The organism is Microcoleus sp. FACHB-672 (genome assembly GCF_014695725.1).
Classification (GTDB): Bacteria; Cyanobacteriota; Cyanobacteriia; order Cyanobacteriales; family Oscillatoriaceae; genus FACHB-68.
Genome location: NZ_JACJOU010000015.1, coordinates 346028 through 461370, shown reverse-complemented (window position 1 = coordinate 461370; position 115343 = coordinate 346028). Strand labels below are relative to the sequence as shown.

Genomic DNA, 115343 nt, shown 5'->3' with positions numbered 1-115343 from the left:
GGTTCAACCCGGATTCCTGCTGTCCACGAATTGGTGAAGCGCGTTCTGAATAAGGAACCCAACCAAAGCGTGAACCCGGATGAAGTGGTTGCCGTGGGTGCTGCAATTCAAGCCGGTGTGCTTGCCGGCGAAGTCAAAGACATCTTGCTACTCGACGTATCTCCCCTATCTCTGGGTGTGGAAACCTTGGGCGGCGTGATGACCAAGATTATCCCTCGCAACACCACGATTCCTACCAAGAAGTCGGAAGTGTTCTCGACGGCTGTAGACGGTCAAACCAACGTCGAAATCCACGTTCTGCAAGGCGAACGGGAAATGTCCAACGACAACAAGAGTCTGGGACAGTTCCGCCTTGATGGTATTCCTTCTGCGCCTCGTGGTGTGCCTCAAATTGAAGTCACCTTCGACATTGATGCCAACGGTATCTTGAATGTGACGGCTAAGGATAAGGGCACCGGCAAGGAACAATCCATCAGCATCACCGGCGCTTCTACCCTCCCCAACGATGAAGTTGATCGGATGGTGAAGGAAGCCGAACGCAATGCCGAAACTGATCGGGAACGTCGTGAAAGAATTGATCTGAAGAACCAAGCCGACTCTTTAGCTTACCAAGCTGAAAAGCAGCTCAAGGATCTAGGCGACAAGGTACAGGCTGCTGATAAGACCAAGGTTGAAGGGTTGGTTAAAGACCTGCGTGAGGCTATCAGCAAGGACGATTTCGACCGGATCAAGACGCTAACCGGCGAACTGCAACAAGCTCTCTATGCAGTCGGCAGCAATATCTATCAGCAAGCCGGTGGCGGTGAGGCTCCTGAAGGCCCAACTCCCGACGGTGCTAGCGATGAGCCGAAATCTGCCGGTGGCGAAGATGATGTGATTGATGCTGAGTTCTCTGAAACGAAGTAGTCAGCCGGTGCGGGTTTTAAATCAATAATATTTGAGCAAAACCCGCTCCCTTCATCTCAAGAAATAACAGATAGCTAATTGATTTTTAAAGGTTGATAATGTCTGCCAAGACGCACATTATCAGCCTTTTTTTTATGCCATTTTACTAATTAAAGCAAGAGTTAAGCACGGTTTTCTGCTCTTCCTCTTATCCCAATTTAAAAAATAATTGTACGACATGATATAGGTTGGGCAAAGTGAAACGGAGGGTTCTTAACCCAATCTCCTCTTTTCGGTGCTGAGTTTCCTGTCGCTCTCCCCAACCTCCCTATTTGTCGCATTCTTTTCTGAAACTGGTATTGCTTATTACTCTTACAGTTACCGCATCGGAGCCGGCATCATGCAAATCGGTATTTCGATTCAGTCTAATACTGTCGCATTTTATCAAACGCCCTCATCCTCACGGGTGAACTCATTGAAGGATTGTCAAACCCTCCAAAGCGATGACTGCTTGGGCGATGGTGATCAGGGGTGTTGCTTTCTAATCTAGGAAGTGTAGAGATTCAACTCACTCAAACAACTATGCAACTCACTGATAAGCAACTTTCTTCTGCCCAAGCCACAGCTCAACTCAACAAGCCTCTACTTGTACTCGGCTCAAAAGGCGACGCCGTTAAAGAACTGCAAAAGCTCCTCAACCACTGGGGTTACTACCCGACGATTGACGGGATCTTTGGGCAGACAACCTTAGAAATCGTCAAAGCATTTCAGCGCCGCGTCTTCCTCAAACCCGATGGCATTGTTGGGAATTTAACCTGGCAAGCACTTTACACCGGCTCTCCCATAAATATGCCGATTTTGCAACGGGGAAGCAAAGGTCAAGCAGTCATTACACTTCAGGAAACCCTTCAAATCACTGGCCACTACACGGGCCTGATTGACGGTGATTTTGGCTCAACGACTGATGCTGCCGTTCGCAGTTTCCAAGCAAATGCCGGTTTAGTCGCTGATGGCATTGTTGGTTCTCGCACGTGGTACGCCTTGAGCAAAATTTTTGCCCCAATGGGGTGCTAATTAAGGCTCACTCAAAATCAGCAGGTTTTTGCAACATCCTGCTGATTTTCACTTAATCCTAAAACCCCTCAGTCCAAGAATTTTCATTCATTCAAATCTATGCAAACACCCACCCCTGTAAACGAATCTGCCCTATCTACCCATAAAGCCAAAAGTATTTTTGCTAGTAAAACCTTTTGGGGAGTTGTTTTTACAACGGTTGCTGCTATCGCACCCATTCTGGGAAATGCGGTTAAAGAACAAAAGCTAACTGTGGATGCAACTGTCAATATTGTGATTATTCTTTGTGGCAGTGGGGCGACGGTAGCCGGACGGGTTCAAGCTACACAGCCTATTTACACTCCCCAGGGTTTACCTGGTCCCAATATTGATTCAATGCCCTCCTAGCAGCGCGGGCATCGGCCCAATCAGCCCCATAAGCATCCATAAATTTCAGGAAGTTACACACAGCTTTTGACTGCTCCGCATTGAGTAAGCGAAAGCGATAGTAAGGGTCATCTACTCCTTCATAAACACCCAAAGCATAAATAGTGAAATCAACAGAATTTGATTGACTGCTTTTGTAATTCTTGAGCGCCCAAACCATATAAGCAGGAATATAATAGCGAAATCCTTTGGCATCAAAAAAAGGAAAGACATCGTAAAAATATTCAACCCACTCCTCTGGAACATCTTGCCACCGGCAGTCTGTATCTTTCTTACGAGCCTCAGCGCGTCCCTCTGCGCCCTCATAATCATCAATGGCTCGCGCTTCGTGCAGTGAAACGCCGCCGTCGCGAGTGACGCCCTCAAATGCTTTGGTAATTTGTTTGATCAACAGTGAGCCGGCGGCGCAAGCTTTCTCATCAAGCGTTAGCCAATCAGGATCTCGCTGATCGGTAGGTGTGGCAGCGCGAACATAATCGAGCCATTCCTGCTCACAAGCCCCGAAAGCGAGAAAGTTTTGCTGTGCCCAATGCAGGGAAATTTCGTTAGAATCTAGCTCGTTATCTGTTGCCGCATCTTCCCAACAGCAAATCGGACAAATTAAGTATGTCCCCGGCGGTTTCTCACTCAGGGTCATGTAGCCGCAACATGGACAGGGATAAATGGCTTTTCTATAAAATGCTTGGTTCATAATTTATTATTTTACGAAAGCTCGGCTAGAGGTAAAGCTTGGCAAATTTCCTACCATCCGTCAAAACAACAATGATAAGTAAGTTGATATTTTGACTCGCTGAGCATTTTAGCCGAATCTAAACCTCATAAAATGTTTTTAACTTTCAGAATCCTTAATTATTTTTCTAATTGCGTAATTTTGTTAAATTTGATTTTTTTAGATATTGGCTATTCGCTGATATCCAATTGAGAGCTGCTTAAAGCTATTTCTAGTGGAGCTAAGGTAAAATAGTATTACAAGAAAAGCAGGGTTTAACAGAATTCTTGCAAAGCATTATTTCTTAAATAAGGAAAATCTAAAAATGGCTTATCCAAAAGCACCTTGGAAACTTCAAGGTTACGCTATCCAGACTGGGCAGTTAGTCGATATTGAACAAGCTCGTCCATTCATTCCCCCAGAGTTTGAAATTATTTCTGTGTTGCCTGGAAAAACGTTGGGTGGGGTTTATGCTTCCCGCTACGAGTCGGGTTCAGCGCTGGAATACAGCGAGTTAATAGTTGTCGCCGGCTTGGTTAGTTATGCCGGCAATTGGGGAGCTTGGATTTCTCATATTTATGTAGATAATCCTGATTCAGTTGCCGGCGGTCGAGAAATTTGGGGTTTGCCGAAAGAATTGGCTGAGTTTACTTGGGATAAAGGCGAAGATTCATCTCAAGTTGCTGTGCGTCAAGGTAACCGAAAGTTGTGCCGGTTTAGCACGACAAATATGGTATTACCTTTTTCTACAGGTTTCCCTTTACCTTTAAGCGGGCCGGTTCTCAGTGCCTTAAATTCTGATGTGCTGCTATTTAAAGGCGAGTTTAATTCTCCTTTAGAACTCGTTAATGGGAAATTGGATATCCCAGCCGAGAGTCCTTTTGTGAAGTTAAATTTAAACCAGCCTCTTTTAACAGTTCAGTGCCAATCGCTGCAAATCTTAGTTAACGCGCCAGAAGTCGTGGGTCAAAAATCCGTTGATTTCAGCTATCAGTAATTGCAGCAAAACCCCCGCTAATCGCTAATATAGCGGGGGAATATGAGACGAGTTCAGCCAAGATTTACGAATACTTCCTAAATGCTAGCACCTGAGGCCGCTTCGGCACCCATTGGCAATACGCCACCGCGCAGGAAATCGATCTGCTGTTGAAAGTCCATTGACTCGATTTGCCCTAAGAGGTTTTGCCCTTCTGGAGAAAGCTGATAGTCTGGGGGCATGGGAATGATGGTTCCGCTTGTCATGCCTTGAGCGAGGAAATACCAGAAAGCCAGCTTAGTTTCAGGACTCATGGAACCATACATCCGGCTGATTTCTGTGCTCTTTTTGCCGGCAATGTCCCGCTGAACTTGCAGCTGTTCTTCATGGGACAAGTCTTTAACTTGATTGAACAACCCTTGGGCGATTTCAGAACCCGATGCGCCAGGAGCTGCCGGTGTGACAGATGTACCCATTTTTTCGTAAACAAACCACAGCACAGCAAGCTGAGTGTCTACATCCAAGCTACCAAAAGCTTCTTTACCGTGATCGTAAGCACCGCTAGTACCAGATGTCATCTAACTCTCCAAAAAACTAATAATTGCTGAGTTTCCTTATTTGTTTGGAAACTTGTTTTGTCTTCTTTATAAAAGTTAACAACTATTTAATCAGTATTGAATCTTGCTGAAGAGGGAGATGTTTGTTCATAAAAATCAGTCAAATTTGTATCAAAATTCTCAAGAAATTTATAACCAAAGGAAGAACCCTGTATTCGTTGATTCTGCATTCAAAATCCTTTGGGATCACGGCTCATGTTTGAAAAGCAGTGAACTGGCGTCGGCCTGTTTGTTAAATTCCAAATAGATATATATCCAGCTAACTATAAATAGGGCAGGCTTAACGCATCACTATTAGTGAATATTGCAAGCCGGCAACACTAGAATGATTCTAGAGGATAATCGAGCTGAGCAATTGAATATTTAACTTGGGAGTTAATGGTTGGGAGCGTTACACTAAACCACATGAAAATCTTCAAGGTAAATTTCTAGCCGATAGCTTTCATCACGTTAAGAACTATATTTTTTGCAACTAATCCCATTCAATTGCTTTCTCCAGAATTCTTTTTTTGTATTTTTTCTTACAATCGTCGCAGGGTTCCTTTTGGTACGTTATTCGTGCCTCCTGATGATTTGTAAAAAGCCTAATATCCTGACTTTCATCATTATTGAATATAAAATCAAACATCAAAGCTTTCCAATGTTCACACTTCTCAAAATGGTATTTCCCTTTTGTTAAATCTCCAATTAACTTTTTTGAAGGTAGTTGGTATATTGGTTCATTGACTGAATCACTTTTAGCGATTTTCAACGACATCCAAATTATAATTTTTTGCAATTTGTTTACCACCTTGTTTCTAGGATGCTTTTTTGATTTCCTATTAACAGCTTTTAACAATTCTTCAATTGCTGCTTCTGATGGTGGTGTAGAAGCTGTGTACTTAATAATTAAAGTGGTCAGAAATTTTTCAATTTGTTCAATTTTACTTTTTGGTAAAGATAGTTCTTGAATTTTTTTTAATTTTGGATAGTATTTTTTCTTGAGAGGCTTAAGCCTTTCTAGAACAGAGTATCTTTTTTCTTCTAGCTCCTCAATAGCCTGAAAAAGTTGCAAATTACTCTCTAAATTTTTATTTCCTTCAGACAGAAGTTCTATAACGATTATCAGCAGCCAATACTTAGAGTCAAGCTCGTTGAGCCTGCCAGCTTCTTCTTTACTGTCTTCAGGAGGGGATGTCAATTCATAACTTTGAAGTTTTTCATTCTGACGCTTAACCTCTTGCCATATAGGTGGACTAGATTCCTGCAATCCTTTAACCGAGTTTCCGACAGCTCTTAGGAATCCACTAAAGGCATAGTTTATAAGCGATGTAGCAAGGTCGCAGGGAAATGGACATTTTACAGTAAGTCCAAGGATAGCCCAAACAATAACAACTGCAAACAGAAATGCCAGTGTTTTTATGTAGTTCCAGATCCGTACCCAAACACTAGAAAAATTGCCTGGAGCCAAGTCAGGAAGCTCAGTAGATTCTGCTGTAGAAGGGGGGTAGTAGTGATTATTCGAGTTATTAATGACGAAAGTTTGTCTGGTCACGACCTATCTGGTCACGACCAGATACAGTTCCTCCTGATACAGAATCTATCTTCTGATTAACCCCAGACTCACCCGCATTTTGATAAACGTTATCAATAGGTCTGTTATTTTCAATTTGTTGAAGCCTCGTAACCAATTCCTCCAATTGCTTTCGGAAAATGTCATCTCTTGACGCTTCTTCTTCGATTACTGCTTCTAATATTTTCGGATTTTCAGACGCTTGTCTTAGCTCGGCTCTGCCGGCAAATTTAGTATAGATTAGACCTTTCAATTGGTCTACAACGTCAGCACCAAGTTTTTCAAGGGCACCTCCTGTAGTTTGTGCAAAGAAGTAGACAGCCGCACTTGCTAAAATTGCTAAATCCATAATGTTGGTTCCGTTAACTCCTTGTTTTTCTTTTGTCTCCTCTGCAACTTTAGGCAGCAAATGGGAAACTCCGGTAAGCTGAAACGTCGTCACTAATTGCTCCAATTGCTCTCGGAAAATGTCATCTTTTGACGCTTCTTCTTCGATTATTGCTTCTAATACTTTCGGATGTTCAGAGGCTTGTCTAAGCTCAGCTCTGCCGGCAAATTTAGTATAGATTAGACCTTTCAAAACGTCAGCACAAAATTTTTGAAGGGCACCTTCTGTAGTTTGCCCAAAGACGTAGGCAACCACACTTGCTGAAATTGCTAAATCAATAATGTTGGTTCCGTTAACTCCTTGTTTTTCTTTCGTCTCCTCTGCAACTTTAGGCAGCAAATGGGAAACCCCGGCAACTTGTCCAAGACGAGACCTTTTTAGAAATGCTTGCCGTTCAGCGTGAGTCATCACAACTTTTGTCCCTGCCTTAACCTCATCACTCGTCAATAAAGGTTGGGACTCCCCATTCGTTTTCGTGTCTTTGACAGAAGGCTGCGGCTGCTGTTGATGAGAATCTGAAGGCATATCCATCTTCACCTGGAGCAATTGTCACCGGCTCCAAATACTCCATCATTATTACGTCTCTATAGTATGACACAGCCGATTTTAGGGAAACGAGGATAATTAGCGGCTCGTTGGTTGCTACTAAGCAATATTGCAGCCCGACTTTGATAGAATACCAAATTAACCATTTACCTATTGGGATAATAGGCCGATCAGTCATCTCACCTCGACTGGTTGGATTCGCTTCCAATTGTTCAATTTCTAGAAATCTCGGAAGACCAGGATAGGGATATAAACCATATCTAGCCAATCCCCACACTTGATTCAAATAAACAAGTTTGACAATGTTTTGACACTCAAAGTCGGTATTTTGCCACAAACCAAGCCAATCAAAAGACCAATCAGCCGGCATATCCGCTTCTCTAGCTGGGGAAAGCGAAGCAAATCGATCTCCACCGGCTTGAATCTGGACTTTTACGTGATAAGAGCCTATAGAAGTCAATTGAGTTGTAGAATCCTAGCGCACCTGGGTTAAACGCTAGCGATTATAGAACAATGCTAAAGGCGTCTCGTCACTAACAGGAGCAACTGATGTCCTAGACTGATCTGAGATAATGATCGTCCGGTCTAGAAAGGGAACAAGCGATGCGACTGTCACAGATGCTCTTTGTCACACTACGGGAAGATCCAGCCGAGGCGGAAATTCCCAGCCATAAACTCTTGCTACGCGCCGGCTATATCCGTCGCATCGGCAGCGGTATTTATGCTTACTTGCCCTTGATGTGGCGTGTACTGCGTAAAGTCAGCCAAATTGTGCGTGAAGAAATGGACGCGACCGGCGCGCAAGAATGTCTCCTGCCACAATTGCAGCCGGCTGATCTTTGGCGAGAGTCCGGTCGTTGGGATACCTACACCCAAGCTGAAGGCATCATGTTTGCCCTCACAGACCGGCAAGACCGAGAATTAGGACTAGGGCCAACCCACGAAGAAGTAATCACAACCGTTGCCAAGGAAATGATCCGTTCCTACCGGCAACTCCCTCTGCACCTCTATCAAATTCAAACCAAATTCCGGGATGAAATTCGCCCTCGCTTCGGCTTAATGCGGGGACGGGAATTCATCATGAAAGATGGCTACTCTTTCCACACCGATGAAGAAAGTCTGAAAAAAACTTATCAAGATATGGATCGTGCGTACAGCAATATGCTACGCCGGTGTGGTTTGAAATTCCGTCCTGTCGATGCAGATTCTGGGGCGATTGGTGGGTCTGGTTCCCAAGAATTTATGGTGTTGGCAGAAGCCGGTGAAGATGAAGTTCTTTACACCGAAGATGGTCAATATGCTGCCAATGTGGAAAAAGCAATTTCCTTGCCGGCAGATGCAGAAACTTCACCCTTTACAAGTTATGAAAAACGGGAAACTCCCGGAACCGACACCATTGAGAAACTCTGCAAATTTCTTAAGTGTTCGGCTACCCAAATTGTCAAAAATGTGCTTTATCAAGCCGTCTATGACAGCGGCATGACTGTGCTGGTAATCGTTAGCATCCGAGGCGATCAAGATGTTAATGAAGTCAAATTGCTGAATGAGCTAACAAAGCAAGCAGACAAATACGGTTCTAAAACCGTTCTCGCCCTTAGTGTACCCGATGCAGACGCGCAAAAGAAATGGGCGGCTCAATCCCTACCTTTAGGCTATATCGCGCCGAATGTGGAAGATAGCTACATTAAATCAGATAAAAGTCTAGCGCCCAAATTTTTACGCTTAGTCGATCAAACAGCGGTTGAATTAAAAAACTTCGTCACCGGCTCTAATGAATCTGGCTATCACATCGTCGGTGCAAATTGGGGCGAACAATTTCAACTGCCAGAAAAAGTCGTCGATGTCCGCAAAGCCAAAGCCGGTGATCGTGCTACCCACAACTCTAGCCAAACTCTGCAAAGTGCCAGAGGAATTGAAGTGGGTCACATCTTCCAACTCGGCATTAAATACTCTAAAGCAATGGGAGCGACTTACACGAATGAACAAGGGGAAGAAGTGCCGCTTGTCATGGGTTGTTATGGCGTTGGCGTCTCTCGCTTAGCTCAGTCAGCCGTTGAGCAATCTTATGACAAAGATGGGATTATTTGGCCGGTAGCCATTGCACCTTATCATGCGATCATTACGGTTCCCAATGTTGGAGACGCTAACCAAGTAGAAGTTGCTGAAAAACTCTACAACGAGTTAAATCAAGCCGGCATCGAAACACTTTTAGATGATCGAGATGAGCGCGCCGGTGTCAAATTTAAAGACGCGGACTTAATTGGCATTCCCTACCGGCTCGTCACAGGGCGCTCCCTCAAAGAAGGGAAACTCGAAGTTGTGGAACGCGCGACTCACAAATCTCAAGAAATTCCTGTTGGTGAAGTTGTGGAAACTTTAAAACAGTGGATTGAGGCAGCCAAACAATAGTAAATGTTAAACGCAGAGGAAAAGCAGGTCAAAGCTGACTTCGTGTAACCTTTGCGTTTAAAAATTTATCCCTAATAACTGAAATGGAATTCTTTGCTATTTTCCTGTCACTTTTGCTTTCTGTTATTTCCCCAGCCGGCTTAATTCTTGACAACACTGCCGAAAAGGCAATCCGCTCTCAATTTGAAAAAGTTGAGCAACTGCAAGTCCGCGTTGATAATGCTCCGAGCTATCAAATTGTGGGAGGAAAAATAGGACGGGTACGAGTTGCCGGCAGAGGTTTGTGGCTGACTGAAGATTTCCGAATAGCCGATTTAGAAGTAGAAACCGATCCAATTAATGTTGATATTGGGCGTTTGCGAAAAGGTGGGGCGCGCGATTTCTCAGCGCTGCGGGAGCCGGCACAGGCTGGGGTGCGTTTGGTTTTAACCGAGGAAGATATCAATAAAGCCTTGCAAGGGCCAGATGTCACGAGCCGGCTGCGAAATTTGGGGATTCGTGTGTTGGGAAGTCAAGAAGCCGAGCAATTGCAACGCTATGACATTGTCAACCCACGGGTAGAATTTTTAGAGAACAACCGACTGCGTTTCCAAGTGGAAATTCAGGAAAGGGGCTATTCAGAAGAACTGGCGATTACCGTAGAATCAGGACTTAGCATTATTTCGGGCCGGCAGTTACAATTAATTGACTTGGCAGTGCTGGTAAATGGGGAACCTGCACCGGCTCGCTTAGTTAAAGGTTTATCTCAGGGAATCAGCAGGCAACTGGATCTCCAAACTTTAGAGAGATCCGGAATTCTAGCGCGGCTTTTACAATTAAAAATAACCTCGGAACAATTAGAGATGGCGGCATTTGTGCAAGTCAAACCGCAATGAATTGTCTTCTGGAGGAGCGCGAAAAGCAGTGACAGCAGTCTGAGGCTTCGGGCCGTTTCTGGAAAACTGCCGCTTTTCATGTAGTTGTCAGTAAGGTCTCCTCACACCAAAAGCAGTTAGCAAGTCAATGTTCCGATACCCGGATGCCCAGATTTTGGATTGAATCTAAAATCTAAAATCTAAAATCGCGCTTTACGGCTGAATGCTTATTCTCACCCTGAATTCTGTTAAATCCTCAAGGAGTACCTTCTGTTATGAACGAGCAACAACAAGGTCGTCGCCTCCCAACCGGCGTCTTGGCAGGCTTAGCGGCGCTGGTTTTAGTGGCTGGTGGTAGCACCGCTTGGTTAGTCCGGAATTCGCAGACAACATCTGAGGTTCCGATTGCCACTCCCACGGTAATTCCCACAACGATACCTACTGTCGAGCCGACTGAAACGCCAACCTTGCCAGTGCAGCCAACAACGGCAACCCAGCCAACTCAGCCAGCCGCACAGCAAACGGCGCAAATTTTTTGGCTTAGAGACACCGGCACCAGTACAGAGTTAGTGCCGGTGCCGATTGCCCAAAATAAGGCTGACAAACCTGATGCTAATTTGCAGGTGGCTTTTAATAATTTGTTAGCAGGACCCACAGACACCGCAAACAGCAGTGCCATCCCTCAGGGAACAAAAATGCGGAGTTTAGCGGTTAAGAACGGTGGAGTCTACCTTGATCTATCGCGGGATTTTAAAACCGGCGGCGGTAGTTCCTCGATGATCGCTCGCTTAGCTCAGGTGCTCTACACGGCGACGAGTTTAGAACCCAATGCTAAAGTCTGGATTTCTGTGGAAGGCGAACCTTTAGAACTTTTAGGGGGTGAAGGTTTAGAGGTTCCGCAGCCACTCACGCGCGACATTTTCCAAAAGGAATATTCGCTTTAATCAGGGCCGGCGTCTTTTGCAATACAGTCTCCGCTGGATGCCGGTGAAGGTAAATTCTCTGAAGCGAGATTCTTCACCGCATTCAGTTTGGTCTTAGGTGGCTTACGCTCATTCTTTGCTGATCAGGCTAAAGGCGCGGAAGTGGCGGGCTTGCTGCTCAATCCGCGTCGCCAAGCGATCACACACTAAGTTACACAGCTCAAAAATCAGCTGGTCTTCCACTCGGTAGTAAGCTGAGGTGCCTTCTGTTCGCCGGCAGAGTATTCCGGCTTGCAGCATCACTTTGAGATGCTTCGAGACGTTGGCTTGACTGGTTTCGGTGGCTTCGACTAACTCTTGCACACATTTTTCGCCGTCGCGGAGTAAGTTCAAAATTTTGAGCCGCATTGGCTCACTCAAAATGCTGAAGTATTCGGCAACTTGTTGTACGACTTCTTGTGGGACAGGCTGCGCTGATTTCATCGGATCAACCTGAAAGGACTGATCCCCAGATTTTACCAGTTAACCTGTCTATGCCAATACAGTAATTAACCTAGAATTTTTAAGGCTGATTTTTACTGGCTTTAAAGTTTTGCAATAATGCCTTGCTCAAGCCTTTTAAGTCTTAAATTGCGAGGCCGGCTCAGATGCTTGTGGGGAAGGGTGTTTGATTCACAATTGCCTATCATAATTTCGTAGAAAAGTCAACGAAAATTCTGGGCAACTGTGTCCCGCACCCTTTTCCCTGGTTATGGCTGCCGCTACTCTGGGTTAATCCGCAGCAAAACTTGACCATACTCCACCGGCTCCCCATTCTGGCCGGCAATCTCCATTACTTGTCCAGACACCTCAGCTTCAATTTCGTTCATCAGCTTCATTGCCTCAATAATGCAGACCGTCTGGCCAACTTTAATCCGATCACCCACCTCGACAAAGGGCGCTTCAGTCGGGGCTGGTGATCGGTAAAACGTCCCTACCATCGGGGAAATGACATCGATCCACTTTTTATCATTGGGAGGGGGAACGATGGGAGCCGGCGCTGGAGGATTCGCCCCAGCATTTCCTTGGCTGGTTCCACTAGCCCCAGATTCTGATCCAGCGCCGGAAGCCACTGAATTCAGTGCCGATGGGGCTGGGGATGCTGGGGTTCCCGAAGGGGCACTTCCTCCAGCAGGCGGCTCGAATGTTGGCGTGCCGCGCTCAACCAGATGGGTGCCCTTGCGTAGCGTTAGCTCAAAATCGCCACTTTTTAACGTCAGCTCTGAGATGTCAGTCTGATCGAAAACCGCTAGCAGCTCGCGGAGTTGATTTAAATCCAATTGCACAGTAGTTTGACCCCGTCAAAACTTATGAATTTTGACTTTTGAATTATCAGTGAATAAATCAAAACTCAAAACTTTTTACTCTCGGCCTAAGTAGGTATCTTCACGGGTATCAATCCGAATCCGTTCTCCCACAGAAATAAACAGAGGAACCATTACCTGAGCGCCGGTTTCCACAATGGCCGGTTTGGTGCCGCCTGTTGCGGTATCTCCTTTGACACCCGGATCGGTATCAGTTATTTCCAGCACGACGGAATTCGGCAGTTCCACGTCTAGAACTTGTTCGCCCCACCGGACGACGTTGACTTCCATTCCTTCCTTTAGATACTTGACGCGATTGCCAATTTGAGCAGAACTCAAATGCGCTTCTTCGTAAGTGGCCATATCCATAAAGACAAACTCGTCGCCGTCTTTATAGGTATGCTGCATAGTGCTTTTTTCTAGGTTGGCCTGGGGAACTGTTTCACCGGCTCGGAATGTCCGCTCTATAACGTTCCCGTTCTTGGCATTTCTAAGTTTTGTACGAACAAAAGCTGAACCTTTTCCTGGTTTAACGTGCAGGAATTCCACCACCCGCCAAACGTTATCATCTAATACAATCGTGACACCGGGGCGAAAGTCGTTACTGGAGATCATGAATCTTTCTCGGGCAGAACAATCGGCATTTTATTTTACCGCGAGCGTGACCCCTTGCTGACCTGCGGCTGGGACGAGTCGGACAAAAGTCAGTTGGGGATTAACGCGCCCCGCCGGCAGCGCTGTGGCAATATGGTTAAGGCAAGAACATTTTTGCCGCCTAACTCTGCAAACCGCTCGAAGAAGCTTTTCTTCAGACTAATGCATCACTTGAGCAAAGTAATGATGGATGGATTCAAACGCTGGCTAAAAACCGGCACGATCGCGCTGTTGCTCACTCTATCTCTAGGATTGAGCGCCGCTGCTAACCGTGACTATGGCTTGCCGGCAGGAAATGCAATTACCGATGGCAGAGCATTGTTGCGATATGCTTTGCCGATTGAGAATGAGTCGGTGCGAAAACTTCAGACCTCTTTGGAAGATATCTCAACCCAACTGCGGGCAAAACGGCGCTGGGGTGGGGTTACGAGCGACATTAGCACAGCAGAAAGAATTGTGAATCGTCAATCAGAGCTGCTTGCCAGTGTTGCAGAAGCGAAACAACCCGAAGCGGAAGCTTTAATCGCTCAGCTCAAAGAAGGTTTGGCCACTATGAGAGCCGCCACCGAAGCCAAGGATAAAGAACAAATTTGGATCAAGCGCTCTGAAATGCTCAATCTGGTTGGCCAGCTTCAAGCGTTAATGGTGGGAGAATATCCCTTTGAGGTGCCGGCGCAGTATAGCAACTTGCCCCAACTTAAGGGACGCGCCACGGTGGAAGTCGTGACGGACAAAGGTAAGATTACGCTCGTTGCAGACGGCTACAGTGCACCCGTTACCGCCGGCAATTTTGTCGATCTTGTTCAGCGTGGTTTTTACGACGGCTTGGAATTTGTTCGTTCGGAAGAATCCTATGTGCTGCAAGCCGGTGATCCACCCGGCCCGGAAGTGGGTTTTATTGACCCAACTTCTAAAAAATCCCGCAATGTTCCTCTAGAAATTCTTGTCAGAGGCGATCAAGAACCGACCTATGGCATTACTTTGGAACAAGCCGGTCGCTATCGTGATCAGCCGGTGCTTCCTTTCTCTGCCTATGGTACGGTGGCAATGGCGCGTCCTGAAACTGAAGTGGATGGTGGATCTTCTCAGTTTTTCTTTTTCTTATTTGAACCTGAACTAACGCCTGCCGGTCTCAATTTGCTAGATGGTCGTTATGCTGTCTTTGGCTATGTTATTGAGGGTAAGGAAGTTCTAGAGAAGTTGAAGGCGGAAGACAAAATTCTATCTGCCAAGGTTATTCAAGGCGGAGAAAATTTAGTTCAACCGCAAGCTTAGTAGAAGTCAAGCATTCGGGTAATCAATCTTGAGTTTAATCCGTAATCGATTGCTCCGAATGCTTCATTTACATCTGCTTGGGATTGGCCGGCTCTATTATTGTTTTTATTCTGCTGCCGGCTATTTTATTAGGCGTCGTAGATTAATAGTTTTTTCTTTTGATTAGATTTATTGGGAAGATTTTTAACCACAGATAACTACAGATGAATACAGAATGGTTATTGGTTAGGATAAAGGATTAATGGCATCTGGTTGATTTTTTCAAGAGATTTATTAATAGGATGTTAGTTTATGATACTTATTGAGTTCGCGTTTATCATTAGTATAGGTGTGTTGATAGGCATTGGAATTGTCAATTCTGTTAAGGTTAGTCAGCAACAGCAGCGATTAGAGAATACCTTTTACCATTTGTTAGAAGCTCAAAATGGCGAAGTTTCTCTGATTCAGTTGGCTGCCGGTGCTAGAGTAGAAGCTGATCTATCCAGGCAGTATTTGGAACGCCAAGCTAAGGTGTTTTCGGCAACTTTAGAAGTTGATGATGATGGAAATACCTATTATCGATTTCCTAAACTGCGCCTTCCTGGAAATAATTAGTACATTCGCTTTTGAAGGGCTTTTTTAGTAACTTTGATTAGTGCGGGTGGAAAAATCGGTTCTCTTCCACCTAGGCTAAAATTATATTGGAAATTATGCTGGCTTAACTCAATATAAATTTATTAATATCCCTTCCCTTCCGAAGTAAAAACAACGTACATTTAAATCAAATAAATTAGAAATTAATGCTTTTGATAGGCTAGGTTTTAGATAAAATTGGTACAGTTCCTAAACAAATATTATTTCCTTCAATTTTAGCAACCATTTCAAGTAATTTATCACTATTTTGCATCAATTCATCCCAACCTGCATCGTCAACTTGTTCCATCTCTTCTATCCCAAGCCGGTGTTGATCAAATACCCAATATTTAATGCTGGGGATGAGGTAACGAAATAAAGCTATCCATTGTGCAGAGTTAATCGCTAGAGGATTCCCTTGCATCAGTGCAATCTTGCCGGCATTTCCCAAGGCAGCAATTCCATGAGCGGCTAACAGCATTGCTCTATACTTTGGGTGAGAAGCTAAAGTAAATTTAGTCTCCCCGTATTCAGAATAGTGCCTTAGCATAATGAATGCTCTCAGAACTATCTCGATCACTGCCGGCGTGATTCCAGATACTAAGAAATGTCGAAAATCATAGCCATTCAAATACATCCATCGCGCCACTTCCCCCGCCGTCCGATTTTTCTCTCCAAAGCTGCCGATGTTGATTCCTTGAATTAGTGTCATAAAAGGAGCCGGCAATCCCATCGGAGTCGCTACATCAGAAATCAAGTGCCCAATTTGTCGCAAAATCGCTTCAATTAATCCGACAGTTTCACTTGCCGGCACACCTTTAATCTCGAAATTGTGAAGGCTACTGAGTTTATCATAAGAAAAGCCGGTGATCGTTCCCCGCATGATATCAAGCACACCAAACACAAATCCCAAAACCGGATCGTGTCCTAATGATTGAAAGCGGTGCGATTTGGCATACATTCCGTCGATAAGTTTTTGATTATCGTAAGGAACTTTGCAAGTTTTCTCAAGGGATCTGGCCCAGTGAGCAAACCAGTCATCCGATTTTTTGATATCATATTGCTTAACCCATGCAGTGATCGGACTCCCGATTTGTCCACTGTATTCCTCAGTGTTTATGGTTGCCGGAATTTTGACTAATAGACAGTCTGTTAGTGATGCCAAAACACCACTTGCACCCACAAAAATATAATCCCACTTATCCCAAGCGTACTGAGCCTGATAGGATTCAGCTCGAAGTTTTTTGAAGTCTTGTTCTGTTAGCAGTGCTTCGTAAGGTGCTAAAGAAATATTTTGAAAACCGGCTTCCTTATTGCATTCATACTGAAGTGAGGAAATTTGGCACTGTTTAACAAAACTCTCCCAATCTTTGAAGCCAATTTTGATTAAATCTTGAGAAATAGCAGCACGCCGATCCTCGTATAAACGCAGAATTTCATTAGGGTTAAAATCACTCAAATCATCTTCGTCAAGGAACTCAACAGATGCTTCCAGTTCTGCCATTATCTTCTCAAGCTCTTGGATTTGTTGAGCTTGATTAGAAACATCTGCGAGTTTTATTTCGACATCTGACACCACAGCCTTAAGCTGTTGCAGAATGCGATTTTGTGTGTGCAGCACTGCATTTAATTCAGCAGCAAAGCGCTCTGAAATCATCTTAAACTCCTGCCTGTTTGCGCTTCGCCACTAACTGCTGTAAGTAACGCATCTTTTCAGTTAAAATCCGAATCGCTTCCCGGTTCGTCTCGGCATCAGCAGCGGCTTTCTGTAACTCTTCAATTTTTTCCATAACCCCATTCAGTGTTTCTTGAAGGTTTCTAATCACCAGTTGAGCTTTGCGTTCTTTCTCGGCTTGGAATTGCGCTTTTTTCTGTTTGTCGCCTGTATCGAGCAAGTGGGATACACCCATAAATATACCTGTACCCAAAAGAACCGCAACACCAATACCGGGAACCATTCCCCCCACTCCGACGAATGCACCTAATGCTGCTAATCCAGAGCTAATTCCTGCTGCACTTAATCCAATGACTGATCCGCAAAGATAAACGGCAGCAATGGGAATACCGACAGCAGATAAGCCGGCAGCCGCAGTTTTTATTGCATCCGCCGCTTGGTTATCATCTAAACCACGAGCGCGGATTTTTTTCAGTTCTTGGATAAACTTTTCAATGGCTTTCACTTGTTCATTTGTAATTCGTAACTCCTGCTGTGCGAGTTGAATTGCTTTTTCCTCATTAGGATCAAGTTCATCATTAGCCCAAGCCGTGTCGATGAGGTTAACCATCAAGCTAAAGCGAAGGTTTTCATCGGCATTTGATAGGGTTTTTAAGCAGTCATTTAATGCCGGCGGCTCAATAATATAGCATTGCACTAGGCGTTTTGCCGGCTCAGACATCCCCTCTAGATCCATAATTCCAAAGATGAGTTCCATCTCCTCTTTGTCAAGGGAACCGTCAGCATTCGCCATTGCAAAAAGCGCACCATAAAAAGCGATACGCTCACTTTCAGGTAATTTGGTAAAGTCTAAAACTTGATTAGTTGGCTTACTGCCTCCATTGGCTATTTCTGCTACGGCTTGAGTTGTCTGTGATGCGGCAGTGCTAATTGCTTCTTTTGCCTTAGCTGCAGTTTGCGTTGCTGCTATAGTTGCCCCTGATGCCGCTCTGCCAATGACTTCACCGGCTTTGGCTCTAGTTTGCGTTGCTGCTACAGTTGCCCCTGATGCCGCTCTGCCAATAGCTTCACCGGCTTTGGCTGCTTTGTCTGTTGCAGCTTGAGATGCCCCTGATGCCGCAGTGCTAATTGCTTCTTTTGCCTTGGCTGCAGTTTGCGTTGCCGCTACAGTTGCCTCTGATGCGCCGGTGCTAATCGCTTCGCCGGCTTTGGCTGCTGTCTCTGTTGCGGCTTGCGTTGCTTGTGCAGCAGCGTTACTAATCGTTTCTCCCAACCCTGTCGCTGTGTTTGAGAGTGATTTCCAAAAGTTTTGCTGTGTCATAAGTGGTAGAGGTAAAAAGTTTAAAATGTAACTAAATAAGTTAGCTCAGAGATTCAAGTGATTGATTTTTTTTCATCAAGGGGGATTTTGTGAATAATTCTAGAATTCAGTAAACTAAGGCGAATTTCATTGACAACCTCTTTAATCAAAAAAGCTAGAATTCTTAAACATAAAATGTCCTGATATTTACAGATTTTTTATTTGACCTCATTATTAATATTAATCCCAAACTTATTGATAATAGTTTCTATGACTTGCGTTTCTTCCGGGGTTACTACTCCATCTAACTGAGCTATTTTTTGACATTGAACGAGCAGTGGCACTGCAAAATCACTATTGATTTGAGCAAGTAAGGTTTCTAACGAGGGTGGAGATTGGATGTTAGCCGTAATTGCTTCTAATGATGCAGGGCTGAGATTCAAAATTTGCAGTTCTGGCAACAGTTCTTCCCCTGTTTTATCTGGATTGCCGGCTAAAAAAACATGAATCAAAATTTGATCCATGATCACTTCCTGCGAGATTGCACCTTCTAAATATTTCTCAGTCTCAACTATCACTTCTTGCGAGATTGTACGTTCTAAATATTTCTCACCCTCAACCTGACAATCTACGACAGTACCTTCCAAAATCAATGAATTTCGCTTCTTGGCTTCATAAAAACGACAAGCCCCATATCCAAGTGCGTAGATCATTGCTGCATTCGTGCTTGCACCAATCATTGCACCAGCCACCGGCACGTTTCCCAACCAGCCCAAGCCGGCTTCAAGCGCTAAAGTTCCACTCATAGACAAAGTGAAGATTGTGATAACTTCGCCTTTGCGAGCGCTCGATTGCAAATCCTGCCCATAAGCAGCAGCGATCTGATAAATCAATTCTGCTGAAAGAGCAGTCATCGCTGCCAAATCAACGCCTGCCATTGCCAGTGCTGCTCCTGGCACTAAGTTGCTAGCCAAACCTGAGCCGGCTGCAAGCACCGTTTTATCTACCATCAAACGATGAGCAATTTTTCTTGGTTCTTCGTTAGGATACTGCTGCTGTAGCTGTCTCACTTCAGCTTCGGCTTTAGGAACATCCACTTTATCTATGAAGCGAATTAGCCAATCAGTTGTTACGTTTTTAGCATTTTGAATTTTTTTTCCAGTAGCATCCATAATAGGTGCAGCTGCATTTGTCGCTTTTTTAGCAACAGTTTGACCGGCTTTGGATGCAGTGTTAGCGATTGCACCGCCAACTTCCGTCGCTTTCCCCACAACTGCTTTACCGGCACCAGAGGCAGCGCCGGCAACGACTCCACTTACTCCTAAAGATTTCCCAACGACGGCTTGACTTGCCTCTGATACCGCGCTGCCAATGGCTTCGCCGGCTTTGGCTGCTTTCTCTGTTGCCGCCGCAGTTGCTCCTGATGCCGCACTGCTGAAAAATCCTTTTGCCTTGAGTGCGGTTTCCGTTGCCGCTACGGTTGCCCCTGATGCCCCATTGCTGATAGCTTCGCCAGCTTTCGCTGCGGTTTTTGCTACAGCTATCGATGCTCCTGATGCCGCACTGCCAATGGCTTCGCCGGCTTTGGCTGCTGTGCCTGATGCCGCACTGCCAATGGCTTCACCGGCTTTGGCTGCTGTGCCTGATGCCGCACTGCTAATCGCTTCGCCGGCTTTGGCTGCCGTATCTGTTGCCGCTTGTGTTGCTTGTGCGGCAGCGTTACTAATTGTTTCTCCAAACCCTGTCGCTGTTTTTGTCAGTGATTGCCAGAAATTTGGTTGTGTCATAAAAAAAGCGTATAACCTTGGATTTGCTTTCAGGGTAACGCTTTGTAGGTTGGCAAATAATCCGTATTTTCCGCAATTTTTTAGCTAATTAGACACTTACCCTACCGCTATACTTGCGCTTCTCTTCAAATAACGTAACAAAGCCCCATCCAAGTAAAAATCGGCACCCTTCCCACTTCAGAAGATGCCGATATACAAATCGCTTGAAATATTACAGCAATTAACAATTCACGCCTCCGGTTCAATTCCTGCCGCTCTTAACTGCGCGGCTAATCGTTCCGCTCGTTGTTGCGCTAATTCCTTCTCCTGTCGTTCCTGCTCTCTTTGCTGATATAACTCCAGATAATCAACAAACTTTTCCCCATTAGGTGCGTAAAGTTCCAACCCCTCATCACCCAACTCAAACCGCACCCCCAAACGAGGAGAAACCCAGCCGATCATCGGATCAATAACATCTAATAATCCGTCCGTGCGCCGCCATCCCCTCAAATCTTTATCCGCTGGATCATACAAGTAATATTCTTCGACTCCATAGCGGTTATAAAATACTAACTTTTTATCCATCTTTGTCTGACTGTCGCTTTCTGAGCGCACTTCAAAGATGACTTGGGGAGTAATATTTTCTTCGTGCCACTGTCTGTAAGATTTACGATCACTTTTGCCTCTACCAAACACCACCATTACATCAGGGGCTTGGCAGATGTTGGAATTTCCCTCTACCGGATACCAAAATAGATCGCCGGCTACAAATACATTTGGGTCATCTTTAAAGATTGCGTCACAGCCGCCCTTTATTTGGGTAATCCATCTGTACTGAATTGTACTATCTGCCATTGGCTTATCGTCACTGGATGGGTAAATTATTTGTTCCGTTGTAAGTTGCATAGTGAGAGCCTCTAACTGAGCTAATTTTGGCTTGTTTAATCTGGATTTTGCTTATTCAATGATTTTATTTAATCGCCCATTCTAAATATAGCTGATTCAAGAAATTTTGTTTTTAATTGAGATAAAAGTCATGTTGAAATCAATCTAACATATACTTAATACAGTAAAATAATATTCAAGAATATTAAACCGGCATTGTTGTAAAAACTCGTGACCGATAATCCCCCGTCCTTACAAGTTCAAGATATTGGAGAACAGGGACTCTTAAAACGATTACACAAATTCTGTCCTCCAGATATGGTGGGAGATGATGCGGCGGTAATGAATTTGTTACCGGCACAACAGTTAGTAATAACAACCGATATGTTGGTAGATGGCGTTCATTTTAGCGAAGGTACAACATCCCCAGAAGATGCCGGCTGGCGTGCTGCTGCGGCTAATTTATCGGATCTCGCAGCAATGGGAGCACAACCGGCAGGGATTACGGTGGGTTTAGGCATCACCGGCACCACCCCCGTCAGTTGGGTTGAAAGACTTTATCACGGAATGCAGAGCTGCCTGCACCAGCACAACACCCCCATCGTCGGCGGCGATATTGTCCGTTCCCCGATAATTACTCTCTCGATCACCGCCTTTGGTCAAGCTTACCCGAATCGGATCATCCGCCGTGGTGCAGCGCAACCTGGAGATGCCATTATCGTCACCGGCTGCCACGGAGCCTCCCGGGCCGGTTTAGAATTATTACTGCACCCAGAATTTGGTCAAAATCTTCAGTCGGCTGAGCGAGACAGCCTCACACTCGCTCACCAGCGCCCCAAACCCAGATTAGATGTATTGCCGCTACTTTGGGAAATTTTTGGTCAAGAATCTCCAATCCCTGTAGCTGGCATGGATAGCAGCGATGGATTAGCAGATGCTATCGTGCAACTCTGTCAAGCCAGTGCAGTTGGCGCGACAATTGAACGCAACAGTATTCCCATCCCGCCGGCACTAAACCAACTCGTGCCGGCAGATCGCGCCTTAGAATGGGCGTTATATGGCGGAGAAGACTTTGAACTCGTGCTTTGCCTGCCGGCAGCAGTTGCTCAGAAATTGCTAAATCAATTGGGTGCCGGTGCAGCTATTGTCGGAACAATTTCTTCACAAGCTGGTGTTTGGCTAATAGACAATGCCGGTATTTATCCCGCTCAGCAACTGACTCTTAACCAAGGATTTAAACATTTCTAATTTTAAATTTTTACGAACCCGAATAAACAGAAACGCAGATATTTAACCACATTTAGAAATATCTGCGTTTATCTGCGGACGTAGGTGAAACTTGAATGTGCTACGCTCGTCATTTAAGTTTCACTTACGGAATCAACGGTTTAAAAATTTAAATCCGGCATCCAACTTCCTAAGCAACCCACTTCTGAGCGACCAATTCAGCGAGATCGACAACGCGTTGGCTGTAGCCCCACTCGTTGTCATACCAGGCAATAACCTTCACCATGTCGCCATCCATGACCATTGTCAGGCTAGCATCCACGATGGAAGAAGCATCATTCCCTTTATAGTCACAAGAAACCAGGGGGAGATCGCTGTATTCCAAAATGCCTTTGAGTTGACCTTGTGCCGCGTGTTGCAGCGCTTCATTGACTTCTTCAGCGAACGTCCGTTTCTCAACTTGAGCCACCAAATCCACAACCGACACGTTCGGTGTTGGCACTCGCAGAGCAATGCCATTCAGCTTGCCCTTCATTTCTGGAATTACCAAAGCAACCGCTTTCGCAGCGCCGGTGGTGGTAGGCACAATGTTCATTGCCGCAGCCCGTGCACGTCGCACATCCCGGTGGCTAGCATCTAGCAGCCGCTGATCCCCGGTATAGCTGTGGGTGGTGGTCATCGTCCCTTTGATAATATTGAAGTTCTCGTGCAACACCTTGACCACAGGTGCCAAGCAGTTGGTTGTACAACTGGCATTGCTCAGGACGTTGAACTTATCGTGTTCGTATTCGTTGTCATTGACGCCCATCACATAGGTGCCGATGTCTGAGCCTTTCCCCGGCGCTGTAATCAGTACCTTCTTAGCTCCAGCTTCTATGTGCTTCGAGGCACCGGCATTGTCAATAAACACGCCGGTCGCTTCAATGATCAAGTCAATTCCCCATTCAGCCCAGGGCAAGTTTAAAGGGTTGCGATCTGATACACATTTAACTGTATGACCGTTGACGGTAATGGAGTTGTCATCGGCACTAATATCGGCGTCCAACTTGCCCAACATCGTGTCGTATTTCAGCAAGTGAGCGTTGGTTTTTGGGTCAGAAGTGTCGTTGATAGCAACGACTTCAAGTTGGCTGTTGGTTCTGCCAATCCAGCAGCGCATGAAGTTACGTCCGATGCGTCCAAACCCGTTGATCGCGACTCTAATCACTGCGTCTTGCCCCTTTGTTTTCTTAATAGATACCTAGTTCGCCCCAGCCTATATTTTGGGACTTGGTGTTGAAGATACCACAAAAGAGTACCCTCTATGCTCTCCATCTTTTTAAACAAGAAGTGGTCGGTTTTAACTTGGCTAGGGCGCACAGCTCAGGCTATTTTGGTTGGCCGGCACTCCCAGCAGGCCCAACCGAGATCAATGCATTTTTAGCGGCTATGAATTTTTAACGATAAAAAATTACTCAAGCGTAATCAATAGATAAAACGAATTTACCTCAGTAATGCTTGGCATATTATCCGAATGAATAATTAACGATCAACTTCGGACTGATAAAGGTTTTCCGCTTCAATGTAAATTCTGACCGCTTCCGGCACTAAGTAACGGATTGAGCGGTGTTCGCGGCAAAACTGACGAATCAAACTTGACGAGACTGCCACCAAAGGCGATTGCAGAACTTGCCAGCGCACCGGCATAGACGTATGAGCCAGATGATTGGCCACTTGTTGGCAAAGTATCTGAGTCTCCAAGTAAATCCCATCGCTCCAGCCGGTCTCACCGACCTCTCCAGCAGCACTCCCTCGCATCAGTCGGGGTGCTACCAACCACTCAACAGACGCAGCTAGAATGTCCCGGCATTGCCATTTGGGCAGTGTTTGGAATGCGTCCGCCCCAACAATCCAGTACCATTGAATCGCAGGATAGAGTGCCTGAAGCTCAATGAAAGTTTGGATAGCATACGAAGAGCCGGTGCGATTAATTTCTACCGGCGAAACAACAAACGCCGGATTATCTGCGATTGCCTGCCGCACCATTTCCAAGCGATGCTCAAACTCAACCAATGATTGTGAACATTTATGGGGAGGGTAGCGAGTGGGAACCCAAATCACCCGATCAAGATCCATCTGACTCGAGGCAGTCTGGGCAATTAACAGATGCCCTAAATGAACTGGATCGAAGGTGCCGCCAAAAACTGCGACTTTCTGCGTACCTAAACCTTCACAACCACCCTTCATCACCGCAGTCTCGAACGCTGGATTTCGCCAAAGCGTTTGATAAATATAGCCATTTTCCCTCCCTGTGACGAAAATAACCTCTAGATTACCGGCTCGTCCGGATACCTCTCAAATACTCAGATTTATAACTTTAGTAGCGCTGATATCTGACAGTTGTTTCTCAGAAGCCACCAATACCGCTTTTGAAGAAATCCAAGTTCCTGATTTCTGATGCTATTGGCATCATTGTTTTTTCAGGAAATGCTAGGACAACAGATGTAAGTTAAACAGTCAAGATAAATACACTCGCTATAGACAAATGAGCGTCTCAGAGCTAGATCATCTGTGCCGTCATTGCTCTAAAGTGAGAAACGAAACTTTGGGACTTCTCTAAATCTATCCCGGGTTGTATCGGGAAAAAGGAATTCCTGATATGATATCGCGTGTTATTGGCGTGGTGTGGTGTGTAAGGAGCTAAAAATGCTGAGTTCTGTAGATTTCAGCGGCAGGCCATTCCATTTCATCGGAATCGGCGGAATAGGAATGTCAGCCCTCGCTTATATTCTAGCTAAGCGTCAGCTGCCCGTATATGGCTCGGATCTTAAATCTAGCCATATTACTCAACGGTTGCAGGAAACTGGCGCTCATATTTTTTGGCGTCAAGACGCAAGTAATTTAGAATTTTTTCAGCCGGCAAGCGATCAAACTGGAGCAACGTTTGCACCTGCCGGTGTGAGCGAGAGTTCTAAGCAGGGCGCGGCAGCAGCAACCACAACGCTGGAGAGCACATCAAAGGTTGGCAAGCCGCCGGCAAACTTACCCCAAGTAATCTGCTCAACAGCAATTCACTCAGGCAACGCCGAATATCAAGCGGCGATTGACTTGGGGTGTCCGATTTTCCACCGCTCAGATTTACTGGCAGCCCTGATCAAAGAGTACCAAAGCATTGCTGTAGCCGGCACCCACGGGAAAACAACAACAAGTAGCTTGATCGGGTACGTGCTGATGCAGGCCGGTTTAGATCCAACCATCGTGGTGGGCGGAGAAGTCAAAGCGTGGGAAGGCAACGCCCGACTGGGAGAAGGGCCGTATTTAGTTGCAGAAGCAGACGAATCAGACGGTTCTCTCGTCAAGCTTTCAGCCCAAATCGGCGTTGTGACAAATATCGAACTCGATCACCCAGATCACTACGCCAGCCTCGATGAAGTAATAGCCACCTTCAAAATTTTTGAGGGGCGCTGCCAAACCTTAGTGGGCTGTATTGACTGCCTCACGGTAAGAGATAACCTAAAACCAAAAATTAGCTATAGCTTAGAGCCAGAGACAGGAGCTGACTATACCGTTGATTGTATTGCCACCCGCGCAGATGGCACCACGGCCAGAGTGTGGGAACGCGGGGAAATCTTGGGGCAGCTGAACTTGAAATTGCTAGGCCGGCATAACCTCAGCAACGCCCTGGCAGCGGTCGCAGTCGGTCGGTTATTAGGGTTAGACTTTGCCGCGATCGCCGGTGCGGTCGCCACGTTTGAAGGAGCACGGCGTCGTTTTGAAGTTCGAGGCGAACACAACGACATTTTATTTGTCGATGACTACGCCCACCACCCTAGCGAACTCCGCGTCACCTTAGCAGCAGCGAGTCTGCGAGCAAAGGATCGCGAAGCCAGTTCCACCAAAAACCATAATGGCAAATCGAACGGACGGGTTGTGGCGATCTTTCAACCCCACCGCTACAGCCGCACCCTCACCTTCTTGCAAGAATTCGCTCAGTCTTTTAGCGATGCCGATATCGTTGTTCTTACGAATATCTATAGCGCCGGTGAACCAGACTTAGGGCAAGTGAGCGGTCAGCAAGTTGCCGATTTAATTGCCACTTACCATCATCAGGTACACTATCAACCGTCTTTACAGTCAGTTTGTGCGTTTCTCACAGAAACGCTCCTCCCCGGCGATGTTGCCTTATTTCTGGGAGCGGGTAATCTAAATCAGATCATTCCAGAGGTCATGACTTTTTATGAAAAGTCAGAGCAGGAACGGTCTCACGAAGCGCACCGTCGCGCCTGAGCTGCTGAAACATCCGTTTCTTGCGCCCTGATACAAGCAAAAAAAACGCTTGTTTACCCGCTTTCAGAATGTAGGTCTATAGGAATTTAAGCACCTAAATTATCATGACTCTTTCCTATGATCCTCCTAGTGTTTTCAAAACTGCTAGTGTGACTGCCACTCCCGAGGCCAATTTTTTGAAACCAGATTCGCCAATTTCCCTGCCAGGAACGAATTGTCAAATTAAGTCTCAAGTTTCCCTGGCAACTCTAACCTCCTTTCGCGTAGGCGGCCCTGCTGAATGGTACATTGCGCCCCGCCACTTGGACGACTTGCAAGCAAGTTTCGAGTGGGCGGTTGCTGAAGGTGTGCCCATTACTTTGTTGGGTGCCGGTTCTAATTTATTGGTGAGCGATCACGGCCTAGACGGCTTAGTGATTTGCACTCGCCACCTGCGCCACTCTCACTTTGATGCAGAAACCGGCCAAGTGACCGCTGCAGCCGGCGAACCACTTGTTCGCCTTGCTTGGCAAGCTGCAGAGCGGGGCTGGGAAGGGCTAGAGTGGGCGGTGGGAATTCCTGGCACCGTTGGGGGGGCTGTGGTGATGAATGCCGGTGCCCACGGCGGCTGTACTGCCGAGATTTTAGTGAACGCTCATGTCTTTTCGCCGAGCGGCACAGTAGACATTCTCACCGCCCCAGACCTAGGCTATAGCTACCGCAGTTCCCAACTCCAAGGCGGCGATCGCTTAGTTAGCCAAGCGACGTTTCAACTGCGGCCTGGAGCAGAGCCGGCAAAGGTGATGGCGATAACGGCGCAACATCTCAAGGAACGACAAACCACTCAACCCTACCATTTGCCTAGCTGTGGCAGTGTTTTTCGCAATCCCAATCCCCTCAAAGCCGCTTGGTTAATTGAGCAAGCCGGTCTGAAAGGATATCAAATTGGAGGCGCTCAAGTCGCCCAGCGCCATGCTAATTTTATTCTTAACTGTGGCGGAGCCACCGCAAATGAGATATTCCAACTGATCCGTTACGTTCAGGAGCAGGTGGAACAGCGTTGGTCTTTGTGTTTAGAACCAGAAGTTAAAATACTCGGAGAATTTCAACCGATTTAGTGAGCGGCAAGTCGGATATCTACGCCATCTGAGTGAGTGGGGGCGACCCTACCCACTTTTAACTTTTCACTTTCTTTTGACGGGTCGCGCTCCTATCAGGCGTCACAGTTGATAACATGAGTATCTGGAGCAATCACCGGCTCTTTGGCTGGGGCTTCTTGTCAATTGAAGCAGCCAGTCCACGCCTTTGTGGATCTTCATCTGCCGGCGTAAAAGTCAAAGTGCGCGAGCAATTGAATGCCTGACAACAAGAAGTCTGTAGTGACAGCATTCAAATTGACCTCTTTGTCTGCCCGCTCAAGCGCAAAGCGCTGAAACGGCAGTCTGTCAAATGCAACCCTAATCCATTCAGAGTTTAGAAATTATGTCAAAAGGACAGGGATTTGGCTTCGGTCTGGGGAAAATGAAAGAGCTGACCGAAGCTTTTAAAAAAGCCCAGCAGGTACAAGAAGGAGCTAAAAAGCTCCAAGAAGAACTCGATCAAATGGAAATCGAGGGACAAGCCGGCGGCGGTTTGGTCAAAGTTATTGTGAGTGGAAATCAAGAACCCCGTGGGGTGGTGATTTCACCGGATGCTCTGGGTGAAGGCGCAGATGTTGTGTCTGAACTTGTCACCATCGCGATGCAAGATGCCTACAACAAATCCACGACAACCATGCGAGAGCGCATGGAAGAGTTGACAGGGGGACTTAATCTGCCTGGTCTGTAACAAGTCTCTTCGCGCTTGCCAAGGCATCAATCACGTTTCTAGTCTGGAAGTGGTTATATAATCCGGCTCACATCGCTGGCGAGACTCACCCTGAGATATCTTCTCTGACTCGCCAGCAGTTCTCATTTGCCCAACCGTCCTTGCGCTGGCTGAGCGATGAGTCAAACCCGCACCCTAATCTACCATCAAACCTGCGCTCAGCCGGTAGAAATACCGAGCGCCTAGTGTTGCTATTAACAGCATTTCCCGCTCCTGTTGCCCCTAGCCTACTTCACTGGGCTAATTTTGGGGTTTCGTCTGTGTTTGCAACGCCTTACTGACGCTCTCAGATAGGCGGTTGGCAAGTTCTGTATTGGCAACATCGGACAAATGAACCGCATCCTGAAAAGCTGGATCGCGAAAGTCTGCATAGAAATTGTAGAGGTTCAGCGCCGTCACATTCTTGGGAAATTCTCGCTCTACATCCTTAACAACTGCCCCTAACTGTGAAAATCCTGCTTCCACGCCTTGAGCGTAGGATTTTCCTAGCTGATCTAAAATCTCCCGCTCGTCGGGAATGGGATTATTTTGCCCCCGGCCCGTAATTTCCGGCTGAACCGCCACAATTAACGGAACATTCGCGGCTGCCGTTAGACGAGCCATTTGCTGGAGATGATGCCGGTACCGGCCCACCCGACGTTGCAGTTCCTCAGTATCACCGGCTAAGTGTTTGGCTGGAGGAAGTACAGAATTGTCGGCAACTAGACTCAATTGGTTGGCGTAGTTTTTAAGCGGAGCTTCATGGGGCCGCAAGATCCAGTATTGGACTCCTTTAAGGAGATAACTTTGAGTGATCCAATTTTGCCATCCCTGAGTTACAGAGGCTGAGAAATGAGTGGAAGCATTTTGCAGGAAGGTCTGTACGCCAGGAATATCAGCGCCTTGCTGGGTGCTGGGTAACATCAAGTCTTCATATCCATTCAAAACCAAGATTAGATCGGGTTTGTAGGCCAAAATATCGAGGGCTAATTGAACGGCTTCATTACCTGAGGTATAACCCGGTACGCCAGCATTAATGACGCGATACTGACCCTGCCGTATTGGGACGGAAGAAGCCGATGTATCCCCTTGTTCGTTTTCCGAGGGAGTTTTCTCTGAGTTGGGCTGTTGCTTCCCTGTCTGTTGGTTTAGACGCTGTTCAAGTTGGCCGGCCAAGGTCGTTTGATTGTTTAAACTGAGGTAGCCAAAAGCCGCAGCTCCCCCTAAAACAAATATTCTAATTTCACCCGGAGGCTTTTGTAATGCCACCGGCTCATCAGCCCGAAAGCCTTGCTCATTAATGCGCCAAAAATCGCTCTGTTGGTTCTTCGCAAGTTTGTAACCGAGCAGCTCATTTCCTTGAGCGATCAAAGATCCCCTATTCGAGAGTCCATCATAGGGGACTTGTGCTTGGTTGAGAAATTTGAGCCGATACGCAGTGACTATTTTACGTTCAGCTTCATAACCGGCCAATTCATCACTAAAGCCGGTAATTGCCGTCAAAATGCGGAGCAGTATTTCTAAGACAATGAGCGCCACAGGGATCGACAAGAGGATCGCTAGTGGTTTGGGGAATGGACGGCGGGTTTGGTAAATTCCACGTTTGCTTTTAAACATCAAGCAATTTCCTATAAAAACCGATGGGGTCGTACACTAAGCCGCGCACCTGCAAAAGCGTCGCACTCTTGTGTATGGTCGGTCAAGATTAGCAGCGAGTGCCTACACTCTAGCTAGGGTTTTTATATTCTCTAATTTTCCAACAACCGGAAAGACACAACGAGCGGGCAAACGCGGCACCTTCCATTTTGTAGTAAGTTTCCAAACAATGGAAAAACAGGGCAAATGACGCTCTAGCTCGAATCTAAGAGATAAGATGGTATAATTTCGTCGCCCAACTTAGCCTGAAGACCCCAAGCACTTTAGATATTAGCCCATCCTGCTTTTGGCTTTTTTGCAACCGCTCTGGGGCGTTAATAGATACTTGGGAAAAACCAACACTGACACTTTCATCTATAGAACCAGAGATATTTACGAATGCCCTACAAACTTTTATTCGTTTGCCTTGGAAATATTTGCCGTTCACCGGCAGCCGAGAATATCATGAACCACCTGATTGCAGAAGCAGATTTGAGCGAGCAGATTATTTGTGAGTCTGCCGGCACTGCTAGCTATCACGTTGGTAACCCACCTGATCGGCGCATGGTTGCGGCTGCCAGTCAGCGGGGGATGAAATTTTTAGGTGAAGCGCGTCAATTTCAGAAAATAGACTTTGAACAATTTGATTTAATTTTGGCAATGGATGGGGAGAATTACCGAGATATTATTTCCTTAGATCCTGCCGGCAAATATCGAGACAAAGTTAGAATGATGTGTGACTTTTGCACCCAGCATAAGGACAAAGAAGTACCCGATCCCTATTATGGTGGCTCCGACGGCTTTAACTATGTCATTGATTTGCTTTCAGATGCCTGTCAGGGTCTATTACAGTACATTATTAACAATCAAGCATCAAACTCAAGGGCTAAGGGCTAATTGCTAATTGTTCATAATTGATGGCAATTAGCAATTAACCATTAGCCCTTAGCTACTTTACTAAATGATGCTCCATTGCAAAACGAACCAGTTCTGCTCGGTTACTGGTTGAGGTTTTTCTCAGAAGACTGCTAACGTACTTTTCCACAGTGCGGGGACTGAGGTGGAGACACTCGCCAATTTGAACGTTAGAAAGACCAACCGTTAGTAAATCCAAAACTTCTTGTTCTCTTTGGGTGAGAGGAAGCACCGGCTCGCTATCAGTTGCGGGGATTGGCTTAGCCTCAGATGCCTCGGCTTGAGGGAGGTGCGATGGCAGCACCGAACCATTTGGAGAGCGCAAGGTATCTGGATAAGAGAACCGCCACTCAGATTGAATTAACTGTGATCGCTCCAAGAGATTGCGAATAACTGCTCCCAACTCATCCAATTCAAAGGGTTTTGGCAAATAAATGTCACACCCTAATTGGTAGCCGCGAATTCGTTCCTCGGTATTGGTACGAGCGGTTAAGAAAATAACTGGCAACAAGCGAAAAGCCGGCCTTTGGCGGACTTGCCGTACCAGTTGATAGCCATCCATCCGAGGCATGATGATGTCTGTCACCATCAAATGCGGCTGGTATTCATCAACCATTTTCAAGGCTTCTTGACCATTCTCAGCTGTGATCACTGAGTAGCCAGACATCTCAAGGTAATGGCTGATGGCCAGACGAGTACCTGGATCGTCATCAACAACAAGAATTGTCAAGGGCATGGGGCGCAGACAGCAAACATAAGGATTTTAGATTTTAAATTTTGGATTTTGAATTTTTGGTTGATCCAAAATCCAAAATCCAAAATCTAAAAAAGCCGAGTTTCCACTTCTAGACTAGGTCAACTGTAGCGGAATAAACACCTGTCCTAAGTCACAACTACCTTTAAACTAGCGGGTTCGCCAAGAGTGCCATGCAATTTGACGCCTTGCCGGTCGTTAGCCGCTAGATGGCGTAGGATTTTGTAAATCGCCTCGATCTGGTCAGGTGCATTGGCTTTGTCGGCTATGGCTTCTAGGGAAAGGGGTTGACTTTCAGTTTGCAGCACTTGTAATACGCGTTTCTGCAGATCGAGGATGACTGCAGCGGCTTTTTTACCGGCTTCTACGCCCGGTTGGTGATAGGCATTAACATTCACCAGAAACCCATACAAACTCACGGCTCGTTCGTACAGGGCAATTAAGGCACCAACTGTGCGGGGATTTACCTGAGGAATCGTCACGGTAATTGAATCACGCTGATTTTCGTAAAGCGCTTGCCGGGTGCCCAAAAGGAAGCCACACAGATAGTCTCCCGATGTGATGCCCGGTTCTACTTCTGGTGATGGGCCTTGCCGGTCTTCTAAGACCTCAATAAACGTAAGGAAGAAATTTGGCACCCCATCGCGTAGTTGCTGCACATAAGCGTGTTGATCGGTTGAGCCTTTGTTGCCATAGACTGCAATGCCTTGATGAACAATGTTACCATCCAGGTCTTTTTCTTTACCTAGCGATTCCATAACCAGCTGTTGCAGATACCGGCTGAACAGGAGCAGACTGTCCTTATAGGGCAGCACAACCATGTCTTTTTCGCCCTTTCCGTTGCCGGCATAGTACCAAGATAGGGCTAACAGAGCCGCTGGATTTCCCTTAATTTGAGGCTTTCTGGTGGCAGCGTCCATTTCCTTAGCCCCAGCCAGCATGGCATGGATATCAATGCCCTGTAGAGCCGCTGGTAGCAGCCCAACGGCTGACAATTCAGAGGTTCGCCCTCCCACCCAGTCGTGCATAGGGAAAGTGGTTAACCACCCTTCAGACTTGGCTAACTTGTCTAAAGTGCTGTCGTGGCCGGTGATGGCGACGGCGTGTTTGGCAAAGTTAAGCTGCCGGTTGGCAAAGGCTTTTTGCACCTCAATCATGCCATTGCGAGTGTCAGGCGTTCCCCCAGATTTGGAGATCACCAAAACTAAAGTCGTGGGTAGCCGGTCTTGGATTTGAGTGAGTAAACTGTCAATGCCGGCAGGATCGGTATTGTCGATAAAATGAATGGCCATTGGCGGTACATCTGGGGCCAGGGCTGCAGCCACAAATTCCGGGCCAAGGGCAGAACCCCCAATGCCAATTGAAAGCACATCCGTAAACTTGGGGGCGTCGGGAGGGTGGATGCTGCCGCTGTGGATTTTTTGAGTAAACGCTTCGATTTGCTCTAAGGTTTCGACAATTTCTTGCTTGAGTTCCGGTGCCGGTGCTAAGTCAGGATCTCGCAGCCAGTAGTGGCCCACCATGCGGTTTTCGTCCGGGTTAGCGATTGCCCCCCCTTCCAGATCCGCCATATTCTTAAACGCCTTTTCAAACTGTGCCCGTCTTGCCTCAACAAAAGCGTCATCAAATCGCATCCGACTGACATCAACGTAAAATTCTAAGCCTTCGTGGTAGTAGAGCCAATGCTGATAGCGTTGCCAGAGTGCTTTACTCGCATCCATAACAAATCTCAAGTAATGTTGTTTTCAACACTCACAAGTTTACCGATCCAAGTCAAGAGGAAACGACGCAACACGAACATCTGCTTCTAATACTCGGACAATTAGCCAAAACTAAATATAGTGAGAAATAACCGGAAGGCAGGGAAATAATGCCATGTCAGCCAAGGCAACAGAACAAACCATCCTCACAAGAGTTCTGGAGTAAATAGGTGGGAACCCCATCTGTTTCACTTCCATGCCCACTCAGGACTCAGGACTTCCCTCACTGTTGAGGTGTAAGAGGCGTTCCCAGTTGTGGGGTTACTTCGTCTCCGGGGGAGAGAATAACCGGCGTTGTGGCTTTTTCACCCTTAAAAATCGCTTCCAGTGCCTGCTCAACGGTTTCTGCCATTGCGATTCTATTTTCGTAAGCCACAATCACGCGGACTAACGTGGGCAGGCTATTTTGCTCCGCTTCAAGGTAGAGGGGTTCAACATAGAGCAGAGATTGTTCAATCGGAATTACTAAAAGATTTCCCTGAATAGCTCGTGAACCCTGACGGTTCCAAAGCGATATTTGCTGAGAGATGGCTGGATCTTGGTTAATCCGGGCTTCAAGTTGCTCTGGGCCATAGACGAGTCGCTGTTTTGGGAACTGGTAGAGCAACAGTTTGCCGTAATTTTGGCCGTCTGAGCGACCGGCTAGCCATGCGATGAGGTTGTTACGGCTGGTGGGTGTGAAGGGGTTAAGCAGAATAAATTCTGAAAATTCGGCGGTTGGCAACTTCATAATCAGGTAGTAGGGTTCCACCGGCTGCGTTTCGTTGCCGTAAATCTCATTAGGGACTTGCCACTGGTCTTCCCGGTTGTAGAACACCTGGGAGTCTGTCATGTGGTAGTTGAGCAACTGTTCAGATTGGATGTCGAAAAAATCTACGGGATAGCGGATATGACTGCGAAGGGAAGTCGGCATCTCGCTAAGCGGTCTGAACATTTTGGGAAAGATGCTATTCCAGGTTTTAATAATGGGGTCTTGGGGATCAGCAATGAAGAAGTTGACGCTGCCGGTGTAGGCATCAATGACTACTTTGACGGAGTTGCGAATATAGTTAAATTCATACCGACCCGGATCTGAATAAGGATAACGATCACTGGTTGTATAGGCATCAATAATCCAGTACAGGTAGTTTTCCTGGGAGGTGCCTGCTGTAGCAGCAGAAGAGGTGCCGGCACGATTGTTGTCGAGATTGCCTTTGGCGACGACCAGATACGGGTCTTTGTCATAGCGCAGAAACGGCGCAAGCATCCGCACCCTGCGATTAATATTGCGGCGAAACAGTACCTTTGTTTGGGGCGTAAAGTTTTGAGTTAACATCATCTGCCAGTTGTTGAGATACTTGGCAAACAACAATCGACGCCACCAAGAACCAATTGGCACTCCACCGGCACCATCATAAGTGTTGTAAACATTATCATCCCCGCTCGGATAATCGAGTTCCTTAACTTTGGTGGGTGCCATCACGTAAGTATCGGTGATTTCGCCGTAGTAGATGCGGGGTTTGGCGATGGGGATACTGGCGCGAATTCTTTCGCTAGAGGTGCGTAGCGTGGTTTCTCCGACTCCGATATCTTTAACGAAGTAGTCTGGCAACCCACCAGGGCCAACAGTATTCACCGGCGACAGGGTAAAGCCGTAACCGTGCGTGTAAATCAGATGTTTATTCAGCCAAGTCTGAGCCTGCTGGGGAACGGCTGTGTAGTCTAACTCCCGCGCTGCCAATAGCACCTGTCGTTTTTCTGTTTCTTCGCTATCGGCGATGGGTTGTCTCTGTGTTTCTTGAGCTCTTTGGTTGTCTTGTCCTGTGTCCGCCCGCTTCTGCGATTCTGCCGGCGGGATGCCTTTGCTACGGTTGGGATCTGCTTTCAGCGTATAGCGGTCAATATCGGCATCTGGAAACTTATAGTACAGTCGGATTTGCTGTAATTGCCGATTGGTTTGCAACAACGGACGCTGATCCCAAACGCGGATATTACGAATAGTTAGATCGTTTGCTTGAATGTCTGCGTAAGTGAGCTTCCCTTCTGGATCGAAGGTTATAACTTCGATATTCGTCAGATCGAACGCTCGGCGAGTAAAGTTAATGCTGTGCTGGATATAGGGACGCTCCCGTCCCAGTTCGTTGGGTTGAACGAGCACGCGCTGAACTGCTGGGGGGAGAGCAATATTGGTTACTACGACCAATATCAGATAAAGTCCCAAGGCAAACAGAAATGGGCGAGGATAGGGTATGCGGCTGTATTGATTGAGTGAGGGAGAGCGGGAAGTGCGAGGTAAGAATTGAGAATTAGGTAATCTTGGTATTTGCTTTCTCGTTTCTGTCTTTTTCTTAGCCACGCTAGGCCAAAAAATTGTCCGCGCCAGCAGATAAATAGAGAGTAGCAAAGCAAGGAAGCTCAGCAATCCATAAGCCGGCAGCAGTACCTTCACATCGGTATAACCGGCTCCATAAGTAACGCCACTGGTTGAATAGAGCAAACGATAGCGCGACAGCCAATAGCTGAGAGCAACAAGCAATATTAAGCATCCCCCTAACCCGTGCAGGTGACGCTGCTGCTGTTGCGAAAAGCCTAGAAACCGCCCTTCCGAAAGACTGTTACCTGAAAGTAAATAAACCAGGGAAACTGACAGTAAGGCGTAAAAAAATAGCCCAAAAAGCCAAAATTCTAGCAGTTCCCACACCGGCAGCCTAAACACATAGAAACTGATATTGTGACCGAATAGGGGATCGCTATTGTTAAAAGGGGTGGCGTAGATAAACTGCAAAAATTTGGCCCAGTTGTTAGAGAGTATCCAACCAAAGCCTAAACTCATCAGAAGTGCGCTCGCCCACAGCAACTGAGGGACGAGTACCACGGCAAGCGCTACGCCGGCAACACCGAGTAGTTGCCAGGGTTGGTAGGGGAGTTGTCGCAACACCTGGGAAAGCGCCTCTGGCTGCAACTGAGAGTATTGAGCGCGAGACACCCCAAGCAAGCCGGCGCTCCAATTCCAGTAACTAGCTGCTACTAAGCCATACTGAAGCAGGAGCGCCCCGATTAACAATCCCAAGGCAAAGACTATCGGCAGCAGCCAAGGCAAGGTGAGCCGTGAGGGAGAAAGGGGAAGCGGGGGGGATGAGAAGAAGAGGGGAGCATTTGCTTCTCGACTCCTCTGAACTTCTGTTTTTTGGGGATGTTTGAACCGGCTGGTGAGTACCAAATTTCCGATCAGAAAGCCGGTTGTGATGAACAGCGCCACTAACCATAGTCCTGCACGGGTTAGCTGCCGCAACCAAAACTCTTCTAAATACCCAGTTTCTTGAAACCAAAAACTTTCTGCTGTAATGTAGGTGGCAAACTCCACAGTTAGCCATAGTCCTATCACCAAGCTAATTAATTGAAAACGCCGTTTTCTCAACCAAACTAACATAACAATTTTAGATTTTAGATTTTAAATTGTAGGCCGTGATTTGTCAGCCATGTGGCGGAATGATGCGAGTTGATCCGTATCGATTTCCACTTTTTTTTACCGGCTTGCGCTCGCCTGTTGCGTTGTCAGTTATCTTTGACGTTTGAGTGCTTACCAATAATCACTAACTGATCGCGACCTAAAATCCAAAATCCAAAATCTAAAATCGGATCAGCTATATTGTTCGCTTGAGCGACTTTCTGTCTCTAGGTTGAACAGCATCCGCAAGGTTTCCATTGCGTGCCGTCTCGCCTCAATGTCTTGCTGCGCGCGTAACTGCACCATTGGATCGTGCAGAATTTTATTGACAATGCCTCGTGTCATGGCTTCTATCACTTCTTGATGTCTTTCAGCAAATTCTGAACCCAGACGTGAGAGGGCTTTTTCTAACTCTTGTTCGCGGATGGTTTCGATTTTTTCCCGTAGGCTGTTGATGGTGGGGACGGTTTCGAGTGAGCGCCACCAAACATCAAAGGCTTCTACTTCTTCTTCTAGTAATCCTTCCGCTTCCATCGCCATTTTTCTGCGACTTTCTTGATTTTGAGCCACAACGGCTTTCAAGTCATCGACATTAAATGCTTGAACGTGATCTAGTTCGTTCACATCCACATGGACGTTGCGAGGAACGGAAATATCGAATAGCATTAAAGGCTGGTTTGGAACCAAGAATGCTTCTAGTTTTGCACGATCCAGCAGTGGTTCTGTGGCGGATGTGCTGGTGAAAACGATATCTGATTGGGCGATCACCGGCATCATTTCTGACAGCAGGTGCAACTGTATTTGCGCGTCTGGGAACTGACTGGCTAATTCTTCAGATCGTCGCAAGGAACGGTTGAGAATTGAAATTTGAGCGGCTCCTTTTGATACCAGATGTTGTACCAAAAGTTTAGACATTTTGCCGGCACCGACAATCGCCACCCGACAAGCTGCTAAATTCTGGACTTTCATCTGAGCTAGCTCAACTGCCGCTGAACTGATGGAAACTGCACCTGTGCCGATGCTGGTTTCTGTGCGAACTCGCTTGCCGGCTGTGAGTGCTTGCTTAAAGAGCCGGTTGAGAATGCGCCCGATGCCGTCGTATTGCTGGCCGAGTTTGTGGGTGTTTTTGACTTGAGCCAAAATTTGCCCTTCTCCCAAAACCAGACTATCAAGACCGGCTGCTACGCGCATCAAGTGCATCACCGAATCTTGGTGCAACAAAATGAATAAATGCTGGCGTAGGTGGTGCAGAGGAAGCTTACTGTGTTCTGACAAAAATTGCGTAACTTCCCGCACACCCTGCTCAGTTTCACTTGTTACCAAATAAATTTCTAAACGGTTGCAAGTGCTGAGGATGGCAATTTCTTCAATATGCGGATATGACTTTAAAGCCGCGATGGCTGATTCAATTTGAGGTTCTGGAATGCTCAGTTTTTCCCGAACTTCTACCGAGGCTGTTTTGTGACTAAGACCTACAACTGCAATATTCATTTGCTAATGGTTAATTGCTAATGGCTAATTGCTAATGGGGAAGAGGGGCTAGGGAATGGGGCATTGGGAATGGGGCATTGGGAATGGGACGAGCCTGAATATCTCACGATAGATAAGGGAAGAGGCAGTGGAAACTACTAAATCACCACCTAGCTATTCCTATGCCCAATCCCCCATGCCCTATGCCCTATGCCCAATCCCCCATGCCCTACAAGGTGACTATTTCAATTGCAGCCTCTGTGTGTCTTCCCACATATGGATGGTGTCAACAAACCGAGCCGTCTTGGATTGGCTAGAAATGACCAGAGATTGAGTCCGCGCTCCACCGTGAAAGAAGCGAACGCCTTCCATCAGGGTTCCGGGGGTGATGCCGCAAGCAGCAAACAGCACGGTTTGCCCAGAGGCGAGTTCGTGAGCATCATAAATCTTGTCGGGGTCTGTAATGCCCATTTCTTTCAAGCGAGCGAGGTTCCCTTCTCGGCTTTCACCAATCAAGCCGGTTTGCACTACTTCTGGATCGTAGATCAATTGACCTTGGAAGTGCCCGCCCAAGCAGCGCATGGCTGCTGCTGAAATTACGCCTTCAGGAGCTGCGCCGATGCCCATGAGGGCGTGGATATTGGTGCCAGAAAACGCGCAGCATAGAGCCGCTGACACGTCACCGTCGCTGATTAAGCGTACCCGTGCCCCAGCGTCACGAATTTCTTTAATCAGGTCTTTATGACGGGGACGATCCATGACCACGACCACGAGTTCTTCAACCGTGCGCTGCAAGCACTCGGCAATAATCTTGAGGTTTTCGGTTGCAGACTTGCGAATATCGACCTTGCCTTTAGCGGCTGCCGGTGCGGCTAGCTTCCGCATATAGAAGTCGGGTGCGGCGAACAGCCCACCTTTTTCGGCAATGGCGAGCACTGCCATTGAACCGTTTTGACCGTATGCAACGAGGTTAGTACCTTCGCAGGGGTCAACCGCGATGTCGATCTCTATCAGTTCATCGGGGTTGCAATAAGCTTTAGCATCCTCGCGGGTACAAATGCCGACTTCTTCGCCGATATAGAGCATGGGGGCTTCATCGCGTTCCCCTTCGCCAATCACGATCCGGCCTCGCATATAAATTTTGTTCATCCGTTCCCGCATGGCTTCTACAGCCACTTGGTCAGCGATGTTTTTCTCGCCTTTCCCCATCCACCGGGCGGATGCGATCGCAGCTTGCTCAACAACTTCAATAATTTCTAGACCGAGCGTATTTTCCACGAATACTATCCTCCCAACTGCTGATTTTGCGTCGTTTCATAAGCCTACTCAAGTGTTAAAGTCTATCAGAGCGCGGCTACCGAAGGGCGAAGTCTCGCTGTTCTGTTTGTGTTAAGTTTTGCTGCTATGTGTCGGCTATGGCTGAAATTGGCTCATTTATCTTGAGAGGCTAGATAGTCAGGACAGCCTTTATGGTTACAAGAACTGCCGGTTTGAGTTGCGATGAGACACTGGACAGACCGGCACAGATTAATCCTGGGCCAACTTCGGCGCTGTTGAGTGTCGGTGGGCCTTTCGGTGTGTTGCGTGCGGATTGTGGTCGGTTGTGATTGGCGGTGGCATTGATGCCGGTGTCGCAGTCAAGCCGGTTTTGATACGCGACTGCTCATCCTAGCATCAACAGAGTTTCTCTGTCCGCAAGTAAGAGTTTGGGTAAACTGAATTTGGGATAACTCCGGGATTCAATAATTTATCTTTGCTAAAGCTTTTTAAATTTAGACATAGCCAAGACGTTCTGGAGCCTTCAACGCTCAAGGAAAAAAAACTTCTTAAACAAAATAATAATCTGTTAATGGACTCTGGCCTTCGCCTAATAAGCGCTGCACCGGCACTTTGATATTTGGAAAAGCTGTCGGCTGTTTACGAGTTTACTGTTATGCTATCCCGAAGAAACTGCATTTTCTGCCGGCAGCACCAAGTTAAAGGAATTTAAATTTGTATTAAACTAGATAGCTATTCATTCGCCAGTAGCACAGGGCTGCTTGGGGTGCGTCTCACTTTTGTAAAGATTAGCTGACATTTTGTGTCGAAAATTTCCGTTAAGCGGACTCAATAGGCCAATATATTTTTGAGACGCTCCTGACCAAAGGTTTCACCCAATGCCATTGAAACAAAACAATCCTATAAAAAGCGAAATCAAAGCGTATAATCTTCTTTATTGTTGCTTTTTTGCTTTTTCTTTCTACTTTGTCTTGACTGCTGGGGAGCTACTCGCGCAGCCGGTTGATCCTCCTCAAGTTCCGTTGCCACTTCCTCGTCCGCAAGAACCCACACCGCTACCAACCCCGGAACTGCTGCCACCCCCAGAAGAATTATTACAGCCTCCCACCACGCCGGCACCCCCCCAACAACTGGTTCCAGATAACGTTCCTGGAAATATTCAGGTGGAACGCTTTGAGTTTGAGGGCAATACAGCATTCAGTGATGAAAGGTTACGCCAGGTACTAGATGAGTTGGAATTAACCGGACGTGCGCTCACCTTTGCGGAACTGCTGCAAGCACGTTCTGCTATCACTAAACTTTACACCGACGAAGGATTTATCACCTCTGGGGCGCTAATTCCGCCGCAAACTTTGGATGGAGGTGTCGTCATCATCCAAATCGTTGAAGGGGAATTAGAAGATATTAATGTAGCCGGCACTAACCGCCTGAACGACGATTATATTCGCAGCCGCATCGGCATTGCTACTCGCAGGCCCCTGAATGTCAACAAACTGCTAGAATCCCTGCAACTGTTGCAACTCAATCCTCTGATTGCAACGGTGTCTGCCGAACTTTCTGCCGGTTCGCGTGCCGGTAGCAGCTTGCTAGATGTAACGGTGACGGAGGCAAATTCTTTCAGTCATCAGCTTACGTTTGATAATGGCCGAACTCCAAGTGTCGGAAGTTTCCGACGCCAAATAAACTTAAACGAAGGTAATGTGCTGGGGCTGGGAGATGGTCTCAATTTAGCTTATACCAATACAGATGGTAGTAATGCGTTTGATGGCAGCTATACTTTACCCTTCAATGCTCGTAATGGCGCGGTTACTTTTGCCTATAGCCGAAGCAGTAGCAATATTATCGAGCCTCCGTTTGATCAAGTCGATATCGAGGCGAGATCGCGCAACTATGAGGTTAGTGTGCGCCAGCCTTTAATTCTCACTCCGACGCGAGAATTTGCTCTGGGTTTAAGCGCAAACCGGCAAGAAAGTGATACAACGCTGCTAAATGTGCCCTTTCCGCTTTCTCCAGGTGCCAACGAGCAAGGACAAACCCGAATTAATGCGATTCGCTTTTTTCAGGACTGGACACAGCGGGATGCTCAGCAAGTCTTCGCTGCACGTTCTCAATTTAGTTTAGGAATCGGCGAGAGAGCAACCGTCAACGAAGAACCTCCCGACAGCAGGTTCTTTGCGTGGCGAGGACAGGCGCAGTGGTTGAGACAGTTCGCGCCAGATACGTTGCTGTTAGTGCGCGGTGATGTCCAAATGGCATCTAGGGCACTTTTACCGTTAGAACAATTTGGCTTAGGCGGTATCGAAAGTGTTCGCGGTTACCGACAGGATGCGTTACTGAGCGATAACGGCGCTTTTGCTTCCGCAGAAATTCGCATTCCCATTTATCGTTTACCGAACCAGCAAGGAGTTTTGCAAGTTGCCCCATTTATTGATATTGGTACAACTTGGAATAGCTCTGGCAGAGAGGCACCTGATCCGAATACGCTGGTTTCTGCCGGCTTGGGTTTACGGTTCCAATTTGCTAATCGCCTCACCGCACGTATAGACTACGGTATTCCGTTAGTTGATATTAATTCAAGTAACAGAACATGGCAGGAAAATGGGTTATATTTCTCCATCGTGACCTCACCTTTTTAGCTTAAAAAACGGAGGAAGATACAACTTTTCTTTAAGCAGGAGCGCCGGCAGTCTGCGCTGCTGCATCTTTTGCTAAATATCCATCTTCCATGTGAACGATGCGATCAGCAATGTCTAAAATCCGGTTGTCGTGAGTAACCAGTAAAATCGTGCTGCCCTGTTCTTTGGCTAACTTTTGCATAATTTCTACGACATCTCGACCGGATTTACTGTCTAAAGCTGCAGTGGGTTCATCTGCTAAGATTAATTTCGGATGACTCACTAAAGCCCGCGCTATAGCAACCCGTTGCTTTTGCCCTCCTGAGAGGTTTTCTGGGTAATAATTGACTCGCTCTTTTAATCCAACTGCTTCTAACATCGCCATTGCTTGAACTTTCATCTCTTGCTGAGGAATCTCTGGATGTAAATCCAGGGACATTTGCACATTTTGGAGTGCAGTTAAAGATTTCAGTAAGTTGTGAGCTTGGAAAATATAGCCAATATCTCGCCGGACTTGCACAAGCTTGTTTTTGCCGGCACCACAAAGTTCTTGTCCAAATACTTTCAGGCTGCCCTCTTGAGCTGATCGTAATCCACCCAGTAATGTTAGCAACGTCGTTTTTCCCGACCCCGAAGGGCCGGTCATTAGAACAATTTCTCCCGGATATATTTCTAGGCTAATATCATATAAAACCTGTTTTTTTAGTGACCCTTGACCGAAATAATGATTCAGGTTTTTAATGCTAACAACGGGTTCTTGAGTCATCATTTTATTATTTAAGTATTAAAAAAACAAAAAGTTAGCTTTCTTGTCCAAATGTTTTTTATGAAATTTGCTTGTTTTCTAACATATAACCTCAACAAAATCACTTAAAAAATATCAGCGGGGTCAGCCGCATTCAGCTTACGGACAGCAATCGCACCCGAAACAGAACACATCACCATTGTCAGAATCAGCACGGTCGTGGCTCTGGCAAGTGTCATGATCATCGGTAAACTGGTTGCATTTTTAGTTAAATTATACAAGCCTATCGCCACAGCGCAACCAGGAATATAACCTAAAATTGCCAGAATTAACGCTTCTTGAAAAACCACAATTAAAAAGTAAATGTCTTTATACCCCATTGCCTTGAGAGTTGCATACTCCGCCAAGTGGTCAGAAACATCTGTATAAAGAATTTGATAAACAATTACAATCCCGACAATAAATCCCATTGCAGTCCCCAAAGAGAAAATAAACCCAATAGTTGTGCTTGTTTGCCAATATTTTTTTTCCCAAGCCATAAATTCTTGTTTTGAGAAATATCTCACATCAGCCGGCAAATAGGTTTTCATTTGTTTAAGAACATCCTCAACATCGGCTGCCGGTTTTAATTTAACAATTCCGACATCAATTATTCCCTTTTTTCTATTAGGGAACATTCGTAAAAAATTTAAATCACTGGTTAAAATATTCCCATTCGCTCCAAAAGATGCCCCCATTTCAAATAATCCTCTGACCTCAACTCGCCGTCCTCCCACTTCGGTTGTGACGGATTCGCCCTGATTGAATTTTTCAGCAACCGGCCCAAATTCATCACGAGAAGCGGCATCAAATAAAACCTTATCTGTGAGTTTAACTTGGTTAATATTATCTACGACTCCTGGTAAATTAAATACAGAATCATCTGGATCGAAGGCAAGTACGAAAATGCCCCGCGTGCTGCGATCCACAGGGTTTTTCCACAACGCGAAGTCTAAATATACCGGCTTGACTGATTCCACCCCTTCAAAAGCGAGCGTTTGATATAAACGCCGTTGAGGAAAGCTTTTCATGGCCGTTAATGTCGTAGACTGGGGGCTAACTAAAAAAATGTCTCCATCTAAATTGCTGTGTACCCGCACGGAACTATCAAAAAGTGCATCCCGAAATCCAAGCTGCATAAACATTAAGATGTCAGCAAATCCAATTCCCGCTAATGCCACAAGTAAGCGCATTTTTTCACGGGTAAGTTGCAACCAAGCTAAAGGAATTTTCATAATTTAAGGGCTGGAAACTAAAATGTAAGGAATCGGCATTTTTATTTTAGGCAAAGCATTGGCGCATAAAATGTTAGCTTTAACCGGCCTCATGATCAGCGGATGCTTTGCCTCAACAGTTTTCGCTGACATTTAAATAAATTAGAGATAAATTTTAACTTCGACTTGTAAATTTGTTAAACCGGCTACTCGCTTGCTATCTTCTGGATTGAGCCGAATTTTCACCTCAACCACTCTCGCATCAACATCCGCAGCCGGATCGGTATCGAGAACATCTTTTTTGCCAATTTGCAACCCGATTTCATCCACAGCTCCGCGCAATTCCCCATTAATCGCACTGCTGGTAATCGTAGCCGGCTGACCAACTTTCACTTGCTCAATATCGCTTTCATAAATTTCTGCCACCACAAACATCAGCTCAGTTTGACCGACATCAGCAATCCCATCATTGCCAACCGTTTCTCCGGGGCGAGTATGAACTTTCAAAATTTGCCCATTCGTCGGAGTTTTAATAAAAGCTTGGTCGAAGTCTGCCTGAGCTTTTGCCACAGTTGCAGCTGCGCTTTCAACTTCTGCTTGAGCGGTTCGCACATCAACAGGACGCACTTCAGAAATGCGCTCTAAATTCGCTTTAGCTTCATTGATTTGCTGTTGTAGAGTAGAGATTGTCTGATCTCTGGTTGATCTAGCCTCGTTGAGCTGTTCTTCCAGGGTTTCAACTGTCTTGCTTCGTGTCGCTGTGGCTTCGTTAATTTGCTGTTGAGTGGTGATATCAATTTTGTTGATATTGGCTTGCTGTTCAACAAATTGCTCCCGCCCGATTGCCTCAATCTTATTTAAATTTGCTTGTTCCTCAATCAGTTCCTCTCGAACTGTTTCAAACGTCAAACGCTTGCTATCAAGCAAAGAGATAGCGATCGCACCGTCTCGGTACAATTGTTGGTAGCGTGAATATTCGGATTCAGCATTGCTCAACTGCGCCTTAATTCTGTCAATTTTGGCTTCTTGAGCGGCGATTTCTCCTTTAAGCTGAGCGGTAAGCCGGCCAAGCGTGGCTTCTTGAACTGTGTTATCGCCTTCGCGCTGAGCATTAAGCCGGGTGATGGTGGCTTCCTGAGTTGCCTTTTCCCCGCGTAGCTGCGCTTCTAGACGGGCGATGGTGGCTTCTTGAGTTTCTTTTTCCCCGCGTAGCTGCGCTTCTAGACGGGCGATTGTCGCCTTCTGGGCCTCTATTTCCCCTGCTTTCGCACCGGCTTCCACTTGTGCCAGACGTGCTTCGGCCACTTTGACTTGTTTTTCAGCTTGTGCTAAAACCGCTGCTAAGCGTTCCCGGCTGTCAAGAACTGCAACTGCATCCCCCGCGCGAACTTTGTCTCCTTGTTTCACAAGAATTTCTTTGATGCGCGTTCCTTCTATGGAAGCCGGTGCTGACAGCTTAATCACTTCTCCTTGGGGTTCAAGCCGGCCTAAAGCAGTCACTGCCTTGGGAGGTGCAGGAACCGTTTGTGCTTCCTCTGCCTTAATCTTTGCAGCTTTAACTTGAGAGAGATGGTAGAAACCCGCCACGCTGAGTACAACTGCTGCCGCACTGATGATAGCTATCAACCGCCACCCCGCAGGTTTTAACAAGGGTTTATCCTTCGGGCGAAATTCCTGCTCCATGAGATATGTGAAAAATAGTGATGGAATCCTAACTAATCATCTATAAAAGCTAACATTCATTCCTGGTCTTGATGACAGATTCATTGAAAGCTGATATATAAGCTTCTCAAATGCTTGCTTTTAAAGAATACCCTCACAGAAGCAGCGGTCAACATCCCCGATTCACAACCGAGCGAGCTGAGTTATTGGGCGACATCAAATAACACCGTTGTCATGTAATATTCCGCCCATTCCGGGCCAAAAGCCTTTTCCAACACCCGGCGAGTTTTGTCATTTTTCTGTTGCTTGGTGCAGTAGTTGCGCTGGCCGGCAATCACGCGGGCCTCTTCTTCCCCAGAAACAGGGGCTTGTGAAAGCGCTTGCTGACAGTGGAGTTCTAGAAATGAAGTAACCCGCGCCAGAAACGTTGCATCTTCCTCCGGGCTACCCGGTCGTACAAACAGACAAAAATCAGAAAAGATATCCCCCCAAGCCGGTAACTCGCGAGGTTGAGAAAAGTGGGCAACCGGCAATGCAGTGAGTGCATTTTGATAAGCTGCCGGTAAAGAGCGGTCGGCATTCACCGGCGAAAGGTCTGCGATCGCGGCACTAATTTGGCCGCGCCCCCCTACCAAATCCGTGCCAAACATCGGCAACGGGTAATTAGAGCGGGGAAACATCACACAATGCAAAATATCCAGCGTACTGCCCACCTTCGCCAACTCCAAGTGAAGCTTACGAAACTGGGGGGTTTGATAGCAACGATTTTCAATCGTGAGTTTCTCTCCCTCCAACCGCCCTTCTACATACCCCAACTCTTCAGGCATCGGATAGAGAGCCAAATCTAAATAGCTTTGCCAGATTGCCTCGATGCGATTCGCTAAATCACGAATCAGCGGATGTTGTTCCTCTCGCAACGAGGGAGTTGCAGTGAATGACACGATTATTTCTCCAAAATCACCCTAAGCGGCAACCTCTATCTTAACGGTGCCGGTGTATCTCATAAAAGGGGATTGGGCATGGGGCATGGGGGATTGGGCATGGCTTTGCCAACAAGAACGGTAGGCGCAAGGCTTCGCCAACCTAAAGGTATGGGCATGGGGCATTTCTCCCTCTAATCCCATGCCCTATGCCCCTCTATTCCTCTAGCGTTCCTTGCAAAGCCGTTTGATTTTTGTGCCGGTCTAACTTGAGAACGAGTACACCCAAGGGAGGCAAACACAGGTCGATTGAGTAGCGCCGGTTGTGACTCCACCACTCATCCGCCCACTTGCCGCCGAGATTGCCCATATTGCTGCCGCCATATTTGCGGGCATCAGTGTTAAACAGCTCAGTGTAGAATCCGTGTTCGGGGACACCAACGCGGTAATGGCTGTGCGGCTGAGGTGTGAAGTTACACACGACGATGGCAAACTCATCCGAATCTTTAGCGCGGCGGATGAAAGAGACAACACTGTGCCGGTTGTCGCTGCAATCAATCCACTCAAACCCTGCTTCCGCAAAATCTTGCGTATAAAGGGCCGGCTCAGTGCGATATAGGTGGTTGAGTTCGCTCATGAACTGTTTGAGCTGTCTGTGGGACTCGTGCTGCAACAAATGCCAATCCAAATCGCCCCACACATTCCACTCAGTCCACTGGCCAAACTCCATACTCATAAATAGAGTTTTCTTGCCGGGATGCGAGAACATAAAGGCTAGCAGACAGCGCACATTGGCAAACTTCTGCCACTCATCTCCCGGCATTTTACCGATCAGCGGACTTTTACCGTGCACAACCTCATCGTGAGACAGTGCCAGCATGAAGTTTTCGCTGTGGTTGTACCACATACTGAACGTGATGTTGTTTTGGTGGAACTGGCGGAACCAGGGGTCCATGTTGAAATAGTCGAGCATATCGTGCATCCAGCCCATGTTCCACTTCAAATTGAAGCCCAAGCCGCCAACATAAGTGGGCCAGGACACCATCGGCCATGAAGTGGATTCTTCGGCAATTGAGAGGACGCCGGGAAAGTAGCTGAACAGTAGGTGATTCACCTGACGCAAGAAGTCAGCCGCTTCGATATTTTCCCGTCCCCCGTACTGGTTAGTTACCCATTCCCCAGGGTTGCGGCAGTAGTCAAGGTAGAGCATGGAAGCGACGGCATCAACCCGAATGCCGTCAATATGGTATTTGTCAAACCAGAACAGGGCGTTGGCGGCGAGAAAGTTCCGTATTTCGTTGCGGTTGTAGTTGAAAACTAAGGTGCCCCATTCTTTATGTTCACCTTTGCGGGGGTCGGCGTGCTCGTACAGGTGAGTGCCGTCGAAGAAGGCTAAACCGTGACCATCTTTGGGAAAATGGCCGGGAACCCAGTCAACGATGACGCCGATGCCGTGGTAATGGCACTGATCGACGAAGTACATGAAGTCTTCGGGAGTGCCATAGCGGGAGGTGGGAGCGTAGTAGCCGGTGACTTGATAACCCCAAGAACCATCAAAGGGATGTTCAGCGATCGGCAGCAGTTCAATGTGGGTGAAGTTGAGTTCTTTGACGTAGGGAATCAGCTTGTGAGCAAGTTCGCGGTAGGTGAGGAAGCGTGCGCCGGGACGCAATTCTGAGACAACTACCACCGGCTCTTCTTCGCCGTTAGGTAGTTTGGCCGGCTCTGCTGAGGAGGCGTGCAACCAAGAGCCTATATGACATTCATAAACGGAAATCGGCTGGCTTAGGGGTTCGGTATGCCGGCGCGCTTCCATCCAACTGGCGTCGTTCCAGCTGTAAGTATCTAAGTCAGCGACGATGGAAGCAGTTTTAGGCCGAGCTTCGGATTGGAAGCCGTAGGGATCTGATTTTTCGTAAATGTGGCCATCATAATTTTTGATTTCGTATTTGTAGCCATTGCCAACGCCCAATTCGGGAATAAACAATTCCCAGATGCCGTTGTCGCGTTTACGCATTTGGTTTTTGCGTCCATCCCAGTTATTAAAATCTCCCAAAACTGAAACGTTACGCGCATTTGGTGCCCAGACTGCAAAGTAGACGCCTTTGACCCCGTTGACTTCTGTCAGGTGAGCGCCTAATTTTTCGTAAATGCGGTGATGATTGCCTTCGGAAAATAGATGAATATCTAAGTCTGTTAACTTGGGAGAGCGAAACGCATAGGGATCGTAAATGACGCGCTCGTGCTCGCCTTCTTTGAGGCGAAACTGGTAGTTGGCCAGTTCCGGCCTTTCAATCGTGCACTCAAAGAAGTGGGGATCGTGAACCGATTGCATGGGATATTCTTGCCGTTCTTCCGGGATCACAACCCATGCGGCATCGGCAGAAGGTAGGTAGGCTCGCACTACCCAGTGAGTGATTTTGCCGTCCTGTTCGATGGGGTGAGGGCCGAGGATTTCAAACGGATCGTGATGTTGATTCCAAACAATGCGGTTAATCTGATCCGGAGCAACAAGCGTCATTGACATAAACTACCTATTATGCTAAGGGGCTTTGACTTTGAACGGTTTGCGCGATTTGCAGCGTCTTCTTTGAGAATTTTGCTGGTAAAAAGGCTGGCCTTTGTGAGTGTAGGACAGGGTTCTTTGTTGCTTGTGGCTTAGCTATCCTTGAGCTTAGCAGCATCTCTTCTTTTAGTTTGACAGTACGACCAGGAGTGCGAGGTTGTAGGCGCTACCGGCAGCGCACCCAAATACTACACAAATTTCAACAATCAGTAACGATCTGTTATAAACGGTAGCAAAAAGCCTTCACAAATTCGTCCATCCTTTGATAAAAAACCCGACACCTCTAGAGTGAAGTTGGCATCAAAGCCGCTTGGTGGCGCTGGTTGCCGGCTCGTCGTAGTCACAGCCCTATAGGCAATGAAGCGTATAACCCTGATAGGTAACATTGACAGTGCCGGCTGAGCGATTTCTCACCGGACAGAGGCCGGTTTTTACGCTACATCTAAAAATATGCTGGTTGAATGGGCAGGGCAAAGCTGCATTTGATAAAGTCTCATCAGCAGCAAGCCCTTTTTGGCCTATGGGTGAACGCAAGTTGCCATGAAAGACACCTTGAACAGAGGAAGACCGTCCAAACCAAGACTGACTCCATTGAGAATTACGGCCATCTACGTGATGATCGCAAGCTTATGGATCGGGTTTTCCGATGAAATCTTATTAGCGCTCATTCCTCACGCCGGCATCCTGAGCAAATTACAAATCTTTAAAGGCTGTTTTTATGTCACAATCACAGCCTCGATTCTCTATTGGCTAATCCAGCACTCAGAAACGGCTTTGAGGCACGCGAATGAAGCTTTAACAGCAACCCAAGCAAGCTTCAAACAAAATCTGAGCGAATTGCAAACGATTCAGCAAGAATTGCAAACCAGCCAAGAACGCTATCGTCTGATTTCCGAGCTAACCTCAGACTACGCCTATACGCTCAGTGTGGCTCCTGATGGGCAATTTGCGGTTGAATGGTTAGCTGAAGCCTTTTCCCGGAGTACCGATTACCCCTTGGCAGAACTTACTGGCCCTCAGGGCTGGGAAAAGTTGATTCATCCGGATGATTTACTTCTTGTTAACGTCAGGAACCGCAATCTGTTAGGTGGTCAGCCCAGTACACAAGACTTTCGGATCATCACCAAACACGCAGAAGTGCGATGGTTGCGAGATTACGCCCGTCCAGAGTGGGATGCAACCCATCAACGGGTGATTCGGATTTTTGGGGCGGCTCAAGATATCACGCAGTACAAGCAGGCGGAGGAGGCGCTGCGGGATAGCGAGGCCAAGTTTCGCGCCATTTCTGAAGCAGCTCCGATCCCGATTGTGATTTCTCGTGTGAGCGATGGTGTCATCCTCTATGCCAATGAGCAACTTGGTCAGATGTTTGCCCTTGGAACTCAACAGTTTATCGGTTACAGAGCGCCAGACTTTTACGACAACCCCGCTGATCGCCAAGCAATATTAGAGCTTCTTACAAAAGATGGGGCAGTTTACAACTATGAGATTCGAGCAAAAAAGGCGAACGGCACTTTGTTTTGGCTTGTCGTTTCGCTCCAGCTTGTAATTTTTAATAGCGAACAGGCGGTTCTGGGTGCATTTTACGACATCACTGAGCGCAAGGAGATGGAGGAGGTGCTGCGGGAGTCGGAAAGGCGATACCGGCTGTTATTTGAAGCCAATCCGCAACCGATGTGGGTTTATGATGTTGAAACGCTGGCTTTTGTAGCTGTCAACTGTGCGGCAACTCAGCACTATGGCTATTCTGAGGATGAATTTCTGGCGATGACGATTCGGGATATTCGTCCTCCTGAAGATATTCCGGCTTTGATTGAGGATCTGTCTAAATTATCCACAGGACTGCGGGCAGCCGGCAGATGGCGGCATTGCAAGAAAGATGGAACGATTATTGAGGTAGAAATTACTGCACATACTCTGAGGTTTGCCGGCAGGCGTACTCAACTTGTTTTGGCGAATGATGTCACTGAACCCCAGCGAGCGGAAAGGGCGTTGAGGGCGAGTGAGGAACAATATCGGGAACTGGTTAACAACATTCACGAAATTATTTTCCAACAAAATAGGCAGGGGCGATGGACGTTTTTAAACCCAGCGTGGTCAGAAGTGATGGGCTACACGGTTGCAGAAACACTGGGGACTGACTTTTTAAATTATGTACATCCAGATGACCGGCACGAGAGTCAAATGCAGCTACATTGTTTGCTGAATTTTGAAATCGATGATTGCCGGTATGAGGTTCGCTATTTCGCTAAGGATGGCAGTATCCGCACTTTGGCGATGTTTGCTCGACGCTTGCTTTCTACTGCCAGCGAGGTTGCCGGTGTGACGGGTACGCTAATGGATATTACAGAACGCAAAGCCGCAGAAACCCGACTTCAAACGCTTAACGTTGAGTTAGAACGGCAAGTTGAGGAGCGCACGGTGCAACTGCAAACGCAAATGCAAGAACTGCGGCAGCTTAATGAGCTAAAAGATGATTTTCTCAGTACGGTTTCTCATGAGTTGCGAACGCCGATGACCAACATGAAAATGGCAATTAGTATGTTGCAGTTGGCCATGAAATCGGCACAGGGGCGAGGGTTCGACGGCGAGGTTGCGCTCACGCAGTTTTACCAAAAATTTAATCGCTATTTGCAAATCTTAGAAAATGAATGCGAGCGTGAAATTAATCTGATCAATGACTTGCTAGATTTGCAACGTTTGGAGATGTCGCCGGCTGTACCAACGTGGGAAACAATTTGTTTACAGGAGTGGCTTCCTCAAGTGGTTGTACCGTTTCAGGAGCGTTTGCGTAATAGGCAGCAAACGCTGCAGATTCATGTTGATCCTGATTTGCTGCCCCTACATTCTCACTTAGCTAGTTGGGAACGAATTGTGGCAGAACTGCTGAATAATGCTTGCAAATATACGCCTCCAGGTGGTGAGATTAGGGTTAAATTACAACAAGCTTCTGGTAGTTATGGGGGTGCCGATTCCTCAAGTTTAGCGGGTAATGTTACCCAACTCATTGTTAGCAATTCTGGTAGTCAAATTCCTGCTGATGACTTAAGTCGAATTTTTGATAAATTTTACAGGATTGCTAGCAGTGATCCTTGGAAGCAGGGGGGTACAGGTTTGGGTTTAGCGCTGATTAAGCAATTGGTGCAGCAGTTAGGCGGCAGAATTTGGGCGGAGAGTGAACCTAACCGAACTTGGTTTACGGTGGAGTTACCGACTGATACTGAAGCGGTTTACAAAATTTCTGCTTGAGCCGGCTTTTTTAAACAGGGTACATCTAGCATTTGTAAAAATATGGGAGTGGGAGCATATTCCTTCCTGATTTGACGGCAAGCGGGCAAGATGCCGGCACTATCAATTTACAAAAATGGGATACTATCCTTAAAACAGTTTTCAAGAGTTTCGTTGGGTGAGTTCTACCCTAACAAAACTAATGCCTACCCCAATTTAAAATTGAGGTAGGCAAATGAAGTTAAGGATGGCTTTAACTAATTAACAGAGCGACTGGATAGTGTTGAAGAATTTCACCAATTGAAAGCCTTCCATTCCCTTGAATTGAGTGAGATGAAATCGCATCTTTCCATGAAGATGGAGTTCCAGTCGGCAGCTTAATTTGGGTATCCGCCCAGACTTGTTCACCGAGGGGATATTCATCGGGTTGAATCAAGCCGGTTAAAAAGCGCGGGGTGATAGTAATTGCCGTCTTTCCACCATAGCTTCTCGCAAAAGCGACAATATGATCCTTAAACTTTCCAGTCACTTCCAGAGGTTGGTAATCCCCTTCCAAGAAAAGTTCCCGATTTTGTTTTCTTGCCTCAAGGAGTTGGGCGATCAAAAACAGCTTAATCCGCCCATCTTCTTTGTTAGCAATTAAGTCCTCTGTCAATTTTCGAGGATCTTTTTGTACTTGATCTTTAATCTCGCGCAAAACAGATACTCGGTGTTCAAAGTTAACCGGACGCCGGTTATCGGGATCTACATGGCTCAGATCCCAAAATTCAGTTCCCTGATAAAAGTCTGGAACACCTGGGGATGTTCCTTTCAGCAGGGTTTGGGCGAGTGAGTTAAAGATTCCATAATGAGCAACCAACTTCTGGAAAGGCAAAAATTCCTTAATAAATTGATTCTCATTTGCTGAGTCTAAAACTGAATCAACAAAAGCCATGTATGCTGCTTCATACTCGCTATCGGGTCTTAACCAAGCTGTATGAACTTTAGCTTCTTTGACGGCTTTAATGACATAGTTTTTCATCCGCTCAATGTACTCGGAATCCACAACTCCATCAAAAGGAAAAGTCCCTACCAAGGTTTGATAAAAGAAGTATTCATCATTGGCATCGGGAATCATCCGCCGCTTCGCACGCGTTTTTTTAGAGCGATTCATGTCGCTCCAAGTTCTTACTTGCTGTTCCCATTCGTCAGGGATTTCTGAGAGAACATTGAGGCGTGCTCGCACATCTTCACCGCGTTTTGTGTCGTGGGTTGCGGTGGCATTCATTTTATGCGGCCAATTTTTCTGGTCCTGTTGATTTAATTCGTGAAATTTCTCCAGGGGGATGCCAAAGTGAATAGGGGCACCACCGACTTCATTGAGGGAGAGAAGCCGGCTATACACATATAAAAATGTGTCTTCAAACCCTTTTGCCATCAAGGGTCCGGTCATCTGTTGAAGTCTCATGACGAAGTACAAACGCTGTGCTTTTTGTTCTTCGGTTAGAAAATCCTCGTAGTCAAGTGACAAGAACTTCTCGATAAAATTGAGTTCTTTTAACAGGATTGGCACTTGCTCTTTGGCTTTTTCAATGACTTCCTGTATGCAGGCCCGATCGGTTTCGTTGATTCCTTGTGAGTCGATATAGGTTCGATAAATCGGGAATGCTTTCAGGACTTCTAAAAGCGCAGTTTTGAGACCATAGACAGTAAAATCTCTTCCATATCTCGATTGTTCGGCTATTTTTTTCAGCAGTTTTGCCAGATTATCGGCATCTCCCGCCAAGTTTTTATCGAGGATCAGCGCTTTTTTCTCAAGGACTAGCTGTTCGTAGGGGGTTCGTATGCCCGTAAATCGAGTATAAATCTCGCTAAATTTCTCTTCATTTTCGGTTTGGCAAAAAATGCCATTGACATAGTTTAAAAAGTCATAGCCGCTTGTCCCCTGAATCGGCCAGTTAGTGGGAAGTTCTTCTTGAGGTTCTAAAATTTTCTCAACGGTGATGTAACTGTCTCCTGCTTTCTCTCGCAGGCGTTCTAGATATTGAGCTGGATCGTAGAGTCCGTCAATATGATCAATTCTTAAGCCTGTGAATTTGCCTTCTTCAACGAGTTGGGTGATTAAAGAATGCGTTTTGTAAAAAACTTTGGGGTTTTCTACTCGCATTGAAATCAGTTCGTTGACGGTGAAGAAGCGACGGTAGTTCATTTCTTCTGCCCCGACTTTCCAGAAGGAGAGCCGGTAAAATTGATCGACCAGTAAACTATCTAAAAGGTTAAAACTTTCTGGATTCCCTGCTTCTCCATTGAAAGTTGTGAGGTTTCCGTCAACGAAAGTTTTGAATTCTGGTTGATTTTCGTAGAGTTCCCAAAGAAGTGCTTTAACAAAGGTAAGCTGATCGTAGCGCTCTCTGCCTTTTGCTTCTGCCGGTATGTTTTTGATAATATAAAGCACCCCTAGCAGCTTAACAAAATCCGGGTGATGTCTTCCAAGCGACTTTCCGAGTTTACCTAAATGATAAGTCAGAAACCGAGCGTAGGATTCTATTCGGATGGGCAATTTCAGGCTATAGTAATTGACGCTTAAGCCTGTTTGATCATAGTTGAGCTGAATTTCGCCATTTTCCAAACACTCATTATAAAAATTGCCTAATAAAGGAGCAAGGACTCCTTCGGGGTTATCACCGTAAGGAGCATTCCAGGCAATGTCAAAATAATCGAAATAGTCCGAATCCGCCCCATTTTCCAGCACGTCCATGAGCATCACGTTTTGGCTGTCGTAAGCCATGTGATTGGGAACAATATCTTGCACCCAGCCCATGCTGTGTGCTTGGATTTCCTTCACCAATGCTTCAAAGTTTTCTTGAGTTCCGAGTTCCGGATTCAATTGATTTGGGTCAACAACATCATAACCATGAGTGCTTCCTTCTCTTGCCTTGAAAATCGGTGAAGCGTAAAGATCGGAAATTCCCAATTCTGCTAAATAAGAAACAATTTGTTTAGCAGAATCAAAGTTAAAGCCGGCATGAAACTGAATTCGGTAGGTTGTTGTTGGAATTCGCATGATGAAATGAGCGCTCCTGAGTAATTAATTTTGAATTATAGCTACGACTACGATTTAATTTCGTATAGTGTAAAACTTTGTGAGTTCACAGTCAATTTTTGTGCCGATTCGATACTATCGGGTAATGTGGAGCCGGCACCCATCCATTCTGTCTCAGAAGAATCCAAAATCTTTTGCCAGTTGCCGGCTGGAATATTGACTGGGCAAGTGACATCTTTATGATTAAAGTTCATAATGCAAAATATCTGGCTATCCTCACTCCAACGTCGCAAAAATATAATTTTTTCCTCTTCAATGCTAGAGACTTCTAAACTTTCCTTATCCAACTTTTTCAGGGCTGGAATGGTTCGGCGTAGCTGAATTAATCGTTGATACCAGCCCCAGAGAGCTTTGTGTTCGCCTTCCTGTTTCTTTTCCCAATTCAGCTTGCAATTTTGAAAAGTCTCAGGACTTTGTGGATCTTGAAATTCTCCACGCCCTTCAAACGCTTTAAATTCGTTTTGTTTATCTTTCCGTATGGCTTCTATCAACGGCTCTTCTGAATGGCTGACAAAATATAAAAAAGGAGCTTCCTCTCCATATTCTTCACCCATAAAAAGAAACGGGATGTAAGGAGAAATTAAGACGATGCCGGCTGCTAATTTCACCCCTTCAAAGGACAGTAATTTAGATAATCGATCTCCTAAAATGCGATTGCCGATCTGATCATGGGTTTGGGAAAACACCACAAATTGCTCACCTGGCTGATCTTTAGCGGAATTTCCATGCTTTCGTTTTCTGTGGGGGGCATACTGCCCGGAGTAAACAAAGCTTTCTTTAAACGCTTTTTCCAGATGTTCGCATTTCCCAAAATCCTGATAATATCTGTCGCTTTCTCCGGTTAGCAAAGCGTGAAGTGAATGATGGAAATCATCACACCACTGAGCATCTAGCGCAAAACCACCTAATTCTTTTGGACGAAGAACTCGAACATCATTTAAATCGCTTTCTGCAATTAAATAAAGTTTCCGCCCTAGCTGTTGGGAAAGGCTGTCTGTGGCTGTTGCGAGTTCTTGTAGAAATGGTCGGGCACCAACTTCAAAAATTGCTTGAATTGCATCTAATCGCAGGGCATCAATGTGATAATTCTCAAACCAATACAGAGCGTTGTTCAGAAAAAAATCACGGACTTCATCACTGTATTGATCGTCAAAATTGAGTGCTTCTCCCCAAACTGGCCGGTATTTATCTGTAAAATAAGGGCCAAATTCAGGAAAGTAATTTCCTTCAGGGCCAAGGTGATTGTAGACGACATCAAGAATAACTGAAATGCCTTCCTGATGGCAGGCATTAACAAGCTTTTTCAACCCTTCAGGGCCACCATAAGAATTTTGCACGGCATAGGGAAATACGCCGTCATAACCCCAGTTGCGTTCGCCTGGAAATTGTGCCACCGGCATAATTTCAATTGCATTAACACCCAACTCAACTAAATCTTTTAGCCGGGGAATCATTGCTTCAAAAGTCCCTTCATCGGTGAAAGTCCCGACGTGTAATTCATAAATAATTATTTCTTCTATAGGAATGCCCGACCAATTCGTGTCATTCCAAGCAAAATTATTGCGATCAATTACTTGAGAAGGCCCGTGAACTCCTTTTGGTTGAAAGTCCGATGCTGGATCGGGTCTATCATTTTTTCCGTTTAATTTATAAAAATATAGTGTACCAGAATTAATATTTTCAGCGGTTACTTTCCAATATCCTTGCTCATCCTGCTCCATTGAAAGTAATCGATCATCAGGAGAAACAATATGTACAGCTACCTCTTTGAGAGTGGGTGCCCAAACTCTAAATTCACAACGTCCTTCACCTAAATAATATGCCCCATTTTTCACCGTAAATTCTCCCTTAATAATTTGATATTTAGATTTTTAGATTAAGAGGTACTGCCTGATTGTTTGTTTACAGAATACATATCTGTTGAGTTAAATAAAACTATCCTAGGGAGTATTGCTAATAAATTTTGGCTTACGGTGCCGACTACAGGTGCTTGAATGCTAAATGCGACAGCTAGCAGGGTTTGGGGGGTGGGTGCAAACTCATCGGCACTGATGGCTATCACTAAGGCTTGCCCAGCCGTCGGTTTCGAGGAAACCTCAAGGATGTGAGTTTATATAACTTCTGAGTAATAAAGTGCTGGCTTTAGATGGGCAAAATATAGGATTAACCTGAAAATATGACACTCTTTCGTATTACCGCAAACAATTGCCGCTCTATTAAGTCTTGAAAAGTGCCGGCAAGACGTGGTAATTTGATAAACTGTGATTATAACAACTAACAACTATCCTAATAAAAGGTGTAACCTTCAATAGTTTAACCGACATTTATGGCAGGACATAGTAAATGGGCGAACATCAAGCGCCAAAAGGCGAGAGTAGATGCCGTCAAGGGCAAGATTTTTACGAAAATCTCTCGCGAAATTATTGTAGCTGCGCGTAGCGGTGTCCCCGATCCCGCCGGCAATTTTCAATTGCGAACGGCGATTGACAAGGCAAAGGCGGCTGGAATTCCTAATGAGAATATTGACCGAGCGATCGCTAAAGGTGCCGGTAAATGGGGATCAGAAGGCGATAGTCTGGAAGCAATTCGCTATGAAGGTTACGGTGTCGGTGGCGTGGCAATTCTCATCGAAGCACTTACTGATAATCGCAATCGCACCGCAGCGGATTTAAGAGCGGCATTTAGTAAAAATGGCGGCAATTTGGGCGAAACCGGCTGTGTTGGTTGGATGTTTGACCAAAAAGGCGTTGTCACGATTGCCGGTGCGATTGATGAAGATCAGCTATTAGAGGCTTCTCTGGAAGCCGGTGCTGAGCATTATGAACTGACAGAAATTGATGAAGACACAGAGGGTGCTGAAGTTTTTACTGAAGCCATAAACCTAGAAAATCTTAGCCAAGTTTTACAAAATAAAGGCTATAGGGTAAATAAGTCTGAATTGCGCTGGATTCCTAGCAATACACTGCAAGTTACCGATCCAGAACACGCTCGATCTCTGCTCAAATTAATGGATGCTTTGGAAGATTTAGATGATGTGCAAAATGCCACTGCAAACTTTGAAATGACTGAGGAATTGATGTCTGCAAGTATGATGTGAGCGCTGATAAAAAATTAGTTAGAGCAATCCTGAATTGATTGTCAGATTTCTAGCGTGGGAGATGCCGGCACTCCAAGCATTTCTTTGTTGATGATGATTAACCAAGCACAGAGGATTGCTATAGCTACAATAAAATAAGGCTCAATATTAGAAGAAAGAAAGTCTTGAAAAATTCTTATTTTATAATTGAGCCTTGAAAAGTATCGACTAACCCCAATGGGACGGACTTTTATAGTAATCCGTCCTCAAAGATGCAAAGTTGTAAAGGCGAAGGGTTGGATGAGATCTTACTGTCGGCTCAACCCCCGCCCCAACTTTGTCTCACAATCTTCGCAGTTTAACTCCAATTCCGAGGTGAATTAGAAGAGTCGAAGCCGCCGGTTCGCATCCGCCGTTCAAGATCGCCGATATCTGGCGAAACACCTAGGGCGTCTTCGATGGTAATTCGGCCATTTAGCACTTGCTCGTAGAGGGCGACGTTCATGATTTGCATTCCTTCAATGGTGTCAGTTGACATCAAGTGGAAGGCGTCATCTTCATTACCTTTAAGCAGGTAATCTTTCATCGCCGGCGTGTTAACTAAAATATCGTGAACTGCCGTGCGACGACCATCGGTAGTAGGTAGCAGCAACTGAGCGATGACAGCCACAAGAGATTCGGTAATTTGAATTCGCATCGCCGGCTGTTCCTCTGGATTGTAGAGGTTTAACAAACGGTTAATCGAGTTGATGGCGCTGCGAGTGTGAAGGGTTCCTAATACTAAGTGGCCGGTTTGGGCAGCTTGCAAGGCTGTATTAATGGTGAGACGATCACGCATTTCCCCAATCAGAATCACGTCCGGATCTTCCCGTAAAACTGCCCTTAAAGCTAAGTGAAAATCAAAGGTGTGTAATCCCACTTCTCGCTGACTAATCAAGCACTTTTGGCTGGGATGAACGTATTCAATGGGATCTTCAATCGTGACAATGTGTTTGGCAGAGGTTTCGTTTAAATGACGGATCATCGCCGCCATTGTGGTCGATTTCCCGGAACCTGTTGGCCCTGTGACTAAAATTAGTCCTTGATGATTGGAGATAATTTTTTTCAGTACTTCTGGCAACTTTAATTCTTCAATGGAAGGGATGTGCAGGGTGATTAACCGCAGCACGATCGCACCACCAGTCAGGGAATCAAAACAGTTGACCCGGCAGCGCAAAAAGCCGGGATAAAAAATTGCTGTATCCAGTTCTTTTGTTTCTACAAACTGTTTTCTCTGAGCCGGTGTTAAAATTTCCGCCAGATACTGTTCATAGATTTGTGGTGTCGTCTTCCCGTGTTCTGCAACCGGGATCATCTCACCGCGAACCCGAATTCTGGGAACTTGGCCAACTCGAATATGAATGTCAGAGGCTTTGCGTGCGTAAGCCTCTTTTACCATTTGCTCAATCGTAATCGTGCCGTGGCTGACGCTTTGCGCTTGCCCTACCGGCGGTTTGAGCGGTGGGGGTGGCGGTGGTGTTTTGTGGGAGGGCTGAGCCTGAGATCCGGGTACTGCACCAGCATTTATTTGGTTCATTTTCTTTTCGGTTTCGAGGCGAGATTTATGGCAACGAATGGAAGACTTTTTAAGATTAATCGCTGTAACTTTCTGGAGTTGAGACCATTCTATTCGGCTCAGCACTCATTCGTGAATATACTTAAATTATAAAAAATCGTCAATCGGGTGTAAACTTGATGCTAGTGAGTGTTGCTGAACATCAAAAACACTGCCACAGGTTTCTTGTGATAATTTGCTATCAAATTGCCCTAAAAACAGCGAAGCCAGCAAAGAAATTCATTTCAGGAATCAAGCCAAGGCGCTAAAAAGTTTTCAAATTAAGTTGTTAAATTTTATTTCCCAAGCCGCGACCTCATAGAACCTTAAAAGATTTTTTTTCGACCAAAATCTGTTAACTTGTTGGCCAACTTAGACAAAATAGACTTGCGATGAAAATGTTTTATCAGTTCGCCGAGAGGCTAACCACGCAAATCACCGATTGGTTGGAAACCCACTGGGTAACGCCGGCCTTCGCGGGTTGGCTGCTGGGTGGGCTGGCCCTCTTCTACTTTGCCGCCGGCACTAATACAATGGCTGGGTGGTTGTACGCGATCAGCGGCATCAGTCTTGCCATTTTGGGCATTGCCATGACTTTGCCGATTCGGACGCTGCGCCCGCTGCAAGTTCGCCGTCGTCCGATTGAGCCGGTGAGTGTCGGCGACCAACTGAGCATTGAAATCGAGATAGAAAACCCAACTGAACAAACCAAGACACTGCTGCAAGTCTATGACATTTTCCCTTATGTCTTAGGGCAGCCGAAACCCGTTGCAGTTGAAGCGATCCCTCCCCAAGGCATACATCATTTGGTATACTACCACCCCACCGAACGCCGGGGCGTCTATCGGTGGGATGAGATTCATTTGAGGACGGCAGCCCCGTTAGGGTTATTCTGGTGCCGGCGATCGCGTCAAGCCAAAGCCACGGCGATTGTTTATCCCACCGTGTTTCCTTTAAAGGTTTGCCCACTGGTAGACGAAATGGGCAAAGAAGACAGCGCCTTGCTGTACAGTGATCGCCGGCAGCAATTGGGAACCGAAGGCATTACCCGAACCCTGCGCCCTTACCGATTTGGAGATCCGATTCGTCTGATCCACTGGCGTACCAGTGCCCGTTACGGCGAAATGCGGGTGCGCGAATTAGAAATTTCCACCGGCGGACAGCAAATCGTGATTAGCCTCGACAGCGCCGGCTCGTGGCAGCAGGATGATTTTGAAGCGGCTGTCATTGCAGCGGCATCGTTATACTTTTACGCCAGCCGTGCCGGGTTAAATGCCAGCGTTTGGACCGCTCAAACCGGCCTAATTCAAGGACATCAAGTGGTGTTAGAAACCCTGGCTGCCACAAGTGCCGGTGAAGATCCCCCTCCCAATGGCTTGCCGGAGATGCCCTTAATTTGGTTAACTCAAAATCCTGTAAGTCTAAGCAGCCTTCCCCCTGGCAGCCGATGGCTTTTATGGCCGGCAGCCGCTTCCCTCCCTCAAGAAGAAAACACCATTATCAAGCGGGATCGTCCAGGGATTGAGATCCGCCCAGATCGAGCCTTGGATTTACAACTGCAAGAACCTCTAAGCCGGTTTTAGCCCCAAATTTCCCAGAAGCAGTTTCCTAAAAAACCTTAAATCTGATTAGCCTCTTCAAATCCCTAGTCCCATGCCCCATGCCCCACTTCATACTGCCGGCCTAAGCCGTGCGGTACAATGCAATAAATATAATCTCCTCTTATAGTCAAAGCTAATGACCTCTCCAACAGACACCGACAACAAATCCAGCGATAAAAGCCTAGAAGCAATGGTGCAGTTTTCCCAAACTTACGCCCAGCGCACCGGCACCTACTTCTGTTCAGAACCTTCAGTAACGGCTGTGGTGATCGAAGGATTGGCCAAAAACAAAGATGACCTCGGTTCGCCCCTGTGTCCGTGCCGGCACTACGAAGATAAAGAAGCCGAAGTCGCTGCTGCCTACTGGAACTGTCCTTGCGTGCCGATGCGCGAGCGCAAAGAGTGCCACTGTATGCTATTCCTTACCCCAGAAAATGATTTTGCCGGCCCATCGCAAACAATGACGATTGAACAAGTCAAAGAAATTAGAGAAAGCATGGGATGAGTGAACCGATCCCTGATGAGTTTTGGCAAGGCGTCGAGCAGTTCAACCGGCAAGAATTCTACGCCTGCCACGACACCCTAGAGGCTTTATGGATGGAGGCGTCCGAACCCGAACGCACTTTTTACCAGGGAGTGCTACAAATTGCCGTTGCCCTCTATCATCTGGGCAATCATAACTGGCGCGGAGCCGTAATTTTGCTGGGAGAAGGCATCAGCCGGTTGCGAAAATATCAGCATCCATATTTTGATATAGATGTCAATCGCTTACTCAAGCAAAGTGCCGATCTGTTGAGCGAATTGCAACAAGCAGGGCCAGAAAATGTAGCAGATTTCGCCCTACAGCTGAGTCAAGGAAGTAATTCTTCTTTACAGCGCCCTCAAATTGCCCGATTTCCTGCACCCAACGAATAAGGCCGGTAAGAAAGCCATAACCTCTACTTCTCTACTTCCCCACTCAGGACTCAGGACTCAGGACTCAGCACTTAAGATGCGGAACCCTCACTAAATCTGGCAACGTCAAAATTGTGATAGCTTGGCGAGTGCCAACCACATCTGTAGGGATCTCGATAGAGTCTTCACCGGACACGTTAAACTACCTACAGCAGCCTGTCAGGCGATCCTCAGCCTGAAAGCTAGTTCCGCACCGCTTGTTCCTCCTCAGCCTCACAATCCATGATGTCATTTGCAAAACTGCCTGGTTTACTGATGCTACGCCTCGGATTAACCTTGATGTTGCCGGTGGCGGCTTTATTTGGGAGTATTGCTCCCACCTATCCCCAAACAAACCCAGCAGCAGTGGATAGACCGCTGACGCTGCGATCTGATATTCAAGAAGCTGACGCCAAAACTGGGGTGGTCACAGCGCGTGGGAACGTGCAAATCGATTATCCAGCAAGACAAATTCAAGCTACAGCTGCGCAAGCGCAATATTTCAGCAAAGAACGCCGCATCGTGTTGAGCGGCGATGTTTATGTTTTGCAGGAAGGTAACAGTTTGCGGGGTGAAAACATTGTTTACCTGATTGATGAGGGGCGATTTATCGCACTTCCAAAATCAAACCGGCAAGTCGAATCAATTTATCTGGTTCCAGAAGAAAACGCCGCTGCACCTGGTACTCAAACCGCGCCGGCAACGCCTGAATTTTAATGTCAAATGAGGATAGAGAGAGGGCACAAACCGGCAGAAATCTCCCATCACCCTCTCGCGAATCATCTATCACAAATCCCCAATGAAAATTTGGCTTGAAAATGTTCACAAATCCTATGGCAAGCGCGTCATTGTCAACCGCGTTAACTTGTCAGTGGCGCAAGGCGAAGTTGTAGGATTACTAGGACCCAACGGTGCCGGTAAGACAACAACGTTTTATATTACCACCGGCTTGATCAAACCCAATCAGGGCACCGTTTGGCTAGATGACGTTGATATTACCCACCTGCCGATGCACAAACGGGCAAAGCTTGGCATTGGCTACTTAACTCAAGAAGCCAGTATCTTTCGTCAATTGAGCGTTCGGGAGAATATTTTACTGGTATTAGAGCAAACCGGCGTTCCCCGTCACGAATGGCAGCAGCGTTTAGATTATTTGTTGCGAGAGTTCCGCCTGGAAAAAGTTGCTTACACCGCCGGCATTCAAGTATCTGGCGGAGAACGCCGACGCACCGAACTCGCGAGAGCATTGGCAGCTGGACAAGCCGGGCCAACATTTTTGCTGCTTGATGAACCGTTTGCCGGTGTCGATCCGATCGCTGTGGCAGAAATTCAGCAAATTGTCGCGGGACTGCGAGAGCGCCAAATCGGCATCCTGATTACCGATCACAACGTCCGAGAAACTCTCGCCATTACTGATCGTGCCTACATTATGCGCGATGGCCAAATCTTAGCTGCCGGCAATGCAGAGGAACTCTATAACAATCCCCTCGTTCGACAATACTACTTAGGTGAAAGCTTCCAGCGATAGCCGGCTCATTTTAGATTTTAAAGTGGGGATTTACTGGTAAAATCCATAACTTAATAAACTTTCAATGTTTGATCACTCACTTAAATTATCCAATCACCCTGCCGGTCTTCATAACCAAATTTTTGGCAAAAGTTGAAAATTTTTATAACCCATCTGGGTTTATCTGTGGTTAGAAAACTATTAATTTCTCTCTTTTTCCTCACACCTCAATCCCCAGCCGCAAAACATGAGATTAAGCCTGTCCAAATCCTTCCATTCACTTAGCTGGCTAACTCCTAGAATTTCGGTCATGGATCGCTATATTGTAATGGAGTTATTGCCGCCATTTCTATTTGGAGTGGGAGCTTTTTCGTCCGTAGGGGTAGCCATTGGGTCAATGTTTGACTTGGTGCGGAAGGTAACAGAAGCCGGCTTGCCAATGACGCTGGCGATGAAAATTTTGCTATTAAAGCTTCCTTATTTCGTCGTTCTCGCTTTCCCCATGTCAATGCTGCTAGCATCCTTACTGACCTACAGCCGGCTATCGAGTGACAGCGAGCTAATTGCCCTACGCAGCTGCGGCATCAGTATTTACCGATTGATCACACCGGCTCTGGTGCTGAGTGTTTTCGTTACAGCGATGACCTTTTTTTTTAATGAACTTATTGTGCCGGCTGCCAATTATGAAGCGTCTATTACCTTAGAGCGAGCGTTGAAACAAGATACAAAAGTATTTCAAGAGAAAAATATTATTTATCCAGAATTTAGTCAAGTCAAGCAAGCAAATGGCAAAAAACAAGAAGTTCTTACGCGCTTATTTTATGCAGAAGAATTTGATGGTCAAAAAATGAAAGGCTTGACAATTTTAGATCGGTCACAGGAGAACATTAATCAGATTTTAGTCTCAGAATCAGCAAGTTGGAATAACACAACAAATACGTGGAACTTTTTTAATGGCACCATTTATATTGTCGCACCAGACGGTTCGTACCGTAATATTTTAAAATTTGAGGAACAAGAATTAAATCTTTCTCGCGCCCCGTTTGATCTGGCTTCAAAAGACCGGGATTATAACGAGATGAATATTGCAGAGTCCCAAGAGTATTTAAAACTGCTGCAACAGAGCGGAAAAGAAAAGAAAATTCGCAAGCTGATTATCCGCATTCAACAGAAATATTCCCTGCCCTTTGCGTGTGTTGCCTTTGCCCTAGTCGGTGCGGCATTAGGGACTAAACCACAGCGAACCAGCAAAGCCACAGGCTTTGGCGTTAGTGTTTTATTAGTCTTTACTTACTATTTATTGATGTCGATTGGCGATGCGTTGGGGTTGAGCGGGGTGATCTCTCCTGTGATAGCCGGCTGGTTGCCAACCCTGTGCGGCTTTGTGATGGGAGCAGTCTTGTTAGTGCGGGTATCACAATAAGTTTTAGAGAGGCTAAAGAGACAAAACCAAGCTGCTGATGAAGAAAGTTTGTAAGGGTGGATGCAAGTTTAGATAGACGTGATTTAGAATCGTTGGGTAGATAGACTTTAAGAAGGTTGGAAGTTAAAATCCCTTAAAGACAAATTCAAGGCTAGGATGTAATCACACTCAACCTTCCTTTTGGAGACACTTTCCCACCGGCGCTTGTTGTCGCTCTAGCCGGCAGCCAGACAATTGGCATCGGGTGCATCTGGGATTTGCCAAAATATTGGAGTGCGAGCATCTTAGTGCCACAGATGACGACAAGCGGGCAAGATGCCCGTACGATAAGTTTGCAAAAATGGGATGCTCCCATTGGCATCAATGTCAGTGTAAAATTTCTGCCCCTTCCGTGCCAGATCAAACTGCGCTTAACCTATGTCACCTCACAACCAAATGCCTAACTCGATCCGCAACATCAGAGCCAAAATGCGAACCCTATTACGACCGGCTGTTTGGGGACCAGTAGGATTTCTGGTGCTAGTGGGACTGTTAATGTTTGAGTATTTGGCGAACCCAGAGCAATTTGCCGAACTCATTCCAAAGCAAATAGGGGCAGAGGAATCCGACGCAACCGCACTGTCGCCCGAAGAAAAGGCCAGAATCGCTGAGATTGAGCGCTCGTCGGCGCTGCTTAAAGAGTCGAAAGGTGGGGATGCTGCCGGCAAACAGCCAATGTCAGCAAATTCTAAAAGTCTGCTGGAACAAAGCCTTGGGCTGAACCCAAAGACTGGAAAGGAGGAAACCAAATCGGTTGATCCACAGAAAAACCCCAATGCAATCGGGCCAGAAACTGCAAATCTGTTAGCCGGCTCACCCTTAGCAACCGCACCGATTAAAGGCAATTCCTCCCCAGCGCGGTATGACACAGGAATTCCTAGCGCGATGCCATCAGCGGGGCAAATCTATGACACAAGTTTAGGCAACAGCTTGCTAAACGCCACGGGTGGAAGTGGCAACTTGCCTCCTGCCAGCCCCCTGCAATCGGCTTTGGACAGGTACAAGCTCGGCCAAAATTCATCGTCGCTACCTTCCGCGAATAGCGATACCGGCACTGAGACTGAAGCCGCTTTTAACGCAGGATTTACAGGCGTCGCCCAGTCATTTCCCAACAAGCCAGGAGTCACGCCAGCGGGTGGGAGTTTAGATGGATTTAACCCGCCATACCGAGGCCCAAGACCCGGACGAGATCCAGGCCGGCTTAGCCCTATGGGCACAGATGGCATCAATTCTTCGCTGACTCCTACGTTACCGGGACAGATCGCTCCCTCAACGAATTACGGCGCGCCAGACACGACTTTGACGCCAGGGACAGGGGCGAATACAGCCCCCGATAATTCCTACCAGTTTTTAACCGGCTCCCCATCTACCCCCACCGCACCAAACTCCGTAAACCTGGCACCATCGGCACCGACGGTTACACCCAGCAATTTGGGACAACAATCGCCATTACCGACCATCACAGCCCCAGCCCCGTTACCAACCTCCAATAGTCCTGTACAGCCCCAAATTAGGCCAGGTGTTCCCACGAACACCAGCCAGCCGGCTTTCCCCGGTTTTAACGCACCAGGAACACAACCGGGAGTCAGCGGCATTCCCAACAACTACGGGCAGCCGGTTTACCCAGGCTTTAACGCACCTGGGGCGCAACCGCAAGGATTGCCGGCGAGCCAGAATAACTACGGGCAATCACCTTTACCCAGTTTGAATACCCCAAGCACGGGCATCAACCCCGGATCTCCCATTAACTACGGGACGCCAGGACTGCAGCCGGCTCAGCCTAACTCACAACTGAATAATGCAGCACCGGGCGGCATTGGTAACGGTCAAATCAATACGTTCTCAAATCCGACAAGGTGAGGGAATGGGGCATTGGGCAAGGCTTCGCCAACCTAAAGGTATGGGGATTGGGCATTGGATGAAGTCCCACTCTCCCTCTCTTCGCTAGCCTCTAGTCCCATGCCCCATGCCCCATGCCCCTCTTCAAAAGTGTTGAATAATTGCCTCGGCAAACTCAGAACACTTGAGCGGCGGTTCCACCGGCGGTTCCATTAACCGGGCTAAATCGTAAGTGACTTGCCGGTTAGAAATGGCATCCCCCAAACCCTTCTTAATCAGATTGGCGGCTTCTTGCCAGCCCATAAATTCCAGCATCATTACCCCGGATAAAATCACCGAACCGGGATTCACCCGATCTAAACCGGCGTGCTTGGGGGCGGTGCCGTGGGTGGCTTCAAAAATTGCAGATGAATCGCCAATATTTGCACCGGGACCCATACCCAAACCGCCAACAATCGCGGCTGCGGCATCAGATAAGTAATCGCCGTTTAAGTTTAAAGTTGCAAGAATTGAATATTCTGCCGGCCTGGTTTGAATTTGCTGGAAAATACTATCGGCAATGCGATCATTCACCATTACCTTGTCTTTCCATTGCCCATTCCCGTGGGTTTCCCAGATGGAATTGAGGACGGTTTCCACTTCCTGACAAATTTTTGCTTGCTTATCAGGCGTTAGAGCATCAAATCCTGGCTCAATTTCACGGGCGTTGTCTTCGAGGGAAATATCGGGTTTGCGCTCTTTATTGCCTAAGATCCAAGATTCCTGTTCGGTGACACACTCAGCGCGAAACTCGCTGGTAGCAACCTCATAACCCCAATCGCGAAACGCGCCTTCAGTGTACTTCATAATGTTGCCCTTATGAACCAAAGTCACCATTTGCTTGGCTTTGGGCAAGCGCAAGGCGTGCTGGATGGCGCGGCGTACGAGTCGCTGAGAGCCGGTTTTGCTCACCGGCTTGATGCCAATACCGGAGTCGAGGCGAATTTGCTTGCTGCCATGTTCAGGCGTGGCAGGAATCAAATCGTTATTGAGCAAAGCGATTAATTTGTCGCAGATTTCACTGCCTTGCCGCCATTCAATGCCCAGATAAATATCTTCGGTGTTTTCCCGATAAATAATTACATCCAGTTTTTCTGGAGTTTTGTGCGGTGAAGGCGTGCCGGCATAATATTGGCAAGGGCGCACACAAGAATAAAGGTCAAAAATTTGCCGCAGGGCAACATTTAAAGAGCGAATGCCACCGCCAACCGGCGTAGTGAGTGGCCCTTTAATGGCCACGCCGTATTCTTTGATCGCTGTGAGGGTGTCTTGGGGCAGATATTGGTAAGTGCCGTACTTTTCGCAAGCTTCATCACCGGCAAATACCTTAAACCAGTTAATTTGCCGCTTGCCGCCGTAGGCTTTTTCTACAGCAGCATCAAGGACTTTTTGGGATGCCGGCCAAATATCAACGCCGGTACCGTCCCCGCGAATGAAGGGAATGATCGGGTTATCTGGGACAATGGGCTTACCATTTTCAAAGGTGATGCGTTCGCCGGTGGAGGGGGCAGTAATTTTCTCGTACATATCGCAGGCTCGTCACTTCTTCGGTAGAACTAACATCCCATAATTAGCATTGATGGGACGCGCAAAATGCTCATCCTACAACAAAATAGTGCTGAGTCCTGAGTGGGAAAGTGGGTGAGTCCGAGGGTTGCGGAGTTGGAAAGAAAACAACGACATCGGTAATCTTAGTTTAAGAAAGAGTCTGTGGCGAGCTGGAGCGTTCAATGTAAGTTAAGCTTTTTTGCAAATTGTATCCATTTTGGCTGCATCTAATGTTTGCTTTGTGAAGCTTCTCAATCTTAAAATTTTGAATATGGAAAGCACTCACACAAAAAGCGGTTTGAGCCGTACACAACATCTTTGGATCGCCGCCGGCATCTGGACGCTGGTTGGTGCCGGCCTGTTTGTCATGGGTTTGGTGTTTTGGTTCCATTTTCCCTATCTGGGATTTTTAGACACCCGACATCTTCTCGGAGGCGCAGCAGCCCTCACCGTTGGTTTGGTGAAAGGAAAATTGATTCTTGATCGCACTGCCGGCAGGGTAATTGAGCGGGTGGAAACTTTGCAAGAGCCTAACCCGTTTAAAAGCGTGTTTCAAATGTTTGGCGCGAAAACAATTGCCCTGATTTTGGCGATGATGGGCATTGGCATCGTCCTGCGGGTTGCCGGTGTTAGCTTTGAGGTGCGCGGCTTGATTTATATTGCAGTGGGGATTGCCTTGTTGTGGAGTTGTCGCCGGTATTGGGTGGCATCTTTCCAACCGGCATCCCTGGTTATCGGTGAGGATTCCTAGGGTGCCCGATTTGCCCGATCAAAAGAATTTGGATGAGATAGGTCAGATCGCCCGCGCCGTAGGCTGGAGGGCGGCTGAGATCCTGCATTCCTACTCCTACGGCGCAGGGGCTAGCCGGCTTAGCGTTGAGGAGAAAAAAGATGGGCCGGTGACAAGTGCCGATCTGGCAGTTGATCGTTACATCCTGCAACAATTACGCATTGCTTTAGGTTCTCAAGACTTCGGGTTTCTCACGGAGGAGACTCATAAATCTTTGCCGGCAGCCCACAAGTCTATCCCCGTCCCGCAATCTTGGGTGTGGATCATTGACCCGATTGATGGCACCCGCGAGTTTATTAAGCGCACCAGCAATTATGCTGTTCACATCGCCCTCGTTTGTGAAGGCCGACCTGTGGTGGCTGTGGTTGTGTGGCCGACTGAAGGTAAGCTGTACTACGCGCAATTAGGTGCCGGTGCTTTTGTGGAAAATCTGGCGGGATTTCGGACGCCGTTGCAAGTCTCCCCACGGGAACGCCTACAGGAATTAACGATTATCAGCGGCCACAACCACCGAAATGAGCGCTTTAATCAGTTAATGCGCCGCTTACCTTGCAAAAATCAGAGATTCGGCGGCAGTATCGGCTGCAAAATCGCCCAGATTGTTGAACACGAGGCAGATGTTTATATTTCGATTTCTGGTAAAAGTGCGCCGAAGGATTGGGACTTTGCTGCGCCTGAGTTAATTTTGACCGAAGCTGGGGGCCGGTTTACTCACGCGGATGGCACCCCCCTGATGTATAACCAGGGGGATGTTACTCAGTGGGGTTGCCTCATTGCGAGTAATGGTCACTGTCACGAGGATCTGTGCGATCAAGCGCAAAAGGTTATTTCTCAGGCAGAACGTAAAAAATGAGTGTTGATTGCTAAGATTGCCGGCTGGCAATGACGGCATAAAAAGGATCACCCCCACCCATTCCTAACATTTGTAGGAAACTTGGCGCACTTGATTGATGGGCCACAACTTCTGGTTTACTAAATCCTGGGACTGATTGGAAGTAGCTTTTAACCAGTTCAACTCGGTTAGTTTCTGAACCATCTCGCCACGCTTGAATGGCTTTTTGATAAAACATCCGGTTGGAGAAGCTAATAATGGCAATGCCACCGGGTTTAAGGATACGGTAAATTTCGGAAAAGACGGCATCTGGATATTGTAAATACTGTACAGAAACGCAGTTGAGAACGGCGTCAAACTCTTGATCCGGTAAGGGTAATTTGGGCGTTTCGTTCAGGTTTTGCAGGAAGTAATGATCCAGCCGGCGATTTTTGGCGAGTTCGTCCCCATTCATACCATGTCCCTCAACGTGGGCAAATTTCATCTCTTCTGGGAGATGAGAAACCCAGCTACTCATCATGTCGAAGATGCGTGTGTTGGGTTGGAGGCGTTGCCGGTAGAGCTTGGTTAATTGATCGATAAATCCTTCGTCTACGTGGGTGACGAAGCGCGGGACTGAATAAAAGTCGCTATCGCTGGTATCGTCTAATTTTGTGCGCTGAATTGGTTTGAGTACCATGATTGTGAAGAAATGTTACATATAATACCTCTTTAATAATATCGCAGCCGTCAGGGTACAGGAAAATAGAGCATAGCCGGTGAGGGTAGAACTCGGGATTTTTAAATTAATATTGATTTTTTGGTTATAAAATAATAAGAAGAAAAGCGGGGTGAGGGGTATAAAATATCGTCCTTGTACGCCTTCTATAAGGCCGGCACCTACAGGAGTCCAAGCAAGATACATAGCGGTTGTAATCAGTAAGCCGGTTAAAAGTATGATGATTAAAGTTATTGCTTTTTGAAATAATGAGATTTTAACATCGGATCTGTGGCTAACTAAGGCAACTGTGACAAGCAAAATTATATAGGATATTATATGAAAACTAGGCAATGAGGTGTCCAACCAGCCGAGTTTTCCAATTAACTGTTCTAGATAATTTAAGCCATAAGTTGAAAATGTGTTGAGTTGAGTTAAAATAAATTGTGTTGGATGATTTAAAATATAATTTATCTGTTCGCTTAACACGACATTGTCTGTAGCCGGTCTTAGAGGAATATATAAATCTTTGATTAAGGAAGACCAAGCTAGAATTGCTATCAAAGTTAATAAATTTATGCCGGCAAACCCTATAAAATATTTCACGAAACTTCCTAGCTTTTTAATTGGGATGAGAAAATACAATAAATTTAGCGGGAAATAAGCGGTTTTAGATAGTCCAATTAAAATAGAAAGTAAAGCGATACTGAGGATTTTAATAGGTTTTATAGTGGGTGCCGGTTCAAAAGCTATCTGAAAAAAAATAGCTGCCAAAAGAAATGAGGCACCATTTGTAAAAGCATCCGCAGATAGGGAAGCTGCTTGAAATAGTTGCATCGGAGTTAAAGCTAATAAAAATACTAACCATTTATAAATTGGAGTAACTTTAATCGCTAGATAGATAAGTCCCACCCAAACCAATAAGTTTACCGCTCTCCCCAAATAGAATATAATTATGGAAGAAACTCCAAATAATTGCCCAATTGCCATTCCTAAAGCTTGCGGTAAGTAAGGAATAGGGGAGTATAAAGCAGCATTGGGAAAACGTACAAAAATTTTATCCTGACGCTTAAGCGGTAAATTAAGCAAGGAAATAATATCTTGAACTTTTTGCTTGTTTTCTGGTTGAAAACGGAGATCAACTGTTGAGGCTTGTTTCGCGGTTATTAGAACACTTTTTGGCAGCATTCCTCCCACACAAATTGCTGCCGGCGTGTAAACCAGTCTTCCATGACAGTCAACGATTTTTTTTTCTGAGATGAAACCTCCTTGGGATACCTGAAAAGATCGATAAAAATGCTGATACTCATCCGCAGCTTGAAAGGGAGGCGTTATCAGTAAAAATAAAATGCCAAAAATGACACTGATAATAACAAAGGCTTTTTCAGGCGTTTTGACAATCGATTTCCAGTTTTGTCTCATTATAAATTTATATTTTCTACCAACTTTTTATTCTAAGTTTTCCCATATTTTGTGAACCGGCATCTTTGGAACATTTGTCACATCATAGTTAATTGCAGCCAATAAGGATTGAAATCCCAGAATAATCGGGAGAGACGCTAGCATGACTGTACCACTGGTTGCCGGTATTCCTCGTTGAATGCTTAAATACCAATTATATAATCCAAATATTAATCCCAGGCTGATTAAAATGATAGCAACAATCAATTCAACCGAACCAATATTAAAATCTCGTAAAAAGTAATTGTAAAAGATTCGTTTAAAGAAACGATTTAGGTACTTGCAGGGAAAAACTAAGATAACTCTACCAATTTTGAGATGGCTAATTTCTTCACCGTACTTTGCAGCCATCGGCAGATCATAAACTACTGCACGCACGGTATTTAATCGAAATAGCATATCACTTTCAAAGAAATATCTTTTATCTAATTTATGCAGAGGAATCATTTTTAAAACGCTTGTATGAATGGCGGTATAGCCATTCGTCGGGTCCATAATATCCCAATATCCACTGCACATTTTACTGACAAAAGACAGCAAGGCATTTCCGATTAGCCTTAGCTTCGGCATAGATGCCAGTAAATCTAAATCAAAAAATCGATTACCTTTAACATAATCTGCCAGATTGCCGGCAATGGGTTTAATAAACTTAGGAATTAAGGCGGGTTCCATTTGTCCATCGCCATCAATTTTAATAATAATGGTTGCGCCGGCAGCGATTGCTTCTCTATACCCAGAAACAACGGCACCCCCCACGCCTTTATTCGTTTGATGAAAGATAACTTTTACCCGTGAATCTTGACAATAGCTATTAACATAATCGCCTGTTGCCTCTGGACAATTATCATCAATCACATAAATTAAATCCACCTCAGATCCAATTTTATCAATGACTGCCAAAATATGCTTTTTAACGTTAAAGCAGGGAATTACAACAGCAACTTTTTGGAGCATCCTACTTTTTTATAAATTGCTATAATTTTCATCACGCTGCCAAGCGCTTACAAGAAATAGGGGAAATATATTCCAATATAAAGGAACAAAGGTGCGGCGAATTTGTTTAAACCCATGAGATTTCAGATAAGATTCGACTTCGCTGCCGGTGTGATAGTGATCAGCCGGCTTCGTAATTCCAAAAACTTTGCGTAAGCCGGTGTAAATAAAATTTTCGGTTGGCAAGGAAGTAAGCAAGACGCCATCCGGTTTTAACCAACTTCTCAGGACAGATGCCGGCACAGATAAATTCTGAAAATGCTCTAAGACATCAGCAGCAATAATCGCATCAAAAGACGCTTGAGGAATTTTGACAGCCGCTACATCATCTTTAATGATTTTAAGATTATTTAACTGATGCTTTTCAGCAACTTGTCGCGCTTCGATATCTTCTAAATCGAGAAAAAAAACTGTCTTGAACTGACGCGTAAGCGTTGGTAAAAATACTCCACCACCTCCGCCAAAATCCAGACAGGCATCTTTGGAAAGTGAGAGGCGTTGCAAGTGAAAATTAATCATCTTCAATCGCATCCAAAACACTTGCCTCACCGGCCAATATTTAGAGTAATACAGCGTGGGAACCCGATCCGAGTCGGTGGCAATGGTGCGAAGAAAATTTGGTTCAATCTCAACAAACATAAAAGCAATAAGCAACCATTAAGGAAGTTTACCACTGCTGTTCGCCCCTAAGCGGGAAGCAATTCAATGATGACTAATTCTGGCCGGCATAAAAATCTCACCCTCGGTGCAACGCCTCGCTGCATCCCAATTCCCCGCGATACAATTAGGGTGCGATTGCCCGTTAGTTTCGTCACGCCGGCAGCCCAACTTCGCGGTATTTTGGAACGGGTAAACACCGGCCCGAAGAAAGGAAGCCGTACCTGGCCCCCGTGTGTGTGGCCGGCAACCAGCAAATCGGCGTCCACATCACCCAGCGCAAAGTCCGGCGCATGACCTAAAACGATGTGAAAGCGATCGCAAGGCGCAACCTTTAACCGAGGATTTCTGGAAGCAGCCAGTGGTAAGCCGGTGAGGCAAAATTCAGGCAGCACCAGTGTCGTTTTTTCTCGCAATGCCGTCACTGGCAGCCCCTCAAACGCCTGCGGCCAGTTTGTCGGGTCGATAAAACTCTCTGTATCGCCCGCAACCGCATAGGTGCCTAAAGGTGCGCTAAAGTTAATTTGTTGGAGAAAAGAATTAAACTTTTGCCGCAATATTTCCCGACGTTGCTCATCAAATTCCTGCAAATAATCGCCGGCTAAAAGTATTAAATCAGGTTTTTCTGCCATTGTCAAACGTAGCGCTTGCCGTTCATATTCCCCCCACACATCTGTTTGGAAATCAGCGACAAGCGCAACTTTTAAAGGGGTTTTTAGTTTCGGTGTACTCAATTGAACGTGAGACACCTCCAGCCAAGCGGGTTCAATCGCAAAAGCATCGACAGCAATCGTTCCTAAAAATACCGCCCCCACAGCCGCCGCCATTGCCATTTTACGAGACAAAGAACGCAGAATAATCGCCAAGCCGGTGAGGACGATAAACCCGTGCACAAAAATGCCGTAAGCTAACAGTTGCAGGATGCCTAAGCCATATTCTCCCAAAAAGAAAGGTGCAATTACCCCAAATGTTGCTAACGTGAAGAAGCCGGCAATTTGCACCGTTTTAGGCATTTTGCACCGCACAAGCCATAACAGCGCCACATCGCCGGCGGTCATTATCAAGTTGTAAGGAATAGTATGCGTTTCAGGAGCCATATTAGAAACGTGGATACGAAAAACCTGCTACTTAATCAACCATATCCTATGAAGACGCTGATTTCGATAGGTGGAATGCGACAGGTTTTCGATTCAAAACGCTAAGCTATGGAGAGTTTGGATTTGATGTCGGCTTAAAAGCTGAAGAAAATCTAATCAAAAGCAAGTCACAAAAGTAAATTTTATATAATAATTTTAAGTGAGTCGTGATATTAGAATTTATATTTATTAAAAGATATTTTTTATTTTGTGGATTCAAAAAAATGCTTAAGCTTTAAGCTTTACCTGTTGCAAGAGATAAAAATAAAATTTAGAATTTTAAGACAAGCTTTTCAACTTCGATTTATAAAAAATAAATTAAAGTAGTAAGGGTATTATCTAGAAAAATTCACCATGACTCAAGATATCTTCGATTTGCCAGGGCCAGAAGGAAATTCCTTAGTTGGCAACCTTGCAGACTTTGGTCGTAATCCGCTGGAGTTTATGACGGAATGCGTCCAGAAATATGGGGATATTACCCCCCTCCGCTTAGGCTTAGCACCAGCCTGCGTGCTAGCCAACCCTGAATATATTCAGTATGTCCTTAAAGATCGAGAATTATTTGTAAAAAGTCGTGGGTTGAAGGCGTTAAAAACCTTGCTAGGCGAAGGACTTTTAAGCAGTGAGGGAGATTCTTGGTTTCGCCAGCGACGCCTTACTCAACCGATCTTCCACCAAAAGCGAATTGCTGGGTATGGGGAGGTCATGGTTGCTTATACTGAGCGAATGCTTGAAAGCTGGAAAGACGGGGAAACTCGTGATATCCATGCAGACATGATGCGTCTGACTTTAAATATTGTGATGAAAACGATATTTAACAGTGATATCACGGAAGGCGAAGCGAAAGATGTAGCCCATGCCCTTGATGTGGCGATGGATTGGTTTGAAAGTAAGCGGAAACAAGGATTTTTAATTCTGGAATGGTTTCCCCGACCTGAAAATATCCGCTACAGAAATGCGATCCAGCAGCTGGATAAAAATATTTACAACATTATCAATCAGCGCCGTGTTAGCGGAGAAGATCCAGGAGATTTACTCTCAATGTTAATGCAAGCGCAAGATGAAGAAGATGGTAGCAAAATGACCGATAAACAGTTGCGCGATGAAGCGGCAACTTTAATATTAGCTGGGCATGAAACTACCGCCAATACTTTAGCATGGACATGGATGCTTTTATCTCAATATCCTGAAGCGCGAACTAAATTGCAAGAAGAGTTAAGAGAGGTATTAGGAAATCGCGTCCCTACGATGGCTGACTTACCGCGTTTGCGCTACACAGATATGGTGATCAAGGAAGCCATGCGGCTTTATCCAGCAGTGGCGACTATGGCGCGTCAAACGATTAAAGACTGCGAAATTGGCGGCTATCAAGTGCCGGCTGGCTGCGCGATTATCATGAGTCAGTGGGTAATGCACCGGCATCCCCGTTATTTTGAGGATGCAGAAGAATTTAAACCAGAACGCTGGGCCGGCGACCTCGAAAAACAGCTTCCACGGGGAGTATACTTTCCCTTTGGGGATGGCCCTCGAATTTGCATCGGCAAAGGTTTTGCCTTAATGGAAGCAGTTTTATTGCTAGCAACAATTTCCCAGAAATTTGAACTCAACCTTGTGCCAGAACACCCAATTGTTCCCCAGCCATCTATCACTCTACGCCCGGAACACGGCATCAAAGTAACGTTAAAAAACCTTTAATTTAGGCGTAAATTTCCCTATCTACAAACCAAAAGCTTAATATCTTATCCTTGAAAAGCGCAGATAAACACAGAATACTTTTCTATTGGCATTTATCTGCGTTTATCTGCGAAATCTCTGGTTAAAAATCAGAAGGATTCAATTCTTCTGTGTAAATTTGCTCACAATATCATCAGTTCTCGACGCCATAATAAAATCGTTCCGGTGAAGTCCAGAGATAGCATGAGTCCACCAAGTAACCGTAACCTTCCCCCATTCCGTCAGTAATGCTGGGTGATGTCCGACTTCTTCGGCAGCATCCCCAATACTGTTTGTGAACGCTAATGCCGTTTTAAAATCTGGAAAATTGTAGCTGCGTTGCAAGCGCTGTTCTCCTTCTTCCTCCACAATATTCCAATCAGGAATATGGGGTTTGAGTTCAGCAATTTCTTCCTCAGTGGCACGAGGTGCACCGTCATGGCAGGCAGAGCATTTTTCTGTGGTCAGGTTGGTCATCGTTTCGCTTTCCTTTGTTTGTTGAAATAAGTTTAGCTGAAAATTTTTAATTTGAATCAATTGTACTTTAAGAAAGATACTTTAACATAAAACTCTTCAAAGAAATACAAGTGATTTCAAGCCAATTAAAAGGTTAGATTTCGCAAATTTTTAATAATTTGAACAGGATGAATAAGCGTGCCGGCAGCCTCTTCCTTACTCTCCACTTCACCGGCACTCACTCACAAGCAAACACAGCATTTTTGATGCCGCCAACTTTCTGAAAAAAAAGACCGACACTTTTCACCTCCATATTCTCACCGGCATAGCTTTGATCACCCTGTCACCCGCTACATCTCAGCAAAATTGCCTCCCTTGCCGGCAGACTCTGACAAAAATGTGGCAGAATCTCAGTATTTATACTGCTGCAAAATGCCCTGAGCGCCAGCACAATGAAGTGAAGTTGTTATTGCTGCCTTTCACATCTATCTATGGTAAGAAAAACAAGCCGGCTTTTTATTCTTATTGTTACTTGTAGTGCAGTTGGCGTCGTCCTCGGCGGAACTGCCAGCCAAGCTGAAATCAATCAGTGTCAAAATGCTACCTCTGTTACCAACGAGTGCCTAACTCAAGATCCCTTCAGCAAAACCCTTGAAGGCATGAGCGTTGGCTTATTGGCAGGCGCAGGCGCAGCCTTCGGCGCAACTTTCCAGATTAAGCAAAAACAGAATTAAAGTTCAGGCCGGTTCACAGAACCACTGCATCATTAATTTAATCATAACAACTCAGTCGGGTCGTACTACATCGTGCGTCCCTATTGTGCTGAAACCCGAGACACCGGCATTCACCGAATCCAGAACTTTTGCTTTTTGACCTCAGTTTTGAATCACGGCAAGTCAAATCAAAACCAAGGCCAAAAATCTTAACCTGGATTAATTGCCTTCGCGAAGCTTATCCAACACACCCCGATCTTCCAGAGTCGAAGTATCACCAGCAACCTCCTCACCGGCAGCCAGATTTCGCAACAGCCGGCGCATAATCTTACCGGAACGCGTCTTCGGCAAAGCATCCGTAAACCGGATTTCTCCTGGACGAGCGATCGCCCCAATTTCACTGACAACGTGCTGCTTCAACGCTTTATTCAACTCGTCGCTGGGGCTAGCCGTTCCTTCCAAAGTGACAAACGCCACAATATCTTCGCCTTTAATGTCATCCGGTTTACCTACAACCGCCGCCTCTGCAACCGACGGGTGAGACACCAGTGCGGATTCAATCTCCATCGTACCCAGCCGGTGGCCGGCAACGTTAATTACATCATCCACACGTCCCATCACCCAGAAATAACCGTCCTCATCACGACGCGCCCCATCGCCGGCAAAGTAGGTGTAATGGCCATCTTTGGGGGGAATATGCTCCCAGTAAGTACGACGGAACCGATCATCATCGCCGTAGACGGTTCGCATCATACCGGGCCAGGGGTATTTTACCGCCAGATATCCCCCTTGGTTAACCCCAACCGAGTTGCCGTCCAAATCCACAACATCCGCCAGAATTCCAGGGAACGGTAACGTTGCGGAACCAGGTTTGGAGGGAATTGCACCAGGCAGGGGGGTAATCATAATCCCGCCGGTTTCCGTCTGCCACCAAGTATCGACAATTGGGCAACGTTCACCACCAATTACTCGGTGATACCACATCCAAGCTTCCGGGTTAATCGGTTCACCCACAGTTCCCAACAAGCGCAGGGAAGATAGGTTGCGGGCGTTGGGCAGGTGTTCACCCATTTTGATGAAAGCCCGAATCGCAGTGGGGGCGGTGTAGAAGACGTTGACGCCGTATTTTTCAATGATGTCCCACATACAGCCAGGGTTGGAGGCGCGGGGCGCACCTTCGTACATCAAGGTTGTGGCACCGTTGGACAGTGGGCCATAGACGATGTAGCTGTGGCCGGTGATCCAGCCGACATCAGCGGTACACCAGTAAACATCGGTATCTTTGAGGTCAAAGATCCATTGGGTTGTCATGTGGGTGTAGAGGTTGTAACCGGCAGTCGTATGCACCACGCCTTTGGGTTTGCCGGTGCTGCCGCTGGTGTAGAGGACGAACAGCATATCCTCACTATCCATCGGTTCTGCGGGGCAATCTGCGGATGCGCCGGCTTGCAACTCATGCCACCAGTGATCGCGCCCGGATTCCATCTGGATTTCTTGGCCGGTGCGCTTGACAACTAGGACATTGTTAATACTAGGAACTGCGTTATTCGCCAAAGCTTTATCGACTTGAGCTTTAAGGGGAACCGCCGCATCCTTGCGCCAGCCACCATCGGCGGTAATCACCAGCTTTGCTTGCCCGTCGATCAGGCGATCACGCAACGCTTCCGCGCTAAAGCCGCCAAAGACAACCGTATGCGGTGCACCAATGCGAGCACAAGCCAGCATTGCGATTGCTGCTTCTGGAATCATCGGCATATAAATCCCGACGAGATCGCCTTTTTGCACACCTAACTGTTTCAGAACGTTTGCCATCTGGCAGACTTCCCGGTGCAGTTGTGCGTAGGTGAGGGTGCGCGAGTCTCCGGGTTCGCCTTCCCAAATCAGGGCAGCTTTATTTTTGCGCCAAGTGGTGAGGTGGCGATCCAGGCAGTTGTAGGAAATATTCGTTTTGCCGCCGGTGAACCACTTGGCAAACGGCGGCTGCCAATCCAGCACGGTGTCCCACTTTTGGAACCAGTGCAATTCTTGTTCGGCTAATTCCGCCCAGAATTTCTGGGGGTCAGCTTTGGCGCGTTCATATAGCTGTTGATACTCTTCCAGACTCTTGATGTGAGCGTTCTGGGAGAATTCAGCAGCGGGAGGGAATAGGCGTTTTTCTTGAAGGATTGATTCTATGCTGGATTCTGACATCGTTGTTTTTTGTCGCGGTTACTCTTTTAAACTATTTTTGCCGCAGATTGGTACAAAAGAATCTTGAGTTTTTTTAAAACTTCGCGGCAATTTACGCTCGTAGTCAAGCGCGGCTTTGAGTATCCATCTTGCACTCTCGTCGTTGAGCCGGTTGGAGTCGCTTTTAAATTTTTGTTTTTATCTTAAATGTTAGTGATTTAAAATATTATTTTAAATTCAATTAATTATAATTTCGTATTAGCGTTTTGTCCGCCAGATGTATTCTTAGGTAGCAAGATGCTCCTGATTAAGATTATTTTGTGGAGTTAGCTTATTTTTTTTATAACCTATCTTTTTACTCTACATGAAAGCCTATCTCTTCTTCAATTTCACCCATTTCTTTTAAAGATTGCCAGCCCGGTTGCCACTGAGAACGATCTTTTAAGATTTTGGAGTTAATCCAAAACCGGACATCTGGATCGCAAGAAGCAACCATTTCGGCAAATACCCACTCGCCTTGTTTTTTTCGATTAGCAACTTGGAAATGCCGCCAACCCCACATTTTTTGCTGGGCTGTCCATTTGGAACCGACTAGGTAAGGAAATTTTTGTTTTTTAGGCATGGTTTTTAATTAATTTTAAAGTTTACAAGGATTGGGCGCTAAAGTTTAGAAATATTAATTAAAACCACAGATTAACACAGATAAAACCGAATTATGCAGTTATGGAGAGGCAGATAAAGACGCGATAGGCGCGTCTCTACCGGCACTCTTTTAATTAACTGAATCTTTTGGGCGAGATTGCGTGAGCTTTGCTTTCTCTGCTTCAGTCAGGGGTTTGGGGCTGTTGAAACAGGGGGTTTCTTCGTCCGGTTCAGTTATTTCGGTTTCTTCGATTTTTTCTTGCCAATCCACTAATTGCTGAAAAATCGATTCGTTAATTTGAAACACGACTTCATCTTCTGGCATAAATCCTCCAGTCATTACTGTACTTTAGAATATTAACTACACCCGCTTGGCAGTTGTTTACAGAAAAATTGCTGCCGGCAAATTGCCTATACGTGTTGCTTGCGCCGCGCCAACATCCGTGCAGCTAATGCACCGCCTAAAAATCCAAACAAGTGCCCTTCCCAAGAAATTCCAACTTGTGCCGGCAATACACCCCAGATCAAGCCTCCGTAAAAAAAGCCGACAATTAATGACAGGAAAATGGAGGGAATGTTACGTTCAAAAAAGCCGCGCAGTAGCAGAAAACCCAGATAGCCAAAAATTACAGCGCTTGCGCCAATGTGAACCCCTGGCGATCCAAATAGCCAAACACCTAAACCACTGACAACCATTGTTACCGCGCTAACTGCAAAAAAGTCGCTGGTTTCTTGCAGCATCACCAACCAGCCAAGCGTCAGAAAGGGGATGGTGTTTGCCATCAAATGAACTAAATTCCCGTGAAGGAAGGGCGCGAATAGGATGCCGCGCAGCCCGAATACTCGGCGCGGTACAATCCCATAAGAATTTAATGCTCCTCTGAACACAAATAGATCCACAAGTTCCAAAATCCAGATGAGGGCGATAAACCCACCTAAGATCGTGGCTTGGGTTTTCAATTCACGGGCAATTGATTTTGTGTCATCCCTGCTCATGTCGTTGCCTCTGGGGTAGCCTGTCTCTTCTGCTTCCAGCGTAGCAACATCAGCGAGGACTAGGGTGAAGTTCAGCCGGCATGATGTCAGTTGGGTTGAGAAACTCTACGGCTCAAATGCTTGCCGTTGTTGAGTTTCGCGTTACTCTACCTAACCAACCCATCTGTCGCCTTCTTTTCTGAAATTGGGATGAGTTTTCTGCTCACCAAACCCGCCCCAAGCACAACCGACTTCTAGAGCGCCAGCCAATGACTTGGTATTGACAAAAGCAACATCGTGTCAACTCTATCATCAACTCGCTCAGGGCAAAAGATTCGGTTACGAAATTATTGCCGATTCGGATAAATTGCTCCCCGAATGCTTTGCCCTCTAAGATTTAGATTATTCAATCCAATTAATGTGACGCAGCCAGTTCCAAATGCCGGTTTTCCTTCTGAGGGTAACGCCTTCACTGTGTTCTTTAACAACATCCTTCAACTCGTCAGTTGTAAAGCTATAACCCAACTCTTCGGCAGCTTTTACAAATTCTTGCGGGTTATTGACTGATTTAAAATTTTCTTGAACCTCGGTATTACGAGCAGCAACTGATAAAAATTGGGTAGCACTTTGTTTAGACATTGTCAAAATCTCCTTTTGCAGTTGGGTGTTTATTATGCAGGCACAGCTACTTTAGATCTAATTAGCTTGACCAGTGGAATAAATCCACCGCAAGAAAGATTTTAATCGGCCTGCTCAATCTGTCGTAACACAAAACTCCCGAACCCGCAAAAGGCGTAAAAAATGCTTAACAATCCGCTCAATCCGTTTCACCGGCAAAGGTTCGCGCAATTATAAAAATTATTCTGTGCGCGAACATTTTGCCGCTGAAAGACAGAAAAATTCGAGTTCACAAGTTTTCAATCAACACCGGCTCTATATCCTCAGCCGGTTTAAACCCAAAAACCCGGGAATAGAAGTAAAATTCCCCATCAAGCGCACGTTTTATACTCTCAGCGCGACGGAAACCATGTTGTTCACCCTCAAATAACACGTAGGCAACCGGCAACCCTTTGGCTTTTAGCGCCTCCACCATCATCTCGGCTTGGTTTGGCGGAACCACTTTATCTTCCTTTCCCTGGAAAAAAATCACCGGGCAAGAAAGACGATCTGTGTAATGGATGGGAGAACGCTGCTTATAAAGGTCTTGCTGTTCAGGATAAGGGCCAATCAGCCGGTCTAAGTAGCGGGCTTCAAACTTATGAGTGTCCCTTGCCAACACCTCTAAATCGCTAACGCCGTAGTAGCTGGCACCGGCTTTAAAGGTATCGTGAAAAACCAGGGCACACAGGGTTGTATAGCCGCCGGCACTGCCTCCCGCAATGGTTAGCCGATCGCCATCCACCAAACCTTGTTCAGCCAGATAGCGCGCCCCATTGGCACAGTCATCAACATCTACCACGCCCCACATTTTCTCCAGCCGTTGCCGGTATTCCCGTCCATAGCCGGTGCTGCCGCCATAATTGACATCTAAGAAGGCAAACCCGCGACTCGTCCAGTATTGAATTCCCAAATTCAGCCGGCTGCTAGCTGCTGCGGTTGGCCCTCCGTGGCTTTTTACTAGCAGAGGTGGTTTTTTGCCAGCAGGCGCAGTGTAGTCGCAATTTTGGGGTGGATAGAAGAAGGCATAGGCGGTTAACCCGTTCTCTGTGGGGAATTCAATCGTTTGCGGCGTAGACAAGTAACCGCTATCAATTGACATTTCACTGGAACGACGCAACACATCTAGCTCCCCTGTCGCTAAATTTAGCTGAACCACGACGGTAGATTCGGAAGGTGAGCCGGCTAAAATCAACCCACGACCTTTGGCATCAACCAGTAGGGATGAAATTTCCGTGTAGGGCGTTTCAATTTTTTCGAGCTGTTTTGTCTTAGTGTCAAGACTTGCTAGATGCCAGACGCCTTCCTGGGTGTAGGTACAGATGATACGTTCCGCAGAAGCGAAGGTGTAGGTACACATCCCAAACACCCACAGGGGACGCCCAAACTCGGCTGCCATTTCCCACAGGGGTTCGACTTCGCCGGCATTCCAACGGTAAAGATTCCACCAGCCGGTGCGGTCACTTACAAAGTATAAAATGCCATCCGGTGACCACTCAGGCTGAAAAATCGATTCATCCACGCCACCGGCAATTTGTTGACGATCACCCAGGGAACCATCTGCGTTGAGTTGCGCCACCCACAGTTGCGTTCCATCCCACGGCATATTGGGATGATTCCAACTTAGCCAGCACAACTGAGAACCATCTGGACTCAGACGCGGTGAGGCATAAAAATCGTCGCCAGAAACCAGCACTTCACCGCTATCACCGCCGGCAAAAGGAATGCTAACTAAAGTATTTGCCGGCTCATGACTGCTGCCGGTGAAGTCTTCCCGCACGCAGATCAGGCGGTTATGTTGCCGATCAATGGCGGCATCTGCATAGCGCAGATCCACGCCGGCAGGCGTCAGCGGTTGCGGTTCCGAGTCTGAGGTTTGCCGGTAGAGACGCTGATCCGCAAAATTGGAAAAATAAATTGTGCCATTCGCCACGGCAAAGGAACCACCCCCATACTCGTGAACACGGGTGCGAACATTAAAACCGGCTGGCGTGCGATCCGTGATTTCTCCCTGTGGCGTTCGTTGCACTAACACGTTGCGTCCACCTTCTGCCGGTCGCATTTCCACCCAGTAGATATCTTCTCCATCTACGGCGATTGAGCCTAAGCCAATGGTCTCAGAGACAATTAAATCTGAGGTAATGGGCGATTTCCATGAACCGTAAGGGACTATTTGTGGTGCAGCCATTTAAATTCTCCAGTCATGTTGAGTCCTGAGATCCTCAGTGATCCGCGAGTGCCGGCACTCCTAAAAAAGCAGCTTTTGCCTGACTTCCTAACGTAGAAAAAGGAAGTCAGGAACCGCGTTAAAAAACGGTGTCTATGAATCTAATTTGCTGTTAAATATTTTATCGATTAGCTCGGATTCCCATAAGCAGAGGTGCGAGGAAAGCGCTCACTAACAGCAAGATCCAAAGCCGGCCTTCCCAAATGTAATAATCAGCTAGCACACAGGTACTTGAAACTATGGTTTTATAAGTTTCCGGGCACTGTCTAGGAATATTCCAAACATAGGCTTTAAGAATTAAATCCGCAATGGCTGACAGTCCTACCCATAAAAAACCCGTTCCTAAGACAGAACTTCCCCAAGTAGCTCCTCGATTTTGCCGAGCATAGATCCACGCTAATACAAAGAAAACGACGATCAGCACGGCTATTTTATAAACATGAGATCCGTACTCCCCAAATCCTGGGGCAATAAACAGATCGGCGATAGAATTATTACCGGCACCTATAGCAAAGGCAATCAACCATAAAACAAATGCAAGACCAAAATTTACCATATTTTTTTCACTGGATTGGATTCAATACAACTTGAGGAATGAGTACCGGCTCTGTTTCTAAATTCTCAAGCTTGCCAATCCCCAAAAGTTGGCTATCTTCATGATGCACTCGCACAACTGTTGTGGGATTTTGCAGTGACTCGTCAAATTTAGAACTTACTGATTCTAAACTGCTATCTTCACCGGAATTTACAATCAAATCCCTAAAATCTAAAATTTTTTGTCCCTGACACCAGCGCCGCGCTTCGGGTGCCGCCAAGGTAACGGCGCTTAAATGTGCCAAAACGGCTGCCGGTGAAATCGGTTGAAATGCCCCTTGCTCTAGCTGTCCACTGAACGTGTCAAATGTCAAGCTATCTGCCAAAGTAAAACCGCTGCTTTCCGTGCGAATCAGACGGGCCAGTGTGCCGCCGGTATTTAAAGCCGCGCCGAGATCCCGCGCAATGGCACGAATATAAGTTCCTGGGCCACAAGCAATCGTCAGCTCGATTTCAGGAAAATCTGCCGGCTTGTAGTCCAAAATTTCGATTTTGAATATCTCTACCGTTCGCGCCGGCACGTCTATCGTTTCGCCGGCACGCGCCATGTCATACAAGCGTTTTCCCTGCACCTGAATCGCGCTGTAGTTAGGTGGCACCTGCTGGATTTTACCCACAAACGAGCGCATCAGCGTCTCTTCTACGGTTTCCCGAGTCAACCCAGACACGGGCACCTGAGAAAGAATTTCCCCTTCTAAGTCATCTGTCGCCGTTCGGACGCCAAGGCAAATGGTAGCCCGGTAAGCCTTATCTGCCCTGAGAAATTGCAGCAACCGCGTAGCATTGCCCACAGCGATGGGTAAGACGCCGGTGGCAGCAGGATCTAAGGTGCCGGCGTGTCCCACGCGCTTAATTCGCAATAGGCGGCGCATCCTCGCAACACAATCGTGGGAGGTAAAACCGGCAGGCTTATTTAAGTTTACGAACCCTTGCACAGCACAATCATCCGATAAAAAGCCTGTGCTATTGTACTGTTTCTCGTGACCTACGACTTTTTGTTAGTAAAGTCCGCTCATCCCATCAGCATTTCAATCCAATCTGTCGGCCACACTAATAGCTACCGGCGGTTGAGCGCCTCATTTAGCTGAGTCTCAGTTAAAGATTCGATAAGACTAAGAGACAGGGGTTCTCGGCTAATGGCTTCGGCATAGGATGCTCGCAGATAAGGCCGGTATTGCGGATCTCCCGCGATATGGGTTTTAAAAAAGGCCAAACTTAACGCAGAAATATAGCGACGAGCTTGGGCTGGGGCTGGGCCAATCACGTCAGAGGGAATGGGTACGACGCCAGCCCCGCCGTCTGCTTCAGCCAGGGTAGAAAAGTGTGTGCCCCCGTTCATCACAACAAGATACTTTTCTGGTGCCGTTAGCCATGTAAACGGTTGAATCTGTTCAGGCAAAGCCGGCGCGGCTGTATCCCCGCTACCGGCAACCAGCATCACCGGCACTTGAATTTTACTCATGCTTTCTTGCCCCAGAGTGCTGCTATTAATCGGGTTAATCGCGATTACCGCCTTGACGCGTTCATCGCTTAAGTCATACTGCACAGTAGCCGGCAACTCTGCCGCCCGACATTGCAGCAGCAGCGAGATATTCCAAGACTCACTAGACTGATCGCAGTCTTGTCTCAGTTGGTCAAAGTTGATCGGCGCACCCGCCAGCGCTAGAGAGGTATAGCCGCCGAATGACTGACCGAGGACTCCCACCTGTTGCAAATTGAGCCGGCCTCGCAGTTGCGGATCAGTTTGTTCTAACTGGGTCAGTGTGTCTAGCAAATACTTCACATCCAGCGGCCTATAGACAAATTCTGTGGGTTCTGCAACGTCACTGGCTGTCCCGCTGATCAACGCTTGCAACAGTCGGGCGTCGCTGCCGGGATGCTGAGGAACTGCAACGACAAAGCCGTAGGACGCCAGATGTGTGGCTAAATACTGAAACGTCTTGCGATCTGAGCCTAACCCGTGAGAGATGACAATCACCGGCGCAGCTTGGCGAGTGGGTTGCTGGGGCAGGTAAATATCGACAGGAAAAATCCGTTCATCTGTTATGGCTGTTGGGATCTGGGCATTGCGAATGGTGATTTCAATGGATTTCACTTCGCTAGTGAAAGGCCCAGCCCGCCACAAATCTAACTGGCCACCAAGCGCAACCGGAAACTCAGAAGATCCGGGATCGACAGCCACAGGGATGCCACCAAACCCAGGCTGTGAGGCTGCCTCCGTTGTGGAAAGCCGGTCAACCAAGGCAATTGCTAGATTGGTTTGATTGATTGCTTGTTGCAATTGCCGAGCAATCCGCTGGACACTTTGCAAGTCGATGCGAATGCTCTCGGTAGGAAACTTCCGCAGTACACTCAACAGCGTTAATCCTTCAGGATCAGCGGCTGCTAGAATCAATGCCGAGCGAATTGCAAATTCACCCTCCTGCCGCGCGCCGGTTTGGATCACTTGCCCTAGCCGCTTGAGCAGCGTTTCTCCTTGCTGGGTATAAAGAAACTGGGAAATCGTGACGGGAGAGAGATCCACACGCGTTAAAAGAATCTCCCGTAGCTGTTCCAATTGTTCGGGTGCGGCGTACTGGGCGTAGCCGGCTAAATCCTCATCGATTTTGCCTTCTTTGGCAAAGGCTTCTAAGGCGGAAATGGAAATTGAACGCTCAAGCACCGCATAGGAAGCGTAAATTCTTTCGGCTGCGACGGTTGGAGTTGCCGTCAAAACTGCCGGCAGCAACCAAAGACTGAGGTTTAACAGCAGGCTTTTAGACGGATTTGAACGTTTGCCAGTGGGGCGAGCGATTAGACGCCGGTTAGAGCGTTTGGCAGTGGTAAATAATATTGGAAACAGGCAGTTCATTCCTCAAGCCTCTTATACCAGTTTGGGTTTTGGATTTCGGATTTTGGATCGATCAGGCCAATTTTAATTACACCTTTTCATATAGAGAAACAGTGTAAAAATAGCAAAAGCAGAGCAACGTCTTTTTTCGAGCAGTTAGATAAAAGAGCGATTAGTAACCACTACAGACGGTAAAAGGCGGTTTAAAGTGTCAGTGACTTTTCCCTGATGCCGGCGGTGATGAAATGATTTTCTGTAATTAATGATTGCCGGCTTGCCTCTGCCTCAAAGGGTGCCTCCCAAATTTGCAAAAATATTGTCGCAAGGAGCAAGATGCTCCCTGTGATTACAGTAAGCGGGCATCTTGCCGGCACTACAAATTGACAAAAATGGGAGGCTCCTACCACGAACTTACCTCATTACTAAATATCTAACTTTTATTTATCGAGTTTTGTGCTATGCAAGGTTGACTTTAGGGCGCTTTCCTAACGCAATCGTCATTGAACCGCAGACAACCAAAATTGCCCCTATTAATCCTAAAATTGTGAGGCGGTCTGATGGGATTAAATTTGGCGCTAAAAACGAAACTAGCCAAATCGATATCAAAGTAACAACAGGCGTCAACGCTAACATGGCACTGACTCGTGATGCTTCCCAGTGTTCTAATGATTCCGCAAACGCCCCGTAAGCCAAGGCGGTGTTTAAAGCGCAAAAAAGCAAAATCCCCAAATGGAAAGGACTCAGAGTTAAAATCAGTTTTGGTGTGGCAAAAGGACTGAACAAAAGCGCACAGCCGGCATAGATAATCAGCATAATGCTGGCAGAAGGTAATTTATGCAGCAATTGCTTTTGCGCTAAAGCATAAAGTGCCCATGCTGCTGCCGCAATCACAATCAATCCGCTGCCGGCTAAATATTGAGTAGGCGTTGTGATTAAAGTTCGCAATTTTTCTTGAAAAAATAAGCTAAATCCTGATGTTAACACCCCGACCCCAACCCACTGCTGCAGCGTGTAATGTTCCTTAAAAACAACCAGTCCTCCTAAACCCAAAAGTACGGGAGCCAGTTGGATGAGAATTTGTGCATTTGCCGGCGAGGTTTGTACTAACCCTTGGAGAAAAAGCAGATAATTAATCGCTAAAAATATAATCGCAATTGCCAGTAATCCTAAAGGCGTTGAGCGAAGTTTTTGGGGTGCCGGTAATTGCTGCCTTGCCGCTAAATAAATGGCGAGAAGTGTAAACGATCCAAGAAAGCGAAACCATGTGACGGTGTATACATCAAGCTCTTGAAGTATTACAGTCAAAGCGATGGGCAAAATTCCCCAAAGAAAAACAGTGATTAGCGATAGCGCCAACCCTAAACGCCACCGGCCTGAAGTGTGATGAAGTTGCATAAACTTTACAGTTGTGCCTTTAAAGTTTAATTTTCTAGCATTCCCTAAAACTATTCTTCCTCCAATCGGGTGATTTCCAAAAATTGAAGTTATTTTAGGGTTTAGGAATGGTTTTTAACTTTCTAAGAGAGTCATTAACTGCGCTTCACTTAGTTGAGAAATTCCTAACTCCTCAGCTTTTTTCAATTTAGAACCGGCATCCTCTCCCAAAACTAAATAATCGGTTTTAGAACTAACCGAATCGGTGACTTTGCCGCCAGCATTTTCAATCAGCGTTTTTGCTTCATCTCGCTTGAGAGTAGGCAGGGTGCCGGTGATCACAAAGGTTTTTCCAGATAAGAGCAAATTCTCCCCATTTTTCGCGGTAGAAGAAAGCGGAGATGTTTCGGGTTTGGCGAGTTGCAAACCGGCAACGCGAAGTCTATCGATTAAACTTTGATTGGCCGGCACCCGAAACCACTGAAAAACAGCATGGGCAATTTCTGCCCCAATTCCATATACAGCTTCAATGTCTGTTGTTTTTGCAGCGGCAAGCTGTTCAACTGTGGGAAATTGTTCGCTTAATGTTTTCCCATTCACACTGCCAACATGGCGGATGCCTAAACCATACAAAACTCGTGCCCAAGGTTGATTTTTTGATTGGGCAATTGCCTCAACTAATTTAGTTGCAGACTTGTTGCCAAATCGCTCTAAAGATGCTAGCTTTTCAACGGTTAAATCGTACAAATCTGCAACTGAATTTACTAGCTGCCGGTCAACCAATTGCAGCACAATTTTTTCACCTAATCCGTTAATATCCATCGCATCTCGACTCGCCCAATGAGTTAGCGCCCCTCGTAAAATAGCAGGGCAAGACGTATTAATACAGCGAGTCACCGCTTCACCGGCTTGTTTTACCACCGGCTGCCGGCATTCTGGGCAGTGGGTGGGCATTTCAAAAGCTTGAGCATTGCTAGGGCGAAGTTCTGGCAAAACACGCACAATTTCTGGAATAATTTCGCCGGCTTTGCGAACAATCGCCGTATCGCCAATACGGATATCCAGAGATCGCACATAATCAATATTGTGCAATGTTGCCCGTGAAACCGTTGTTCCTGCTAACTGCACCGGCTGCAACTCTGCTAAGGGTGTCAACGCGCCGGTTCTTCCAACATTAATTGAAATATTTTCAACCCGCGTCGGTGCTTCTTCAGCAGGATATTTCAGTGCAACTGCCCAACGAGGAAACTTTTGAGTGAAACCTAGCTTTTCCTGTAAATCAAAAGAATTGAGCTTAGCGACAACGCCATCTGTCATGTAAGGCAAATTTAATCGCTCAGTATCCCAACGATCATAATAATCTTTAACCGCTTGCAAAGAACCGCATAGTGTTCGATTCGGATTCACCCGGAAACCCATTTTTTGCAGCATTTCTAGGGAATCCCATTGGGAATTGGGCATTGGGAATTCGACAGGGGGCATTGGTTGTGGAATCTGCAAAGTATATGCAAAGAAATCGAGACGGCGTTTGGCAACAATTCGAGAGTCTAACTGACGCAGAGTGCCGGCTGCGGCATTGCGGGGATTGGCAAATAGAGCTTCACCGGCTTCGGTTCGTTCTCGGTTAATTTGCTCAAACACGGCTAACCCTAAAAACGCCTCCCCACGCACTTCCACGACTGCCGGTGGATTCTCCAAATTTAACCGCAGCGGAATTGAGCGAATCGTCTTAACATTCTGGGTAATTTCTTCGCCGGTGATGCCATCGCCTCGCGTTGCACCTCTCACCAAAACCCCATTTTCGTAAGTCAGCGCCAAGGCAGAACCGTCTATTTTCAACTCACAAACATATTCAAACTCATCGGTAGAGAAAACGCGCTGCCAGCGTTCTTGCCATGTGGCGAATTCCTCAATGTTAAAGGCGTTTTCCAGGCTGTAAAGGGGGATGTTATGCTGCACCGAGGTAAACTGACTTGCCGGCCTTTCTCCGACGCGCTGGGTGGGACTATCGGGCGATATCAGTTCGGGATACTGCGTTTCTAACTCTTGCAATTCGCGATAAAGCCGGTCATAGACCTCATCGGGCATCGTGGGTGCGTCGAGGACGTAATAGGCATAGCTGGCGCTTTGCACCTGCTGTCGCAATTGCTGTACTCGCTGTTGAGTTTCTGGTGTTAGCTGTTGCACGGCGTTGTCCCCTCGGCGATGAAATTGCCCTCTTTAGGGATTTTAGTCCGGGAATGGGGTATTTGGGGACGCCGGCATAGTGCCGGTGAGCGATGACAAGGAGTAGAGATGACGATTAATTTATTATTAATTAATCATATTTTTTAAACCCCGTAAGGGCGCAATACTTCTCGGTTAAGTCGTGGCGAATGGAATTCGCAGCTACACAAACTAAGTCTGCCTCCGCAAACTATTAAATTCCATTGCTTGCAACCTTTTCGTAATGTTCGACCGTCGGAAATGGCTCATAAAAATGGTGCAGCAGGAGACGCCATTTTTGATACGCCGGTGATTGTCGGAAACCAACTGTGTGATCTTCAAGTTTTCTCCAACGCACTAGCAGGATGTATTGGTTTTCAACTTCCAAACACCGCTGTAGCTCATGGCTAATGTAGCCAGGAATTAAAAAGATAATTGATGATGCTATCGTGAAGGCTGCTTCAAATTCAGCAGCTTTTCCAGGTTTAACGTGGAGGATTGCAACTTCCAAAATCATGCTTTTTTTATTGTTCCACTTCTATAAACCCCACCTTCTAGCAAGACTTCTTCGTTAAGCCTTTGCTAGTATTAAAGCTGCATTAGCTCTTGGTCGCTTTTCAGAGGTCAACAATCAATTTACCAGATTTTGGTATTAACCGAGAAGTATTATTGCGTAGGGGCGATAGCAAAGCGGCGCGTCAGCGCTAGCATTCGGCTAATAAATTCTAATTTTAAACCCTAATTTAAGATCCGAATACTTCGCCCAACAATCGACAGGTTAACTTGACGGATAATTGCTTGATAGCTCAGGCTTTTGCATAAAATTATCTACATCGGCAGCAAAAAATTGGCCAAATGTGGATACTTGCAAGCTGGGATAAGAAGTTAGCCGATAAGCTGTTTTAAGGGATCTTTCGGATGCCGGCAGCAAGTGAATATCGGTTGATTTCACTTCTGTTGTGTCTTGCTGCCCGAGTTCCAAGCTGCGAACACTTTGGTGAGTTGAGATATAGTAATCTCCTATTTTTTGGTAAGTGTCTTTGAATTCTAATTTTTCCAGCACGTCACCGGTTTGGGCATATTTGAATGTGGCGATATAACGAGTTCCTAAATAGCCTGCCGGTGTGTCTTCTGAATCTAATAAATCTACGGTAACTAAAACCGGCCCGGTAAATCGGTTGACTTGGGTGATTTTCTCCGCTTTAACTTCGTAATAAGACGGTGTATCCCCACCTTTTTGATCAATGTGTATTGCACCGGCACTAGGAGTTTCGCCAAACGTAAAGGTGTGTTTGCCATGCGCGAGTTTGAAGGGAACGGATCTGCGGTGCGTCACCATCATCCGCATCTGGTTAGAGACAGTCTCCGATGCGTCCTTACTTTCGATGCCGGCAACTTCAATACTGAGGTCAGAATTGATGCGGATTTGGCCTTTATAGGTTTCTCCGTCTTGCTTAACTTCTACTGTTGCCGTGTAACCGGGAAATTTGCTGTCCCAAGTGTAACGGTTTTCGTAAGCGGTGCGGAACAGATCAAGCGCGGAGGTTGATTGAGCGAATGCCGGCCCGCTGAATCCCCAGCCGACAACAGTTAAAATTACGCTCAGACCCCACAGTACAATTTGGCGTTTTAGTGATTGTTGCATAACACTGGTTTGAATAAGGTAGTCTTGTTCAAAATGGTTTAGCATATTCCTTCGGTCAGTCAAGATGGATGCAAACAAAAAGATAGCTATTCTTGCCGGCACCAATCACTAATCGACCGCTTAATGCCCGAGAAACCGGCTTTTTTAACCATCAATTACTCGCGGGTGATCCATCTGAGTCATGGGATCAGCCCGCAGATTCCCCAATGGCCCAACGATCCGCCGGTAGAATTTGAGCCGGCAGCGGAATTAGACAAAGATGGCTATTACCTGCGGCGCTTTTCAATGGGAGAGCACAGCGCCACTCATATCAACGCGCCAAACAGCTTTTACGCCGATGGTGTGGGAATCGATGCTTACCCCGCCGAGTCTTTAGTGGTGCCAGCAGTTGCGATCAATATTCGCACCCAATCTACTACCAATCCTGATTATGCGCTCACAATAGCGGATGTCCTCACTTGGGAGCAACAGCACGGTAAAATTTTTGCCGGCAGTGTAGTGCTGTTGTATACCGGCTGGCTGGAAAAGTGGTTAAATCCTGTGGCGTTTCTCAATGAAATGCACTTTCCAGGGTTTGCCGGAGAAACGACGCGCTTTTTAATCGATGAACGCCATATTGCCGGTGTGGGAACTGATACGCATGGGGTGGATGGATCGGATACCACTTTTGCCACAAACCGGCAGGTATTAAAACGCCGGGGGATTGTGTTAGAAAATCTAACGAATTTAGATCGCTTGCCTCCTATCGGCACCACTTTAGTGATTGGAATTCTGCGCTTGCGCGAAGGATCTGGATCGCCAGCGGCAGTGATGGCGTTTTATTAATGCTAATTGGCTAATTAATAGCCGCCAATTTCCACTCTACAAACGTTGAGCGATTTGCGGTGTGCGTCCCAAAAGGCCGGTCATTAATCGCAAAGCAAAAACTTTCACCGGCTGTACTTTCCGCAACCCCCACAAACCCAGCCAGCGCACAATAACCACCGGCAACCAATTATTAGAAAAGAGTCGGTCTAAAATATCGGTAAAACCCAAAATAGCGAGGTTTTCTGTTTTTCGCCAACCTTCGTAACGCTGCAAAACCGGCAATGATCCAATATCTTCCCCATTTTTGTGTGCATCTTGCAAGACTTGAGCAATCGCCGCAGCATCTCGAATTCCCAAATTTAAACCCTGACCTCCCACCGGATGACAGCAATGGGCCGCATCCCCAATCAGGGCAAGTCTAGGCTGAACGTAGCGATTGCTTTGCATCAATTGCACTTGAAACATAAACCGCTTCCCTTCCAATTCCAAACGCCCCATGTGATCGCCATATTTGCGCCGGAGTTCGACGAGAAACTGCTCGTCATCCAGTTCTAATAAAGCTTTGGCTTCTTCGTGAGGCGCTGTCCAGACGATGTTGCAGCGATTTCCAGGCAAGGGGAGGATGGCAAAAGGGCCGCTGGGCCAAAAGCGTTCGTAGGCGATATTATTGTGGGGTTTTTCGGGTTTAACGCGGGTGGTAATGCAAGATTGCCAGTATTTCCAGCCGTGGGTAGGGATACCGGCATCGTTGCGAATGCGCGATTTCATTCCATCTGCGGCGACGAGTAAGCGCGTGCGAATCCTTTGATTGCTTGTGGGTTGGGCATCTTGCTCATCTTTATCCCCGGCAACCTTCACTTCAATTTCCACAAAATCGCTTTGGTAGTCCACACTCACAAGTTCGGCGGGACAAAGCCAAGTCACATTGGGGCAGTCGTTGAGGAATTCTTGCAACACCGGCAGGATTGCACAATGTTCGCCGGCATATCCGAGTTCGTCTCTACCTAAGTCCGAGGGATTGAAAACAACGCCCTCTGTGCCGGTGTCTGAGAGATTAATTTGGGAAAAAGCCGTGATATTGGCGCGAATTTTGTCCCAAATACCCAAACCTTGAAAGATTTTCCCCGAAAGTAGGGTAATGGCATAAACTTGCTGTCTGGAGGCGGCGACGGCTTGCGGTTGCGCTTCAATCAGGGCGACTTTCAACCCGGAATTTTTTAAACCGGCAGCGAGGGTTGTCCCAGCAATGCCGGCACCGACGATTGTAATGTCATAGTCGAAATTCAATTCAGGTGCCGGTTCAGATACGCGGATTAACTGCTTTAGCGGCATTTTTAAGAGATTTTATCAAAAACAACTGTAATCTTTACATTTCTTCATTTTGCCGCAAATTGTCGCTTAAGGGGTAGGGGTAGTCACGCCATCCATCTTCCCCGGGTAGCAAAAAGGGCACCTATGGGCGATAGCATTCGCGCCATCCATCTTTGCCGTTTCCCCAGCCTATATAAGCGAATGCTTTGCCCAGCTTCTGCTTTGATCTCCAATTAAATCCGAAATTGATAGATTAAATTTTGTTCTGTGTTAATCAATACTTCAAAAACTCAAGATTATTGAGTTAGTAATTGACAAAAATGCTTTAAAATTCTCATGAAAGTGAGTAAATCATTCTTATTTCGGATATAAAACTGATCCGATTTTCCGTATGTGAGTGTGCCGTCTTGTGTCAGTCTTAAGAAGATGAAACTTGGGCCATTTATCACAAATCCAAAAGCCGATTTTTCAAAATAAGGACTTCCCATCATACAAGCCGCAGAATTAAACCGGCTCAACGGTAAACTCTGCAATGACGGGAAAGTGATCTGAGGGCCAAAATTTCTCCCACTGGGCAGTGTCTGCTGTCACTTGCTGCAACGTTAACCGGCTATCGTAATAAATCGTGTCAACCGCTGCAAATCCTTCGCCGGTAAAGTCATGAAACGTCATTTGAGCTTCTAATTCAATGCCGACAAACACATCAAGAAGCTGTATCCCATCGGGTAATTGACGCAGAAATGTTTCTCGCGGCGCTGTAGCCGGCTCAGCATTAAAATCGCCTGTGAGTAAGAGTAACGAGTCGGTGGAATTGACTTCGCTCATGCGCTGAAAAATCAGTTCAGCACCGAGTTCCCGCGCCCGCGCACTGCGATAATCCAAATGAGTATTAAACACCATCAACCGTCTGTCATTGTTGCCGGCAAATACCGCCCAACTCGCCATGCGCGGGATAGGATTTCCCCACTCTGTAGTGATACTCCCTGGAATGTCTGGCGTATCGCTGAGAAAAAAATCACCAGTGTTTATACATCGTAGTTGTTCAGTGCGATAAAAAATAGCACAATGTTCGCCGTCACCCCTGCCGGTGCGATCACCTCCGACACATTGGTAAGCCGGCAGCAGTTGTAGCAACTCGAACAGTTGATGCGGCAACGCTTCCTGGGTACCGATCATATCCGGTGCATAGTGGGAAATCATCGCTGCCACCGCCTTGCACCGCACTTTCCAAGCAAGATCGCCCGGATCGGGTTTGTCGTAGCGCAAATTCAAACTCATGATTTTGAGTCTCATAGCCCTTCCTGCCTCTTTTACTAATTCCATTTACCCTCAAACTGAACACCGAAAACATATAAAACTGGAATTCTGGGCGGCTTTCTCACTTTTTAATCTACTGGTTGCAAAAATTCTGGACTCCTCCGGATCGTCCGCTTTGATTATGAGAGAAGGAAGGAAACCTTTGCCAAAAAGCACGGAAGGATGGCGGGTTTTAGATGTTTTTCAGAAAAGTCTATTTCTGGGTTGCTCCTGCCAAAGTATTTATCCCTAAGAACCCTTTCCCTATAAGAAAAACGACTAAATATAAAAAGTCTCTTAAGCCCCGGTTGTGAACACTGTTCTTGAAAAGCCGTCCGAACTGTGGCAAGATTTCCTAGCAAGGCGAGTTGCCTTTGAATCTCAGTTTTTCTCAGTAGAATTACGGTGTTTTATCCCGATTTTTGCAAATAATTTTATTATTAATTCTCTTCACAGCTTCCAGCCAACTCTTTATGGAAACTTCATCGATTTTTTATGGACAGTAGGTTGTGTAAGTTGTTATTAGTTAATAAGGAGTTAATGAGGGGTTATACCCCTCAGGGGTAAGACTGCCTCCCGGACTCCGCCCACAAGTCTCGCACACTTCTTCCCGTTACACTCAAGAGGAGCTGATCTCACCATGTTACAAGTTCTCACTTCACCCAAGCTTGCGTCCAACAGTGCCCCTCGTTTCCAGCAACTCCAGAATCGGGAGGATCGTGTGAGCAGGCTTTGTGGGATGAATGCGTGTCAGATTGTCAATCTTAAGCAATTGCAAGCACTCCCCACCGGCAGCTTTGGCCGCGCTTGGGCAGATTTCCTGGATCGGCATCAACTCGAACCCATCAGCACCGGCCCAAGACGCCAACAGCTACATGATGGCATCCACGTTCTCACCGATTATGGAATCGATGCTGCCGGTGAGGCTGAACTTCAGGCTTTTTTGCTGGGGGCGAAGTTAAGACCACTTAATCTCCTACGGCTGCTTGGACTGCTGCAAAGACCTCAAACAGACCGGCGCAACCCAATTACCGGCGAGAGACTTTGGACAGCTTACCAGCGCGGTCGTTACTGTTTATTTGACCCCGATGATTGGCAGCCAGAATTACTCTGGCAATTACCGCTGATGCAGGTGCAGGCGCTATTCCGAGTTTAATTTGACAATCGTACACAAGCTAATTAACTAACCAAATTTAAGTTCCAGGTTTAAGTGCCATCAAAACAAATCTCAACACAAAAACGCCGGCTAGAATCCAAACTGCCGGCTTGACTTCATGGGCTTTGCCTTGAAAGGTTTTGAGAAGCGGATAAGTAATAAAACCGATGGCTAATCCTTCAGCAATTGAAAAAGCCAACGGCATAATCAAAATTGTTAAAAATGAAGGAATGGACTCTGCCGGATCATCCCAATGAATTCCCCGAACGTTGCCGGCCATCAAAACACCGACAATGAGCAGTGCAGGGGTGGTTGCATAGGCGGGAATTGCGGAAAGTAAGGGAATAAAAAACACCGATAGGGCAAACAATACCGCGACAATGACAGCCGTAAAGCCGGTGCGCCCCCCTTCAGAAACACCGGCAGCGGATTCAATATAAGTGGTGACGCAGGAAGTTCCCAAAACAGCACCAATCGTAGTGCCTAGCGCATCGGCTAGTAATGCTTCCTTGGAACGGGGCAATTCACCGTTTTTATCAATGTAGCCGGCTTGAATGCCCACACCGGCAAGAGTGCCAATGGTGTCAAATAAGTCAACAAAGAAAAAGACAAAGGTAACGGCTAGCACGTCCCAGAAATTGCTTTGCGTTAGCCCACTCAACCCGATAATCGCTTGGCCCACCAAATCTACTGGCATCTGAGGCAAGGCGACAATCCCATTTGGCCAAGGGGAGACACCCAAAATCCATCCCAGCAAAGCTGTGGCCAAAATTGCCCACAAAAGTGCGCCTTTGATGCGGCGGGCCACTAAAGCCGATGCTATCGCAATGCCGGCAATTGCCATCAGAGTTTGCGGCTGATTGAAGTTTCCCAAGGCAGTTTTGGTTACAGGATCGGCGACAATAATGCCGGCACCGCCGGTGACTGGATCGCCAGCGAGGGCGATGTAGGCGAGAAATAAGCCAATACCCGCCGCTGTTGATTGTTTGAGGCATTCGGGAATTGCTGTGAGAATTTGGCTACGAATGTTGGAGACGGTGAGGGCAATGACAATCAGCCCTTCAATCAGCACGGCAGTCAGTGCCACGCGCCAGCTGATTCCGAGTTTGAGAACAACAGAGAAGGCAAAAAAGGCATTCAAGCCCATGCCGGGGGCGAGGGCGAAGGGATAATTGGCAATTAAGGCCATCGCCAGGGTGCCAATCGCAGAGGAGATTGCTGTTGCAATTACCAATTCCCCCAATAGATCCCCTGGTTGTCGCACAAAGATGGCATTAGACAAAATCCCTGGATTAACTGCCAGAATATAAGCCATCGTCATAAACGTCGTGACTCCAGCCAGCACTTCTGTGCGGAAATTGGTCTGGTATTCTGCAAACTTGAAGAATTTGGCAATGTTTCCCAGCACACCGGCAGCAGGCGGCTGCTTGGGAGGCTGAGATCCTGAATTTGCGTCGAAATTACTCATGATCTTGAGGGGTTATCGCTAAAGTTCGCAAACAATGCGATTAGAGTACAGTTTTCTCTAGCAAGTTTTGGCACAATACTACACAATTACGTTTTGTACCGGGGCTAATGGCACCATCCGTCATCGGTCAAAAGTTAACAAATTGTACACAGAGGATAAACGGCGAAGGAACAATGACGCCATTACTCAAGATGAATCCAAAGTCTCAAATCTCAAAACCAAAATTCCTGAAACAGCTAACTCCCCAGCCTGTTTTTGGGTTTTGGATAGCAATAGCCGGCATTTTTCTTTTGGCAGCGACTCTGCGGTTTTGGCGGCTAAACCAATTTAATACGTTAGTGTTTGATGAGGTTTATTATGCAAAATATGCCCTCAATTATTTAGAGGGGGTGCCGCTGTTTGATGCCCATCCGCCTTTGGGCAAATATATGATTGCCTTGGGGATTTTAATCGGTTCTCACTTGCCATTCGGAACCGGGGCACCGAACGGATTCACCGGCATTCTGCTTTCTCCGTTTAGTTATCGCTGGTTGAATGCTTTTGTTGGGTCTTTATTGCCGTTAGTGGTTGCCGGTCTTGCGTACCAACTCAGTCATCGGCGCAGTTACGCGTTAATTGCCGGCTTGCTAACTGCAACTGATGGTTTGCTGTTAGTGGAGTCTCGCTATGCCTTAATTAATTTGTATTTGGTGTTTTTTGGATTTTTGGGACACTGGTTATTCTTGTTGGCATTAGATAGTCGAGGGAAGCGGCGTTCAATTTGGTTAATTTTTGCCGGCATTTGTTTGGGCGCATCTGTTGCGGTTAAGTGGAATGGCTTAGGATTTTTACTAGGAATTTATTTAGTTTGGCTGGCTGCTTGGCTTCCGACTATTTTGAATTTAACCATTGATGTTTTCGATTTAGACTATCCGAAATTCCAAGCGAAACTCTCAAAGCTAAAATGGGTTCGCGTGGGTAAAAATCAAACGCCTCTGCAAAATTTAAGGCGATTGCCTCTCTGGCAGATGCTTTTGTATTTAGGTATGATCCCCGCAGTTGTGTATTGTTTGGTCTGGATTCCTCACTTGCAAATCAATACAGATTATGGATTTTGGGGCGTACACAAAGCAATTTTGACTTTTCACAAGGGGATGCCTAACGGGAAGGATGTCCATCCTTATTGTTCGGCCTGGTACACTTGGCCGTTCATGCTCCGACCGATGGTGTATCTTTTTGAGAAAGCTCGGAATACTACTGAGTTGGTTCCCATTTATCCTCCTTTACCTGAAGGTGCCGGCCAGGTCATTTATGATGTTCACGCAATGGGAAATCCGGGCTTGTGGTGGCTTTCAAGTTCTACAATTTTGCTGTTATTTTTACTATTAGCACATCAGGTGTGGATGTGGCTAACTGATGAAAAAGTCGCCGCAGATCGCCAACCTGTTAACTATCCGGTCAATGGCAGCCGGTGGGGTGCGCCAACATTGTGGACACCGTTTTATTTAGTTATTAATTATGCGGCAAATTGGCTGCCTTGGATGGGGGTCACTCGCTGCACTTTTATCTATCTTTATATGAGCGCTTCTGTCTTTTCATTTTTAGCACTTGCCTGGGTGGTTGAGCGCTGGCTTCGGAGTTACCAAAAGCTACATCGCATTTTGGGGGTAACCGCAATTTTTGCAATTCTAATTGCCTTAGTTTTCTGGCTGCCGGTTTATTGGGGGTTGCCGATATCGCAAGCTGATTTTAATCACCGGATGTGGTTCCGTTCTTGGATATAATTAGGGTACAAGAGGGTTCTACTGATACAGCCGCGTAGGGTTACAATGGCAAGCCGGCTGTTAGTCAACCTCTCTTATTGGCAACTTAATGATAAATTCAGTTCCTTGTGCCGGCGCAGAAATACAGGTCAGATCTCCTCCATGTTTTTGCACCACAATTTGATAGCTAATCGACAACCCTAAGCCTGTGCCCTTATCTGTAGGTTTCGTCGTGAAGAATGTTTGAAAAAGCTTGGAACGCACATCTTCGGTCATTCCCACGCCGTTGTCTGCAATGCGAATTGTCACCCAACTGTCGCTCAAAGCTTCTGTACAAATTAGAATTTTACTGGGCTTTTGATCAATGGTAAAAGACTCTTCTAAAGCATCAATCGCATTGGCAATTAAATTCATAAATACCTGGTTGAGCTGTCCGGGATAGCACTCAACTAAAGGCAACTTCCCATACTCTTTAATCACTTGAATTCCAGGATGTGAACCTCTGGCTTTCAGCCGGTGGTTGAGGATTAACAGAGTGCTATCAATCCCACAATGAATATCAACGGCTTGCAATGCGCCAGTATCTTTTCGAGAGAAATTCTTTAAGGATTTAACGATTTCTTGAATCCGATCAGTCCCGACTCTCATAGAAGAAAGCATTTTCGGCAAATCTTCAATGAGATACTCTAACTCAATTGTCTCAGCATCTTCTTGAATTGCCGGCACCGGATTAGGATAGTTTTCTTGATAAAGTTGCAAATGGTTGAGAAGATCGGCAGTGTATTGCACTGCGTGAGAAAGATTGCCGTGAATAAATCCAACGGGGTTATTAATTTCGTGAGCAACGCCGGCAACCAATTGCCCCAGAGAAGACATTTTTTCACTTTGAACTAACTGAACTTGAGCTTGTTGAAGGTCATAAATTGATTGCTCTAACTGGGTTGCATAGGAGTGCAGTTGAGTTTCAGATTGCTGCAATGCTTGATTAGCAAATTGCAAATTCTGGTAAAGCAGAGCATTCTCTAAGGAGATAGCCGCTTGAGAGGTTAACAATTTTAAAACATCTAATCTATCCGGGGTAAAGACGCCAGGACTCAGATTATTTTCTAAGTAAAGAATTCCCAGGCGTTTACCTTTATGAAGGATCGGTAAACACAAAATTGATTTTGGCTGTTTTGTTAAGATGTAAGGATCAGAAGCAAAATTTGATTCATGAGCGGCATCATTTAAAACCAGAAATCTTTGCGTGATTTCAACATAATTAATGATAGCAGCCGGCAGATTGAGCGTGCTATCAATTGGAATTGATTGCAGTACAATGGCTTCTTCTCGGTCAATTGAACCTTCAGCTTCAATCACCAGTTGACCGCTTTTTTCCATAATCAGAAAGCCTTGTTGTGCGCCAGCACTCTCAAGGATCACTTTCATCAATTTATCCAGCAATTTATCCAGAACAATTTCTTCGGAAAGTGCCAGAGAAGCTTTCATCACCGTCGCCAAATCTAGTACGTTTGAATGACTTGTCGCGGTAGCCGTCGGCATCTTTGTGCTAGTTATTAATAGAGTTTCTAGGGTGGAAAGGAGGCCAGGAGTTTCTCTTGAAGTGATTCTAGTAAGAAATTGAGAATATCTTTTTTCTAAATCTTGAACTTTGGCAATAGCGCCCCAATGAGCGTAACCGTAGTAAGCATCTGTCAGATAAGTTTGAGCGATCTTTTCTCTTTCTAAATCCAGATAAAATTCTGCTGCCAGTTCATTGGCTAATGCTTCTTCTTGAATATATTTCTGTTCTTTAGCTCCAGCAATGGCACAATCGTATAACTTCATTGCCAGTCCAATGTCGCCCCCTATCCTCGCTTTTTCTGCTTCTACTAAATCGTATTTATGTTGAAAATTCATTGGGGCGCGCTCTGCCCAAAACTTCATTTTTTTCTGATTCAAAGCCACTTTTTCTAAATACTGCTGTCTTGCGGCTGCATTTGTATTGGGATATTGTCGCAACAGAGCTAGAGAATAGTAGAAGTTGTATTCAGGAACATAAATCAAGCCGGTGCCGCCTTTTTCGTATTCTTCCCCTAACTGAGCGGCTTCCACTGCTTTATCAGATTCTTTAAATAAATACAGCAGCATTGTTTTGCAGCAATAGAGGCTAAAAAGCAGAAAAGCATTATTATTCGATTTCCAAATAGGCAAAGATTTTGATTCATCAAAGCTTTCTCCCACCAAATAACTGGGATCGGCAGATTTACCCATCAAATTTGAAACTCGTTGTTTCCATATCTCGATCCAAGAAATGTGAAGTTCTAGTTTAAGTTTCTCCATCATTTCAAGATATTGAGATATTTTCTGATGCACGGAATCTAGCGGTTCTCCTATAAAGAAAAGGTGGTTTCCATGATGGACAGCATTATAAAATGCATATTCTAAATCTCCTGTTTCTATCCCGCTGTGAACGGATTCTCGCAAGGGTTCAATGGTTTCTCTTGCATGATCTTTCCAATATCTAACAAATGCGTTAAATAAATTGAGTGCTTTAACTTTAAATTCTGGAGCGTTAAATTTTTCCCATACTTTCACCGTGAGTTGCCCAAATTTATATCCTGCCTCCAGATCGTTGTAAACGCCACACAAGAGAACACCATAATAGCCGTAGCCAGAAATAGCCTGAGGTGAATTTCCATATTGAATAGATAGCTGGATCATTTTGCACGCAACCAGTTGCAACAATGCGGGATTCGCTTGATAAGCCGGCGCTAGTGTATTCATTAAAATTCGCAGCGCCGCGAGGTGATAGGGATCGCTCATCACCGGCAAGTTTACTAAATCCTCAATTCGCTTGACTCCAACCGTCAATTCTTCTTTGAGCGATTCTGCATAAGCGCTGATTTCTTCCTGGGCTGCCGGTAGCGATATCCCCAGCATTTTCAGCACTTCCATCGCTGTTGCTATCGCTGAGTGCGGCTGATTTTGACTAACATAAAACAGGATTTGAAGTTCATAAACTTTAACTTTGTCCAAAACACTTTTTGCCTGTTGCAACACTTCCTCAGATAGTTGCTTTGCCCGCTCAAAGTTGATGTTTAAGTATTCGGACTCTACCGCTTCTGCATAAATGTTAAGTGCTAGATCGTACTGACTCTGCCAGCTATCTACCGAGAGGAGTCCTAATGCCACATTCAAATACTTGACAGCAGGTTCATAAGCGGTTGCTGACTTCGCTTTACGACCGGCTATCAGATTTAGGGAAGCCAATTTATCTTTTTCTGCTTGACTGCTGATTATGATTAAGTCAACCCCGATATTCAGGTGGTTGACAATATCAAATATTTTCTCTTCAATTTCTTCAGACTTAGTATTTTTTAAGAGCAGTCGGCCAATTTTTAGGTGAGTTTCTTTTTTATTGCTTTCTGGGATAAGGGAATAAGCCGCTTGTTGCACGCGGTCATGCAAAAATTTGTATTCAACTGATAATTTATTTGTCCTAGAATCAGATGAAAAAGACTCAGATTGAAAAAATTTATAAACCTCACTAATGGGTAAAATTAAGCTAGATTGCAACGGTCTCCACAATTCAGTAGCAGTTTCTATTGGCGATTTCTCTTGGACAATTGATAAGGTTTCTAAATCAAATTTATGGCCAATACAAGCAGCTAGTTTTAAGACTTCTTGAGCTTTGACTGGCAGTTTTTGCAACTGAGATGCCATAAATTCAACGACATCATCAGAAACTGTCAAAGCTTTTATTTTAGCAATGTCACATTGCCAATAGTCGCACGTTAGGTCGTACTCCAACAGCCCATCTTCATACAGCGATTTTAAAAACTGAGTAGCAAAGAAGGGATTGCCTTCCGTTTTTTGAAACACCAGTTGAGAAAGGAGTTCTGCTCGTTCTTCCAAACAGCTAAGTGTATCTGCAATTAAACGAGTTAAGTCGTTCTTTCCAATTGCTTGCAAAACAATTTGGTTGACAGTAGCACCTGTCTTTTTAATTTCATCTAAAGTTAGTATCAACGGATGAACTGAGTTAACTTCGTTATCTCGGTAAGCACCAATTAACAACAGATATTTGGTATCCGGATCGCTCATCAATAGCTGAATCAACTTTAGAGAAGCTGAATCTGCCCATTGTAAATCATCCAAAAATAATACCAAAGGATGATCTGGTTGAGTGAACACCCGGATAAAGTTCTGAAATACGAGATTAAATCGATTTTGAGATTCTATTGCACCGAGTTCCGCAACAGGCGGCTGTCTTCCAATCAGAAGTTCTACTTCAGGAATTACTTCAATAATGACTTGACCGTTTTCTCCCAAGGCTTGAGCGAGGGTTTCTTTCCAAGTTGTTATTTTTAACAGATTTTCTGTTAAAAGCTGCCGCATCAAGTCTCGAAATGCTTCAATTAAAGAAGCGAAGGGAATATTTCGTTTAAATTGGTCAAACTTGCCCGATATAAAATACCCACGCTGCCGCACAATCGGTTTATGTACTTCATTCACTAGGGCGGATTTCCCGATCCCGGAATACCCAGCTACTAGCATCATTTCTGTTTTGCCGGCTCTTAACAGGTTTTGTCCAATCGTTGCTTGCGTTTCATCTGTTTTATCTGCTAAACTCGCACTGACTCGGTCAAAAGCTGCCATTAAAAGTTCAATTTCAGCTTCTCGACCATAAAGCTTTTCTGGAATTTGAAATCGTTCTGAAATATCTTGCTTTCCTATAACAAAACTTTCTATTCTGCCGATGGCTTCTAGTTGAGTTAAACAGGTTTCTAAGTCAGCTAAAATACCTCCGGCACTCTGATATCTGTCTTCAGCAATTTTAGCCATCAGTTTCATAACGATATCTGAAATTGCAGGAGGAATCGCTGGATTGATATCAATGGCCGGCACCGGCTGCTTGGCAATGTGGCAGTGTACCAATTCCATTGGATCAGTGGAAAGAAAAGGTAGCTGACCTGTCAGCATCTCATAGAAGGTTACTCCGAGAGAATAAAAATCTGTGCGATAATCAATGCCCCGATTCATTCTGCCGGTTTGTTCGGGTGACATATAGGCAAGCGTCCCTTCAAAACAGTTAGGATTGCTGAGACTTTGGGTTTCTCTGGGCAGCAATGAAGAGATGCTAAAATCGGTAATTTTGATCTCAAAACTTTCGGGATTAATCAAAATATTTTGAGGTTTTATATCTTTATGAATAATGCGATTGTGATGAAGTTCCTCCAACGATTTGACAATCTGAATGGCGATTCTTAAAAATTCTTTCAGCGTGATGGGATTTAATGTCAAATAATCTTTTAAAGATTTGGCTCCAAAATCTTCTAATATTAGCGCGAAGCCATATCTTAAGGTTTCCAAGCTTAAGGGTTTGACAATGCCGGCAACATCTAAATTTTTAGTAATCGCATATTGATTCCTAAAACGGATAAGTTCGGTTAAAGTAGGATAGTCCGTGTCTAGAACTTTAATAATCACCGCGGTTTGATCCGAGTCTCTACGCCCGCGATAGATCAGTGTCTTGGCACTAGAATGAATTTTTTCGTCTAGGGTATAACCGGCAACCCCATGCGTGGTGCTTTGTTGGTTCATAAACGTAGATTTAACCCCATATTAAATTTTTCTCCCAGCTTACTACTGAGAGGGAATCGCAATCTTCAGAAGTTTTACTGAAACCGGCAGCACAGCTTTAAAACTATTTTAAGAATTGTTTCGCTTCTTTCAACGAGACAACAACTTTACCTTAGCACACCACATTTTTACTTTTTGATATCTTCATAAATCGTGCCATCCGGCATGATCGTTCCAGTTAAAATAACATCCGTTAAATCAACGCCAGTGAGGTTGGCTTCTTGAAGGTTGGCTTTAATTAAATAGGCACCAATTAAATCAGCATTACTTAGATTCGCCTTGCTCAAGTTCGCCAAACTTAAGCGAGCGGATCTTAAGTCAGCGCCGCTTAAGTCGGCGTCTATTAAGTTAGCATTCTGAAGATCGGCACCCATTAAATTGCTATTACTCAAGTTGGCCCCTCTGAGTTTGGCCCCGTTGAGTTTAGCACCGGAAAGATCGGCACCGGAAAGATCGGCACCTTCAAGATAGCTATTGCGGAGATCGGCGTCACTGAGGTTGGCATTGGTTAGGTTAGCATTACTCAGATTGCAAACCCGACATTCTTTGGTTTGTAGCAATCGTGTAATGTGTGCTTGATTTGCTGCTATAACCGGCACAGTTAAACCGAGGGGAATTAACAGGGTGATGATCTCAATTACTTTTAATTTCATGGTGCCTTCACCTGTGCGTAAATCCATCGCCTCAGCAAGTTGCAAAGTTTAACGACGAACAAACAAAGCTCGATAAACCGGCTCACCCCGTTCTAGAGTATAAATCTCGCGTTCAGTTGCTACCGGCAGCGGATTTTCTGTTAGCCATTCCTCGCCATCGTGCGTTTTATAAAAGGCTGGATGCTCGTCAAAATGAGCGCACATTTCCCTCTCCACTTCTTCAACATCTGATTGAATAAAAACCTGTCCGCCGGCAGTTAAGCAGGCAGCTAAATCTTCTACCATTGCCGGTTGCACCATGCGCCGTTTTTGATGCCGGTGTTTAAACCAAGGATCGGGGAACTGAATCGTAACGCGCTGCAAAACGCCAGCCGGCAAGGATTCTAGCACAGGTTTTAATGAGTTATTCGCATTGCAAAATAGATAGTGCAGGTTAGTTAAACCTAGTTGATTTCGCGATGTGATTGCTTGTTCTACCAGTGCTTCCCGAATTTCCAATCCCAAATAATTCCAAGCCGGTTCTATTTGCGCCATACTGAGCAAAAATCGCCCCCAGGCGCAGCCAATATCCAGATGTAGTGGCTTAGCCGTCTCAGCATAGACTTGACTCCAAACCGGCGGCTGCACCGGCGTCTGATACATCTTGCTGAGTGGATTGACGTGTTGGCGTACTCTCACTCGTGCCACCGGCAATTCCTCCTTTAATTTTAATTTTGCAGTTAAGACAGCTATTATATTTTTAATCTTAGCCTTTCCACAACACTTGATGCAGTTTTTGCAATAGCTAACAAGAAAATCTGCTTTACCTCTGCTCAAAAAACAAAAGTTACCCTTCAAAAAGCGAAAAACAGCCGGTGAAATAAAAGTGCGATGAGTTTATTCAAACAGAATTTAAGCCAAGATTTATCCAAATAACCCACACGAATCAGCATTAGAACTATTGAGAAGGTTCTTCTTGCCAGTGTGCCTGAGGTTATTTTTACTTTGATAGGATAAAAACTTCATATCTTTAAATTCAAGGGTGGCTGAGATTTGGATTAAGGGATTAGGGGCTTTTGGCTTTTTCTGCCGGCAAGAAAAATTTACCCAAGAACACTTTTCAGACAACGCTTTCCCCATACTCCATATTATGGGCTTCATGTCAAGTTAAGCGATATACTTTTTATTAAGGGTTTTTCAGCCGGCAACCCTGCGCCACACAGACATTTTTCCCAATTTAAATGTTACAGATCAACCGAGTTAAATGTGTAATTTGACAAGACAAGTCTATTTGTTTGCCTTGTCCCGTTCAAATTCCAGCTTTTCAGGATATGTAACTGAGAAAAAGAGAAGTTAGAGTATGACGAGTTACTGTGCGGTCTGGATGGCATTGTTTCTTTTCTTAATAATATATTAACGATATTCCTCAAGATAGATGGCGATGGGAAAACGAGCGCATAGACTGATAACAGTGGGATTGAGCCACTAGCAACCCGCTTGAGAATTCATCTGGGTGTCAGTTGGTGGGATTCAATTGCAGCACTTAAAAAGCTAGATGTTGAGGCGATGACTGCCTCTGCATGAATGGAAACAGCCGCCGAACAATCGCTGACAATAAAAAAATATTACCTCGGCATAAAAGAAGCGGTTTAATTCAAGCAAAAAATCGGCTGAATACTATTTATATTCTGGGTGCTAACGGTTTTCTAGCTAAACACTCATTTAATTTCACCTTAAACCTATGCAATCATCAACCAGTCTCTACCAGTCTAATATTGCCGAATTGTATTGCTCGGCCTGGAATACTCGCAGTATTTCTTCTACGAGTCGGCAAAGTTTAAGATCGGCGTTATTAAATGATTCTTTGAATGAAGCTGACTACCGAATTATTAATCGAATGCTTTATGCAGTTCGTCGGGGATGGTTGAAACTAGCCGATTAAGCAAACTTGCTCAGGGGAGCTAGAATCGGCAGGCTATTGAAGTCTAAAATGCGACGCTTAGCAAAAATTTTTCACTTCTCACGCACAAGATCAAGACCATTGAACTCAAACCTAACTGCTTAAAATGCTCCGGGGTCCACTTCGGGGCGTTTTTGCTTGGGGAGTCATTGACACACGCCGGGAAAAAGCTTGTTTGGTAGCCAGCGTAGCCGATAGGTAATTCTATCAGGCAGCTTAGATGATTCATAGAGATTTAAATCACAAATCTTGAGTGATTTTGTCACAAAAGCTTTTGGATTCGCATCACAGTAAGAAAGGGAGGGATGATTCATACTATAAAGATAAATTTCAGAGCTTAACGCTATGCAATTTTTCGTAAATATTTCCCAATTAAACCTTGTAGACCTCTGCTTTCAGGTTTGGAAAACTGGTAGCATTAATCAAGCTCACCGGCAGCAGCTCAGGTCGGCACTGTTAGCCGAGTCCTTAAGCGAATATGATCAAATCATTATCAACAGAATGCTTTATGCGGTTCGCCGAGGCTGGTTAAAAGTGGTGAGTTAACCCGTTAAAAACCCTGCCCTTAAGGCAATGGGGTGCCGGAAAACGTGTTATAAAGTTAAACTTTATCGCGAGTTTCAATTAAATTTGTAAAAATTTCGTCTTGGGGGAAATGAATATGCTTAATTTAACAGCAATTTTGATTGATGCCTTTGTGCCGCAGCTGCAAGCCGGCTACCAGCGTACTTATGGGGCATATAAACCCGACTATGCAGATATTATTGCCTGGGCCGGCAATATGGCATTAGAAAATATTGATAATAGCGACGCACTTTATCACAACGTTGAACACACCATTTTAGTCACCTTAGTTGGTCAGGAAATTCTGCGCGGCAAGCACATCCGTGAAGGCGGCGTTTCCTGCGAAGATTGGTTACATTTCATTATTTCCCTGTTATGCCATGACATTGGCTATGTGAAAGGCGTTTGCCGGCAAGATGACGACGCACAAAGATTATACGCCACCGGCAAAGACGGGATGAAAGTCAGTATCCCTGCCGGCGCAACAGATGCCAGCCTTACCCCCTATCATGTGGATCGGGGCAAACTGTTTATCGATGAGCGATTTGGTGGACACCGGCTGATAGATGCCGAAAGTATTAAACGCAATATTGAGCTAACTCGCTTCCCCGCGCCCAAAGATCAAGATCATCAAGATACCATCAACTATCCTGGGCTGCTTCGTGCCGCCGATCTCATCGGTCAACTGAGCGATCCCCGCTACTTAAACAAAATTGGTGCCTTGTTCTACGAATTTGAAGAAACCGGCACCAATAAAGCATTAAACTACCGCCATCCCGGAGATTTACGGCGCAACTATCCCAAGTTTTATTGGAACGGAGTTTACCCTTACATTCAAGAAACCCTCGGCTATTTAGAACTCACACAAGAAGGCAAACAGATTATTGCCAACCTTTACGCAAATGTGTGCCGAGTCGAACACGAACAGCCGGCTTCTTTAGTTGCTTAACCTGGCAAATTCAAAACCAAATTTGTTAGAAATTTCCACTAAAAAGGGCGTTCAATTGGACGCCCTTTTTCAGCCAAATTTTCAATCCCCGGCCTCTTTTACAAAGGAGGCGCAAGCTTGAGCTTCTTGCCAGCACTTGAGTAGGAAGAATTCAGTACGATCACACAATGCTGTGACAAACACTCCCTCAGCGGTTTCACCGTCTGCCGCAAGCCAAGTCCCCCGCAAGCTGACTTCAACATACTCCGCATCAGCCGCACACACAGAGATCGTATCGCTTCCTTCTCGCGGCATCTCAGTTTCCAGGTAATGCAAACCGGGTAAATCCGCAGGGAGTAGAAAGGACGCCGTTATTGGTTCAACGCAGAGGCTTTGGCCAACTCGCATTGCCACAATCACTCGTGCGGCAACCAATTCCTCTAAAGATTGAGCCAGACGATCTAAATGAAAGCTTGTTTCAGTGTATGTGAACTTCAGCATTGCCGGTGGTCTCCCGTTGTTTTGAGTGCTGAGTGGGGAATGTACAGACCGATTCCCCATGCCTTATTCCCGAAGTTGCTGTTCGCGCCAGAAGTGTTCGGAGAATGAAACCGCTGGATGAATGGGTGCCTTGGGTTGGCTGCGAAGTTGCATTCCCGCCTGTAGGGGTGTGCGATTGCCTTTGTGGGAGTTGCACCGTTCGCAGGCGGTGACAACGTTATCCCAGGTGTGGGGACCCCCTTTAGACCGAGGAATGACGTGATCTAAGGTCAAGTGCTTGCCGCTGCCGCAGTATTGGCAGGCGTGGCCGTCTCGCCGCAAAACTTCCCGGCGGTTGACAGGTGGAACTTTCCAGATGCGTTCCTTGCCGGCTATCGTCAGACGGATGTATTCTGGCACCTGCAAAATGCAATTCGATGAGCGTACGGGCCAAGAAGTGCCCCCCGTTCCACCCACAAAATCGAGTGGTTCTGCCTTGCCGGTGACTAATAAAATAATTGCCCGCTTGATATTAATTCGGCTAACTGGCAAGTAGTTCTGGGAGAACACTACCACCGACCTGCTTAATACGTCAGTTATGCTTGTCACAGCTGAACTCCTCATAAAAAAACCCCCGCTTTCTATGTTTAGAAGCGGGGGCTGAAAAAGTCCTGTTTAAGTCTTTTCATCCTATTTTGGTACAGCATGACTCCTGTACCTCCCGCTTCGTTTGTTTAGTCGCCGCCCTACGATCCGCTGATGGCTGGCACTCTTGAAATTGCTGTTATTATCTTTGGCCCAACCTCGTAGGCTATAGCTACCTTCAAATATAAACTCCACGTCCATTGCCGCCAATTCCCAACCGCAAAAGCGATGGAAGGCAGACCATGTCGTGGAGATAAGGGTAATAATGTTCACGGTGATAGTTTTTGAAAGCAGCTATTTGAATCCTACAGCTTATATACTACACTTATAGTACAAGCCTGTCTACCCTCTGGAGGAAAAAAGTTATGCATACCCTCACTCGCACTCCGACCACTGAAATGGAAGTTACTAGCATACGCTTGGAGAGAGAGCTGAAGGAAAAACTCAAAGAACTCGCTGGAAATCAAGGATATCAAGCCCTGATCCGAGATTTGCTGTGGAATTATGTTCAGCAAAAATCGGGAGATTATCGACCGCAATTTTCAAGGGCGGATATTCGAGCGAGTCTGGCAGCAACCGCGCAAAAAGAAGAACACTGTGTCCTCACCGGCAAGTTAATTAGACCCCAGGAACCAATGTTATTAGGATTCACAACGAACGGTGATATGGTTCCCCTCAGTTTGGAGAGTTTGGCCGGCTAGCTTAATGAGAGCAACAGGTTCCGCCCCTTGCGCCAAAGAAGGGAACCTGTTGCTTCTTCTCCTGGATTATACCAGCGGCAAGCTTTTAATTATCTGCTCAATTTCTGTCATAATTTCCCGGATTTCTTGAAGGGTAATGATAATTTAATGATAGTAAAAAATGTAATTAAGTGATAATTGTATTCATGATAAAATCTTTTATGGATTCGCTTGCTATATTTTTTAAAATATCAAAAACTTAAACGATAGCTATTTATAAATATTACCAGCCGACAGTTAATATGATTCCAGATATTTCAACGATTCCCCTACTGCAACTTGCCTCGGGTGATCGCCTCTCGTTGCAAGTTTATAAGTTTGCCGGCATCCAACCGGGTAAAAAAGTCTATTTGCAAGCGAACCTACATGGCGCTGAAATTGTCGGAAATGCGGTGATTCATCAACTGATAGAATTCTTGATGACATTAGATACCTCTCAGCTTGCCGGCGAAATTTGGCTGCTGCCGGTGTGCAACCCCTTAGGAACTAGCCAGCGAGGGCATAATTTTTCCACAGGGCGCTTCAACAGCTATGATGGGAAAGACTGGAATCGAATTTTCTGGGATTATGAAAAAGAGTGCGAGGATTTAGACGTCTTCGCTCAAAGTCAGCTTGATTTTGATCCAGCTACTATTCGGCAAAATTATCTCAAGCGGATAAAAGAAAGCTTTGAAAAGCTGTTAGAAAAGATCCAATCTCCGGCAAGCGTACCCTATCATGAGCGTTACCGCTATCAGTTACAGTCTTTATGTATCGATGCAGATTATTTGATAGACTTGCATAGTTCCACCAATCAATGCGTGGATTTTGTCTATTACTTCCGCCATCGGGAAGAAAGTGCTAAATACTTTTTACTGGATTGTGGCATTGTCTTAGATAAATATGATGGGGATGCCTTCGATGAAGCTTTTATCAAGCCTTGGCTCGCTTTAGAGGAGAGTTTCTCTAAATTGGGAAGACAAATTCAATTTGATATAGAAGCTTGGACACTGGAACTCGGTTCTGGTATGCAAATGAATCCTAAATCTGTGGAGAAAGGAATTCGCGGTATAAAGAATTATTTGATTCAGAAAGGGATTTTATATGCCGGCACATTTTCCCATGATGAAAATATAGCACGCGAAATGATTTTTAAACAACGAAGCGAGATCAAAAAATACTTTGCGGCTGCCGGCGGCATGATTCAAAATCGAGTGGCTTTGGAAACTACAGTTAAGGCTGGAGATTGGCTTTACCAGATTCTCAGTTTTAATAAAGTTGGAGAGTTACCGGCTGTTTTGGATGTATGTGCAGAAGATGCCGGCATCGTTTTTGAACTTTCTATTAATGAGTCGGTGAATGAAGGCGAGTTTGTTTTATCGATGATGTAAGATTTGAGCAATAAGTTAAGTTTTAAAATTTCGCAAAAAAAGGAATCTGCTAATTTATTTGTGATCGTCTGGTTTTGATATTTTACTTTCTAATTTAGCTTCCATCTTCACCTTCTTTTTCTTCATTTGCTTAATTTGAGCAAGTATTTTTCGCCACTCTACAGCTATTTCTTTAGCTGAATCATCCGAGTGAAATTCCAGATAGGTAACTGTCTTGCGAATTAAATACTCAAATTCTGCCGGCGTCATAGAATTTTAGATTGATAAAAAGCAATTTAAGTTGATTTTAACCACTGAAAATTTTAGCCGGCAGACATCTTGCGCGAGTCGTCTTACCCGGCGGGTTGCCGGCATCAATCTCAATTCATCATTTAGAAATTCCTTGATACTGCATAACTGCAAAGCGAACCGGCAGCAGTTTAGATGCAACTTGTCCCAACGCAAATTTAATCTTCAGCGGCTTCGGTAAAGACTTCCAAGGAATTTCAACAAAACCAAACCGACGGTAAAACGGCACTAATCCCGACATACATTCTAAATACAGCGGTTGGGTTGCTTCCTCAATTAAATGCCGAGTCAGATAGGTAGCCAGTCCTTTATCGCGCCAAGCCGGCGCTACTACCAAACTACCGAGTTCTTGAACCCCTAAAAAGCTACGCAATTGCCCACACGCAACAATCTTTCCCTGATATTCAATCGTTTTGAACTGCTGCCACCGTAACTGGGTTGGCTCTAGTTTTGCCCCCAAAACTAGCTTC

98 protein-coding genes (2 of these 98 running past the window's edge) are annotated in these 115343 nt (G+C 46.0%); 39 read left to right on the top strand and 59 right to left on the bottom strand.

Going from position 1 to position 115343, the window contains the following annotated elements; all coding sequences use genetic code 11:
* The 3 genes from dnaK to H6F56_RS11690 all read left to right on the top strand — a co-directional run.
* Positions 1–906 carry the 3' end of a molecular chaperone DnaK gene (gene dnaK, locus H6F56_RS11700; RefSeq protein WP_190668021.1) on the top strand. 1008 nt of this gene lie to the left of the window's left edge, so only the last 906 of its 1914 coding nucleotides appear in the window; its start codon lies beyond the left edge, outside the window; the stop codon is at positions 904–906.
* Positions 907–1467: 561 nt separating this feature from the next.
* Complete coding sequence (locus H6F56_RS11695) at positions 1468–1959, top strand: peptidoglycan-binding domain-containing protein (protein ID WP_190668019.1); 492 nt, start codon at positions 1468–1470, stop codon at positions 1957–1959.
* 99 nt (positions 1960–2058) lie between these two features.
* Entirely contained in the window at positions 2059–2346 is a 288-nt protein-coding gene (locus tag H6F56_RS11690) for a hypothetical protein (RefSeq protein WP_190668018.1), read from the top strand.
* Here the strand turns inward: H6F56_RS11690 and H6F56_RS11685 are convergent.
* Positions 2291–3076: a DUF6714 family protein gene (locus H6F56_RS11685; RefSeq protein ID WP_190668016.1), complete on the bottom strand. Its 786-nt coding sequence runs from the start codon at positions 3074–3076 to the stop codon at positions 2291–2293. The two genes, H6F56_RS11690 and H6F56_RS11685, sit on opposite strands and share 56 nt — an antisense overlap.
* A gap of 343 nt (positions 3077–3419) precedes the next feature.
* On the opposite strand from H6F56_RS11685, the gene H6F56_RS11680 reads away from it, so the two are divergent.
* Positions 3420–4091 carry an acetoacetate decarboxylase family protein gene (locus tag H6F56_RS11680; protein WP_190668014.1) on the top strand — a complete coding sequence of 224 codons (672 nt, stop codon included), beginning with the start codon at positions 3420–3422 and terminating at the stop codon, positions 4089–4091.
* A 77-nt stretch (positions 4092–4168) separates the two neighbouring features.
* Here H6F56_RS11680 and H6F56_RS11675 read toward each other — a convergent pair whose 3' ends face one another.
* From H6F56_RS11675 to H6F56_RS11660, 4 genes are all read right to left on the bottom strand, one after another.
* Positions 4169–4648, bottom strand: a complete 480-nt coding sequence (locus H6F56_RS11675; RefSeq protein WP_190668012.1) for an orange carotenoid protein N-terminal domain-containing protein — start codon at positions 4646–4648, stop codon at positions 4169–4171.
* 511 nt (positions 4649–5159) lie between these two features.
* Positions 5160–6221, bottom strand: coding sequence for a hypothetical protein (locus tag H6F56_RS11670; RefSeq protein ID WP_190668009.1), 1062 nt, complete (start codon positions 6219–6221; stop codon positions 5160–5162).
* Positions 6196–7035, bottom strand: coding sequence for a hypothetical protein (locus tag H6F56_RS25785; RefSeq protein ID WP_199312736.1), 840 nt, complete (start codon positions 7033–7035; stop codon positions 6196–6198). The genes H6F56_RS11670 and H6F56_RS25785 overlap by 26 nt, the downstream gene beginning before the upstream one ends.
* Positions 7036–7063: 28 nt before the next feature.
* A complete protein-coding gene (locus tag H6F56_RS11660) occupies positions 7064–7633 on the bottom strand; it encodes a hypothetical protein (RefSeq protein WP_190668006.1) in 570 nt (189 codons plus the stop codon).
* A 143-nt stretch (positions 7634–7776) separates the two neighbouring features.
* Between H6F56_RS11660 and proS the strand changes: the two genes are divergently transcribed.
* The 3 genes from proS (at position 7777) to H6F56_RS11645 (ending at position 11380) form a co-directional block, all read left to right on the top strand.
* Positions 7777–9582, top strand: coding sequence for a proline--tRNA ligase (gene proS, locus H6F56_RS11655; RefSeq protein WP_190668003.1), 1806 nt, complete (start codon positions 7777–7779; stop codon positions 9580–9582).
* Between the two features lie 83 nt (positions 9583–9665).
* Positions 9666–10457, top strand: coding sequence for a DUF2993 domain-containing protein (locus tag H6F56_RS11650; RefSeq protein WP_190668000.1), 792 nt, complete (start codon positions 9666–9668; stop codon positions 10455–10457).
* Between the two features lie 254 nt (positions 10458–10711).
* Positions 10712–11380 carry a GerMN domain-containing protein gene (locus H6F56_RS11645; RefSeq protein WP_190667998.1) on the top strand — a complete coding sequence of 223 codons (669 nt, stop codon included), beginning with the start codon at positions 10712–10714 and terminating at the stop codon, positions 11378–11380.
* Positions 11381–11488: 108 nt separating this feature from the next.
* On the opposite strand, the gene H6F56_RS11640 is transcribed toward H6F56_RS11645, so the two are convergent.
* The 3 genes from H6F56_RS11640 to efp all read right to left on the bottom strand — a co-directional run bounded on the left by H6F56_RS11640 (position 11489) and on the right by efp (position 13317).
* The gene (locus H6F56_RS11640) at positions 11489–11842 is read right to left on the bottom strand and encodes an ArsR/SmtB family transcription factor (protein ID WP_190667996.1); all 354 of its coding nucleotides are present in this window, start codon (positions 11840–11842) and stop codon (positions 11489–11491) included.
* 278 nt (positions 11843–12120) lie between these two features.
* The gene (accB, locus tag H6F56_RS11635) at positions 12121–12684 is read right to left on the bottom strand and encodes an acetyl-CoA carboxylase biotin carboxyl carrier protein (protein ID WP_190667994.1); all 564 of its coding nucleotides are present in this window, start codon (positions 12682–12684) and stop codon (positions 12121–12123) included.
* Positions 12685–12759: 75 nt separating this feature from the next.
* Positions 12760–13317, bottom strand: coding sequence for an elongation factor P (efp, locus tag H6F56_RS11630; RefSeq protein ID WP_190667992.1), 558 nt, complete (start codon positions 13315–13317; stop codon positions 12760–12762).
* A gap of 201 nt (positions 13318–13518) precedes the next feature.
* On the opposite strand from efp, the gene H6F56_RS11625 reads away from it, so the two are divergent.
* A complete protein-coding gene (locus H6F56_RS11625; RefSeq protein WP_190668217.1) occupies positions 13519–14631 on the top strand; it encodes a peptidylprolyl isomerase in 1113 nt (370 codons plus the stop codon).
* Between the two features lie 291 nt (positions 14632–14922).
* Positions 14923–15225 carry a hypothetical protein gene (locus tag H6F56_RS11620; RefSeq protein ID WP_190667990.1) on the top strand — a complete coding sequence of 101 codons (303 nt, stop codon included), beginning with the start codon at positions 14923–14925 and terminating at the stop codon, positions 15223–15225.
* Between the two features lie 199 nt (positions 15226–15424).
* On the opposite strand, the gene H6F56_RS11615 is transcribed toward H6F56_RS11620, so the two are convergent.
* The 4 genes from H6F56_RS11615 to H6F56_RS11600 all read right to left on the bottom strand — a co-directional run bounded on the left by H6F56_RS11615 (position 15425) and on the right by H6F56_RS11600 (position 20890).
* Positions 15425–16900: a hypothetical protein gene (locus H6F56_RS11615; RefSeq protein WP_190667988.1), complete on the bottom strand. Its 1476-nt coding sequence runs from the start codon at positions 16898–16900 to the stop codon at positions 15425–15427.
* Position 16901: 1 nt separating this feature from the next.
* Positions 16902–18239 carry a hypothetical protein gene (locus H6F56_RS11610; RefSeq protein ID WP_199312734.1) on the bottom strand — a complete coding sequence of 446 codons (1338 nt, stop codon included), beginning with the start codon at positions 18237–18239 and terminating at the stop codon, positions 16902–16904.
* A gap of 197 nt (positions 18240–18436) precedes the next feature.
* Complete coding sequence (locus tag H6F56_RS11605; RefSeq protein ID WP_190667986.1) at positions 18437–20005, bottom strand: EcsC family protein; 1569 nt, start codon at positions 20003–20005, stop codon at positions 18437–18439.
* A 228-nt stretch (positions 20006–20233) separates the two neighbouring features.
* Positions 20234–20890, bottom strand: coding sequence for a Uma2 family endonuclease (locus H6F56_RS11600; RefSeq protein WP_190667982.1), 657 nt, complete (start codon positions 20888–20890; stop codon positions 20234–20236).
* Positions 20891–21100: 210 nt separating this feature from the next.
* On the opposite strand from H6F56_RS11600, the gene thiL reads away from it, so the two are divergent.
* Positions 21101–22117: a thiamine-phosphate kinase gene (gene thiL / locus H6F56_RS11595; RefSeq protein ID WP_190667979.1), complete on the top strand. Its 1017-nt coding sequence runs from the start codon at positions 21101–21103 to the stop codon at positions 22115–22117.
* Positions 22118–22286: 169 nt separating this feature from the next.
* Here the strand turns inward: thiL and H6F56_RS11590 are convergent, their stop codons facing one another.
* Both H6F56_RS11590 and nadD read right to left on the bottom strand, forming a co-directional pair.
* Complete coding sequence (locus H6F56_RS11590; protein ID WP_190667976.1) at positions 22287–23303, bottom strand: type I glyceraldehyde-3-phosphate dehydrogenase; 1017 nt, start codon at positions 23301–23303, stop codon at positions 22287–22289.
* 314 nt (positions 23304–23617) lie between these two features.
* On the bottom strand, positions 23618–24322 hold the full coding sequence (gene nadD, locus H6F56_RS11585; RefSeq protein ID WP_190667974.1) for a nicotinate (nicotinamide) nucleotide adenylyltransferase: 705 nt from the start codon (positions 24320–24322) through the stop codon (positions 23618–23620).
* Positions 24323–24781: 459 nt separating this feature from the next.
* Between nadD and murC the strand changes: the two genes are divergently transcribed.
* The 4 genes from murC to H6F56_RS11570 all read left to right on the top strand — a co-directional run bounded on the left by murC (position 24782) and on the right by H6F56_RS11570 (position 28168).
* Positions 24782–26362: a UDP-N-acetylmuramate--L-alanine ligase gene (gene murC / locus H6F56_RS11580; RefSeq protein ID WP_190667971.1), complete on the top strand. Its 1581-nt coding sequence runs from the start codon at positions 24782–24784 to the stop codon at positions 26360–26362.
* Between the two features lie 104 nt (positions 26363–26466).
* Entirely contained in the window at positions 26467–27459 is a 993-nt protein-coding gene (murB, locus tag H6F56_RS11575) for a UDP-N-acetylmuramate dehydrogenase (RefSeq protein WP_190667968.1), read from the top strand.
* 116 nt (positions 27460–27575) lie between these two features.
* Complete coding sequence (locus tag H6F56_RS26845) at positions 27576–27704, top strand: hypothetical protein (RefSeq protein WP_255513708.1); 129 nt, start codon at positions 27576–27578, stop codon at positions 27702–27704.
* A gap of 119 nt (positions 27705–27823) precedes the next feature.
* On the top strand, positions 27824–28168 hold the full coding sequence (locus H6F56_RS11570; protein WP_190667965.1) for a YbaB/EbfC family nucleoid-associated protein: 345 nt from the start codon (positions 27824–27826) through the stop codon (positions 28166–28168).
* A 279-nt stretch (positions 28169–28447) separates the two neighbouring features.
* Here H6F56_RS11570 and H6F56_RS11565 read toward each other — a convergent pair whose 3' ends face one another.
* Positions 28448–29803 (bottom strand): SGNH/GDSL hydrolase family protein, encoded by a 1356-nt coding sequence (locus H6F56_RS11565; RefSeq protein ID WP_190667961.1) that lies wholly within the window; start codon positions 29801–29803, stop codon positions 28448–28450.
* Positions 29804–30220: 417 nt separating this feature from the next.
* Here H6F56_RS11565 and H6F56_RS11560 point away from each other — a divergent pair, with 417 nt between their 5' ends.
* A complete protein-coding gene (locus H6F56_RS11560; protein WP_190667958.1) occupies positions 30221–30718 on the top strand; it encodes a low molecular weight protein-tyrosine-phosphatase in 498 nt (165 codons plus the stop codon).
* Positions 30719–30770: 52 nt separating this feature from the next.
* Here H6F56_RS11560 and H6F56_RS11555 read toward each other — a convergent pair whose 3' ends face one another.
* The 5 genes from H6F56_RS11555 to glpX form a co-directional block, all read right to left on the bottom strand.
* Positions 30771–31472 (bottom strand): response regulator transcription factor, encoded by a 702-nt coding sequence (locus H6F56_RS11555; RefSeq protein ID WP_190667955.1) that lies wholly within the window; start codon positions 31470–31472, stop codon positions 30771–30773.
* 146 nt (positions 31473–31618) lie between these two features.
* Positions 31619–33211 (bottom strand): glucose-6-phosphate isomerase, encoded by a 1593-nt coding sequence (locus H6F56_RS11550; protein WP_190667951.1) that lies wholly within the window; start codon positions 33209–33211, stop codon positions 31619–31621.
* Positions 33212–33473: 262 nt separating this feature from the next.
* Complete coding sequence (locus tag H6F56_RS11545; RefSeq protein WP_190667948.1) at positions 33474–36659, bottom strand: UPF0182 family protein; 3186 nt, start codon at positions 36657–36659, stop codon at positions 33474–33476.
* A 210-nt stretch (positions 36660–36869) separates the two neighbouring features.
* A complete protein-coding gene (locus H6F56_RS11540) occupies positions 36870–38168 on the bottom strand; it encodes a glutamyl-tRNA reductase (protein WP_190667946.1) in 1299 nt (432 codons plus the stop codon).
* A gap of 219 nt (positions 38169–38387) precedes the next feature.
* Positions 38388–39425 (bottom strand): class II fructose-bisphosphatase, encoded by a 1038-nt coding sequence (glpX, locus tag H6F56_RS11535; RefSeq protein ID WP_190667944.1) that lies wholly within the window; start codon positions 39423–39425, stop codon positions 38388–38390.
* A 191-nt stretch (positions 39426–39616) separates the two neighbouring features.
* Between glpX and H6F56_RS11530 the strand changes: the two genes are divergently transcribed.
* Both H6F56_RS11530 and H6F56_RS11525 read left to right on the top strand, forming a co-directional pair.
* On the top strand, positions 39617–39754 hold the full coding sequence (locus H6F56_RS11530; RefSeq protein ID WP_190667941.1) for a hypothetical protein: 138 nt from the start codon (positions 39617–39619) through the stop codon (positions 39752–39754).
* Positions 39755–40303: 549 nt separating this feature from the next.
* On the top strand, positions 40304–42061 hold the full coding sequence (locus H6F56_RS11525) for a ShlB/FhaC/HecB family hemolysin secretion/activation protein (RefSeq protein WP_190667938.1): 1758 nt from the start codon (positions 40304–40306) through the stop codon (positions 42059–42061).
* Positions 42062–42092: 31 nt separating this feature from the next.
* Here H6F56_RS11525 and H6F56_RS11520 read toward each other — a convergent pair whose 3' ends face one another.
* From H6F56_RS11520 to glgB, 5 genes are all read right to left on the bottom strand, one after another.
* The gene (locus tag H6F56_RS11520; protein WP_190668212.1) at positions 42093–42806 is read right to left on the bottom strand and encodes a DevA family ABC transporter ATP-binding protein; all 714 of its coding nucleotides are present in this window, start codon (positions 42804–42806) and stop codon (positions 42093–42095) included.
* 104 nt (positions 42807–42910) lie between these two features.
* Entirely contained in the window at positions 42911–44059 is a 1149-nt protein-coding gene (gene devC / locus H6F56_RS11515) for an ABC transporter permease DevC (RefSeq protein WP_190667935.1), read from the bottom strand.
* Positions 44060–44200: 141 nt separating this feature from the next.
* Complete coding sequence (locus tag H6F56_RS11510) at positions 44201–45721, bottom strand: biotin/lipoyl-binding protein (protein WP_190667932.1); 1521 nt, start codon at positions 45719–45721, stop codon at positions 44201–44203.
* 182 nt (positions 45722–45903) lie between these two features.
* Positions 45904–46641 carry a phycocyanobilin:ferredoxin oxidoreductase gene (locus tag H6F56_RS11505; protein ID WP_190667929.1) on the bottom strand — a complete coding sequence of 246 codons (738 nt, stop codon included), beginning with the start codon at positions 46639–46641 and terminating at the stop codon, positions 45904–45906.
* Positions 46642–46837: 196 nt separating this feature from the next.
* A complete protein-coding gene (gene glgB, locus H6F56_RS11500; protein ID WP_199312732.1) occupies positions 46838–49147 on the bottom strand; it encodes a 1,4-alpha-glucan branching enzyme in 2310 nt (769 codons plus the stop codon).
* Between the two features lie 654 nt (positions 49148–49801).
* On the opposite strand from glgB, the gene H6F56_RS11495 reads away from it, so the two are divergent.
* Positions 49802–52435, top strand: a complete 2634-nt coding sequence (locus H6F56_RS11495) for a PAS domain-containing sensor histidine kinase (protein WP_190667925.1) — start codon at positions 49802–49804, stop codon at positions 52433–52435.
* A 232-nt stretch (positions 52436–52667) separates the two neighbouring features.
* On the opposite strand, the gene treY is transcribed toward H6F56_RS11495, so the two are convergent.
* The gene (gene treY / locus H6F56_RS11490) at positions 52668–55457 is read right to left on the bottom strand and encodes a malto-oligosyltrehalose synthase (RefSeq protein WP_190667922.1); all 2790 of its coding nucleotides are present in this window, start codon (positions 55455–55457) and stop codon (positions 52668–52670) included.
* A 47-nt stretch (positions 55458–55504) separates the two neighbouring features.
* On the bottom strand, positions 55505–57331 hold the full coding sequence (treZ, locus tag H6F56_RS11485; RefSeq protein ID WP_190667920.1) for a malto-oligosyltrehalose trehalohydrolase: 1827 nt from the start codon (positions 57329–57331) through the stop codon (positions 55505–55507).
* A gap of 491 nt (positions 57332–57822) precedes the next feature.
* Here treZ and H6F56_RS11480 point away from each other — a divergent pair, with 491 nt between their 5' ends.
* Entirely contained in the window at positions 57823–58593 is a 771-nt protein-coding gene (locus H6F56_RS11480) for a YebC/PmpR family DNA-binding transcriptional regulator (protein WP_190667918.1), read from the top strand.
* A gap of 337 nt (positions 58594–58930) precedes the next feature.
* Here the strand turns inward: H6F56_RS11480 and H6F56_RS11475 are convergent, their stop codons facing one another.
* A complete protein-coding gene (locus tag H6F56_RS11475) occupies positions 58931–60148 on the bottom strand; it encodes a type IV pilus twitching motility protein PilT (RefSeq protein ID WP_190667916.1) in 1218 nt (405 codons plus the stop codon).
* A 410-nt stretch (positions 60149–60558) separates the two neighbouring features.
* Here H6F56_RS11475 and H6F56_RS11470 point away from each other — a divergent pair, with 410 nt between their 5' ends.
* The 6 genes from H6F56_RS11470 (at position 60559) to H6F56_RS11445 (ending at position 65630) form a co-directional block, all read left to right on the top strand.
* Positions 60559–61749, top strand: a complete 1191-nt coding sequence (locus tag H6F56_RS11470; RefSeq protein ID WP_242031955.1) for a DUF58 domain-containing protein — start codon at positions 60559–60561, stop codon at positions 61747–61749.
* A 154-nt stretch (positions 61750–61903) separates the two neighbouring features.
* Positions 61904–62272: a ferredoxin-thioredoxin reductase catalytic domain-containing protein gene (locus H6F56_RS11465; RefSeq protein ID WP_190667914.1), complete on the top strand. Its 369-nt coding sequence runs from the start codon at positions 61904–61906 to the stop codon at positions 62270–62272.
* Positions 62269–62682 carry a DUF309 domain-containing protein gene (locus H6F56_RS11460; RefSeq protein ID WP_190667912.1) on the top strand — a complete coding sequence of 138 codons (414 nt, stop codon included), beginning with the start codon at positions 62269–62271 and terminating at the stop codon, positions 62680–62682. Before H6F56_RS11465 ends, H6F56_RS11460 begins: the two co-directional genes overlap by 4 nt.
* A 261-nt stretch (positions 62683–62943) precedes the next feature.
* Complete coding sequence (locus H6F56_RS11455; RefSeq protein WP_190667910.1) at positions 62944–63417, top strand: LptA/OstA family protein; 474 nt, start codon at positions 62944–62946, stop codon at positions 63415–63417.
* A gap of 82 nt (positions 63418–63499) precedes the next feature.
* Positions 63500–64228, top strand: a complete 729-nt coding sequence (lptB, locus tag H6F56_RS11450; protein ID WP_190667908.1) for an LPS export ABC transporter ATP-binding protein — start codon at positions 63500–63502, stop codon at positions 64226–64228.
* A gap of 226 nt (positions 64229–64454) precedes the next feature.
* A complete protein-coding gene (locus tag H6F56_RS11445) occupies positions 64455–65630 on the top strand; it encodes an LptF/LptG family permease (protein ID WP_190667906.1) in 1176 nt (391 codons plus the stop codon).
* Between the two features lie 151 nt (positions 65631–65781).
* Here H6F56_RS11445 and H6F56_RS26840 read toward each other — a convergent pair whose 3' ends face one another.
* A complete protein-coding gene (locus H6F56_RS26840) occupies positions 65782–65913 on the bottom strand; it encodes a hypothetical protein (protein ID WP_255513707.1) in 132 nt (43 codons plus the stop codon).
* A 13-nt stretch (positions 65914–65926) separates the two neighbouring features.
* Between H6F56_RS26840 and H6F56_RS11440 the strand changes: the two genes are divergently transcribed.
* Positions 65927–66073 (top strand): hypothetical protein, encoded by a 147-nt coding sequence (locus H6F56_RS11440; RefSeq protein WP_190667904.1) that lies wholly within the window; start codon positions 65927–65929, stop codon positions 66071–66073.
* Positions 66048–67529, top strand: coding sequence for a hypothetical protein (locus H6F56_RS11435; protein ID WP_190667902.1), 1482 nt, complete (start codon positions 66048–66050; stop codon positions 67527–67529). Before H6F56_RS11440 ends, H6F56_RS11435 begins: the two co-directional genes overlap by 26 nt.
* A gap of 123 nt (positions 67530–67652) precedes the next feature.
* Here the strand turns inward: H6F56_RS11435 and H6F56_RS11430 are convergent, their stop codons facing one another.
* The gene (locus H6F56_RS11430; protein WP_190667901.1) at positions 67653–69074 is read right to left on the bottom strand and encodes an NADP-dependent isocitrate dehydrogenase; all 1422 of its coding nucleotides are present in this window, start codon (positions 69072–69074) and stop codon (positions 67653–67655) included.
* 292 nt (positions 69075–69366) lie between these two features.
* Here H6F56_RS11430 and H6F56_RS11425 point away from each other — a divergent pair, with 292 nt between their 5' ends.
* Entirely contained in the window at positions 69367–69846 is a 480-nt protein-coding gene (locus tag H6F56_RS11425) for a hypothetical protein (RefSeq protein WP_190667900.1), read from the top strand.
* 10 nt (positions 69847–69856) lie between these two features.
* The gene (locus H6F56_RS11420) at positions 69857–70738 is read left to right on the top strand and encodes a 3'(2'),5'-bisphosphate nucleotidase CysQ family protein (RefSeq protein ID WP_190667899.1); all 882 of its coding nucleotides are present in this window, start codon (positions 69857–69859) and stop codon (positions 70736–70738) included.
* Between the two features lie 10 nt (positions 70739–70748).
* Here the strand turns inward: H6F56_RS11420 and H6F56_RS11415 are convergent, their stop codons facing one another.
* From H6F56_RS11415 to H6F56_RS11395, 5 genes are read right to left on the bottom strand one after another with little or no spacing between them, the layout of a single operon-like run.
* A complete protein-coding gene (locus tag H6F56_RS11415) occupies positions 70749–71396 on the bottom strand; it encodes a class I SAM-dependent methyltransferase (RefSeq protein WP_190667898.1) in 648 nt (215 codons plus the stop codon).
* Between the two features lie 15 nt (positions 71397–71411).
* Positions 71412–72836 (bottom strand): DUF2142 domain-containing protein, encoded by a 1425-nt coding sequence (locus tag H6F56_RS11410; RefSeq protein ID WP_190667897.1) that lies wholly within the window; start codon positions 72834–72836, stop codon positions 71412–71414.
* A gap of 27 nt (positions 72837–72863) precedes the next feature.
* Positions 72864–73829, bottom strand: coding sequence for a glycosyltransferase family 2 protein (locus tag H6F56_RS11405; protein ID WP_190667896.1), 966 nt, complete (start codon positions 73827–73829; stop codon positions 72864–72866).
* Positions 73830–73838: 9 nt separating this feature from the next.
* A complete protein-coding gene (locus tag H6F56_RS11400; protein ID WP_190667895.1) occupies positions 73839–74507 on the bottom strand; it encodes a class I SAM-dependent methyltransferase in 669 nt (222 codons plus the stop codon).
* Positions 74508–74554: 47 nt separating this feature from the next.
* On the bottom strand, positions 74555–75622 hold the full coding sequence (locus H6F56_RS11395; RefSeq protein WP_190667893.1) for a metallophosphoesterase: 1068 nt from the start codon (positions 75620–75622) through the stop codon (positions 74555–74557).
* 393 nt (positions 75623–76015) lie between these two features.
* On the opposite strand from H6F56_RS11395, the gene H6F56_RS11390 reads away from it, so the two are divergent.
* Positions 76016–77356, top strand: a complete 1341-nt coding sequence (locus H6F56_RS11390; protein WP_190667891.1) for a cytochrome P450 — start codon at positions 76016–76018, stop codon at positions 77354–77356.
* Between the two features lie 138 nt (positions 77357–77494).
* Here the strand turns inward: H6F56_RS11390 and H6F56_RS11385 are convergent, their stop codons facing one another.
* Complete coding sequence (locus H6F56_RS11385) at positions 77495–77851, bottom strand: 4a-hydroxytetrahydrobiopterin dehydratase (protein ID WP_190667889.1); 357 nt, start codon at positions 77849–77851, stop codon at positions 77495–77497.
* A gap of 470 nt (positions 77852–78321) precedes the next feature.
* On the opposite strand from H6F56_RS11385, the gene H6F56_RS11380 reads away from it, so the two are divergent.
* Positions 78322–78564: a hypothetical protein gene (locus H6F56_RS11380; RefSeq protein ID WP_190667888.1), complete on the top strand. Its 243-nt coding sequence runs from the start codon at positions 78322–78324 to the stop codon at positions 78562–78564.
* A 198-nt stretch (positions 78565–78762) separates the two neighbouring features.
* Here the strand turns inward: H6F56_RS11380 and acs are convergent, their stop codons facing one another.
* The 13 genes from acs to H6F56_RS11315 form a co-directional block, all read right to left on the bottom strand.
* The gene (gene acs, locus H6F56_RS11375; RefSeq protein ID WP_190667886.1) at positions 78763–80733 is read right to left on the bottom strand and encodes an acetate--CoA ligase; all 1971 of its coding nucleotides are present in this window, start codon (positions 80731–80733) and stop codon (positions 78763–78765) included.
* A gap of 334 nt (positions 80734–81067) precedes the next feature.
* Complete coding sequence (locus tag H6F56_RS11370) at positions 81068–81334, bottom strand: TIGR02450 family Trp-rich protein (protein WP_190667884.1); 267 nt, start codon at positions 81332–81334, stop codon at positions 81068–81070.
* 150 nt (positions 81335–81484) lie between these two features.
* Positions 81485–81694, bottom strand: coding sequence for a hypothetical protein (locus H6F56_RS11365; RefSeq protein ID WP_190667882.1), 210 nt, complete (start codon positions 81692–81694; stop codon positions 81485–81487).
* Positions 81695–81765: 71 nt separating this feature from the next.
* Positions 81766–82350: a rhomboid family intramembrane serine protease gene (locus tag H6F56_RS11360; RefSeq protein ID WP_190667880.1), complete on the bottom strand. Its 585-nt coding sequence runs from the start codon at positions 82348–82350 to the stop codon at positions 81766–81768.
* Positions 82351–82731: 381 nt separating this feature from the next.
* Positions 82732–82968 carry a Nif11-like leader peptide family natural product precursor gene (locus H6F56_RS11355; RefSeq protein WP_190667878.1) on the bottom strand — a complete coding sequence of 79 codons (237 nt, stop codon included), beginning with the start codon at positions 82966–82968 and terminating at the stop codon, positions 82732–82734.
* A 268-nt stretch (positions 82969–83236) separates the two neighbouring features.
* Positions 83237–85174: a S9 family peptidase gene (locus H6F56_RS11350; protein WP_190667876.1), complete on the bottom strand. Its 1938-nt coding sequence runs from the start codon at positions 85172–85174 to the stop codon at positions 83237–83239.
* 160 nt (positions 85175–85334) lie between these two features.
* Positions 85335–85769: a hypothetical protein gene (locus H6F56_RS11345; RefSeq protein ID WP_190667874.1), complete on the bottom strand. Its 435-nt coding sequence runs from the start codon at positions 85767–85769 to the stop codon at positions 85335–85337.
* 7 nt (positions 85770–85776) lie between these two features.
* Positions 85777–86742 carry a tRNA pseudouridine(55) synthase TruB gene (gene truB, locus H6F56_RS11340; protein WP_190667872.1) on the bottom strand — a complete coding sequence of 322 codons (966 nt, stop codon included), beginning with the start codon at positions 86740–86742 and terminating at the stop codon, positions 85777–85779.
* A gap of 122 nt (positions 86743–86864) precedes the next feature.
* Positions 86865–88658, bottom strand: a complete 1794-nt coding sequence (locus H6F56_RS11335) for an alpha/beta hydrolase (RefSeq protein WP_190667870.1) — start codon at positions 88656–88658, stop codon at positions 86865–86867.
* A 435-nt stretch (positions 88659–89093) separates the two neighbouring features.
* Positions 89094–90032, bottom strand: coding sequence for a DMT family transporter (locus H6F56_RS11330; protein WP_190667869.1), 939 nt, complete (start codon positions 90030–90032; stop codon positions 89094–89096).
* Positions 90033–90146: 114 nt separating this feature from the next.
* The gene (gene ligA / locus H6F56_RS11325; protein ID WP_190667867.1) at positions 90147–92198 is read right to left on the bottom strand and encodes an NAD-dependent DNA ligase LigA; all 2052 of its coding nucleotides are present in this window, start codon (positions 92196–92198) and stop codon (positions 90147–90149) included.
* Positions 92199–92430: 232 nt separating this feature from the next.
* Entirely contained in the window at positions 92431–92733 is a 303-nt protein-coding gene (locus tag H6F56_RS11320) for an antibiotic biosynthesis monooxygenase family protein (protein WP_190667864.1), read from the bottom strand.
* Between the two features lie 261 nt (positions 92734–92994).
* Entirely contained in the window at positions 92995–93861 is an 867-nt protein-coding gene (locus H6F56_RS11315) for a DUF3386 domain-containing protein (RefSeq protein ID WP_190667862.1), read from the bottom strand.
* A 123-nt stretch (positions 93862–93984) separates the two neighbouring features.
* Between H6F56_RS11315 and H6F56_RS11310 the strand changes: the two genes are divergently transcribed.
* Positions 93985–94686: a cyclase family protein gene (locus tag H6F56_RS11310; RefSeq protein WP_190667860.1), complete on the top strand. Its 702-nt coding sequence runs from the start codon at positions 93985–93987 to the stop codon at positions 94684–94686.
* 36 nt (positions 94687–94722) lie between these two features.
* On the opposite strand, the gene H6F56_RS11305 is transcribed toward H6F56_RS11310, so the two are convergent.
* Both H6F56_RS11305 and H6F56_RS11300 read right to left on the bottom strand, forming a co-directional pair.
* Positions 94723–96000, bottom strand: coding sequence for an FAD-dependent hydroxylase (locus tag H6F56_RS11305; protein ID WP_190667858.1), 1278 nt, complete (start codon positions 95998–96000; stop codon positions 94723–94725).
* A gap of 483 nt (positions 96001–96483) precedes the next feature.
* Positions 96484–97272 (bottom strand): endonuclease/exonuclease/phosphatase family protein, encoded by a 789-nt coding sequence (locus H6F56_RS11300; RefSeq protein ID WP_190667856.1) that lies wholly within the window; start codon positions 97270–97272, stop codon positions 96484–96486.
* A gap of 643 nt (positions 97273–97915) precedes the next feature.
* Between H6F56_RS11300 and H6F56_RS11295 the strand changes: the two genes are divergently transcribed.
* Entirely contained in the window at positions 97916–98431 is a 516-nt protein-coding gene (locus tag H6F56_RS11295; protein WP_190667854.1) for a hypothetical protein, read from the top strand.
* A 37-nt stretch (positions 98432–98468) separates the two neighbouring features.
* On the opposite strand, the gene H6F56_RS11290 is transcribed toward H6F56_RS11295, so the two are convergent.
* On the bottom strand, positions 98469–99899 hold the full coding sequence (locus H6F56_RS11290) for an NCS2 family permease (RefSeq protein ID WP_190667852.1): 1431 nt from the start codon (positions 99897–99899) through the stop codon (positions 98469–98471).
* A gap of 173 nt (positions 99900–100072) precedes the next feature.
* Here H6F56_RS11290 and H6F56_RS11285 point away from each other — a divergent pair, with 173 nt between their 5' ends.
* A complete protein-coding gene (locus tag H6F56_RS11285; protein ID WP_242031954.1) occupies positions 100073–101662 on the top strand; it encodes a dolichyl-phosphate-mannose--protein mannosyltransferase in 1590 nt (529 codons plus the stop codon).
* 60 nt (positions 101663–101722) lie between these two features.
* On the opposite strand, the gene H6F56_RS11280 is transcribed toward H6F56_RS11285, so the two are convergent.
* The 3 genes from H6F56_RS11280 to trmB form a co-directional block, all read right to left on the bottom strand.
* Positions 101723–107227: an ATP-binding sensor histidine kinase gene (locus tag H6F56_RS11280; RefSeq protein WP_190667851.1), complete on the bottom strand. Its 5505-nt coding sequence runs from the start codon at positions 107225–107227 to the stop codon at positions 101723–101725.
* Between the two features lie 167 nt (positions 107228–107394).
* Positions 107395–107964 (bottom strand): pentapeptide repeat-containing protein, encoded by a 570-nt coding sequence (locus H6F56_RS11275; protein WP_242031953.1) that lies wholly within the window; start codon positions 107962–107964, stop codon positions 107395–107397.
* A gap of 3 nt (positions 107965–107967) precedes the next feature.
* Positions 107968–108606 (bottom strand): tRNA (guanosine(46)-N7)-methyltransferase TrmB, encoded by a 639-nt coding sequence (gene trmB / locus H6F56_RS11270; RefSeq protein WP_190667847.1) that lies wholly within the window; start codon positions 108604–108606, stop codon positions 107968–107970.
* Positions 108607–109639: 1033 nt separating this feature from the next.
* Between trmB and H6F56_RS11265 the strand changes: the two genes are divergently transcribed.
* From H6F56_RS11265 to H6F56_RS11255, 3 genes are all read left to right on the top strand, one after another.
* Positions 109640–109840: a hypothetical protein gene (locus H6F56_RS11265; protein WP_190667845.1), complete on the top strand. Its 201-nt coding sequence runs from the start codon at positions 109640–109642 to the stop codon at positions 109838–109840.
* A 363-nt stretch (positions 109841–110203) separates the two neighbouring features.
* Positions 110204–110404 carry a hypothetical protein gene (locus H6F56_RS11260; protein WP_190667843.1) on the top strand — a complete coding sequence of 67 codons (201 nt, stop codon included), beginning with the start codon at positions 110204–110206 and terminating at the stop codon, positions 110402–110404.
* A gap of 115 nt (positions 110405–110519) precedes the next feature.
* A complete protein-coding gene (locus tag H6F56_RS11255) occupies positions 110520–111371 on the top strand; it encodes an Npun_R2479 family HD domain-containing metalloprotein (RefSeq protein ID WP_190667841.1) in 852 nt (283 codons plus the stop codon).
* An 81-nt stretch (positions 111372–111452) separates the two neighbouring features.
* Here the strand turns inward: H6F56_RS11255 and H6F56_RS11250 are convergent, their stop codons facing one another.
* Both H6F56_RS11250 and H6F56_RS11245 read right to left on the bottom strand, forming a co-directional pair.
* Positions 111453–111851: an alr0857 family protein gene (locus tag H6F56_RS11250; protein WP_190667839.1), complete on the bottom strand. Its 399-nt coding sequence runs from the start codon at positions 111849–111851 to the stop codon at positions 111453–111455.
* Between the two features lie 63 nt (positions 111852–111914).
* A complete protein-coding gene (locus H6F56_RS11245) occupies positions 111915–112439 on the bottom strand; it encodes an HNH endonuclease (RefSeq protein WP_309236495.1) in 525 nt (174 codons plus the stop codon).
* A gap of 401 nt (positions 112440–112840) precedes the next feature.
* On the opposite strand from H6F56_RS11245, the gene H6F56_RS11240 reads away from it, so the two are divergent.
* A complete protein-coding gene (locus H6F56_RS11240; RefSeq protein WP_190667835.1) occupies positions 112841–113176 on the top strand; it encodes a ribbon-helix-helix domain-containing protein in 336 nt (111 codons plus the stop codon).
* Between the two features lie 281 nt (positions 113177–113457).
* Entirely contained in the window at positions 113458–114585 is a 1128-nt protein-coding gene (locus H6F56_RS11235) for a succinylglutamate desuccinylase/aspartoacylase domain-containing protein (RefSeq protein WP_190667833.1), read from the top strand.
* A gap of 54 nt (positions 114586–114639) precedes the next feature.
* Here H6F56_RS11235 and H6F56_RS11230 read toward each other — a convergent pair whose 3' ends face one another.
* Together H6F56_RS11230 and H6F56_RS11225 are read right to left on the bottom strand one after the other, a co-directional pair.
* Complete coding sequence (locus H6F56_RS11230) at positions 114640–114834, bottom strand: hypothetical protein (protein WP_190667831.1); 195 nt, start codon at positions 114832–114834, stop codon at positions 114640–114642.
* 118 nt (positions 114835–114952) lie between these two features.
* On the bottom strand, positions 114953–115343 hold the 3' portion of the coding sequence (locus H6F56_RS11225) for a GNAT family N-acetyltransferase (protein ID WP_190667829.1). The gene runs 77 nt beyond the window's last position; 391 of the gene's 468 nt are visible here — the last part of the coding sequence; its start codon lies beyond the right edge, outside the window — the gene reads right to left on this strand; its stop codon occupies positions 114953–114955.

Bases quoted from the DNA above. Each gene is read 5' to 3' on its own strand.
- H6F56_RS11640 (WP_190667996.1), bottom strand. From the start codon at position 11,842: ATGAAATCAGCGCAGCCTGTCCCACAAGAAGTCGTACAACAAGTTGCC.
- H6F56_RS11260 (WP_190667843.1), top strand. From the start codon at position 110,204: ATGCAATTTTTCGTAAATATTTCCCAATTAAACCTTGTAGACCTCTGC.
- H6F56_RS11390 (WP_190667891.1), top strand. From the start codon at position 76,016: ATGACTCAAGATATCTTCGATTTGCCAGGGCCAGAAGGAAATTCCTTA.
- H6F56_RS11285 (WP_242031954.1), top strand. From the start codon at position 100,073: ATGACGCCATTACTCAAGATGAATCCAAAGTCTCAAATCTCAAAACCA.
- H6F56_RS11250 (WP_190667839.1), bottom strand. From the start codon at position 111,851: ATGCTGAAGTTCACATACACTGAAACAAGCTTTCATTTAGATCGTCTG.
- H6F56_RS11685 (WP_190668016.1), bottom strand. From the start codon at position 3,076: ATGAACCAAGCATTTTATAGAAAAGCCATTTATCCCTGTCCATGTTGC.
- H6F56_RS11415 (WP_190667898.1), bottom strand. From the start codon at position 71,396: ATGGTACTCAAACCAATTCAGCGCACAAAATTAGACGATACCAGCGAT.
- H6F56_RS11400 (WP_190667895.1), bottom strand. From the start codon at position 74,507: ATGTTTGTTGAGATTGAACCAAATTTTCTTCGCACCATTGCCACCGAC.
- H6F56_RS25785 (WP_199312736.1), bottom strand. From the start codon at position 7,035: ATGACTCACGCTGAACGGCAAGCATTTCTAAAAAGGTCTCGTCTTGGA.
- H6F56_RS11460 (WP_190667912.1), top strand. From the start codon at position 62,269: ATGAGTGAACCGATCCCTGATGAGTTTTGGCAAGGCGTCGAGCAGTTC.
- H6F56_RS11345 (WP_190667874.1), bottom strand. From the start codon at position 85,769: ATGGTAAATTTTGGTCTTGCATTTGTTTTATGGTTGATTGCCTTTGCT.
- H6F56_RS11510 (WP_190667932.1), bottom strand. From the start codon at position 45,721: ATGGAGCAGGAATTTCGCCCGAAGGATAAACCCTTGTTAAAACCTGCG.
- H6F56_RS11385 (WP_190667889.1), bottom strand. From the start codon at position 77,851: ATGACCAACCTGACCACAGAAAAATGCTCTGCCTGCCATGACGGTGCA.
- H6F56_RS11555 (WP_190667955.1), bottom strand. From the start codon at position 31,472: ATGCCCTTGACAATTCTTGTTGTTGATGACGATCCAGGTACTCGTCTG.
- H6F56_RS11520 (WP_190668212.1), bottom strand. From the start codon at position 42,806: ATGACTCAAGAACCCGTTGTTAGCATTAAAAACCTGAATCATTATTTC.
- H6F56_RS11625 (WP_190668217.1), top strand. From the start codon at position 13,519: ATGCATCACTTGAGCAAAGTAATGATGGATGGATTCAAACGCTGGCTA.
- H6F56_RS11295 (WP_190667854.1), top strand. From the start codon at position 97,916: ATGTTACAAGTTCTCACTTCACCCAAGCTTGCGTCCAACAGTGCCCCT.
- H6F56_RS11560 (WP_190667958.1), top strand. From the start codon at position 30,221: ATGCCCTACAAACTTTTATTCGTTTGCCTTGGAAATATTTGCCGTTCA.
- murB (WP_190667968.1), top strand. From the start codon at position 26,467: ATGACTCTTTCCTATGATCCTCCTAGTGTTTTCAAAACTGCTAGTGTG.
- H6F56_RS11465 (WP_190667914.1), top strand. From the start codon at position 61,904: ATGACCTCTCCAACAGACACCGACAACAAATCCAGCGATAAAAGCCTA.
- devC (WP_190667935.1), bottom strand. From the start codon at position 44,059: ATGAAAATTCCTTTAGCTTGGTTGCAACTTACCCGTGAAAAAATGCGC.
- H6F56_RS11430 (WP_190667901.1), bottom strand. From the start codon at position 69,074: ATGTACGAGAAAATTACTGCCCCCTCCACCGGCGAACGCATCACCTTT.
- H6F56_RS26840 (WP_255513707.1), bottom strand. From the start codon at position 65,913: ATGCTCGCACTCCAATATTTTGGCAAATCCCAGATGCACCCGATGCCA.
- H6F56_RS11410 (WP_190667897.1), bottom strand. From the start codon at position 72,836: ATGAGACAAAACTGGAAATCGATTGTCAAAACGCCTGAAAAAGCCTTT.
- H6F56_RS11440 (WP_190667904.1), top strand. From the start codon at position 65,927: ATGACGACAAGCGGGCAAGATGCCCGTACGATAAGTTTGCAAAAATGG.
- treY (WP_190667922.1), bottom strand. From the start codon at position 55,457: ATGCGAATTCCAACAACAACCTACCGAATTCAGTTTCATGCCGGCTTT.
- H6F56_RS11300 (WP_190667856.1), bottom strand. From the start codon at position 97,272: ATGAGACTCAAAATCATGAGTTTGAATTTGCGCTACGACAAACCCGAT.
- H6F56_RS11230 (WP_190667831.1), bottom strand. From the start codon at position 114,834: ATGACGCCGGCAGAATTTGAGTATTTAATTCGCAAGACAGTTACCTAT.
- H6F56_RS11570 (WP_190667965.1), top strand. From the start codon at position 27,824: ATGTCAAAAGGACAGGGATTTGGCTTCGGTCTGGGGAAAATGAAAGAG.
- H6F56_RS11600 (WP_190667982.1), bottom strand. From the start codon at position 20,890: ATGCAACTTACAACGGAACAAATAATTTACCCATCCAGTGACGATAAG.
- lptB (WP_190667908.1), top strand. From the start codon at position 63,500: ATGAAAATTTGGCTTGAAAATGTTCACAAATCCTATGGCAAGCGCGTC.
- acs (WP_190667886.1), bottom strand. From the start codon at position 80,733: ATGTCAGAATCCAGCATAGAATCAATCCTTCAAGAAAAACGCCTATTC.
- H6F56_RS11610 (WP_199312734.1), bottom strand. From the start codon at position 18,239: ATGACACAGCAAAACTTTTGGAAATCACTCTCAAACACAGCGACAGGG.
- H6F56_RS11425 (WP_190667900.1), top strand. From the start codon at position 69,367: ATGGAAAGCACTCACACAAAAAGCGGTTTGAGCCGTACACAACATCTT.
- H6F56_RS11525 (WP_190667938.1), top strand. From the start codon at position 40,304: ATGCCATTGAAACAAAACAATCCTATAAAAAGCGAAATCAAAGCGTAT.
- H6F56_RS11550 (WP_190667951.1), bottom strand. From the start codon at position 33,211: ATGGATGCGAGTAAAGCACTCTGGCAACGCTATCAGCATTGGCTCTAC.
- efp (WP_190667992.1), bottom strand. From the start codon at position 13,317: ATGATCTCCAGTAACGACTTTCGCCCCGGTGTCACGATTGTATTAGAT.
- H6F56_RS11310 (WP_190667860.1), top strand. From the start codon at position 93,985: ATGCCCGAGAAACCGGCTTTTTTAACCATCAATTACTCGCGGGTGATC.
- H6F56_RS11620 (WP_190667990.1), top strand. From the start codon at position 14,923: ATGATACTTATTGAGTTCGCGTTTATCATTAGTATAGGTGTGTTGATA.
- H6F56_RS11240 (WP_190667835.1), top strand. From the start codon at position 112,841: ATGCATACCCTCACTCGCACTCCGACCACTGAAATGGAAGTTACTAGC.
- H6F56_RS11495 (WP_190667925.1), top strand. From the start codon at position 49,802: ATGATCGCAAGCTTATGGATCGGGTTTTCCGATGAAATCTTATTAGCG.
- H6F56_RS11675 (WP_190668012.1), bottom strand. From the start codon at position 4,648: ATGACATCTGGTACTAGCGGTGCTTACGATCACGGTAAAGAAGCTTTT.
- H6F56_RS11370 (WP_190667884.1), bottom strand. From the start codon at position 81,334: ATGCCTAAAAAACAAAAATTTCCTTACCTAGTCGGTTCCAAATGGACA.
- H6F56_RS11540 (WP_190667946.1), bottom strand. From the start codon at position 38,168: ATGAATATTGCAGTTGTAGGTCTTAGTCACAAAACAGCCTCGGTAGAA.
- H6F56_RS11350 (WP_190667876.1), bottom strand. From the start codon at position 85,174: ATGGCTGCACCACAAATAGTCCCTTACGGTTCATGGAAATCGCCCATT.
- H6F56_RS11380 (WP_190667888.1), top strand. From the start codon at position 78,322: ATGGTAAGAAAAACAAGCCGGCTTTTTATTCTTATTGTTACTTGTAGT.
- H6F56_RS11645 (WP_190667998.1), top strand. From the start codon at position 10,712: ATGAACGAGCAACAACAAGGTCGTCGCCTCCCAACCGGCGTCTTGGCA.
- H6F56_RS11265 (WP_190667845.1), top strand. From the start codon at position 109,640: ATGCAATCATCAACCAGTCTCTACCAGTCTAATATTGCCGAATTGTAT.
- H6F56_RS11650 (WP_190668000.1), top strand. From the start codon at position 9,666: ATGGAATTCTTTGCTATTTTCCTGTCACTTTTGCTTTCTGTTATTTCC.
- H6F56_RS11355 (WP_190667878.1), bottom strand. From the start codon at position 82,968: ATGTCTAAACAAAGTGCTACCCAATTTTTATCAGTTGCTGCTCGTAAT.
- H6F56_RS11545 (WP_190667948.1), bottom strand. From the start codon at position 36,659: ATGTTAGTTTGGTTGAGAAAACGGCGTTTTCAATTAATTAGCTTGGTG.
- H6F56_RS11690 (WP_190668018.1), top strand. From the start codon at position 2,059: ATGCAAACACCCACCCCTGTAAACGAATCTGCCCTATCTACCCATAAA.
- H6F56_RS11680 (WP_190668014.1), top strand. From the start codon at position 3,420: ATGGCTTATCCAAAAGCACCTTGGAAACTTCAAGGTTACGCTATCCAG.
- H6F56_RS11395 (WP_190667893.1), bottom strand. From the start codon at position 75,622: ATGGCTCCTGAAACGCATACTATTCCTTACAACTTGATAATGACCGCC.
- H6F56_RS11330 (WP_190667869.1), bottom strand. From the start codon at position 90,032: ATGCAACTTCATCACACTTCAGGCCGGTGGCGTTTAGGGTTGGCGCTA.
- H6F56_RS11455 (WP_190667910.1), top strand. From the start codon at position 62,944: ATGATGTCATTTGCAAAACTGCCTGGTTTACTGATGCTACGCCTCGGA.
- H6F56_RS11475 (WP_190667916.1), bottom strand. From the start codon at position 60,148: ATGAACCAAATAAATGCTGGTGCAGTACCCGGATCTCAGGCTCAGCCC.
- H6F56_RS11530 (WP_190667941.1), top strand. From the start codon at position 39,617: ATGGTTACAAGAACTGCCGGTTTGAGTTGCGATGAGACACTGGACAGA.
- H6F56_RS11470 (WP_242031955.1), top strand. From the start codon at position 60,559: ATGAAAATGTTTTATCAGTTCGCCGAGAGGCTAACCACGCAAATCACC.
- H6F56_RS11280 (WP_190667851.1), bottom strand. From the start codon at position 107,227: ATGAACCAACAAAGCACCACGCATGGGGTTGCCGGTTATACCCTAGAC.
- H6F56_RS11695 (WP_190668019.1), top strand. From the start codon at position 1,468: ATGCAACTCACTGATAAGCAACTTTCTTCTGCCCAAGCCACAGCTCAA.
- nadD (WP_190667974.1), bottom strand. From the start codon at position 24,322: ATGAAGGGTGGTTGTGAAGGTTTAGGTACGCAGAAAGTCGCAGTTTTT.
- H6F56_RS11480 (WP_190667918.1), top strand. From the start codon at position 57,823: ATGGCAGGACATAGTAAATGGGCGAACATCAAGCGCCAAAAGGCGAGA.
- H6F56_RS11335 (WP_190667870.1), bottom strand. From the start codon at position 88,658: ATGAACTGCCTGTTTCCAATATTATTTACCACTGCCAAACGCTCTAAC.
- H6F56_RS11445 (WP_190667906.1), top strand. From the start codon at position 64,455: ATGAGATTAAGCCTGTCCAAATCCTTCCATTCACTTAGCTGGCTAACT.
- H6F56_RS11315 (WP_190667862.1), bottom strand. From the start codon at position 93,861: ATGCAACAATCACTAAAACGCCAAATTGTACTGTGGGGTCTGAGCGTA.
- H6F56_RS11360 (WP_190667880.1), bottom strand. From the start codon at position 82,350: ATGAGCAGGGATGACACAAAATCAATTGCCCGTGAATTGAAAACCCAA.
- H6F56_RS11605 (WP_190667986.1), bottom strand. From the start codon at position 20,005: ATGACACAACCAAATTTCTGGCAATCACTGACAAAAACAGCGACAGGG.
- H6F56_RS11255 (WP_190667841.1), top strand. From the start codon at position 110,520: ATGCTTAATTTAACAGCAATTTTGATTGATGCCTTTGTGCCGCAGCTG.
- H6F56_RS11235 (WP_190667833.1), top strand. From the start codon at position 113,458: ATGATTCCAGATATTTCAACGATTCCCCTACTGCAACTTGCCTCGGGT.
- glgB (WP_199312732.1), bottom strand. From the start codon at position 49,147: ATGTCAATGACGCTTGTTGCTCCGGATCAGATTAACCGCATTGTTTGG.
- H6F56_RS11290 (WP_190667852.1), bottom strand. From the start codon at position 99,899: ATGAGTAATTTCGACGCAAATTCAGGATCTCAGCCTCCCAAGCAGCCG.
- H6F56_RS11565 (WP_190667961.1), bottom strand. From the start codon at position 29,803: ATGTTTAAAAGCAAACGTGGAATTTACCAAACCCGCCGTCCATTCCCC.
- H6F56_RS11320 (WP_190667864.1), bottom strand. From the start codon at position 92,733: ATGATTTTGGAAGTTGCAATCCTCCACGTTAAACCTGGAAAAGCTGCT.
- H6F56_RS11615 (WP_190667988.1), bottom strand. From the start codon at position 16,900: ATGATTTCAGAGCGCTTTGCTGCTGAATTAAATGCAGTGCTGCACACA.
- H6F56_RS11305 (WP_190667858.1), bottom strand. From the start codon at position 96,000: ATGCCGCTAAAGCAGTTAATCCGCGTATCTGAACCGGCACCTGAATTG.
- murC (WP_190667971.1), top strand. From the start codon at position 24,782: ATGCTGAGTTCTGTAGATTTCAGCGGCAGGCCATTCCATTTCATCGGA.
- H6F56_RS11365 (WP_190667882.1), bottom strand. From the start codon at position 81,694: ATGACTGGAGGATTTATGCCAGAAGATGAAGTCGTGTTTCAAATTAAC.
- H6F56_RS26845 (WP_255513708.1), top strand. From the start codon at position 27,576: ATGAGTATCTGGAGCAATCACCGGCTCTTTGGCTGGGGCTTCTTGTCA.
- H6F56_RS11435 (WP_190667902.1), top strand. From the start codon at position 66,048: ATGTCACCTCACAACCAAATGCCTAACTCGATCCGCAACATCAGAGCC.
- H6F56_RS11405 (WP_190667896.1), bottom strand. From the start codon at position 73,829: ATGCTCCAAAAAGTTGCTGTTGTAATTCCCTGCTTTAACGTTAAAAAG.
- proS (WP_190668003.1), top strand. From the start codon at position 7,777: ATGCGACTGTCACAGATGCTCTTTGTCACACTACGGGAAGATCCAGCC.